At 63.1% G+C, this 114,048-nt stretch carries 107 protein-coding genes and 1 pseudogene (2 of these 108 running past the window's edge); 50 read left to right on the top strand and 58 right to left on the bottom strand.

Annotation, left to right across the window (positions count from 1 at the left end):
• The 6 genes in view from GSQ90_RS26760 to GSQ90_RS26735 are tightly spaced (at most 5 nt apart) and all read right to left on the bottom strand, a layout consistent with a single transcriptional unit that may run on beyond the window.
• A protein-coding gene (locus tag GSQ90_RS26760; RefSeq protein WP_158817995.1) for an aspartate/glutamate racemase family protein crosses the window boundary here: on the bottom strand, positions 1-730 show its 5' portion. It extends 29 nt beyond the left edge of the window; only the first 730 of its 759 coding nucleotides appear in the window; its start codon is at positions 728-730; its stop codon lies off the left edge, out of view.
• Positions 727-1,644, bottom strand: coding sequence for a polysaccharide deacetylase family protein (locus GSQ90_RS26755; RefSeq protein WP_158817994.1), 918 nt, complete (start codon positions 1,642-1,644; stop codon positions 727-729). Before GSQ90_RS26755 ends, GSQ90_RS26760 begins: the two co-directional genes overlap by 4 nt.
• A gap of 5 nt (positions 1,645-1,649) precedes the next feature.
• On the bottom strand, positions 1,650-2,450 hold the full coding sequence (locus GSQ90_RS26750) for an ABC transporter permease (RefSeq protein WP_158817993.1): 801 nt from the start codon (positions 2,448-2,450) through the stop codon (positions 1,650-1,652).
• A complete protein-coding gene (locus GSQ90_RS26745) occupies positions 2,447-3,313 on the bottom strand; it encodes an ABC transporter permease (RefSeq protein ID WP_158817992.1) in 867 nt (288 codons plus the stop codon). The genes GSQ90_RS26750 and GSQ90_RS26745 overlap by 4 nt, the downstream gene beginning before the upstream one ends.
• Entirely contained in the window at positions 3,310-4,392 is a 1,083-nt protein-coding gene (locus tag GSQ90_RS26740) for an ABC transporter ATP-binding protein (protein WP_158817991.1), read from the bottom strand. The genes GSQ90_RS26745 and GSQ90_RS26740 overlap by 4 nt, the downstream gene beginning before the upstream one ends.
• 3 nt (positions 4,393-4,395) lie before the next feature.
• Positions 4,396-5,430, bottom strand: coding sequence for an ABC transporter substrate-binding protein (locus GSQ90_RS26735; RefSeq protein WP_158818203.1), 1,035 nt, complete (start codon positions 5,428-5,430; stop codon positions 4,396-4,398).
• Between the two features lie 202 nt (positions 5,431-5,632).
• Between GSQ90_RS26735 and GSQ90_RS26730 the strand changes: the two genes are divergently transcribed.
• A complete protein-coding gene (locus tag GSQ90_RS26730) occupies positions 5,633-6,403 on the top strand; it encodes a GntR family transcriptional regulator (RefSeq protein ID WP_371418450.1) in 771 nt (256 codons plus the stop codon).
• Between the two features lie 107 nt (positions 6,404-6,510).
• On the top strand, positions 6,511-8,565 hold the full coding sequence (locus GSQ90_RS26725) for a bifunctional aldolase/short-chain dehydrogenase (RefSeq protein WP_158817990.1): 2,055 nt from the start codon (positions 6,511-6,513) through the stop codon (positions 8,563-8,565).
• A gap of 38 nt (positions 8,566-8,603) precedes the next feature.
• Here the strand turns inward: GSQ90_RS26725 and GSQ90_RS26720 are convergent, their stop codons facing one another.
• Positions 8,604-8,798, bottom strand: coding sequence for a DUF2735 domain-containing protein (locus tag GSQ90_RS26720; RefSeq protein WP_158817989.1), 195 nt, complete (start codon positions 8,796-8,798; stop codon positions 8,604-8,606).
• A 291-nt stretch (positions 8,799-9,089) separates the two neighbouring features.
• Here GSQ90_RS26720 and GSQ90_RS26715 point away from each other — a divergent pair, with 291 nt between their 5' ends.
• From GSQ90_RS26715 to GSQ90_RS26705, 3 genes are all read left to right on the top strand, one after another.
• Positions 9,090-10,124 (top strand): glutamine synthetase beta-grasp domain-containing protein, encoded by a 1,035-nt coding sequence (locus tag GSQ90_RS26715; protein WP_158817988.1) that lies wholly within the window; start codon positions 9,090-9,092, stop codon positions 10,122-10,124.
• Positions 10,125-10,452: 328 nt separating this feature from the next.
• Complete coding sequence (locus tag GSQ90_RS32175) at positions 10,453-10,863, top strand: hypothetical protein (RefSeq protein WP_210254986.1); 411 nt, start codon at positions 10,453-10,455, stop codon at positions 10,861-10,863.
• Between the two features lie 177 nt (positions 10,864-11,040).
• Positions 11,041-11,262 carry a hypothetical protein gene (locus GSQ90_RS26705; protein ID WP_158817987.1) on the top strand — a complete coding sequence of 74 codons (222 nt, stop codon included), beginning with the start codon at positions 11,041-11,043 and terminating at the stop codon, positions 11,260-11,262.
• A gap of 272 nt (positions 11,263-11,534) precedes the next feature.
• Here GSQ90_RS26705 and GSQ90_RS32980 read toward each other — a convergent pair whose 3' ends face one another.
• The gene (locus GSQ90_RS32980) at positions 11,535-11,795 is read right to left on the bottom strand and encodes a CsbD family protein (RefSeq protein ID WP_158817986.1); all 261 of its coding nucleotides are present in this window, start codon (positions 11,793-11,795) and stop codon (positions 11,535-11,537) included.
• A gap of 152 nt (positions 11,796-11,947) precedes the next feature.
• Here GSQ90_RS32980 and GSQ90_RS26695 point away from each other — a divergent pair, with 152 nt between their 5' ends.
• Positions 11,948-12,208, top strand: a complete 261-nt coding sequence (locus GSQ90_RS26695) for a hypothetical protein (RefSeq protein WP_158817985.1) — start codon at positions 11,948-11,950, stop codon at positions 12,206-12,208.
• 69 nt (positions 12,209-12,277) lie between these two features.
• Here GSQ90_RS26695 and GSQ90_RS26690 read toward each other — a convergent pair whose 3' ends face one another.
• The gene (locus tag GSQ90_RS26690) at positions 12,278-14,236 is read right to left on the bottom strand and encodes a tetratricopeptide repeat protein (RefSeq protein WP_158817984.1); all 1,959 of its coding nucleotides are present in this window, start codon (positions 14,234-14,236) and stop codon (positions 12,278-12,280) included.
• A 149-nt stretch (positions 14,237-14,385) separates the two neighbouring features.
• On the opposite strand from GSQ90_RS26690, the gene GSQ90_RS26685 reads away from it, so the two are divergent.
• Positions 14,386-14,760, top strand: a complete 375-nt coding sequence (locus GSQ90_RS26685; RefSeq protein WP_158817983.1) for a hypothetical protein — start codon at positions 14,386-14,388, stop codon at positions 14,758-14,760.
• A gap of 79 nt (positions 14,761-14,839) precedes the next feature.
• Here GSQ90_RS26685 and GSQ90_RS26680 read toward each other — a convergent pair whose 3' ends face one another.
• From GSQ90_RS26680 to GSQ90_RS26660, 5 genes are all read right to left on the bottom strand, one after another.
• The gene (locus GSQ90_RS26680) at positions 14,840-15,379 is read right to left on the bottom strand and encodes an adenine phosphoribosyltransferase (protein WP_158817982.1); all 540 of its coding nucleotides are present in this window, start codon (positions 15,377-15,379) and stop codon (positions 14,840-14,842) included.
• Positions 15,380-15,562: 183 nt separating this feature from the next.
• A complete protein-coding gene (locus GSQ90_RS26675) occupies positions 15,563-16,231 on the bottom strand; it encodes an FkbM family methyltransferase (protein WP_158817981.1) in 669 nt (222 codons plus the stop codon).
• A gap of 128 nt (positions 16,232-16,359) precedes the next feature.
• Positions 16,360-17,784: a hypothetical protein gene (locus GSQ90_RS26670; protein WP_158817980.1), complete on the bottom strand. Its 1,425-nt coding sequence runs from the start codon at positions 17,782-17,784 to the stop codon at positions 16,360-16,362.
• Between the two features lie 39 nt (positions 17,785-17,823).
• Entirely contained in the window at positions 17,824-18,966 is a 1,143-nt protein-coding gene (locus GSQ90_RS26665) for a radical SAM protein (RefSeq protein ID WP_158817979.1), read from the bottom strand.
• The gene (locus tag GSQ90_RS26660) at positions 18,967-19,404 is read right to left on the bottom strand and encodes a hypothetical protein (protein ID WP_158817978.1); all 438 of its coding nucleotides are present in this window, start codon (positions 19,402-19,404) and stop codon (positions 18,967-18,969) included.
• A gap of 763 nt (positions 19,405-20,167) precedes the next feature.
• Here GSQ90_RS26660 and radA point away from each other — a divergent pair.
• The 6 genes from radA (at position 20,168) to GSQ90_RS26630 (ending at position 27,498) form a co-directional block, all read left to right on the top strand.
• Complete coding sequence (gene radA / locus GSQ90_RS26655; protein ID WP_158817977.1) at positions 20,168-21,574, top strand: DNA repair protein RadA; 1,407 nt, start codon at positions 20,168-20,170, stop codon at positions 21,572-21,574.
• 78 nt (positions 21,575-21,652) lie between these two features.
• The gene (locus tag GSQ90_RS26650; protein WP_158817976.1) at positions 21,653-22,411 is read left to right on the top strand and encodes a CvpA family protein; all 759 of its coding nucleotides are present in this window, start codon (positions 21,653-21,655) and stop codon (positions 22,409-22,411) included.
• 57 nt (positions 22,412-22,468) lie between these two features.
• Positions 22,469-23,944: an amidophosphoribosyltransferase gene (gene purF, locus GSQ90_RS26645; RefSeq protein WP_158818201.1), complete on the top strand. Its 1,476-nt coding sequence runs from the start codon at positions 22,469-22,471 to the stop codon at positions 23,942-23,944.
• 350 nt (positions 23,945-24,294) lie between these two features.
• Complete coding sequence (locus tag GSQ90_RS26640; protein WP_158817975.1) at positions 24,295-24,453, top strand: DUF1127 domain-containing protein; 159 nt, start codon at positions 24,295-24,297, stop codon at positions 24,451-24,453.
• Positions 24,454-24,612: 159 nt separating this feature from the next.
• Positions 24,613-26,001, top strand: coding sequence for a methylenetetrahydrofolate--tRNA-(uracil(54)-C(5))-methyltransferase (FADH(2)-oxidizing) TrmFO (trmFO, locus tag GSQ90_RS26635; RefSeq protein ID WP_158817974.1), 1,389 nt, complete (start codon positions 24,613-24,615; stop codon positions 25,999-26,001).
• A 336-nt stretch (positions 26,002-26,337) separates the two neighbouring features.
• Entirely contained in the window at positions 26,338-27,498 is a 1,161-nt protein-coding gene (locus GSQ90_RS26630) for an adenosylhomocysteinase (RefSeq protein WP_158817973.1), read from the top strand.
• A gap of 71 nt (positions 27,499-27,569) precedes the next feature.
• Here the strand turns inward: GSQ90_RS26630 and GSQ90_RS32975 are convergent, their stop codons facing one another.
• The 5 genes and pseudogenes from GSQ90_RS32975 to GSQ90_RS26605 all read right to left on the bottom strand — a co-directional run bounded on the left by GSQ90_RS32975 (position 27,570) and on the right by GSQ90_RS26605 (position 31,490).
• Positions 27,570-27,773, bottom strand: a complete 204-nt coding sequence (locus GSQ90_RS32975; RefSeq protein WP_371418457.1) for an SUMF1/EgtB/PvdO family nonheme iron enzyme — start codon at positions 27,771-27,773, stop codon at positions 27,570-27,572.
• A gap of 257 nt (positions 27,774-28,030) precedes the next feature.
• Positions 28,031-28,867, bottom strand: a pseudogene (locus GSQ90_RS26620) (RNA-directed DNA polymerase); the annotation flags it as partial.
• Complete coding sequence (gene avd, locus GSQ90_RS26615; protein WP_158817972.1) at positions 28,857-29,228, bottom strand: diversity-generating retroelement protein Avd; 372 nt, start codon at positions 29,226-29,228, stop codon at positions 28,857-28,859. The pseudogene GSQ90_RS26620 and the gene avd, both read right to left, overlap by 11 nt.
• Positions 29,229-29,391: 163 nt before the next feature.
• Positions 29,392-30,564 (bottom strand): SUMF1/EgtB/PvdO family nonheme iron enzyme, encoded by a 1,173-nt coding sequence (locus tag GSQ90_RS26610; RefSeq protein ID WP_158817971.1) that lies wholly within the window; start codon positions 30,562-30,564, stop codon positions 29,392-29,394.
• Positions 30,561-31,490, bottom strand: coding sequence for a hypothetical protein (locus tag GSQ90_RS26605; protein WP_158817970.1), 930 nt, complete (start codon positions 31,488-31,490; stop codon positions 30,561-30,563). The genes GSQ90_RS26610 and GSQ90_RS26605 overlap by 4 nt, the downstream gene beginning before the upstream one ends.
• 236 nt (positions 31,491-31,726) lie before the next feature.
• Between GSQ90_RS26605 and GSQ90_RS26600 the strand changes: the two genes are divergently transcribed.
• Positions 31,727-31,939, top strand: coding sequence for a hypothetical protein (locus GSQ90_RS26600; RefSeq protein ID WP_158817969.1), 213 nt, complete (start codon positions 31,727-31,729; stop codon positions 31,937-31,939).
• Positions 31,940-32,827: 888 nt separating this feature from the next.
• Here GSQ90_RS26600 and GSQ90_RS26595 read toward each other — a convergent pair.
• Positions 32,828-33,688, bottom strand: a complete 861-nt coding sequence (locus GSQ90_RS26595; protein WP_158817968.1) for a phytoene/squalene synthase family protein — start codon at positions 33,686-33,688, stop codon at positions 32,828-32,830.
• Between the two features lie 85 nt (positions 33,689-33,773).
• On the opposite strand from GSQ90_RS26595, the gene GSQ90_RS26590 reads away from it, so the two are divergent.
• Entirely contained in the window at positions 33,774-34,166 is a 393-nt protein-coding gene (locus GSQ90_RS26590) for a cupin domain-containing protein (RefSeq protein ID WP_158817967.1), read from the top strand.
• Between the two features lie 35 nt (positions 34,167-34,201).
• Here GSQ90_RS26590 and GSQ90_RS26585 read toward each other — a convergent pair whose 3' ends face one another.
• The 4 genes from GSQ90_RS26585 to yajC are packed head-to-tail and all read right to left on the bottom strand — an operon-like array spanning position 34,202 to position 37,526.
• Positions 34,202-34,603 carry an Mth938-like domain-containing protein gene (locus GSQ90_RS26585; RefSeq protein ID WP_158817966.1) on the bottom strand — a complete coding sequence of 134 codons (402 nt, stop codon included), beginning with the start codon at positions 34,601-34,603 and terminating at the stop codon, positions 34,202-34,204.
• Positions 34,600-35,556: a protein translocase subunit SecF gene (gene secF, locus GSQ90_RS26580; RefSeq protein ID WP_158817965.1), complete on the bottom strand. Its 957-nt coding sequence runs from the start codon at positions 35,554-35,556 to the stop codon at positions 34,600-34,602. Before secF ends, GSQ90_RS26585 begins: the two co-directional genes overlap by 4 nt.
• 42 nt (positions 35,557-35,598) lie before the next feature.
• On the bottom strand, positions 35,599-37,185 hold the full coding sequence (gene secD, locus GSQ90_RS26575; RefSeq protein ID WP_158817964.1) for a protein translocase subunit SecD: 1,587 nt from the start codon (positions 37,183-37,185) through the stop codon (positions 35,599-35,601).
• 53 nt (positions 37,186-37,238) lie between these two features.
• Positions 37,239-37,526 (bottom strand): preprotein translocase subunit YajC, encoded by a 288-nt coding sequence (gene yajC, locus GSQ90_RS26570; protein ID WP_158818199.1) that lies wholly within the window; start codon positions 37,524-37,526, stop codon positions 37,239-37,241.
• A gap of 344 nt (positions 37,527-37,870) precedes the next feature.
• On the opposite strand from yajC, the gene GSQ90_RS26565 reads away from it, so the two are divergent.
• From GSQ90_RS26565 to GSQ90_RS26555, 3 genes are all read left to right on the top strand, one after another.
• The gene (locus GSQ90_RS26565) at positions 37,871-38,584 is read left to right on the top strand and encodes an aquaporin (RefSeq protein ID WP_158817963.1); all 714 of its coding nucleotides are present in this window, start codon (positions 37,871-37,873) and stop codon (positions 38,582-38,584) included.
• Positions 38,585-38,754: 170 nt separating this feature from the next.
• Complete coding sequence (locus GSQ90_RS26560) at positions 38,755-40,635, top strand: ABC-F family ATP-binding cassette domain-containing protein (protein WP_158817962.1); 1,881 nt, start codon at positions 38,755-38,757, stop codon at positions 40,633-40,635.
• Positions 40,636-41,110: 475 nt separating this feature from the next.
• A complete protein-coding gene (locus GSQ90_RS26555; protein ID WP_158817961.1) occupies positions 41,111-42,574 on the top strand; it encodes a DHA2 family efflux MFS transporter permease subunit in 1,464 nt (487 codons plus the stop codon).
• Positions 42,575-42,658: 84 nt separating this feature from the next.
• On the opposite strand, the gene GSQ90_RS26550 is transcribed toward GSQ90_RS26555, so the two are convergent.
• The gene (locus tag GSQ90_RS26550) at positions 42,659-43,105 is read right to left on the bottom strand and encodes an RbsD/FucU family protein (RefSeq protein WP_246731794.1); all 447 of its coding nucleotides are present in this window, start codon (positions 43,103-43,105) and stop codon (positions 42,659-42,661) included.
• A 152-nt stretch (positions 43,106-43,257) separates the two neighbouring features.
• Between GSQ90_RS26550 and GSQ90_RS26545 the strand changes: the two genes are divergently transcribed.
• From GSQ90_RS26545 to GSQ90_RS26530, 4 genes are all read left to right on the top strand, one after another.
• Positions 43,258-44,313, top strand: a complete 1,056-nt coding sequence (locus GSQ90_RS26545) for a LacI family DNA-binding transcriptional regulator (protein ID WP_246731793.1) — start codon at positions 43,258-43,260, stop codon at positions 44,311-44,313.
• Positions 44,310-45,860 carry a sugar ABC transporter ATP-binding protein gene (locus GSQ90_RS26540; RefSeq protein ID WP_158817960.1) on the top strand — a complete coding sequence of 517 codons (1,551 nt, stop codon included), beginning with the start codon at positions 44,310-44,312 and terminating at the stop codon, positions 45,858-45,860. The genes GSQ90_RS26545 and GSQ90_RS26540 overlap by 4 nt, the downstream gene beginning before the upstream one ends.
• Positions 45,853-46,908: an ABC transporter permease gene (locus GSQ90_RS26535; protein WP_158817959.1), complete on the top strand. Its 1,056-nt coding sequence runs from the start codon at positions 45,853-45,855 to the stop codon at positions 46,906-46,908. Before GSQ90_RS26540 ends, GSQ90_RS26535 begins: the two co-directional genes overlap by 8 nt.
• Before the next feature lie 114 nt (positions 46,909-47,022).
• Positions 47,023-48,018 carry a substrate-binding domain-containing protein gene (locus GSQ90_RS26530; protein ID WP_158817958.1) on the top strand — a complete coding sequence of 332 codons (996 nt, stop codon included), beginning with the start codon at positions 47,023-47,025 and terminating at the stop codon, positions 48,016-48,018.
• Between the two features lie 82 nt (positions 48,019-48,100).
• On the opposite strand, the gene GSQ90_RS26525 is transcribed toward GSQ90_RS26530, so the two are convergent.
• The 4 genes from GSQ90_RS26525 to GSQ90_RS26510 form a co-directional block, all read right to left on the bottom strand.
• On the bottom strand, positions 48,101-48,697 hold the full coding sequence (locus tag GSQ90_RS26525) for an exopolysaccharide biosynthesis protein (RefSeq protein WP_158817957.1): 597 nt from the start codon (positions 48,695-48,697) through the stop codon (positions 48,101-48,103).
• A gap of 144 nt (positions 48,698-48,841) precedes the next feature.
• Positions 48,842-49,429 (bottom strand): DUF4865 family protein, encoded by a 588-nt coding sequence (locus GSQ90_RS26520; RefSeq protein WP_158817956.1) that lies wholly within the window; start codon positions 49,427-49,429, stop codon positions 48,842-48,844.
• Between the two features lie 171 nt (positions 49,430-49,600).
• Positions 49,601-50,380 (bottom strand): 4-hydroxy-tetrahydrodipicolinate reductase, encoded by a 780-nt coding sequence (dapB, locus tag GSQ90_RS26515; protein WP_158817955.1) that lies wholly within the window; start codon positions 50,378-50,380, stop codon positions 49,601-49,603.
• Between the two features lie 393 nt (positions 50,381-50,773).
• Positions 50,774-51,184, bottom strand: a complete 411-nt coding sequence (locus GSQ90_RS26510) for a hypothetical protein (RefSeq protein ID WP_158817954.1) — start codon at positions 51,182-51,184, stop codon at positions 50,774-50,776.
• Positions 51,185-51,456: 272 nt separating this feature from the next.
• Between GSQ90_RS26510 and GSQ90_RS26505 the strand changes: the two genes are divergently transcribed.
• From GSQ90_RS26505 to GSQ90_RS26495, 3 genes are all read left to right on the top strand, one after another.
• A complete protein-coding gene (locus tag GSQ90_RS26505) occupies positions 51,457-52,032 on the top strand; it encodes a TetR/AcrR family transcriptional regulator (protein WP_158817953.1) in 576 nt (191 codons plus the stop codon).
• A 121-nt stretch (positions 52,033-52,153) separates the two neighbouring features.
• Positions 52,154-52,861: an SDR family oxidoreductase gene (locus tag GSQ90_RS26500; RefSeq protein ID WP_158817952.1), complete on the top strand. Its 708-nt coding sequence runs from the start codon at positions 52,154-52,156 to the stop codon at positions 52,859-52,861.
• Between the two features lie 26 nt (positions 52,862-52,887).
• Positions 52,888-54,303 carry an MFS transporter gene (locus tag GSQ90_RS26495; protein WP_158817951.1) on the top strand — a complete coding sequence of 472 codons (1,416 nt, stop codon included), beginning with the start codon at positions 52,888-52,890 and terminating at the stop codon, positions 54,301-54,303.
• 33 nt (positions 54,304-54,336) lie between these two features.
• On the opposite strand, the gene GSQ90_RS26490 is transcribed toward GSQ90_RS26495, so the two are convergent.
• From GSQ90_RS26490 to GSQ90_RS26480, 3 genes are read right to left on the bottom strand one after another with little or no spacing between them, the layout of a single operon-like run.
• Positions 54,337-54,801 carry a DNA polymerase III subunit chi gene (locus GSQ90_RS26490; RefSeq protein ID WP_158817950.1) on the bottom strand — a complete coding sequence of 155 codons (465 nt, stop codon included), beginning with the start codon at positions 54,799-54,801 and terminating at the stop codon, positions 54,337-54,339.
• A 28-nt stretch (positions 54,802-54,829) separates the two neighbouring features.
• A complete protein-coding gene (locus tag GSQ90_RS26485) occupies positions 54,830-55,369 on the bottom strand; it encodes a hypothetical protein (protein WP_158817949.1) in 540 nt (179 codons plus the stop codon).
• A 17-nt stretch (positions 55,370-55,386) separates the two neighbouring features.
• Positions 55,387-56,883: a leucyl aminopeptidase gene (locus GSQ90_RS26480; protein ID WP_158817948.1), complete on the bottom strand. Its 1,497-nt coding sequence runs from the start codon at positions 56,881-56,883 to the stop codon at positions 55,387-55,389.
• A gap of 260 nt (positions 56,884-57,143) precedes the next feature.
• On the opposite strand from GSQ90_RS26480, the gene lptF reads away from it, so the two are divergent.
• The 7 genes from lptF to GSQ90_RS26445 all read left to right on the top strand — a co-directional run bounded on the left by lptF (position 57,144) and on the right by GSQ90_RS26445 (position 66,190).
• On the top strand, positions 57,144-58,265 hold the full coding sequence (lptF, locus tag GSQ90_RS26475; protein ID WP_158817947.1) for an LPS export ABC transporter permease LptF: 1,122 nt from the start codon (positions 57,144-57,146) through the stop codon (positions 58,263-58,265).
• A gap of 6 nt (positions 58,266-58,271) precedes the next feature.
• A complete protein-coding gene (gene lptG / locus GSQ90_RS26470) occupies positions 58,272-59,357 on the top strand; it encodes an LPS export ABC transporter permease LptG (protein WP_158817946.1) in 1,086 nt (361 codons plus the stop codon).
• A gap of 68 nt (positions 59,358-59,425) precedes the next feature.
• Positions 59,426-61,924: an LPS-assembly protein LptD gene (locus tag GSQ90_RS26465; RefSeq protein ID WP_246731791.1), complete on the top strand. Its 2,499-nt coding sequence runs from the start codon at positions 59,426-59,428 to the stop codon at positions 61,922-61,924.
• Between the two features lie 20 nt (positions 61,925-61,944).
• Entirely contained in the window at positions 61,945-62,964 is a 1,020-nt protein-coding gene (pdxA, locus tag GSQ90_RS26460; RefSeq protein ID WP_158817944.1) for a 4-hydroxythreonine-4-phosphate dehydrogenase PdxA, read from the top strand.
• On the top strand, positions 62,961-63,842 hold the full coding sequence (gene rsmA / locus GSQ90_RS26455; RefSeq protein ID WP_158817943.1) for a 16S rRNA (adenine(1518)-N(6)/adenine(1519)-N(6))-dimethyltransferase RsmA: 882 nt from the start codon (positions 62,961-62,963) through the stop codon (positions 63,840-63,842). The genes pdxA and rsmA overlap by 4 nt, the downstream gene beginning before the upstream one ends.
• A gap of 51 nt (positions 63,843-63,893) precedes the next feature.
• Positions 63,894-64,661: an ABC transporter ATP-binding protein gene (locus GSQ90_RS26450; protein WP_158817942.1), complete on the top strand. Its 768-nt coding sequence runs from the start codon at positions 63,894-63,896 to the stop codon at positions 64,659-64,661.
• The gene (locus GSQ90_RS26445) at positions 64,658-66,190 is read left to right on the top strand and encodes a hypothetical protein (protein ID WP_158817941.1); all 1,533 of its coding nucleotides are present in this window, start codon (positions 64,658-64,660) and stop codon (positions 66,188-66,190) included. Before GSQ90_RS26450 ends, GSQ90_RS26445 begins: the two co-directional genes overlap by 4 nt.
• Here GSQ90_RS26445 and gmk read toward each other — a convergent pair.
• Positions 66,168-66,800, bottom strand: a complete 633-nt coding sequence (gene gmk, locus GSQ90_RS26440; RefSeq protein WP_158818196.1) for a guanylate kinase — start codon at positions 66,798-66,800, stop codon at positions 66,168-66,170. The genes GSQ90_RS26445 and gmk overlap by 23 nt on opposite strands.
• Positions 66,801-66,808: 8 nt before the next feature.
• Positions 66,809-67,696, bottom strand: a complete 888-nt coding sequence (locus GSQ90_RS26435; protein WP_158817940.1) for a YicC/YloC family endoribonuclease — start codon at positions 67,694-67,696, stop codon at positions 66,809-66,811.
• Between the two features lie 441 nt (positions 67,697-68,137).
• On the opposite strand from GSQ90_RS26435, the gene GSQ90_RS26430 reads away from it, so the two are divergent.
• Together GSQ90_RS26430 and GSQ90_RS26425 are read left to right on the top strand one after the other, a co-directional pair.
• A complete protein-coding gene (locus tag GSQ90_RS26430; protein WP_246731790.1) occupies positions 68,138-70,669 on the top strand; it encodes an EAL domain-containing protein in 2,532 nt (843 codons plus the stop codon).
• A gap of 514 nt (positions 70,670-71,183) precedes the next feature.
• A complete protein-coding gene (locus GSQ90_RS26425; RefSeq protein ID WP_158817939.1) occupies positions 71,184-71,477 on the top strand; it encodes a nucleotidyltransferase family protein in 294 nt (97 codons plus the stop codon).
• Between the two features lie 105 nt (positions 71,478-71,582).
• Here GSQ90_RS26425 and GSQ90_RS26420 read toward each other — a convergent pair whose 3' ends face one another.
• The 12 genes from GSQ90_RS26420 to GSQ90_RS26365 all read right to left on the bottom strand — a co-directional run bounded on the left by GSQ90_RS26420 (position 71,583) and on the right by GSQ90_RS26365 (position 86,595).
• Complete coding sequence (locus GSQ90_RS26420; RefSeq protein ID WP_158817938.1) at positions 71,583-71,816, bottom strand: hypothetical protein; 234 nt, start codon at positions 71,814-71,816, stop codon at positions 71,583-71,585.
• Positions 71,817-71,966: 150 nt separating this feature from the next.
• Complete coding sequence (locus GSQ90_RS26415) at positions 71,967-75,095, bottom strand: type ISP restriction/modification enzyme (protein WP_158817937.1); 3,129 nt, start codon at positions 75,093-75,095, stop codon at positions 71,967-71,969.
• Positions 75,096-75,243: 148 nt separating this feature from the next.
• Positions 75,244-76,341, bottom strand: a complete 1,098-nt coding sequence (locus tag GSQ90_RS26410) for a glycosyltransferase (protein WP_158817936.1) — start codon at positions 76,339-76,341, stop codon at positions 75,244-75,246.
• The gene (locus GSQ90_RS26405) at positions 76,338-77,477 is read right to left on the bottom strand and encodes an FtsW/RodA/SpoVE family cell cycle protein (RefSeq protein WP_158817935.1); all 1,140 of its coding nucleotides are present in this window, start codon (positions 77,475-77,477) and stop codon (positions 76,338-76,340) included. The genes GSQ90_RS26410 and GSQ90_RS26405 overlap by 4 nt, the downstream gene beginning before the upstream one ends.
• Positions 77,474-78,904 (bottom strand): UDP-N-acetylmuramoyl-L-alanine--D-glutamate ligase, encoded by a 1,431-nt coding sequence (gene murD, locus GSQ90_RS26400; RefSeq protein WP_158817934.1) that lies wholly within the window; start codon positions 78,902-78,904, stop codon positions 77,474-77,476. The genes GSQ90_RS26405 and murD overlap by 4 nt, the downstream gene beginning before the upstream one ends.
• A 2-nt stretch (positions 78,905-78,906) precedes the next feature.
• Positions 78,907-79,989, bottom strand: a complete 1,083-nt coding sequence (gene mraY / locus GSQ90_RS26395; protein WP_158817933.1) for a phospho-N-acetylmuramoyl-pentapeptide-transferase — start codon at positions 79,987-79,989, stop codon at positions 78,907-78,909.
• Positions 79,990-79,999: 10 nt separating this feature from the next.
• Positions 80,000-81,418, bottom strand: coding sequence for a UDP-N-acetylmuramoylalanyl-D-glutamyl-2,6-diaminopimelate--D-alanyl-D-alanine ligase (locus GSQ90_RS26390; RefSeq protein WP_158817932.1), 1,419 nt, complete (start codon positions 81,416-81,418; stop codon positions 80,000-80,002).
• Positions 81,415-82,863 (bottom strand): UDP-N-acetylmuramoyl-L-alanyl-D-glutamate--2,6-diaminopimelate ligase, encoded by a 1,449-nt coding sequence (locus GSQ90_RS26385; protein WP_371418449.1) that lies wholly within the window; start codon positions 82,861-82,863, stop codon positions 81,415-81,417. Before GSQ90_RS26385 ends, GSQ90_RS26390 begins: the two co-directional genes overlap by 4 nt.
• Positions 82,860-84,698: a penicillin-binding protein 2 gene (locus GSQ90_RS26380; RefSeq protein ID WP_246731789.1), complete on the bottom strand. Its 1,839-nt coding sequence runs from the start codon at positions 84,696-84,698 to the stop codon at positions 82,860-82,862. Before GSQ90_RS26380 ends, GSQ90_RS26385 begins: the two co-directional genes overlap by 4 nt.
• A gap of 3 nt (positions 84,699-84,701) precedes the next feature.
• A complete protein-coding gene (locus GSQ90_RS26375) occupies positions 84,702-85,082 on the bottom strand; it encodes a hypothetical protein (RefSeq protein ID WP_158817931.1) in 381 nt (126 codons plus the stop codon).
• Positions 85,082-86,119: a 16S rRNA (cytosine(1402)-N(4))-methyltransferase RsmH gene (rsmH, locus tag GSQ90_RS26370; RefSeq protein ID WP_158817930.1), complete on the bottom strand. Its 1,038-nt coding sequence runs from the start codon at positions 86,117-86,119 to the stop codon at positions 85,082-85,084. Before rsmH ends, GSQ90_RS26375 begins: the two co-directional genes overlap by 1 nt.
• The gene (locus GSQ90_RS26365; RefSeq protein ID WP_158817929.1) at positions 86,116-86,595 is read right to left on the bottom strand and encodes a division/cell wall cluster transcriptional repressor MraZ; all 480 of its coding nucleotides are present in this window, start codon (positions 86,593-86,595) and stop codon (positions 86,116-86,118) included. Before GSQ90_RS26365 ends, rsmH begins: the two co-directional genes overlap by 4 nt.
• 338 nt (positions 86,596-86,933) lie before the next feature.
• Between GSQ90_RS26365 and GSQ90_RS26360 the strand changes: the two genes are divergently transcribed.
• From GSQ90_RS26360 to GSQ90_RS26350, 3 genes are read left to right on the top strand one after another with little or no spacing between them, the layout of a single operon-like run.
• Positions 86,934-87,191: a type II toxin-antitoxin system HicA family toxin gene (locus GSQ90_RS26360; protein WP_371418448.1), complete on the top strand. Its 258-nt coding sequence runs from the start codon at positions 86,934-86,936 to the stop codon at positions 87,189-87,191.
• The gene (locus tag GSQ90_RS26355; RefSeq protein WP_246731788.1) at positions 87,188-87,610 is read left to right on the top strand and encodes a type II toxin-antitoxin system HicB family antitoxin; all 423 of its coding nucleotides are present in this window, start codon (positions 87,188-87,190) and stop codon (positions 87,608-87,610) included. Before GSQ90_RS26360 ends, GSQ90_RS26355 begins: the two co-directional genes overlap by 4 nt.
• Positions 87,611-87,631: 21 nt before the next feature.
• Positions 87,632-87,931 carry a hypothetical protein gene (locus tag GSQ90_RS26350; RefSeq protein ID WP_158817928.1) on the top strand — a complete coding sequence of 100 codons (300 nt, stop codon included), beginning with the start codon at positions 87,632-87,634 and terminating at the stop codon, positions 87,929-87,931.
• A gap of 169 nt (positions 87,932-88,100) precedes the next feature.
• On the opposite strand, the gene GSQ90_RS26345 is transcribed toward GSQ90_RS26350, so the two are convergent.
• A complete protein-coding gene (locus tag GSQ90_RS26345; protein WP_158817927.1) occupies positions 88,101-89,135 on the bottom strand; it encodes an aldo/keto reductase in 1,035 nt (344 codons plus the stop codon).
• Positions 89,136-89,322: 187 nt separating this feature from the next.
• Between GSQ90_RS26345 and GSQ90_RS26340 the strand changes: the two genes are divergently transcribed.
• Entirely contained in the window at positions 89,323-90,234 is a 912-nt protein-coding gene (locus GSQ90_RS26340) for a LysR family transcriptional regulator (protein ID WP_158817926.1), read from the top strand.
• Positions 90,235-90,281: 47 nt separating this feature from the next.
• Here the strand turns inward: GSQ90_RS26340 and pgk are convergent, their stop codons facing one another.
• The 3 genes from pgk to tkt form a co-directional block, all read right to left on the bottom strand.
• Positions 90,282-91,478 carry a phosphoglycerate kinase gene (pgk, locus tag GSQ90_RS26335; RefSeq protein WP_158817925.1) on the bottom strand — a complete coding sequence of 399 codons (1,197 nt, stop codon included), beginning with the start codon at positions 91,476-91,478 and terminating at the stop codon, positions 90,282-90,284.
• Between the two features lie 235 nt (positions 91,479-91,713).
• Complete coding sequence (gene gap, locus GSQ90_RS26330) at positions 91,714-92,724, bottom strand: type I glyceraldehyde-3-phosphate dehydrogenase (protein WP_158817924.1); 1,011 nt, start codon at positions 92,722-92,724, stop codon at positions 91,714-91,716.
• Between the two features lie 306 nt (positions 92,725-93,030).
• Positions 93,031-95,019 (bottom strand): transketolase, encoded by a 1,989-nt coding sequence (gene tkt / locus GSQ90_RS26325; RefSeq protein ID WP_158817923.1) that lies wholly within the window; start codon positions 95,017-95,019, stop codon positions 93,031-93,033.
• Positions 95,020-95,258: 239 nt separating this feature from the next.
• Between tkt and GSQ90_RS26320 the strand changes: the two genes are divergently transcribed.
• The 3 genes from GSQ90_RS26320 to GSQ90_RS26310 all read left to right on the top strand — a co-directional run bounded on the left by GSQ90_RS26320 (position 95,259) and on the right by GSQ90_RS26310 (position 97,846).
• The gene (locus GSQ90_RS26320) at positions 95,259-95,549 is read left to right on the top strand and encodes a DUF4164 domain-containing protein (RefSeq protein ID WP_158817922.1); all 291 of its coding nucleotides are present in this window, start codon (positions 95,259-95,261) and stop codon (positions 95,547-95,549) included.
• A 22-nt stretch (positions 95,550-95,571) separates the two neighbouring features.
• On the top strand, positions 95,572-95,940 hold the full coding sequence (locus GSQ90_RS26315; protein ID WP_158817921.1) for a cell division protein ZapA: 369 nt from the start codon (positions 95,572-95,574) through the stop codon (positions 95,938-95,940).
• Positions 95,941-96,148: 208 nt separating this feature from the next.
• Positions 96,149-97,846: a S9 family peptidase gene (locus GSQ90_RS26310; RefSeq protein ID WP_158817920.1), complete on the top strand. Its 1,698-nt coding sequence runs from the start codon at positions 96,149-96,151 to the stop codon at positions 97,844-97,846.
• A 726-nt stretch (positions 97,847-98,572) separates the two neighbouring features.
• Here GSQ90_RS26310 and queC read toward each other — a convergent pair.
• Together queC and GSQ90_RS26300 are read right to left on the bottom strand one after the other, a co-directional pair.
• Positions 98,573-99,301 (bottom strand): 7-cyano-7-deazaguanine synthase QueC, encoded by a 729-nt coding sequence (queC, locus tag GSQ90_RS26305; protein ID WP_158817919.1) that lies wholly within the window; start codon positions 99,299-99,301, stop codon positions 98,573-98,575.
• A gap of 8 nt (positions 99,302-99,309) precedes the next feature.
• Positions 99,310-99,678, bottom strand: coding sequence for a hypothetical protein (locus GSQ90_RS26300; RefSeq protein WP_158817918.1), 369 nt, complete (start codon positions 99,676-99,678; stop codon positions 99,310-99,312).
• Between the two features lie 335 nt (positions 99,679-100,013).
• Here GSQ90_RS26300 and GSQ90_RS26295 point away from each other — a divergent pair, with 335 nt between their 5' ends.
• Complete coding sequence (locus tag GSQ90_RS26295; protein WP_158817917.1) at positions 100,014-100,439, top strand: endonuclease domain-containing protein; 426 nt, start codon at positions 100,014-100,016, stop codon at positions 100,437-100,439.
• Between the two features lie 215 nt (positions 100,440-100,654).
• Here GSQ90_RS26295 and GSQ90_RS32570 read toward each other — a convergent pair whose 3' ends face one another.
• Positions 100,655-101,065 (bottom strand): type II toxin-antitoxin system VapC family toxin, encoded by a 411-nt coding sequence (locus tag GSQ90_RS32570; RefSeq protein ID WP_246731787.1) that lies wholly within the window; start codon positions 101,063-101,065, stop codon positions 100,655-100,657.
• On the opposite strand from GSQ90_RS32570, the gene GSQ90_RS26285 reads away from it, so the two are divergent.
• Positions 101,018-101,578 carry a hypothetical protein gene (locus GSQ90_RS26285; RefSeq protein WP_158817916.1) on the top strand — a complete coding sequence of 187 codons (561 nt, stop codon included), beginning with the start codon at positions 101,018-101,020 and terminating at the stop codon, positions 101,576-101,578. The two genes, GSQ90_RS32570 and GSQ90_RS26285, sit on opposite strands and share 48 nt — an antisense overlap.
• Before the next feature lie 193 nt (positions 101,579-101,771).
• On the opposite strand, the gene GSQ90_RS26280 is transcribed toward GSQ90_RS26285, so the two are convergent.
• The gene (locus GSQ90_RS26280) at positions 101,772-102,104 is read right to left on the bottom strand and encodes a hypothetical protein (protein WP_246731786.1); all 333 of its coding nucleotides are present in this window, start codon (positions 102,102-102,104) and stop codon (positions 101,772-101,774) included.
• A 199-nt stretch (positions 102,105-102,303) separates the two neighbouring features.
• Between GSQ90_RS26280 and GSQ90_RS26275 the strand changes: the two genes are divergently transcribed.
• The 6 genes from GSQ90_RS26275 to GSQ90_RS26250 all read left to right on the top strand — a co-directional run bounded on the left by GSQ90_RS26275 (position 102,304) and on the right by GSQ90_RS26250 (position 109,348).
• Complete coding sequence (locus tag GSQ90_RS26275; protein WP_158817915.1) at positions 102,304-102,771, top strand: MarR family winged helix-turn-helix transcriptional regulator; 468 nt, start codon at positions 102,304-102,306, stop codon at positions 102,769-102,771.
• A complete protein-coding gene (locus GSQ90_RS26270; RefSeq protein ID WP_158817914.1) occupies positions 102,764-104,014 on the top strand; it encodes an HlyD family secretion protein in 1,251 nt (416 codons plus the stop codon). The genes GSQ90_RS26275 and GSQ90_RS26270 overlap by 8 nt, the downstream gene beginning before the upstream one ends.
• The gene (locus tag GSQ90_RS26265) at positions 104,007-105,554 is read left to right on the top strand and encodes a DHA2 family efflux MFS transporter permease subunit (RefSeq protein WP_158817913.1); all 1,548 of its coding nucleotides are present in this window, start codon (positions 104,007-104,009) and stop codon (positions 105,552-105,554) included. The genes GSQ90_RS26270 and GSQ90_RS26265 overlap by 8 nt, the downstream gene beginning before the upstream one ends.
• A 46-nt stretch (positions 105,555-105,600) precedes the next feature.
• The gene (locus GSQ90_RS26260; RefSeq protein WP_246731785.1) at positions 105,601-106,824 is read left to right on the top strand and encodes a multidrug effflux MFS transporter; all 1,224 of its coding nucleotides are present in this window, start codon (positions 105,601-105,603) and stop codon (positions 106,822-106,824) included.
• A 218-nt stretch (positions 106,825-107,042) separates the two neighbouring features.
• Positions 107,043-108,719 (top strand): 2-isopropylmalate synthase, encoded by a 1,677-nt coding sequence (gene leuA, locus GSQ90_RS26255; protein ID WP_210254995.1) that lies wholly within the window; start codon positions 107,043-107,045, stop codon positions 108,717-108,719.
• Between the two features lie 158 nt (positions 108,720-108,877).
• Positions 108,878-109,348, top strand: coding sequence for a DUF6314 family protein (locus GSQ90_RS26250; RefSeq protein ID WP_246731784.1), 471 nt, complete (start codon positions 108,878-108,880; stop codon positions 109,346-109,348).
• A 179-nt stretch (positions 109,349-109,527) separates the two neighbouring features.
• Here the strand turns inward: GSQ90_RS26250 and GSQ90_RS26245 are convergent, their stop codons facing one another.
• Positions 109,528-109,944, bottom strand: a complete 417-nt coding sequence (locus GSQ90_RS26245; protein WP_158817912.1) for a hypothetical protein — start codon at positions 109,942-109,944, stop codon at positions 109,528-109,530.
• Between the two features lie 221 nt (positions 109,945-110,165).
• Between GSQ90_RS26245 and GSQ90_RS26240 the strand changes: the two genes are divergently transcribed.
• Complete coding sequence (locus GSQ90_RS26240; protein ID WP_158817911.1) at positions 110,166-111,131, top strand: serine aminopeptidase domain-containing protein; 966 nt, start codon at positions 110,166-110,168, stop codon at positions 111,129-111,131.
• A gap of 271 nt (positions 111,132-111,402) precedes the next feature.
• Here the strand turns inward: GSQ90_RS26240 and GSQ90_RS32735 are convergent, their stop codons facing one another.
• From GSQ90_RS32735 to GSQ90_RS26230, 3 genes are all read right to left on the bottom strand, one after another.
• Positions 111,403-111,534: a hypothetical protein gene (locus GSQ90_RS32735; RefSeq protein ID WP_256366630.1), complete on the bottom strand. Its 132-nt coding sequence runs from the start codon at positions 111,532-111,534 to the stop codon at positions 111,403-111,405.
• Positions 111,535-111,611: 77 nt separating this feature from the next.
• Positions 111,612-113,282 carry an OPT/YSL family transporter gene (locus tag GSQ90_RS26235; protein WP_158817910.1) on the bottom strand — a complete coding sequence of 557 codons (1,671 nt, stop codon included), beginning with the start codon at positions 113,280-113,282 and terminating at the stop codon, positions 111,612-111,614.
• Between the two features lie 54 nt (positions 113,283-113,336).
• Positions 113,337-114,048, bottom strand: the end of a protein-coding gene (locus GSQ90_RS26230; protein ID WP_158817909.1) for a hydantoinase B/oxoprolinase family protein. Its footprint extends 3,137 nt past the window's final position; the window shows 712 of its 3,849 coding nt (coding positions 3,138-3,849); the start codon falls outside the window, past its right edge; its stop codon occupies positions 113,337-113,339.

Below are 114,048 nucleotides of genomic sequence, written 5' to 3'. Positions count from 1 at the left end.
TGCGTTCCGCAAGCTGCTGCGAGACCCGCACATTCGCTTTGCGCGGCGTCGCGCTCGCCATTACGCCGGCAGGCGCGGAAAGCGGCGGCGCTTCCATCGCGTCACGCATCGCGCTGGCGAGGCCGTCGAAAACGGGGGCGGCGATGCGGTCGGCAAGATCGTGGGCGATTCCCGCGAAGGGGGCGCCACCGAACAGGATGCTCTGGGCGCCGCCCTCCGTCACGCAAGCATGGGCGGCTGAGACCAGCGCGTCGGAAAATAACGCGCGGTCCGCCGCGACATCGAGAACGGCTGCGCTGAGGAACCGGATCGCCGTCAATTGGTTCGACAATCCTTCGGCGACGACCATGCGTTCGATATCGGGGCGCATGCGCTCGCCAATCGTCACGATGGCGAACCGGCGCCCGCCCGCGGCGGCCGCGCGCAGCCCCGACCGACCCAGCCCGAACACTGGCGCTCGGGCAATATCCTGCGCGGCCTCAAGACCCGGATCGCCGAAAGCGCCGATCACCGCCGCGTCATAGTTCGTATGCGCGGCGATGGCCTCCAACACCGCATGGGCGGCGACGACAAGTTCGGCGCGGCATTCCAGCGAGGCCGCGCCGAACGGCGCCGTCACGGCGTCGATCTCGGCCGCTTCGCCGACGATGCGGCGCGCCTCGCTCGCGAGTATCTGCGTGACCAGCGCAGAAGTGTTGGGATTGACGAGCAGGATGCGCCGGCGAGTCACCGCGGGGCCTCGGGAAATGTCGCAAGCCAGTGGCGAGCGATCGCGGCGCGCGGCGCGATCCATGCGGCATCGCCTTGCGTGACATGGCGCAAAATCGCGTCAAGCGCGCCGATGCGCCCCGGGCGCCCGATCATGCGCAGGTGAAGCCCGACCGACATCATCTTTGGCGCGCTTGCGCCCTCGCGCGCCAGCCAGTCGAATGCGCCGATGATGTAATCGGCAAAGTCTGCGCCGCGAAAACGCTGGGTGTGCTGGAAATGCATGTCGTTGGTGTCGAACGCATAGGGCAGCACAAGATGCCGCTTGCCGGAAACGGAGGCGAAATAGGGCAGATCATCGTTGTAGGCGTCGCAATCGTAGAGAAACCCGCCCTCCTCGACTAACAGGCGACGCGTATTTTGCGAGGCCGCCGAGCGCGTATGCCAACCGACCGGCCGTGCGCCCGTGACATCGGCGATGGTCTCGACGGTCCGCGCGATGGCCCTGCGCTCGGCGCCCTCCTCCATACCGGCATGGCTTTCCCAGCGCCAACCATGCGCCGCGACTTCATGGCCGCGCCTGACGGCGTCGCGCGCCAGCGCGGGCGAGCGCTCGACCGCGCGCCCGCAGGCGCTGACCGTCGCTTTGACGCCATAAGCGTCGAACAGGTCCATGATCCGCCACCATCCCGCGCGCGAACCATATTCAAAATGACTCTCGACGCAGGGATCTGGACCCTCCAGCCGATGGTCGACCTCGTAGATCCCCTCGTTGAGCGCATCGCCCTCCGACACCGCGAATTCCGCGCCTTCCTCAAAATTGAGAACGAAAGACAACGCGACTTTCGCCCCGCCCGGCCATCGCGGGTCGGGCGGCGAACCGGCATAGCCGACAAAATCGCGATGGCCGGAATGGATGCGCGTTTGGCTCGTCATCGGCGTCAATCTCCCGTTCCCGCCATGCGGTGAAGACCAACGAGGCGGTCGCTCGCCAACAGCAGGACAATCGTCGCGATGAGGATCAGCGTCGACAGCGCGGCGAGCGTCGGGTCGGGCGCCTCATCGATATATTGCAGCATTTTGATCGGCAGCGTCTTGGTTCGCACGTCGGTCAGGAAAATCGAGACGGGGTAATTGTCGAACGAAGCGAGAAAGCTGAACAGGCCCGCAATGAGGAAGGACGGCGCCAAAGCAGGGATCATCACGCGCCGGATCGCCTGGGCGTAGGTGCAGCCAAGGGTCCTGGCCGCCTCCATCAGCGTGAAATCGAAACGGACCATGCCGGCGATCATCGTGCGCGCGACATAGGGCAATGTGACGACGACATGGGCGACGAGCAGCGCGCTCCATGTCGCGTTGAAGCCGATCGCGCGGAAATATTGCAGCAGCGCAATGCCGAGCACGAGGCCCGGCATCATCAGCGGCGAAACCAGCGCGGTGGCGATCGCCTGCGCGCCGGGAAGCTTTCCGCGCGCCAGCGCAATCGCAGCGAGCGTGCCCAGCACAAGCGACAGCGCCGTCGAAAGCAGCGCCAGTTGCAAAGACAACGACAACGCCGGCCAGAATCCGTCAAGCGCGCCGATCCGCGCATACCAGCGCAGCGAAGCGCCGCCGACCGGCAGATCGAACACCGGGGTCGGCGAAAAGCTCGCGGCGGCGATCACCAGCAATGGCGACAACAGAAAGACGACGGCGCCGATCGCGCAGAGCCAGGCAAGCGTGATCGCGATTCTTGCGCTCACCGGCTGTTCTCCCGGCCCGCGAGCCGCGCGCTCAAGGTCACGACGATCAAGGCGATGACCAGCAAGGCGACGCCGGCGGCCGCGCCGAACTGGGGATCGCGCGCCAGCAGATAGGCTTTGGCGATTGTCGAGGCGAGCGTCGGATAGCGCTCGCCGATCAGCAGGGTCGGCACGACATAGGCCGAAACCGACAACGAGAAGACCAGCGCGACGCCAGCGATGATTCCCGGCAACGTGAGCGGCAAAGTGACTTTCAGGAAGGCCGCGATCGGCGGCGCCCCCAGAGTCGCGGCGGCCTCGGACAGGCGGCGATCGAGCTGCGTGACGACGGCGTAGATCGGCAGGATCATGAAGGGCAGGAAAATATTGACCGAGCCGACGATCAGCGCCGTTTCGGTGAAAATCATCCGGATCGGCGCCTCGATCAGGCCGAGGCCGACCAGGATGCGGTTCACAATGCCGTCGCTGCGCAACAGAATGGTCCAGGCGAACGCCTTGACGATCACGCTCGCCGCCAGCGGCAGGAACAGGCAAGTAAGCAGCGCCGTGCGCACCATTCCACGCGCGCGCGCCAAGGCAAAGGCGGCGGGATAGGCGATCGCCAGCGCGAAGATCGTCGTCAGCAACGCAAGCCGAAGAGAGTTCCATATGACGGTGAGGTAATAACCTGTGCCAAGCAACTTGCCGTAGGCGTCAAGCGACAAGCCGCTGGGTCCAGCCAGGCTGACCCCGAGCAGCAAGATAAGCGGCGTGACGAAGGCGACGAGCAGAAACAGCAGCGACGGCGCGAGAAAGGCGAGCGCCGCCGACCGGTCGCGATCGACGATTTTGCCAGCGGGCGCCTGAGCGGCGGCATGGGTCATGCGCCCGCCTCGGGCATGGGAAAGGCGAAGGTCTCGGCGACAGGCCAGCACAGCCTGATCTCGTCGCCGACTCTGGGCGGCGCGCTGACGTCATTGGGTATCTGCGCAAGCAGCGTCGTGGCGGCGCCGGCGTCGACTTCGACAAGAGAATTCGATCCATGAAACACAATCGAGCGCACACGGCCGGCGACGCAATTGCCCGCCGTCTCCGGGGCCGCGCGCACATGTTCGGGCCGCACTGCAACGACCACGGGCGAGCCGATAAGGAAATTGCCGATGGCCGAGAGGCGCCCGACCGCGGTGTCGACCTCGACGCGGCCATTGTTCGATCCAGCGACGATTCCGCTGACGCGCGTCGACAGACCCACGAAGCCGAGCGTAAAGAGGGTCGCCGGCCGCGCATAGACAATGCGCGGCTCGTCGACCTGCTCGATGCGCCCGGCGAACATCACCGCGACGCGATCGGACATGGTCAGCGCCTCATCCTGGTCATGCGTCACGAAGATCGCTGTCGCGCCGACCTCGCGCAGCAGACGGCGCAATTCGACCTGCATTTCCTCACGCAATTTTCGATCGAGCGCCGACAAAGCTTCGTCGAACAGCAGCACATCGGGTTCGACCGCGATGGCCCGGGCGAGCGCGACGCGCTGTTGCTGGCCGCCCGACAATGCGGCAATCCTGCGGGCGCCGAGATGTTCGAGATGGACGAGCGACAGGGCGCGGCCGACCGCCGCGTCGATTTCGCCGCGCGAGCGTCCGCGCGACTTCAGCCCGAACGCGACATTGCCGTAGACGGTCAAATGCGGGAACAAAGCATAGGACTGGAACACGACGCCGACATTGCGCCGATGCGGCGGAACGCGCGTGATGTCGCGCCCCGCCAGTTCGACAGAGCCCGCATCGGGCGATTCGAGCCCGGCGATCAGGCGCAGCAAGGTCGTCTTGCCGCAACCCGACGGGCCCAGCAAGGTGACGAGCTCGCCGCGCGCGATCGTCAGATCGACGCGGTCGAGCACATGGGCTGCGCCAAAGCGTTTGGAGACCTGGCGAACGACGAGATGCGGCGCGCCGGGAGCCATCGCTCAGGACATTTCCTTCGTCCAGCGCTCGACCCAGCCGGCGCGCTCCTTGGCGACGAAGGCCCAATCCGGCGCAAACAGCGTCGCGCTGTCGGGAAAGCCGGCAGGCTTGGGGGCGGCCGGATTGGTCGGCGCGACGAAGGCCTTGGCCGCGAGGATCGATTGCGCGTCGACGCCCAGCATCGCATCGATGAAAGCGTCGGCAAGATCGCCGCCCGGGCCGCCCGTCACTTTGGCGATTCCCGACGGCATGGCGAAAGCGCCGTCGCTTGGCGTCGCCAGATCGACGGGCGAGCCCGCCGCCTTGCGGATCAGCGTATAGGCCGAGAACTGGCCGCCGATCATCCACGCCTCGCCCTGTTCCAGCAGATTGATCGCCTGCGGCGCGTTGGTATAGACGTTCAGCAGATTGGCTTTCAGGCTCTTCAGCTTCCGGAAGCCCGCGTCGACGTCATATTGGGCTTCCGCATAGGGCTTGCCGCTATCGAGATGAGCGGCGACCAGCAGGTTCCAGAATCCTTCCGTGTTGGAAAGCGAGGGCACAATGATCTTCTGCGCATATTTGGGATCGTACATTTCCGTCCAGCTCGTCGGCGCGGCTGCCAGTTTGGCCGTCGAAAACGCGATGCCCGCCCAAGGCTTCTGGTAGTTCGCCCAGAGGCCGTCGCGATGGATGGCTCCAGCGACAAGCTTGTCGAGATTGGGAATGGCTTTGGTCGACATCGGCGTAATCAGGCCTTCGGCGGCGGCCGGAATCATGACAGGATCGTCCATGATGACGACGGACATTTTCGGCGCCGCTTTGTCCGCCTGCATCTTTTGCAGGTTGGTGAGCGAATTGCTGCCCTCATAAAGGATCTTGATGCCCAGTTTGCTTTCAAGGACGGGGAAAAGATCGCCGTTGAAATATTTGGCGGCGCCGGCCGGGCCGCCGACGACGATTTCCTTCGGGTCGGCCCTGACAATGGCCGGCATGGCGAATGTTCCAACCAGAGCGCCTCCCGCTTTCAGGATGCTTCGGCGCGATAGATCGTTCAGGCTCATCACACTCTCTCCGCTGTTGCGAGGCTGAGGCCCCGATCCTGCCTTGCAAGCGCCGGGCCAATTGTGCACAATCTAATTTAGATGTTATTATCCAAATAGTTGCACGATGATAGAATAGCGGCTGGCGATCCGTAGAAATACGAATGTGCACATTATTTGCCAATTTTGTGCACATTTTTGGAGCACCGTAAAGTTCATGGACCGAATGAAGGCAGGCGACGATTCTCTCAAGGAAGCCCTGAAGCCGCCAGGGCGCGGCGGGAGGCGCGCGCCGCGGGCGCAGCCCCATACTGACGCGTCAATCCACGCCGCGATCGCCCGGGCGATTCTGCACGGCGAATTGAAGGCGGGCGCCAAACTGCCCGAGCACCGTCTCGCCGAGATTTTCGGCGCCTCGCGCGAGCGCATCCGCAAGGTCCTGCATCGCCTCGCCGCCGAGCGACGGCTTGAGATCATCCCCAACCGCGGCGTGCGCGTGCCGCAGCCCACGATCGAAGAGGTCAAACGCGTCTACGAGGCGCACCGCGTTCTCGAAGCGGGCGTCATCGTGCAGCTCGTCAGTATGCTCGACGCGCGGATTCTTGGAATCCTCGACGCACATCTGGCGCAGGAGCGCCTCGCCGCCGAGCGCGGCGACCGCGCCGAATCGGTCCGCCTGTCGGGCGCCTTTCACCTTCACCTCGTCGACGCGCTGGGCAATCCGGAACTGTCGCGTTTCCTGCGCGATCTCCTCAGCCGCTCCTCCGTGATGGTGTCGGTCTATGAACCGGCCAGCCAGTCGATCTGCGCGGTCGACGAACATGGCGCGATCGTCGAAGCGCTGCGCGCTAGGGACGCCACACGAGCCATTCAACTCTCGCACCACCACTTCCTGCATGTCGAACAAAGGCTGCACATGGAGCCGAAGAACGAGACGGCCGCCGACCTCAAGGAGATTTTCAGAGGGGCGGCGCGAGGCGCCAAGTGAGGATCGCCTTAAGCCTCGCCGGCAGATTGCGCCGCCCTGTCATCGAGCGCATCCGCTGACATCTACGTCCTGTCCCGCTATGAATAAGGTTTGGAGCGGGGCGCGCGATGAAAAACCTCTGGGACGATCAAAACGCTGAGGCCATGGTTTCGGCCTATGGCGCCCAAGGCGTCAGCCGCGACCTCGCGCTCAGGGTCTACACCACGCGCCTGCTCGGCGGCGAACCGCGCCTCGTCCTGCATGGCGGCGGCAATACGTCCGTCAAGACGGATGTCAGCGACCTCGTCGGCGAGACCTGGCGGGTTTTGTGCGTCAAGGGCAGCGGCTGGGACATGGGGATCATCGAGCCTGCCGGCCTGCCGGCGGTTAAGCTCGCGCCGCTGCTGAAATCGCGCAAGCTGGGCAAACTTTCCGACAAAGACATGGTGACGTTGCAGCGGGCGAACCTCCTCGATCCCGACGCGCCCAATCCCTCCGTCGAGACGCTGCTGCACGCCTTCCTGCCGCATAAATTTGTCGACCACACCCATTCCACCGCCATTCTGGCGATCGCCGATCAGCGCGAAAGCCGCGCGATGAGCCAGGCGCTCTTCGGCAGCAAGATGGGCTTCGTACCCTATGTCATGCCGGGCTTCGCGCTCGCCAAAGCCGCCGCCGAGATTTTCGACCGGGACCCCTCGGTCGAAGGACTCATTCTCGACAAGCATGGCATTTTCACCTTCGGCGACAATGCACGCCAGGCCTACGACCGGATGATCCATTACGTCACGATCGCCGAAGACTACGTCCGCAAGAACGCGCGTCCTCCCTTCACGCCGGCAAGGTTGCCGGAAAAGCTCGCGACGCCGAACGACATCGCGCCCATGCTGCGCGGCGCCGTCGCCGTCAAAAGGGGTGAGGGCCGCTACGATCGCATGGTCAGCGAGTTCCGCACGTCGCCGGCGATCCTCGCCTTCGTCAATGCGGCAGAAGCCGCCGAGCTCGCAGGGCGCGGCGTCTCCACGCCCGACCTGTCGATCCGCATCAAGACCGGCCCGATGGTGCTGCCCGCGCCGGACGCAGCGCAGCCTGGCGCGTACAGGGCGATCATCGAAGAGCGCGTCGCCGCCTTCGCCGCCGATTACGCCGAATATTTCCGGGCCAATGCCGCGCGCAGCGAAGCCAAACTGATCATGCTCGATCCGATGCCGCGCCTGACCCTCGTGCAGGGGCTCGGCCTGTTCGGCCATGGCCGCACCTTGCGCGAGGCGAGGATCGCCGCCGACGTCGGCGAATTATGCCTGGAGACCGCGGGCGAGGCCGAGTCGATCGGCCGCTTCGAGCCGGTCAGCCGGCCCGATCTGTTCGATCTCGAATATTGGTCGCTCGAACAGGCCAAGCTCGCCGGCGCCAAGTCGAAACCGTTCACCGGCCAGGTAGCGCTGGTGACCGGCGGCGCCGGGGCGATCGGCGCGGCGACGGCCAAGGCGTTTGCGCGCGAGGGCGCCCATGTCGCGGTTCTCGACATCGACGCGGCGAAGGCGGCGGCGGTCGCCAGGGACATCGGCAATCTTTCGATCGGAATCGGCTGCGACGTCACGGACCCCGCCTCCGTGCGCGCCGCCTTCGACAAGGCGGTCGCGACTTATGGCGGCGTCGACATTGTCGTCTCAAACGCCGGCGCGGCCTGGGAGGGCGCGATCGCAACGCTCGACGACGCGCTGCTGCGCAAGAGCTTCGAGCTGAACTTCTTTGCGCATCAGAGCGTCGCGCAGAACGCGGTGCGCATCATGAAGCAACAGGGGACCGGCGGCGCGCTGCTGTTCAACGCGAGCAAGCAGGCGGTCAATCCCGGCGCCAATTTCGGCGCTTATGGCCTGCCGAAAGCGGCGACGCTGTTCCTGTCGCGCCAATATGCGCTCGAACATGGCGCCGACGGCATTCGCGTCAACGCGGTCAACGCCGACCGCATCCGATCGGGGCTCCTGACCGAAGAGATGATCGCGCGCCGCTCGACCGCGCGCGGCGTTTCCGTCAGGGATTATATGGGCGGCAATCTGCTCGGGCTCGAAGTGACCGCCGACGATGTCGCGCAAGCCTTCGTCCATCAGGCGCTGGCGGAACGCTCGACCGCCGGCGTCACGACCGTCGATGGCGGCAATATCGCTGCGACGCTGCGGTAGGAATTATGCGCCAGCGACGATTAAACCCGCCTTGATCGTCAAATCTTGCGGGTTCGTTCGGCCTGCATGGCCGCCTCGTGATACCAGCCGCTGCCGAACTCGACAGTCGGAACCACGCGCTGGCGATGGTCGAGCGCGGACTTGATCTCGCGGCCAGCCCCGGCGAGACTCGCCGAAGTCTTCCGAGGAAATTGATAAATCTTCGCCGATTGCGGCTGTGAATTCGCAGTCATCCAGGAGCTCCTATTCTATGGTCGTCCGTTCCATAGATAGAAATGTAGGCGTCTAATATGGTCGCACAATAGCAGACATGCTTACGATTTGCACGAAGTGCTTTAAAAAAAATCGCGAAATGCCACAAATATAGGCAAACTCCATTATGCTTCTTTTGTCGGCGCCGCCGATCATGTGCGCCGCGCGGGCTTGGCGCGCTGGCATAAAAAATGCTCCCTCGGTAAGCCCCTGGCGGCAATATGCAATTGCGGGTGATCTGAGGACCAAATCGAAATCGTAAGAGGGTCGCAATGACAAAGTATAAGCTCGAGTATATTTGGCTTGACGGATATACTCCTGTGCCAAGCCTTCGTGGAAAGACACAGCTTAAGGACTACGACAGCTTTCCGACGCTCGAACAACTTCCTCTTTGGGGCTTCGACGGAAGCTCGACCATGCAGGCGGAAGGGCGAAGCTCGGATTGCGTGCTTAAGCCGGTGAGCGTGTTTCCGGACGGCGACCGCAAGAACGGCGCGCTCGTCATGTGCGAAGTCATGATGCCCGACGGCAAGACGCCGCATCCGACCAACAAACGCGCGACCATTCTCGATGATTCGGGCGCATGGTTCGGATTCGAGCAGGAATATTTCTTCTACAAGGACGGCCGGCCGCTCGGCTTCCCCGAGGCGGGCTATCCCGCGCCGCAGGGCCCCTATTATACCGGCGTCGGCTACAAGAACGTCGGCTCGGTCGCGCGCAAGATGGTCGAAGAACATCTCGAACTCTGCCTGTTCGCCGGCATCAACCATGAGGGCATCAACGCCGAAGTGGCGAAGGGCCAGTGGGAATTCCAGATTTTCGGCAAGGGCTCCAAGAAGGCGGCCGACGAAATGTGGATGGCGCGCTATCTCTTGCTGCGCCTGACGGAAAAATACGGCGTCGACATCGAATTCCACTGCAAGCCGCTCGGCGACACCGACTGGAACGGCTCCGGGATGCACGCCAATTTCTCGACCGCCTATATGCGCGAAGTCGGCGGCAAGGAATATTTCGAGAAGCTGATGGCGGCCTTCGAAGCGGCGCGCGCCGATCACATCGCCGTCTATGGGCCCGACAATCACATGCGGCTGACCGGCAAGCACGAGACCCAGTCGATCGATCAATTCAGCTACGGCATCGCCGACCGTGGCGCATCGATCCGCGTGCCCCATAGCTTCGCCAATAACGGTTACAAGGGTTATCTCGAGGATCGTCGCCCCAATTCGCAAGGCGACCCCTACCAGATCGCGTCGCAGATCCTGAAGACGATCTCATCGGTTGCGATCGAGAAGCAGGCCGCGGCCTGAACGAAAAGCTGCGGCGTCGCCTCAAAGGGCGACGCCGCGCCCTTTTGCGGCGCCGGTCCGCGACAGCACGGCTCACAGGCAGCCGACAGACGGCGAAAAACACCTCAGCGTCGCGCCGCCCCTCATCCGACCTTCGCTGACGCGAGGGCCCCCTTCTCCCGCTTCCCGAGAGAAGGAAGATGCGCGCCCCTTCTCTCGCGAAGCGGGGGAAGGTAGGCGCCGGATGGCGCCCGGATGAGGGGCGGCGCTAACCTGTGGCAGGTTCCGTCAGCGTCCACGCATGCCGGCGCACGAAACAAAACCTTCGCGACGCCAAGGATGAACCCTATTGGACGGCTCGAAAAAGAAATATCGCAACAATCTGCCGCTTCCCGAAGATACGACAATGCGCGGCGGGCCAGTTTTGCTCACGCCAGGCTTCTTGCGTTTCGTTGGGGAACTCCTGTTCGGCGAGCGCTGGCAAACGCCGCTGGCGCATCGGCTTGGCGAGGCGCGCGGCAAGATGCTTTCGCCCGCAACCGTCCATCGCTGGAGCATGGGGAGCCGCTCGATTCCCGATTGGGTTGGCGAGGCGCTCGCGCTTATCCTCGAAAGCGGCCAGCGGGATCTCGATCATCGCGCCAGAATGGTCGCCGGACTGGCGACGCGCATCCGAAACCCGCTCGCGCGCGACAGCTCGCCATCGAGCGATTGGGCCGGCAAGGAGCGTAGCCAAAGCCGACAAGGTTCGATCCATTAGAGCGAGACGCAGGACTAAAAGCGCGTGGTCGCCAAGCCGCCGCACGCCGTCGCACGGCGGGTCGTCGCCCCCGCGTCGATTCACAATGTCTTCCGGCGCCGGTCCTAACTTGGTCATACGAACGCCGAACTGATGCAAGATCATGGCGAGGCTGGCGGGCGTGGAAAGGAGGCCCGAATGACCCAGACCGAAAATCGGCTGGCCTATGTCGCCGAACGCGCTTACGCGCTCGCGCGGACGGGAAGCTTTGAGGATTTCGCGGCGATCGAGCAAGAGATAGCTGCGGAAGGTTTCGGCGAGGAAGTCCATTGGCTCGAGCGGCCGGCCCTTCGCAACACGCTCGATGAGATTTGCATCGTCAATCGGCGTCCTTGGCGCAAGCCGGCCAACACTCAGTGACGCCTCAGACAATCGTTCGCGCTTTCGACGATGAAACCCTCCGCGTTCAAAGTCGGTGAAAAGATGAACGTCGCCGCGATGGTGCGAAGGAAGTCTGCGCGCTGAAGCCGGCCGACCGTCGACAACGCCCGCGTTAAGCAAGATGAACTTTTGGAATCGCCGAATCCCATACGGCGCTGCGCTTTCGCCTCTTGCCGTCCGCATGAACAAAAAGGCCGCCCAGTAGGGCGGCCAAATTCACGCACGGACAAGCGGCGAAGGGTCAGCGCGCGCTATTCTTCGTCGAGGTCGCCGGCATTGGCCTCGGCGTAATCGGCCGCGCTCCTGGCCGCCTCGATTCTCGCCTTGTCGATTCTCGCCTTCAGGTCGAGGGAAGCCTTTTTGGCCTCGGCGAGCGCGTCATACGCCGCCCCTTTTGTCTGGTCGAGCTTGCCTTCGGCCTGGAGTTTCTTGTCGCCGCTCATCTTGCCGGCGGCGCTCTTGAGCGCGCCCTTGGCCTTCTCGGCCGCGCCTTTGATGTGCTCTTTGTCCATCGTCGTCGCCTCCTTTGGGGTCATCGACGCGCGTTCAATGATCCAAAATGCGATGGGTTCCATCCCTCCTCGGATATCACGCCCAACCCCGAAGTGTTGATTTGGCGCCACAGACAGATTTGCTATGGTTCGCGCAAAGGGAGGAGGCCGCCATGCCCAAAAACGATGAACGTTTGGCCTATGTCGGACGGCGCGCTTACGAATTGGCGCGCTCGGGCTATTATGAGGACTTTGCGTCGATCCAGAGGGCCCTGATGAAGGAGGGTTACGCCGACATCGTCGCTTGGCTTGAAATGCCCGGCGTGATGGCGGCGCTTGCCGAGATATGCGCCATCACTCAAGACGACGCCGCGAACGGCACAGCCGCCTTCGCAACCCGTCATCTCAACGAACGAAGCGCTTTATCGGCGTGATCCCAGGCCGGCGGGTTCGCCCTCGCTGGCGCGCGCTTGCTTGCGAAGGCGCAAACGCGACCGCTGCCTTTATTCCTGGATCCCCAGCTTCGCCAGCGCCGCTTTCGCCGCGGGAAATCCTTGCGCCGCCGCGAGTCTGAAAAACCGGATCGCTTCCGTTTGGTCTCGCAGCAGGCCGCCCATGCCATTCAGATAGGCCAGGCCCATCAAATGCTGCGCATTGGCGTTCTTCGCGTCGGCGGCCAGCTTGAAGAGACGCACGGCTTCGACATCGTCTTCCGGAACGCCGGCGGCCCCTAATCCGAGCAGGATGCCGAGATTGATCTGCGCGGAGGTCTCGCCCTGATCGGCGGCGAGACGGTAAAGGCGCGCCGCCTCCCGCTCGTCTTGGGGAAGGCCGCCAAAGCCGTTGGAATAGAAAAGCCCGAGGTGATATTGCCCGGCGGACGAACCCTGGTCGGCTGCGAGCTTGAACAGGCGCGCCGCCTCCGCTTCGTCTTTGGCCTCGCCGCCCTGGCCCTTGAATTTGTACAGACCGAGATTGACCTCGGCGCGGTCATAGCCCTGATCGGCCGAGAGTTTGAACAGCCGCGCCGCCTCCCGCTCGTCTTTCGGCACGCCGCCGCGGCCAGCCTCATAGAACAGCGCGAGATTGTTCTGGCCGACCTTGTCGCCCTGATCGCTCGAAAGCCTGAACAGCCGCGCCGCCTCGCGGTCGTCTGGGGCCAGGCCGTCCTCGCCGTCCTGGTGGAGGGTTCCGACGATCGCCTCGGCCGTGGCGTCTCCGCTCGCGGCGCCGAGCGCGAACAAGCGCGCGGCCTCCGTCTCTTCCTTGGCGAGGCCGCCGCGTCCGTTGGCGACGAATATGCCGAGCCGAACGGCGGCCATGCCGTCGCCCTTGTCGCTCGCCTGCCTGTAAAGGCGCGCCGCTTCGCTGTCGTCCTGCTTGAGGCCGCCAAGCCCCCATTCCGCGTAGCGGCCCAATTCGCCGATGGCGGCCGCATTGCCCTGGGCGGCGGCGAGTTTCAGCAACCGGGCCGCTTCGCGTTCGTCCTTCGCCAGCGCCCCAACGCCGCGGCCATAGAGCGAGGCCAGATTGACCTCCGCGCGGACATAGCCCTGATCGGCGGAGAGTTTGTAATAGCGCACCGCTTCGTGCACGTCGGCTGCGACCCCGCCGCCGCCATTCAGATAGATCGTCCCGAGGCCGTTCTCGGCGATAGAATTGCCTTGCGCGGCGGCGAGGCTGAGATAGCACACGGCTTCCTGATCGTCTTTCGGTAAGCCGCCGACGCCAGCCATGTAGAGCGAGCCCATCAGCGCCTCGGCGACGTCATTGCCCTGGTCGGCTGCGAACTTGATGAGGCGCGTCGATTCCTTTTCGTCTTTCGGCACGCCGGCGAGCCCGTCCTTCGCGTAAAGACCAAGCTGCAGCGACGCGAACGCATTGCCTTGATCGGCCGCGAGTTTGAACAGGCGCGCCGCCTCCTTCTCGTCCCTCGCCAGGCCTTCGAAGCCGTCGCGATAGAGCACGCCGAGTTGCATTTGCGCGGAGGCGGAGCCCTTGTCGGCGGCGATTTTGAACAAGCGAAACGCCTCGCCGACGTCTTTGGGCGCGCCGCGGCCTTCGAGGGTGAGAATTCCGAGGTTGAGCGCCGCGACCATGTGGCCTTGCCCGGCGGCGACCTTGTAGAGTTGCGCCGCCTCCGGGAATTGCCCGGCCCGGTCGCGGGCGCGGCCGAGATTGAACGTCAGGCGGGGATTGGCCGGATCGCTCGCCAAAGCCTTCGTGCAGGCCGCGATGGCGGCCGGCGCATCAATCTTGTCGAGGGGAACGCCGGGCGCGACACGACCGGGATCGGTCGAGGATCCCGCCAGACGATCGCATTCCCCAGCGGTTTCGGCGGACTGCGCGGCCGATGTCGTGGGCGCGGCCAGCGTCGCCACGGTCAAAATCGCGCAGGCGATCAGCCCGGTCCGGGTCGAGGCGAAAAAACTTGTCGCGGCGGGCGCCGTCAAATTTTCCATGTCGGCTTTCTCCTCGCGCGGCGCGCGCCGGGAGTTTAATGTGCGAAGCTTTACGGTCCAGGATTTTTCTGTCCGCCGCGGCGATCGCGCCTGGGGATGCCGCCTCGCGCATCGCGTCCCGTAATCGCTGGGTTCAGGGGAAATCCATCATGACGCATTCCAAGTGCATTCTCATCGCCGCGGCAATTGTCTTATTGGGCTCGGGCGCCGCGAAGGCGGATTGCACCCTGAGCCCTTTCGCATTCTTTCCCGACCGCAATGATCGCGTCGAAGTGACGGAAGTCACCGACGACAAAAGCTTCTGCGACAATTCGTTTCGCGAGGGACCCGGCTATCGCTTCACCGACGTCAGCGTCGTCGAGGCGCCGCCGCATGGATTGATCGCGACGCTGGGACCTCACCATTTCGCCTATCATTCCATGCCGAATTATCGGGGAAGCGACCAATATTCCATCCGCGCCTGCGCGACCGTCGGCGAACGCAAGGGTTGTTCGACGCTGATCTATAACGTCACGGTGCGCTGAGCGGCGCCAATGCGCCCGTTTCATCGCCGCCTTCGCGGTTAGCGCGGCAGGCCGGGTTTGTCGATCTCGTCGCGACAGATCAGTGTCCGGGGAAAGACACGAGCGTGCGTACCGGCACGCCGAGCTTGCGCAATTTATCGGCGCCGCCAAGGTCGGGAAGATCGATGACGAAGCAGGCGGCGAGCACGTCGCCGCCCATCTGCCGGAGCAGCTTGACGGCGGCCTCCGCCGTACCGCCGGTGGCGACGAGGTCGTCGACGAGGATCACCCGTTCGCCGCGCGCCAGCGCATCCTCGTGCATCTCCATTTCGTCGTCGCCATATTCGAGGGAATAGCCGACGCTGACGCGCTTGAAGGGCAGCTTGCCCTTCTTGCGGATCGGAATGAAACCAGCGGAGACTTGATGCGCCACGGCGCCGCCCAGGATGAAACCGCGCGCCTCGATGCCCGCGACCTTGTCGATTTTGCTCCCCGCCCATGGCTGCACCAATTGATCGACCGCTTGGCGGAACGCGCGCGCATCGCCGAGCAGCGTGGTGATGTCGCGGAACATGATCCCGGCCTTGGGATAGTCGGGGATCGAACGGATGGCGGCCTTGAGATCGTTTTCGGAGGTCATGGAAGGGCTCGGCCTTTCGATCCGCCCGGCGAGCGGGCGCGTGAAGCAGTCAGGCTGTTATGCCGGAGGGCGGCGGCGTAGCGCAAGCGGCTGCGGCCCGATTGCGCCCACGCTGCAATCTCGCGCCCGCCACCGTCATTGCTTCGGTTCCGTTTCATGGGCGGCGCGGATCGGCCGCCGGCTTCATCGCCGCCAGACTGCGCTTCGCGACCCCGCGATTTGGTTGGTCACGCCTTTCGCGTAGCAATCGTCGATCCCGAAAGCCGCGACATGTCGGTAACCATGCTCGAAGAGACAATCTCTGATCCGCTGCCGGACAGGTTTCCGGTTGTGTTCGACGGTTATCACTCGACACGAATATGTCTCGAAGGGAAAGCTCTCGAGAATCGCCAACTCGGAGCCCTCCGTATCCAGACTCCAATAGTCAATGACGCTCGGAGCGCCACACTCCCGGAGGACAGATTCCGGTAGCCGACACCTCTTACGAACCGTGACAAACGAACCGTCGTCGTTCTCTTGCAATGTACATATTTCGCACACGTATTGAAGATGTTGAGGATCATAGGATTCAAGGATTCCTCCCAGCATCCTGCCATTCTCGAGGAACTCGATGTCGCCTTCCCGGTCGAAGAGACATAAGTTGAGGCACTTACATCTGCGATTCTTCAGAAGCGAGGCGAACATTTCCGAATTCGGCTCGATGCAGATTCCTCGCCATCCGAACTCTTGCTCCATCATCAATGTGTTGCTCGATCGCAGGCCGTCCGCAGCGCCGGAATCCAAAAAGAATCCGCGGCGCTTCCAACCGAGCAGATCAAGCACGAACACATCCTGGCCGAATTGAGAACCCACGCGCCGCCTCCAGACCCACTATCGCGGCGCCAAATCGCATGGCGTCCGTTCGATGACGACGAGTTTCGAGATATGCGTCTTCGTTGCCTTGCAATGGCCCAGACAGCTTTGAGCCGTCGCGATTTGGTTTACCCAGTGCGAAACCGCGCAAAGCTTGCTGAGCGCCAGCCGACCCGCGAGGCCGATGACTGCGCCGCGGCGCTTGGCCGCGGCGAACCTAAATCGTCCGCTTCCTCCATCCGATCGCCGTAAAGGAAGGAAACATTGATACGGCGGTTCTCGTATCCCGCGCGAAAATCCAGCGGAGCGGTTCCGTGGAAAAGATTTGAGTTAAAGAAGATCGCGCGATTGACCTTGTAGGGGATGTAGCGCGAACGAGCGCCCCTATGTCTCAAGAAGCCGCGTATCAGCTCGGGGCGCCTGTTGTATTCGTCAAAGCTCCAAGTCAGGGGCGCTTTACAATCGTAGATATAGAGGCCGCCAGTCGCGGCGTCCCGATTGGCGCTTTCCGGAGTAATCCAGATATTCAGGTTCACGGCCGCGAAGTCGGCATGGACGGTCTCGCCTGGCAATTGCTCGCCGTATTTAAAACCCCAAAGCTGCCGGAGCGTTCGATCTCCGACTATCGCGGGGAAAGCTTTGGCCACTTCCCGCGCTATCTGAAGCAATAAAGGGCTGTTGAATCCCTCACGGAAGAACGCGCCAAAACGTCCGTGCGCATAGCGATTGGTAAACCAGATGGTCGACTCCAGGCAAAAGCTGCGAACGCTTTCGAGCGCCTCCGCCGTCAGGAAATCGTCCACCACCGCCACGCCGTTGCTATCGTTCAAATATTCCGACTCGACCGCTTCCCGGTTCCAGCTTCCCGAGAGAACATCCGGCAATTCAGGACTCTCGCGCACATGAATGAGGCGACTATATTTGTCTCCCAGCTTCCCTTCGTCTGCCGGACTTAATGGCATGCGAGCTTCGGGGCCAAGCGGCGTCAGACGTCTGATGAGATCCTCATAATGATTGATGACTTCGCAGAACTCGTCCCCTAGGATGTTGCGTTCCCGAAGGTATTCGAATTGCTCTATATCGTGCCGCAGCTTCTGTATTGTCAGAACCGGCGTCGTGATTCTGATGCGCCGGGGCGCTATCGCCCGGCCGGCCTGGGGTTCGAAGCGCTTCGCGCCATAGATAAGATCGGTCTGCAACCGAGCGGAGCGCGAGGCGAGATCCAGTTGTCCAACCCTAAGATAAGACGAAGTGCGCTGATCGAGTTCGAGGAGCACGGACCCATCCAAGGCATTCTCTCGCCGCAATATATCGCATTCGTCTCGCGCCTCCGTCCCCCGCAGCAGAAGCGTCGCCAATCGCGCGCGCGCCGCCTTGAGGCCTTTGCTCTCCTGGGCGATCCGTACGCGGAGTTCGGCAGCGGTCACGAGCGATTCGCGTTTTTCCGCTCCGTATTCGCTCTCAAGCATCGCAACATATTGCGCGGCGGCGTCAGCCAGCTCGGCGCTGCTGACGTAACCCTCATCGCTTATCGCTGGTTGAGAATCCGCCAATTCGTCGCATCCTATGCTTCGGTCTTCCGCTGCGCCGCCTTATGCTGATCCGACCGCCGAACCCACCACTTGCGCTTCGGCGCGCTTGGTCTTGCAAGACCGCGACAGCGCCTCGGGCACGAACACTTCGTCGAGCCAGGCGCACTGGACAACTTCGCCGACAACTTCCCGCCAATGGTCGCGCACGACAGCCCGGATCGCGTCGTCCTTGTAGAGCCGGTGACAGGCTTGGCAACGGTGGGCGTAGAAACCCTCCCATTCGATGGAAGGATTCTTCGACGCCGCCCACGCGACAATGCGTTCCGGTCCCTGATAATGTATCCAGAGCTTAAGGAAGTCTTCCTCCGATTCCGCGATGGCCGCTCGCAGAAAGTCCCGCTGTTTTACGGTCGCAACATTCAGCTCGGGAATGAGCCGCAAGCCTAGACCGCAGCATGCGCCCACGCGCCCATCCGCCTGAAGCGTATAGTCCCTCAAAACGCTCGCACACCCGCCGCGACTGGCGAGATTTCGTCGGGTCGTCGCGAGATCCTCGGGATAATTGTCCACGGTCTCGTGATTAAGCGGCATCCAAGGACTCGGCGAGACCGCGAGCCATTTGAGCTGTTCGGCGGTGAGCGCCTCAACGCGCGGATGGCGACGAACATCGTCCTCGCCCAAGCTGCTTTGGCCCCGCAATTCGATCATCACATGGACGCGAAACGAACGCTCGCACGCGGCGACAATCGCGTTCACGACGTGCTCCAAAGGCACGAATCTCACATGTTCGTCGCCGGTGCTGTAATTTATCTCGGACAGCCCGGCTTCGATCAGCAGGTCAAGTTTGGCGGCCGCGACAGTACGGTCCCGGGCCCAATGCGCGTTCGTGACGAGACGCACTGGAAACCGCAAGTCCCGCGCCAGCCGAATGGAGGCGAGCAGATCGTCCCAACGCATCGTCGCTTCGCCGCCGGTGAAGACAACATTATAAAAACCAAGTTTCCTCGCTTCATGTAGCGCGGCGGAGATCGTCTCGAGATCCAGTCTCGTTCTGTCTCGCGGGCTGGACAGGGTTCCGCAATCGTTGCAAGCCGCCGGACAGCCAAACGTTGGCATGATCGACAGCGTGCGGTGCCCACGATAGACGTGCGGCGGAAGTTGGCGTTCGGGGCTCGTCCGCGTTTCTGCAGGCGCGGCGATCATCTAGTCGTCCGACCCGACGTCAAGGGCGCCCGCGGCGCGCAACTGGTTGGCGTAATCGACGAGCGCTTCGACTGACGCTCTCTCCCAACCATACATTCCCACGAGAGGCGCCGAGACAAAGTCGTCCGTCCCGTCTTCAGTCCCAAGATCGGTTCCCGGGTCGGTTTCGTGTGGATCCGTGCCAAACCGTGTTCCGCCGCCGCCTGTGCCGGTAGGACCGCCGGTGCCAGTGCCGGTGCCTGTTGATCCGTGATCCGTACTAACAATCAAGCCTGTGGCAATGAACGTGCTGTGATAGATGAACAACGATGTTCCGCCGGCGAGCGAAACGATCGCAGCCTCGCCCAACGCACCCCGGATCAGGGCGAGAACGACGTGATCCCCCCCATGCTTTACGACTGCCTGAGCGAAATCCTGGATGAACCGCTGACGGGGCACGACAGCTCCGCCATTTGAGATTCCGTATTCTCGGAGCCAATCAAGCAGCGGGCGATTTGAGAGCACCGAATAAAGAAGCTGATTGCTGATGGACGCAGTCTGCGGGGGCAGCTTTCGGCCTTCGACATATTCGGAAATAATTTGGCTCGGGTCGGTGACGAATTGCTCACGGAGAAGCAAATCCGTCGACATCGCCCTGAAAAGCGCATCGGTTCTTCGAGCAAGAGCCGAAGCTCGCAGCACAAGCGGCTCTCGGAAGGGCTCGCCTCCGCGCGGCGATGCTGCTGATCCAGGATCGGTCGGCTCCATACGGGCCTCACAACTTGCTGAATATGGTACTTAAGTAATCATCCGCGTAGCGCCCAGTCAAGAACAATACTTGTGCAGACTGGAGATAGGAACCCCCAATGCGCCTGGATCGTTGAGGACCCGTTGAGCCGTTCAAATTCCATCCCTCATCGACGAGGGCGGCCGCTCTGGTCGCGATCCGACGATGCGGCTTTTTCGCGCGTCGCGCCGGGAAGCCTCGTGGGGCGCATGGCGCGTGAGGCCCTCTCTGGTCTCTGGCGAAGGGGAATTATCGGCGCCATTCAAGTCAATATAGCTGAGATATCGTAGCGCAACATATTGATATTGTATTAGTTTTTATTAGATGACGACGTGATCAATCCCCTCATCGACCCGAGGCGCGAAACCTCCTGCGCCCTGCCCTATCCCCATCGCCGTTCTCGACATCCTCTCGCGAATCCTGCACCGCTCCTTCATGGCTAAATCAAAGACCCTGTTCGTCTGCCAGAACTGCGGCGCGATCACACAGCGCTGGCAGGGCAAGTGCGAATCCTGCGGCGAGTGGAACACGATCGTCGAGGAGGCGGTCGCCGCCGGCATCGCCGCCTCGCGCAACCGCAGCGCCGGCCGCGCCTTTCCGCTCGAAGGGCTGACTGGGGTCGCGCGGCCCGAGGCGCGCATCATCACCGGCCTTGGCGAACTCGATCGCGTGACGGGAGGCGGCTTCGTCGCCGGATCGGTCGCGCTGATCGGCGGCGAGCCGGGCATCGGCAAATCGACGCTGCTGATCCAGGCCTGCGCCTCGCTCGCCCGCCAGGGCGGCCGCGTCGTCTATATCTCGGGCGAAGAATCGACATCGCAGGTGCGTCTGCGCGCCGCGCGGCTCGGCCTCAGCGACGCGCCCGTCGAACTCGCCGCGCAGACCGGCGTCGACGACATTGTCGCGACATTGGGCTCGGGCGACCGGCCAAGATTGGTGGTGATCGATTCGATCCAGACGATGTGGAGCGACGCGATCGAATCGACGCCGGGAACGGTGAGCCAGGTGCGCGGCTCGGCGCAGGCTTTGATCCGCTTCGCCAAGGCGAGCGGCGCCGCGATCATTCTGGTCGGCCATGTCACCAAGGACGGACAGATCGCTGGGCCGCGCGTCGTCGAACATATGGTCGACGCGGTGATGTCGTTCGAGGGCGAGGGCGCTCACGCTTTTAGAATCTTGCGCGCATCCAAGAACCGATTCGGCGCCACCGACGAGATCGGCGTGTTCGAAATGACAGGCGCGGGGCTCAGCGAAGTCGCCAACCCCTCCGCTTTGTTCCTCGCCGGCCGCGATGGGGCGAGCCCGGGGGCGGCGGTGTTTGCGGGGATTGAAGGCGCGCGCCCGCTCCTGGTCGAAATCCAGGCCCTCGTCGCGCCCACGACGCTGGGCACGCCGCGCCGGGCGGTGGTGGGCTGGGATTCCTCGAGATTGGCGATGATCCTCGCCGTGCTGGAGGCGCATGGCGGCTTGAAGCTTGGCCAATATGACATCTATCTCAATGTCGCGGGCGGTCTCAAGATCGCCGAGCCGGCCGCCGATCTGGCGGCGGCCGCCGCGCTTGTCTCCTCGCTGGTCGGCGTCAGCCTGCCTCACGATGCCGTCTATTTCGGCGAGATCGGCCTCTCTGGCGCCATCCGGCCTGTCGCGCATGCGGGATTGCGGCTGAAGGAAGCGGCCAAGCTCGGCTTCACCCGCGCTGTCGCGCCCGCTTCCGCGGACAGGCAAGGCGCCGGGACTGCGAAGCTTACAATGAGTCCGGTGTCGTCGGTGGCGAGCCTCGTCGCCGAAATCGCAGCGGCGGGAATAGCCGTGAACAAAGACCGTAACAGGGTGACGAAGTGAACGGGCTTCGCTATAAGCGGCGGGCGCGGGCATTCAGTCACTAGCGCGAAGCGCGAAAGCCATGCGAGGCCCATTGAAATGCCCTCTTATCTCGACCTCGGACTGATCATTATCATTCTTGTTTCGGCGCTTCTGTCGATGGTGCGCGGCTTTACGCGCGAAGTCCTGGCGATAGGCTCGTGGGCGGCGGCGGCGGCGGCGGCTTATTTCTTCTATCCCAATCTCGTGCCCTATGTGACGCCCTACATCCATAAGGAGCCGCTCCCGGCGGTGATTTCGGCGGCGGTGATCTTCTTCGTCGCGCTGATCGTGGTTTCGATCCTCACGGTGCGCATTTCCGACGCCATCCTCGACAGCAAGGTCGGCGCGCTCGATCGTTCGCTGGGCTTTGTCTTCGGCGCCGTGCGCGGCTTCCTGCTTGGCGTCGTCGCCTTCGCGATTTTCAATTGGCTGGTCGCGGAAAAGCAGCAGCCCGAATGGGTCAAGAACGCCAAGACGCGGCCGATATTGATGCAGACGGCCGATCGCGTCATCGCTTTGCTGCCCGACGACGCCGAACATACGATCGAGGGCTGGTGGAAGAAGACGAAGACGGCGGCCCCCGCCGACGATGCGCCGCTGCCGCCCGATGAATCCAACGACGTCAAAAGCCCCGATATGACCGCGCCCGCGGCTGCGCCGCCCAAGAAGACCGAAGCGCCCGCTCCGACGCCCCCCGCGGCCACCGCCAACACCGTCGCGCCAACCGACAAGCAGAAACTCGACGCGATCCTCAACAAACCCACCGCTCTGCCCAACAAGCCCGCCGTGCTCCCCACGCCGCCAGCCAAGCCTTGACGAGGCCGCGGGCGGACACCAAGTGGGTCGGCGGGCGATGAACCAAGCGAGGCCGCCATCTCCAGTCCCCTGACAGCCAGAGATTGCGATTTCGATCTCGATGGCGACCGCCTGCGCGAAGAATGCGGCGTGTTCGGCATTTTCGGCCACCCCGACGCCGCCGCGATCACCGCCCTCGGTCTGCACGCCCTGCAGCATCGCGGCCAGGAGGCGGCGGGCATTGTCTCGTTCGACGGCCAGCGGTTCCAGTCCGAGCGGCGACAAGGGCTGGTCGGCGACCATTTTTCCAATAGCGCGACGATCGAGCGATTGCCCGGCTCTTCCGCCGTCGGGCATGTCCGCTATTCCACGACGGGCGGCACGATCCTGCGCAATGTCCAGCCGCTGTTCGCCGAACTCGACGGCGGCGGCCTCGCGGTCGCCCATAACGGCAATCTGACCAATGGACTGACGCTTCGGCGCGAATTGATCCGCGACGGCGCCATCTGCCAATCGACCTCCGACACCGAAGTGATCCTGCATCTGGTCGCCCGCTCGCGACGGCCGCGCGTGATCGATCGCTTTATCGAATCCTTGCGCCAGATCGAAGGCGCCTATGCCCTGGTCGCCCTCACCAACAAGAAGCTGATCGGCGCCCGCGACCCGCTCGGCATCCGCCCGCTGGTGCTTGGCGAACTCAACGGCTGTCCGATCCTCGCCTCGGAGACCTGCGCGCTCGACATTATCGGCGCGAAATTCGTGCGCGACGTCGAAAATGGCGAGGTCGTGGTGATTTCCCGCGAGGGCGTGCAAAGCCTGCGGCCCTTCCCGGCCCAGCGCATGCGCCCATGCATCTTCGAATATATCTATTTCGCGCGGCCCGACTCGATCGTGCATGGACGCTCCGTCTATGACGCGCGCAAGGCGATGGGCGCCGAACTCGCGCGCGAAGCGCCCGCCGACGCCGATGTGGTCGTGCCGGTGCCCGATTCAGGCGTGCCGGCGGCGCTCGGCTATGCGCAGACCTGCGGCATTCCCTTCGAGCTCGGCATCATTCGCAATCATTATGTCGGCCGCACCTTCATTCAGCCGACTCAGGCGATCCGCGAACTCGGCGTTCGCCTCAAACACAACGCCAATCGCTCGGTGATCTCCGGCAAACGCATCGTTCTGATCGACGATTCGATCGTCCGCGGCACGACATCGGTGAAAATCGTACAGATGATGCGCGACGCGGGCGCCGCCGAAGTGCATTTCCGCATCTCCTCGCCGCCCATCACGCATCCCGATTATTATGGCATCGATACGCCCGAGCGCGACAAGCTCTTGGCCGCGCGTATGAATCTCGAGGAGATGCGCGATTTCATGGGCGCCGACAGTCTCGCTTTCCTGTCCGTCGATGGCACTTACCGCGCGATGGGCTATCCCAGGCGCGACGATGCGCAGCCCCAATTCACCGACCATTGTTTCACCGGCGATTACCCGACCCGGCTGACCGATGTGGTCGGCGAGTCGGCGAAACAGCAATTGTCGCTGCTGGCGGAAGCCGGTTAAGACGGGCCAAAAGGCTGTCTCTCCTAAGCATCAGGCGCCAAGATTGTTGCATCGCAGCATCACCCGCCATGAAATTTCCGCATTTTTAAGCTGACCTTCAAAATCCAATATCACTCAACTTCGCCAATTTTGTTGATATTCCACTGCATTTTTGATCGATCATGATCGATCCGATCTAAATTTTGAAGATTTTATTAAAATAGCTATGCGCTAATCGCATGACTGGTGGACGATCTTTCGTCTTCTAATCCTCATGTTCATCGATTATGTTGCAACGCACTGGCTGAGGCGATCGTCCATTCGGGATGCGCTGAGCCGACAGAACATTGGCAAGAAAAAAGGAGAGGCACATGACCTCGATCAAGACTATCACTGAGAAGCTGAACGCCTGGCGCCGCTACCGCGAAGCCGTGCGTGAATTGTCCCGCCTGAACGACCGTGAATTGAGCGACATCGGCATTCGCCGTGGCGACATCGAATTCATCGTGCGTCAGAGCATCGCCGCCTAATTGACGGACAACGCGGGAGAGGCTGACTTCCCTCCCGGTCGCAAAGCCCCCCGCGTATCGAGCGCCCGCCGGATCCTCCCCCGGCGGGCGTTTTTTTTGCGCGAGCCGCCAAGCCGAGGCGCGATTGACTAGGCCGCCTGGCTTTGTGACAAGCGGGCGATGAAACCCATTCATGTCATCGGCGGCGGCCTCGCCGGCTGCGAAGCGGCCTGGCAGATGGCGCGCGCCGGCGTTCCCGTCGTCCTCCACGAAATGCGCCCCGAGCGCGGCACGGAGGCGCACCGGACCGACGGGCTCGCCGAACTCGTCTGCTCGAACTCTTTCCGCTCGGACGATGCCGAAAACAATGCGGTTGGCGTCATTCATCGCGAAATGCGCGCGATGGGCTCGCTGATCATGCGCAGCGCCGACGCGCATCAGGTGCCCGCCGGCGGCGCTTTGGCGGTCGACCGCGATGGTTTTTCGGCGGCGGTGGAAGCGGCGATCCAGCAGGAGCCGCTGATCGAAATCGTCCGCGGCGAAGTCGCGGCCATTCCGCCTGACGACTGGGACAGCGTCATCATCGCCACCGGCCCCCTGACTTCGCCCAATCTGGGCGCCGCGATCGGCGCGCTGACGGGCGAAAAGGAGCTGGCCTTCTTCGACGCGATCGCGCCGATCGTCCATCGCGATTCCATCGATATGACCAAAGCCTGGCTGCAATCGCGTTATGACAAGACGGGGCCGGGCGGCACCGGCGCCGATTACATCAATTGTCCGCTTGACCGCGACCAATATGAAAATTTCATCGAGGCGCTGCTCGCCGCCGACAAGACCGAGTTCAAAGGATTTGAGGGCACGCCTTATTTCGACGGCTGCCTGCCGATTGAAGTGATGGCCGAGCGGGGGCGCGAAACCCTACGGTTTGGACCGATGAAGCCGATCGGCCTGACCAATGCGCATCAGCCAACGGTCAAGCCCTGGGCGGTCGTGCAATTGCGCCAGGATAATGCGCTCGGCACGCTCTATAATATGGTCGGCTTCCAGACCAAGCTCAAATACGGCGAACAGGCGCGGGTGCTGCGCGCCATTCCAGGGCTGGAGAGTGCGGAATTCGCGCGGCTCGGCGGCCTGCATCGCAACACTTTTCTGAATTCGCCGCGCCTGCTCGACCCGCTGCTGCGCCTCAAAGCGATGCCGCGCCTGCGCTTTGCGGGGCAGATCACCGGCTGCGAGGGCTATGTGGAAAGCGCAGCGGTCGGCTTGATCGCCGGGCGCCTCGCGGCGGCGGAAAGGCTGGGGCTTCCCGCGGTTGTTCCGCCCGGCACGACCGCGATTGGCGCGCTGCTCAACCACATCACCGGCGGCCATATCGAGGCGATCGACGCCGGCCCCCCGTCGTTTCAGCCGATGAACGTGAATTTTGGCCTGTTTCCGCCGATCGAGGGGCCGAAAGCCGACGCCGACGGCAAGCGGCTGCGTGGACCGGAGAGGGGAGCGGCGAGGAAGCGGGCGCTGTCGGAAAGGGCGCGGATCGATATGGACGCGTGGCTGCGCCCGGCTTCGTGACGCCCGAACGAAGGCGGTCTGCGCTGGGCTCAGCGCCACGCATCCATTGATTGCTTGAAGGCGATTATGCGCAAGAGGAATTCGAACTCAAGGACGGCCCCAAAGCCCGTCGCTTGTGACGGGCGTCTTTCGACGCCCTATGGGGCCGCCGCCTTCGGCGGTCGCCTAAAGGCGATCCTTGACTTCGAATTCCTCTCGCGCTCCGCTCCGCCAAGCAAACAATGGACACATCTGCCTCAACCTCCATCTCACTTCTCATGAGTTCGCCTCAGATTGGCAGGGCGTTCGCCCTGACTCGCTGCGCGCGCTCGTCCTCTCGACAAAGGCCCGTCCCCCATGCCGCCATCCGAAACCAAGACGCGAATCGACTGGATCGCTTCAAGTTGCCGCCTGCTGCAATCGACGGCGGCCGAATTCGCGCGGACCCGGCCCTTCACCGGCCTGACGATCGGCACGGCGATCCATCTTGAGCCGAAGACGGCGGCGCTGCTGACGACGCTGCAAGCGGGCGGCGCGCGCCTTGTCGCGACGGGCAATCTCAACAGCACGCAGCCTGAAACGATCGCGTACCTCAGCGCCCACGATATCGCGGTCATTGGCGAGCAGACGACCGACGCTGCCGCGCATGGCCGCTTCCTCGACGCCATTCTCGCCGAAAAGCCCGACCTGCTGCTCGACAATGGCGGCGACCTCTTCGCGCGCGTCGCGGAACGCGGCTATCCCGCGCTGCGCGGCGGCACGGAAGAGACGACATCCGGCCGCGCCCGCCTGGCGCCGCTGAGAGACGCGATCAAGGTTCCCGTTCTCGTCATCAACGACAGTCCGATCAAGCAATTCGCCGAGAACAGGCACGCCGTCGGCCAAAGCCTGTTCGAGAGCTATATGCGGTTCACCAACCGCAGCACCAACGGCAAACGCGTCACGGTCTTTGGCTATGGCGCCTGCGGCAAGGGCGTCGCCGCCTGCTTTCGCAACGCCTATAGCGTGGTCAGCGTCGTCGACGTCAATCCCGTGACGACTCTTGAGGCGCATCTCGACGGATTCGCCACGCCGTTGCGCGAACAGGCGATCCGCGGCGCCGATGTGCTCGTCACCGTCACCGGCGCGCCTGATATCATCACGGCCATCGATCTGCCTTTGCTGAAAGACGGCGCGATCCTGATCAACGGCGGCCATCTGCCGCACGAGATCGCCGTCGCGGCGATCGCCGCCGACAAAAGCGTCGTCGAGACGATGCGCTATCCCTCCGAGGGCATCGAGACGTTTCGCTTCAGCGACGGCAGAACGATCCATGTGCTGGGCGAAGGGCATATGGCCAATCTCGCGGGACCGCGCCCGCTCGGCAATTCCGTGGAATCGATGGATCTGGGGTTCACGCTGCAGGCGCGCTGCCTGGAGCGGGTGGCGCATGGAATCGGCCCCGGCCATTGCGTCGTCCCCGTGCCGGCCGACATCGATGCGGCGGTGGCGGAGGCTTATCTAGCGATCAACCGGTGAGAGGCTGGATGGATGCGTTCTCGGCGCCGTTATCGCGCAAGCGCCCCGCCTGACGGCCGCGAGGACCAACGTCAGGCGGGGTTACTTCCTGTCATGACGGCCCCTGGACGCTTCCTCGCGCGCCCGCGCCGTCCTTGGACGGCGCGGCTCCGGCATGATGGGAGCGTACTGGAGAGGCGAAAGCCGATGTTGTCGTTGCGATTGTCCGGCTCGTTCCTGTTGCGATTTGCCGAGCGGAGGTTCCTCGGATTGTTGTTCCAGGAACCGCCGCGCAGAGCCCGCAGGGCCTTTGGGGACCGTCAGGCTTCAGCGACGATTCGAAAGGACCGCCGCGGAAGAGGGTCTGACGCAAGCGCCAGGTGTCGGCATGTTCGGCATGTGCGATCCAAGCCCGAACGCGCGGCGCGATCTCTTCGAACGTGACCGCGCCGGCGTTGAACCGGTCGCGCATGGCGCGGTAGCGGCCACGGAATCGCGCTACATTGTCTTCCGGCAATCGGCGACGCCCGTCATTTGCCAAGACGATGCCGAGGAAGGCCGACGGCTCCCGCGTGGACACTGCCGCAGTCTTACGAGGATGCAACAACAGTCGGCGGCCGGCGAGAAATTTTTCAATACGGATTCGCCAACCGCAAAGCGTTTCCAGATCGTCGTGAAAGAGCGCGAAATCGTCGACGTAGCGCAGGTAGCCGCGAACGCGCAGCACTTCCTTCACGAAATGATCGAGCGGGTCGAGATAGACGTTGGCGAAAAACTGGCTCGTCAAATTGCCGATCGGCAACCCGCGCCGCCGCTCGTAGGGCGCCCACAGCGTGTCGCCTGGGAAGTAGACATCGACCGGCTCTTGACGATTCGAGCCGTCGACGATCGCGTCCAGGACGGTCAGGATTTGGTTGTCATCAATCCTGCGCCGAAGGTCGGACTTCAGAATTTCGTGGTCGATGGCGGGGAAATATCGAAAGATGTCGCAGCGCAGCACATGTACGTTGCGGCGCGCGAACTGCTCGTAGCGATCGATGGCGGCATGAGTGCCTTTGTCCCTGCGGTTGGCGTAGGAATCGAAGATGAAGCCGCGCTCGAACACGGGCTCGACGACGGCGCAAAGCGCATGATGCACGACCCGGTCGCGAAACGCGGCGGCGGAAACGATGCGCGGCTTGGGGTCGCGAATTTCGAACGCGACATATTTGCCGGGACGCCACGTCCCCGCCAGCAATTCTCGCTCCAGACGCAGGCACTCGGTCTCCAGATCGGCCAGAAAAGCTGTGACGCCCGGGCTTCTCCGTTTGCCGCGCGCGGCGCGCAGAGCCGCCGGGCGCAACGCGCGGAAACTGACGGCGCGACGGAAATCGAGCGTGTCAGGCGGCATGTTCGGCACGGTCCCTTCTCGCCCACCCCCCAATCATGCGGCCGATTTCATCGAGCGCCCTCGCCGCAAACTCGAAACGATCCTGGTCGAGAAAGCGCAGATCGACGGCGATTCGGAAGAGGTGGCGCAATTTCTCGACGCCAAGGTTGGCGCTTTGCAGATGCGCCTGTCGCGCCTTTGTGTAAGTCGCCTCGATGAGGCGATCGAGAACATCCAACGCCGTCGCCTGGATACGGTCCCCAAGGAGAAACTTCTGGCTTCGGGGAAAGCGCTCAACGGTCGGCACGAGCCAGCGAATGAAGCCATTCAACGCTTCCAGCGCCGGGCTGACTTTCCTGTCCGCAGATCCCGCGTGTCCCAAACGATCACTCTCGCCGATTCGTCCGTATGCGGTTCAATTTTAGCCAGTCCGAACAGGCGCGAAACAAAATAATCAACATTTGCACACGTTCCGGAACGCCAAGAATAGTGGCCGGGGCTGCGCCCCGGACCCCGCTTGAAGAAAAGACATAAAGAATCAGGAATTAAAGCGTCCTGGAGAGGCGAAAGCCGATGTAGTCGAAGCGATCGCCCGGCTCGCACCTGCCGCGATTCGCCGAGCGGAGGCCCCTCGGATCGCCGTACCAGGAACCGCCGCGCAGAGCCCGCAGGGCCCTATTCTTGTTCTTTTTGACATCAGGTATCTGTTTTGGGTGAGTCTCGCGGACGAGCTTGCCGAAAGCCGCGCCATCCTCCGGCAGTTTCGCGATATTGTCGGCCCATTCGTCCGCGCACCATTCCCAGACATTGCCGATCATATCGTGCAATTGCCAGTCGTTGGGCGCAAAATGACCGACCGGCGACGTCCGCCCGCCCTCGAAGCTTCGAGCGCCGTTGGCGCGCGCGGCGTCCCAGGCATCGCCCCACCAGCGCCGCGTGTCCGTCCCCGCCCGGCAGGCATATTCCCATTCCGCCTCCGAGGGCAGCCGATAGGCCTTGCCGCCGAGCTTGCCGTTCAGCCAGGCGACATAGGCCTGCGCGTCGCTCCAGCTTAGGTTGATCGCGGGGCGCCGCGCGCGTCCCCAATTGCTGTGCGGGACGCGCTTGCGCCCCGTTGCATCGGTGAAAACGTCATATTCCTCGAAAGTGACGGGATAGCGGGCCATCGCGAAGCGTCGCGGAATCCGCGTCCGCCGCTTGCCGAGGCCTGGCGCAATTTCATCGTCCCGGGCCTTGTCGTCTTCCGGAAGTTCCGCGTCGCCGAGAGCGGACCCCATGGCGAATTCGCCGGCCGGCAGGACGACCATTTCCGGGGCGAAGGGGGCTTCGCGGAAGATGGCGAGGTCGCGGAGACGACGCGCGTTGAGCGGAAAGCGACTTTTCCATCGGCGCGTCATCTCCGTTTTCAAATAGTTATCGAAATCCGCCGCCTCAGCGAGAGTCGCGAGTTGCATCGTCGCGCAATCGAACTCCGCCCGCTCGATTCGCGCGCCCTTGAAGCTTGCGTTCGTCAAGTCGCAACCTGTGAAGCCGAAACCCCGCAAGTCCTGCCCGTCGAAACGGCAGCCTGAGAAGTCGCCGAAACGCAGTTCATACGTTGGGTTCAGACCCGCCAAGCGAATGAGCTCAACGAAGTCTTCGACGGCCGAATTATCAATGGCGTCAATGCGTTCCTCAAGGTCGCCCACAGACATTCGGCCACAGTCGCTCGCGATCATTCCGGCTCCGCTCTCTTAATGCTCAACATCTGGACGACCAGCGTGACATAGCCGTCATCGGCGAGAACGCCCAGATTCGCGCGTTTCGCCAAATGATAGATTACCTGCTTCCGATTCATGCTTTGGCTGTGCGAAACGGACTGGCCTTCCGATGGGGCTCGCACACAGACGAAATCATGGTCGAACGAAGCGACCATCCTGATCGTCAGCATTTCCCCCGCGCGGGCTTGGTCATAAAACCCCAGAGGAATGGCGGGCGCGAGGCCGTTCAGCAGCAATGGCCCCGTTGGCGACCCTTCGTTCTCGAAAACCACATGCAGACCATCTGGCGTCCCTCTTCTCGTGATTTTGACTCCGGGAACCTGGCTATCCATTGCCGGCGGACGGCAAACGCCACGCCGGCCCGGATCCGGATCGACGAACAGCGAGAACTGCCCAACGCCGATCTGCACGCCGCGGCATGTCGGGATCGTTTGCACGTTGACGTGACAGTCGATGGAAATCGGATCGCCTTCCGGTTGCGGCTGCAAATTGTCTCGACGGAACGCGCAGGTCGCGAGTTCTCGAATTTTTACGTCGGCGATATCGGCGTGCAGTTCGATAAGAGGGCGATTGCGCCGCTTCGAGGCAACTCCGTCCGCACTATCGTCTGAAACCGCCGGCTCGACCTCGGATGAATGGCCCAGGCCATTCAAATATTCGTCCAGTTTCGGTTCCAGCGCCTTTGGGATCCAACCCTTATGGTTGCTGCGGTCGTCGAACCAGTATCGAAAAGTACTACGCCTGACACCCAAGTGTGTCGCGCAGTCGACTTCGCTACCACCAACGCTCTTGATACGCCGGCTCGTGTCCGACCGATCGACCCAAGTCTGCGGGCTCCACCGCCCCCAAGGTCTCCTCGGTTTCTTCGCCTGTTCGGAGTCCATCGCCCACAATTCAGCAAATAACGACTGGGGAAATGCTAGCCGAGTTCGTCGGCCACCGCACCGACATTTATCGGCCTGTTTCCGTCACGTACCGCCAGGCCGGCTATCGGAGGCCGCCACAAGCCTCAAATCGCGCCGAAGTCGCCAGAACAAGACGGAACGCGGCGGGGCAATGTTCTTTCAAGGCGGCGCGCCGTGTGAAAACTGGGTTGCCATCACGTTCACGGAGAACCCCGATGGTCGCCTTCCTCACCCTCCTCGCCGCCGCCCTCCTTCGCAGTCTCATCGCCAAGGGCGCCGGCCTCGAACTCGAAGCCTGGCTCGAAGCGCGGTTTCCCGCGCTGCCGCATCTCGCCTGCGCGGCGGCGGGCGTCCTGATCGCGGTGCTCGTCATCGAGATTGCGGCGCTCGGCGTCGAAGCCCTCTTCGGGCGCGGCGGCGGCGAATAGTTCGCCCGTCATCGCGAGCGGCTGTCGGACGAACGCTTCGCGCTCGCCTTGAGAACCGATCCAGACGAGGGCTGCGGGAGCCAAAGTCTGGATTGCTTCGCTCCCTCGCAATGACGCGGCCCAATCCGCCTTCGCCATGCGCCCCAACTTCCCCCTGGGCCGCCGATTGAAATCCACGCGCCTTGGCCAAAGCTAGAGCGACATTTTGGCTGTTATCGCGTTAGCTGCTGGTCTCGTTTTTCTCAGTTCATCCAGCCAACCCGGTTTTCCAAGCCAAACGTCGCCCTGGGGGAAAACGACAGCTAACGCGATAAGAGCCGGGAATACCTTTCTGAAAAACTGAATCAATGCTATGATGAATTCTTGTTTTCATCAAGCAGGAAGCGAAGCCATGAGTGAAGCCCGCCGTCCAGCCGCGCGCCGCGCAAGCGAGGCCGAGGGGGGATCGTCGCCTCGCCGACGCGCAGGGCGGCGCGGCGCGGTCGAAAACTTTTTTTCGATTTTCCCCCTTGCAACCCTTTGAAATTCCACGAAGTGGTCAGAAAAAAATTTGCGGGGCGCCGCGGATGGTCAGAAATTGGCGAAGCTTTTCAACGGCTCTTATCGCATGAGCCGTTGGTCTCGTTTCCAAAAGACGGATAGACCACGCCTTGCACGCTTCATCCCGTCAGCCTGGGAACCCGATCGCCCGAAGGGCGCGCAGGCCCCGTTTGGCCGAAAAAATGCGATTTGGAAACTCAAAGAGGGTCAAACCCTTGATATCGCTCGTTTCGCGGATGCTCGCGACCTTCCGGGACAGCGAGAATCAAGGACTTAGCAGCGATTTTGGCGCGCCATGTCGGGTCATTCGGGGGCTCGGGCTATTCCCAGGCTATTCCATTGCCGGTTTTATCGCCCGCGCGCGGCGCGCCACAAGGCCCATTGGCGGCGCCATTGCGGCGCCTCGACGACGGCGCCGAAGGGCGAATAGTTGGCGCGCTCCATCCGCGCGAGATAGAGCGGCGGAACAGCCAAGGGCAGGAAGGCGGGGGCGATTTCGGCGGGCGCCTGCGGGGTGAGGCCACGCGCCGCGTCGAGATGCCGACGCGCATGACCGCGCAATTCCGCGAGCGCCGCGCGCAGGCCCGGGCCGTCGCGCCGCGCCGCCATATCCTCGCGGGAGACGCCGTGACGGGCCAGAATATCGGCCGGCAGATAGACTTGTCCGCGCGCGCTGGTCAGCGGCAGCGCCCTGAGCAGCCCGACCATCGCGTAAGCGACGCCGGCATGGCCGGCCGCATCGGCGCCGCCGAGATCGCGCCCCTGCCCGAGAATAAGCGCGCCAAGCCGGAACAGCACCGAACAGGTCTCCCCGCAATAGCCCTCGAAATCATTCAGGCTCGGCATCGGATCATCGTAGAGATCAAACATGCGGGCCGTGAGCAGGTTGTCGAAGGCCTGCAGCGGCAGGCTGAAGCGCTCGATCGTATCGATCAAAGCGGCGGCGACGGGATGGCCCGCGACCTCGCCGCGCCCTGCCCCTGTCAAAGCCTCGCGCCACCATTCGAGCCGCATCTCGCCCGCCAGAGGCTCGCGCACAAAATCGCGCAGGCGGCCGACTTCATAGGAGAAGGCGGTCAACGCATAGAGATGCAGGCGCGCATCGGCCGGCGCAAAAAGCGCGGCAAGCCAACGGTCGCGATCGTGATCGCGCGTCAGCGTCTCGCAATGGGCGTAGGCTTGCGCCAGGGCGGGGGAAGATGGGATCATGGTCCTAGCGGTCGAGGCGCCTTTGAGCCGAGGCCGGCGGAGTGCGGGTCCGTTCGATCGGGGCTTGGCGGCGGAGGGCGTTCGAATGTCTGAAATAGAATCCTTCGTCACGCGCGTCGAAGATGTCAAACCGGCGGCGTGGAACGACCAGCGCGGACGCCTTTCGTTTCACACATTGATCAGCGGCGAGTCGACGCCGAGCGATGGCCTCGTCGCGGGCGTCGCCATTGTCGAGCCCGGCGGCGCGTTGGCGCTCCATTCCCACGCGCAGCCGGAAATCTATTTCGTCCTCGAGGGCGCCGCCATCGTGACGATCGAGGGCGTCGAACGGACGGTCTCGCCGGGCGCCGCGGTTTTCATCCCCGGCGCTGCGCGTCATTCCGTTCGCAATGCTTTCGACAAGACGTTCCGGTTTTTCTACGTCTTTCCCGCCGATCGCTTCGACCAGATCCAGTACAATTTCGTCGACGAGGCGTAGCGCACGCGGCTTTCCCCGCGCCGCTATCGCGATCGTCATGGCGCTGCGATCAGCGCCGCCGCAACGCGGCGGTTCTCGCCGAGCAGGATGTTGTAGACCCGCGCGGCGGGACCGGTCGCCATCGCTTCGACGCGCAGGCCCGCTTCCTTCAACCGCGCCTTCACAGGCGCCGATAGCAACGCCATTTTCTCGCCCGTGCCCACCACGAATATCTCAATCGAGCGCGGATGCTCGGCGAGTTCGACGAAGAGGAGGCTGAGCGAGGCGATGGTGATCGCCGCCGGCGTCAAGGGTTCGAAAGCGCGCACGCCCGTCGGGGTCGCAAGGATCGAGCCGACATGCGACATGCCGGCGAAGCGGAAGCCGCCCGCGCCATAGGCGTCGATCAAATGTCGGCCGGGGACGAAACCATCGGTCCCGGCCGGCGCCGCGCTCATCCCTTGGCCTTGGAAGCGGGAAGGTTTTGGGCTTCGGGCGCGCTTTCCCTGTCGAACACGTCGGCTCTGACGCCAAGATAAATCAGGATCGGCGAGCAGATGAAGATCGAGGAATAGGTGGCGACGAATATGCCCCAGATCATCGCCGCCGAGAACGAACGGATGACATGGCCGCCAAGGAAGAACAGCGCGAGCAAGGCAAGGAAAACCGTCGTCGCCGTCATGATCGTGCGCGGCAGCACGGCGTTGATCGACATGTTGACGATTTCGGCTGTCGAGAGGCGCTTGTATTTGCGCATGACTTCGCGAATGCGATCGAGGACGACGACGGTCTCGTTCAAGGAATAGCCGACGATCGTCAGGATCGCCGCGATCGAGGTCGTGTTGAACTCAAGTTGCGTGACGCAGAAAAACCCAACCGTCAGCAGCAAGTCATGCATGGTGCCGATAATGGCGCCGATCGCGAACTGCCACTCGAACCGGAACCACAAATAGGTCAGCACGGCGAGGATCGAAACAACGATGCCGAGCGTGCCCTTCTGCACGAGTTCGCCCGACACGCGCGGCCCCACCGCGTCGACCTTACGAAATTCGTAATTGTCGCCGAAGGCCTGGCGCAATTTGCCGACCGCGGTTTGCTGCGCCGCTTCGCCGCCCGGCTGAATGCCGACGCGCATCACCGCATCGGTGTCGGCGCCCGAGCGCTGGACTTCGACGGCGCCCAGACCCAGCGATTCCCCGGTGCTGCGCAGCGCGGCAATATCGGCATTGCCGCTCTTGGCGCGCAATTCGACCTGCGTGCCGCCGGAAAAGTCGATGCCGAAATTCATGCCGACGAAAAAGAACAGCAACACCGCGACAATCGACAGGATCGCCGACAGCGGATAGCTCAGGCGCCGCAGGCGCATGAAGTCGAATTTTGTGTTCTCTGGAGCGAGGCGCAACAGCTTCATCAGGCTATTTCCTTCGCGCGGCGGGAGGTTGGAGCCGGGCGATCATATCGGCAACTTGGTCGGGCGTTTGTAGCGATACCAGAGCGCGATCATCATGCGCGTCATGGTCACTGCCGTGACGACCGAGGTGAGAATGCCAAGGCCCAGCGAAACGGCGAAGCCGCGCACTGGCCCCGAGCCGAAGAGATAGAGGATCACGGCCGCGACGAACATCGTCACGTTCGAATCGATGATGGTCGCAAAAGCGCGTTTGAAGCCGGCGTCGAGCGCGGAAATAATCGAGCGCCCCATATGCGCCTCTTCGCGAATGCGCTCGTAGATCAGCACGTTGGAATCCACCGCCATGCCGATGGTGAAGACGACGCCGGCGATGCCCGGCAAGGTCAGCGTCGCGCCGATCAGCGCCATCGAGGCGAAGATGAACAGGATGTGCACGGCGAGCGCCACGTCGGCGAACACGCCGAAAATCCCATAAGTCGCCAGCATATAGCAAACGACCAGAACGCCGCCGACGATCGCCGCCCGCTTGCCCGCGTCGATCGAATCCTGCCCGAGGCCGGGGCCGACCGTCCGCTCTTCGACGACGGTCAATTTGGCGGGCAAGGCGCCGGCGCGCAGCAGAACGGAAAGATTGTCCGCTTCCTGGACCGTAAAATTGCCGGTGATCTGGCCGCGGCCGCCCGTGATCGGCGTCTGGATTACGGGCGCGGAAATGACTTTCCCATCCAGCACGATGGCGAACCGGCGCTGGACATTTTCCGACGTCACCTGCCCGAAACGCTGGCCGCCGCGCAGGTTGAAGGTGAAATTGACGTCGGGCTGGCTGTTCTGGTCGAACCCGGTCTGCGCATTCGTCAGATCCTCGCCTGCGACCATCACACGCTTTTGCACGGGTATCTGACCGCCCTGCTGTTGCGGCAGGTTGTCGACTTCGTTGGGCGGATCGCCGGGATCGGCGACGAGGCGAAATTCAAGATTGGCGGTCGCGCCGACCAGTTTCTTCACCTCGGTGGTGTCCTGCAGGCCCGGCACTTCGACCAGGATGCGGTCGACGCCCTGCTGCTGGATGTTGACCTCTTTCGTGCCCGATTCATTAAGGCGGCGATTCAGAACTTCAATGGATTGCGTGACGGCGCGACGGATTTTGTCGTTGATCGCCGCGTCCGTCAGCAGCAGTTGCACCGAGCCATCGCCAACATCCGTAATGTCGAGCATGTGGCCGGCCGTGCCGATGATGGCGTTGCTGATGGGTTGGTCGAGCGCCCGAAGCAAAGGCAGCGCCTTGGCGCGTTCGGCGGCGTCGGCGATGCGCACCTGCACCCCGCGCGGCAGAACGGCGATGCCGCCGCTCAGCGAAATGCGCCCCTCGCGCAGCTTGCCGCGAACGTCGTCCCGCAAGGTTTCGACCTGCGCATGCGTCAGCGCGGCGCTATCGACCTCCCAAAGCAGAGAGGCGCCTCCCTGCAGATCAAGCCCGAGAACGATGGGGCGGACCGGCAAGAACGAGGGCAGCAATTTCTCCAAGCGATCGACCGTCGCCGTCCCCAGAAAGCTCGGGACGAGAAGAAGCACGGCCAAAAAAGTGACAGCCAGAATGGAGGCGACCTTCCAGGGGGCCAGACGCAGCATCGTGTTTTACTGTCTCCGCGAGGTCGAGAGGGGCGCGCGCAGGCCCCGACCGTTTATTTGGAAGGAGCGTCCTTGACGGGCTCGCCCTTGGCGCGCACATCGCCGATGCCGGATCGCGCGACGCGAACGCGCACGTTGGGGGCGATTTCAAGCTCGACTTCCGTGTCGTCGGTCGCCTTGGTGATTTTGCCGATCAGACCGCCGGTGGTCACGATCGTATCGCCGCGTCGCGCGCCCTGGACCATGGCCCGCTGCTCCTTGGCGCGGCGCTGCTGGGGCCGCAGAATCAGGAAATACATGATCGCGAATATGACGACGAAGGGCGCGAATTGGACAAGCATGTCGGACGACCCGAAAGCGGTCGCTCCGCTCGCCTGGGCGAAAGCTGGCGTGATAAACAAGGGTTACAACTCCGACGACGGATATTCCGCGCTTTGCGAGGGTTTTCTCGAGCGCGCGGCATATATACCGGGCGGCGCTGCGAAAGCAACGGCGCCCTCCCGACGGCTTCCGGCCGCTTCTTGCCACGCCAGGAAGCCTGAATCATCTTCCGCGCCCCATCTGGCCCGCACCGGTAACCTCGACTTGAATTGGCAATTGTCATGCGTTGTCCGGCTCAGCTAACAATTGACGACCGCGCGATGATCGATTCGCGTTTGAGGAACGAACAACAGGGGGAACCGGCATGAACAAGCCTATTGCCGAATTTATCGGGACTTTTGCGCTCGTTTTCATCGGTTGCGGAGCCGCCGTCATCGGCGGAATGGGCGCGGGGCCAACCGCCATCAATGTGCTTGGCATCGCCTTCGCGTTTGGTCTGGCGATCGTCGCCATGGCTTATGGCATCGGCCCGGTGTCGGGCTGCCACGTCAACCCGGCGGTCAGTTTTGGCGTGTTCGTCGCCGGCCGGATGAGCATGAGCGACCTCATCAGCTATGTTATCGCGCAAGTGCTGGGCGCGATCGCCGGCGCCGCCGTGCTCTATGTGATCCTGTCAGGCAAGGCCTCGGGTTGGACCGGCGGCCTTGGCCAGGATGGTTGGGGTCCTGGCTATCTCGGCGAATATTCGACGCTTTCGGCTTTTGTGTTCGAGGCGGTCGCGACGTTCCTGTTCCTCGTCTGCATTCTCGGCGTCACGCAGGATAGCGCACCGCCTCACATATCCGGTCTGGCGGGCTTGGCCATCGGTCTGACGCTTGTCGGCATCCATATCGTCGGCATCAATGTCACGGGCGTCTCGGTCAATCCGGCCCGCTCGATCGGCCCGGCGTTGATCGGCATCGGCACGAATCCGACGGCTTTCGCGCAGCTTTGGCTGTTCATCATCGCGCCGCTGATTGGCGCCGGAATCGCCGGGCTGCTGTTCGCCAACGGCATCCTGTCGGCCAAGAAGGCCTGACGCCAGCGATTTGAAGGAGGGCGCCGACCCGGAGCCGACGCCCCTGTTTGCAGCCGGAACGTGGCCCGCGTCCCTGATGCGGGCCGATTTTCATTGCACCGCAACATAAATTGCTTTGCACAGGGTCTTTCCCCCTTGCCAGCGGCCGTCGCGCAAGCCAAAAACGCGCCATGTTGCACATCAACGACCTCACCTATCGCCTCGGCGAACGCATGCTGATCGATCGCGCGACCGTCGCGCTGCCGACCGGCGCACGCGTCGGGCTGGTCGGGCGCAACGGCGCCGGCAAGACCACGCTCTTCCGTTTGATCGCCAATGAGATTTCGCCCGAAAGCGGTTCCATCTCCGTGCCTCGGCAGGCCCGGATGGGACGGGTCGAGCAGGAAGCCCCGGGCGGCGCCCAGACGCTGGTCGACTTCGTGCTGGAGGCCGACAAGGAGCGCGCCGCGCTGCTTGAAGAAGCTGAAACCGCCAAAGACCCGATGCGCATCGCCGAAATTCAGACGCGTCTCGTCGACATCGACGCCCATGCCGCCCCCGCCCGCGCCGCCAGCATTCTGAACGGCCTCGGCTTCGACGAGGCCGCGCAGAACCGCGCTTTGTCGGAATTTTCCGGCGGCTGGCGCATGCGGGTGGCGCTCGCCGCCGTGTTGTTCTCCGCACCCGATCTTCTGCTTCTCGACGAGCCGACCAATTATCTCGATCTCGAAGGCGCGCTTTGGCTCGTCGACTATCTCAAGACCTATCCCGCCACCACCATCGTCATTTCGCATGATCGCGACCTGCTCGACGATGTCGCCGACCACATTCTGCATCTGGAGCGCGCCAAGCTCACTTTATGGACCGGCGGCTATACGAGCTTCGAGCGGCAGCGGCGCGAGCAGCAGGTCCTGCAGGGCAAGGCGGCCAAGAAGCAGGAGGAGAAGCGCGCCCATCTGCAATCGTTCGTCGATCGCTTCCGGGCCAGCGCCGCCAAGGCGACGCAGGCGCAATCGCGCCTCAAAATGCTCGCCAGAATGGAGCCGGTCTCGGCCATCGTCGACGAGAACGTGATGCCGTTCCGCTGGCCGGCGATCCGCAAGGCGTTGAGCCCGCCGATCATCGCGATGGAGCGCGTCAGCGTGGGCTATGGCGAGCGCACCGTGCTGTCGAAACTCGACCTGACTTTGTCGAACGACGACCGGATCGGGCTGCTCGGCTCGAACGGCAACGGCAAATCGACTTTCGCCAAATTGCTCGGCGGCCGGCTCGCCCCGATGTCGGGCCGGATCACCCGCGCGACCAAACTGGAGGTCGGATTTTTCGCTCAGCATCAGGTTGACGATCTCGAGCTCAACGGCACGCCCTATAGCCATGTCGCGGAAAAGATGCGCGGCAGTCCGGAATCGAAAATCCGCGGCCGGGCGGCGCTGATCGGCTTTTCCGGCGCCCGGGCGGAGACGAAAATATCGGCGTTGTCGGGCGGCGAGAAGGCGCGCCTGTTGATGGGCCTCGCCACTTTCGACGGCCCGCAGCTCATCATCCTCGACGAGCCGACCAATCATCTGGATATCGACAGCCGCGCCGAATTGATCGAGGCGATCAACGAATATGAGGGCGCGTGCATTCTCGTTTCGCATGACAGGCGCCTGCTTGAAGCCTGCGTCGATCGGCTTTGGCTGGTCGCCGACGGCACGGTGCGCACGTTCGACGGCGATGTCGCCGACTACAGCCGCTTCGTGCTCGGCAAGACCGCGCCCAAAGAGAGCCGCAAGAAAGAAGACGATTCGCCAAAGCCGGCCCTTGCCGCCGAGCGGCAGACAAACGCCCGATCGCGCCGGGACCTCGGGCCGCTGCGTAAGGAGATCGTCGCCACCGAACAGAAGATGCACCGCTTCCAGGACCTGCTGCGCCGCATCGACGAAGCGCTCGCCAAATCGGGCGACACGGCCAATAATTCAGCCAAGGTCGTGGACCTCGCGCAAAAACGCGGCGAGGTCGAACGGGCCCTGCTGGCGACAGAAGAGGCGTGGCTGGCGCTATCCTCGCAAGTGGAAGCGGCGGCGGGCTAGAGCCCTCGGGGTCGTCAGCCCTCGCCTTCTCGGCGCAAAGCCGCTAACCCTATCGCTTGAAGAGGACGAAGCGATGATCAGATTCAAGGATTCCGAACCGACGAAATCGAAAGAAGCCACGCCCAAGGCCGGCGCGAAGCCTGCGGAGACAAAGGCGTCCGAGACGATGCCGCCCGAAGATGCAACAGATGGGCCGCGAAAGACGACGGCGCCGAAGCGCAAAAAGTTCGGCGCCGGCTGAAACCGGGCCCGCGGGCAGGCTATCGGCCTCGGGATCGGCCCGTTTCGATGGGGAGCGATGCCAATCCTGGGCATCAGCCATTCCATTTCACCATGCCGCCAATTGCCCAACGCGTTTATAGTGCCGGGCGTTTCCCGCCCCGACCGGTTCTGAATCGGCCAAAACCCGCCTCGCGGAGTTGCTTGCGCCTGGTATAGCCGCGGCGCTTCGCGTCTATTGGAATTGCTGCCGATCATGTCGGAATTGACTGTTGGCCAGGCTGGAGAAATCAGCCGGCCGAACTACCGCACGACGGCGCTGATCATCGCCAGCGCCCTTTTCATGGAACAGCTCGACTCGACCGTGCTCGCGACCGCCCTGCCGACCATGGCGCGGCATTTCGACGTCTCGCCCTCCCATATGAGCATCGCGTTGACGTCCTATATTCTGAGCCTCGCGGTTCTCATCCCAGCAAGCGGCCACCTGGCCGACAGGTTTGGCGCGCGGACTGTGTTTTCCAGCGCCATCGCGATCTTCACGATCGGTTCGATCCTGTGCGCGCAGGCGCCTAATTTGCCGATGCTCGTCGGCGCGCGGCTTTTGCAGGGCGCCGGCGGCGCGATGATGATTCCGGTGGGCCGTCTCGTGCTGCTGCGCAGCGTCGACAAACGGGATCTGGTTTCGGCGATGACCTGGTATCTTGTGCCGGCCTTGATCGGCCCGATCCTGGGGCCGCCTGTCGGCGGTCTCATCGTGACCTACCTCGATTGGCGCTGGATCTTTTACATCAACGTGCCGATCGGCGCTCTTGGCCTCCTCCTGACCTGGTTCTTCATTGAGAACACGCGTTCAACGATGCGTCAGCCTTTCGACCTCATCGGTTTCGTGTTCTCCGGCGTCTCGCTGGCGTGTCTGCTGTTTGGCTTCGAGACAGCAAGCCGTGGGACCGCCGAAACATCGGTCGCGCTCGCGCTGATCGGCGCGGGCCTCGCGAGCGGCGCCGCCTATGTCGTCTATGCCCTGCGCCAGCGCCGGATAACGCCGATCCTCGATCTCAGCCTGATGCGCATTCCGACATTTCGCGTCGCAATGGTGGCCGGCTCGCTGTCGCGCATCACCCAGGGCGCCCAGCCTTTCCTGTTGCCGCTGATGATGCAGATCAGCTTTGGCATGTCGGCGGCCGAAAGCGGTCTCCTGACGTTTGCGACTGCCTGCGGCTCCATGGTGATGAAGGCGGCCGCGGCGCCGATCCTACGGCGCTTTGGCTTTCGCAACACGCTGATCTGGAATGGCGTCTTGTCCAGCTTGCTTTACGCCGCCTGTGCTGCATTCCGGCAGGAATGGCCGCACTGGATCATGTTCACCGTGCTCGCCTTCTGCGGCTTCTCGATGTCGCTGCAATTCACCGCCTATAACACGGTCGCCTATGACGACATTGCGTCGGAACGCACCGCCGCCGCCAACAGCTTCTACACCACGTTTCAGCAATTGATGCTGTCCTTCGGCATCTGCACCGGCGCCCTCGCCTTGACGATGGCGAAGATGATCGATGACCATCGCCACGCAACCGTCGACGATTTTTCGGCGGCATTCCTGGTCGTCACCGCCATCTCGCTACTTGCCGCCCCGGTCTGCCTGGGCTTTCCGCGCAATGCCGGCGCGGTGATGAGCGGCCATCGCCGCAAGACTGATGACATCGAGGTCGAAGCCGCGACCTGAACGCTCACCGTGGAAGTTATGGTCGATGGCAGGCAAGCCGGAGACGGTCGCCTGTCGCGACACGCCGGAATGTATTGATCGACGCTAAGAAATGGCGCCCTTCTTCAGAATGAAATTGGCGTAAGGACGGGTCTCCGCCGTCTGAATGATCGCGAACGACGCCTTGGCGATGGGATAGAACGCCGCGCGCTCGACCGCGTTGCTCCGAATCGGGCGCCCCTCCGCCCGGCTGCAGGCCGCGATCACCTCTCTATGCACGTCAAGCAGTCGCGTGTGGTCTTCGACGGGGCCCATATGCGACAGCGGCATATCGACAAAATCATCAAGCGGAAAAAGTTCGAGCATGCCGGCGATGGCGGTCGGCGCATCAATGCCCTGCAAGACGATCAGCTTTTTTGTCGTGGTGCTTTCGGCCACGCGCCGCGCTGAAAAATTGCGGTCGACCACCGCGATTTCATCGGCATGTCCCATCGACGCCAAAGTCCAGAGCAATTCGGGATCGATAAACGCCGGTATGCGTTTGAGCATCATACTGACCGCCTCCCCAGATTTTTATGAGAATATCGACAATATTGACATCGAAACGATTGCGCAAACGTTTCGACTGAATTAGCCTACCTCAAATCAGCGCTCACCGGCCGCTTTGGTCGAAGGTGAGGCGGGTTTGGGGAGGCGCACGGAGGATGACCAAGCCGGCTGGGCAGCCACGCCATGCGCTGAGCCCATCAAGCGCAATGACTTCGACCATCGTCGATGTCGCCCGCAGGGCGGGCGTATCGGTCTCCACCGTTTCGCATGTCGTCAATCATACGCGGCGCGTCTTGCCTGAGACGAGGAAGCTCGTCGAAGCCGCAATCGCCAGCGTCGGCTATCAGACGAACACGCTTGCCCGATCGCTCAAGATGGCTTCGACAAAGAGCGTGGGCATTGCGATTTCGGCGATCTCCAATCCTTATTTCAGCGACATCATCTGCGCGATCGAGACCGAATGCGCGCGCCTCGGCCTCATGGTGTTTTTATCCGACACGCAAGACGATCCCGAAAGGGAGCTGAACGTCGTCAGGGCTCTTCATCAAAGAAGGGTCGACGGCATCATCCTGGCGCCTTCGCCCGATCCGCAGCAACGTTCGCTCAGCTATCTCGAGGCGGCAGGCATTCCCTGCGTGCTCGTCGATCGCATGCCGAACGAGCGTTTCGATCAGGTAGGCGTGAAGAATCGCGAGGCGATGGCGCTTCTGGTCGCCCATCTCGCTTCATTCGGTCATCGCCGCATCGGGTTCATTGCGGGCCACCCTGGCTTTGCGACGACCCTGGAGCGCATCGACGGCTACAAGCTGGCGCTGGCGGCGCATGGATTGGACTTCGACCCGGCCCTGCTTGTCACAGGCAATGCGAATACCGCCTCGGCGACCGCGTCAACGCACGCCCTGATGTCCCTCCCCCATCCTCCGACCGCGCTCGTCGCCGGCAACAATATGGCGACGATCGGCGCGATGCGCGCCTTACGAGCGCGCGATCTCAAAGTGCCCGCGGATATTTCCATCGTCGGCCTGGACGATTTCGAATGGGCCGATTGCTTTGAACCGAGGCTAACGGTTGTGGCCCAGCCTTGCGAAGAAATCGGTCGGCGCGCGGCCGCCCTGTTGATCGAACGCATCGCTTCGGCAGATGGCGCCCGCCGAACCATCCGGCTTGACGGCACGCTGATCGAGCGCAATTCTTGCGGACGCCCGTCATGAGCGAAGCAGCGGCAGGCCCCGATCGCCGGGTTCCCGTTCTCGCAGCGCGCGGGATCGCCAAGAGCTTTGGCGGCGCGCGCGCCTTGCGCGGCGTCGATTTCACGCTTTATAGCGGCGAGGTTCATGCGCTGCTTGGCGAGAACGGCGCCGGCAAGTCAACGTTGATGAATGTGCTTTCGGGAGCGCATGCCCCCGACGAGGGCGAGATCGCCATCGATGGCCAACCCGTTCGCTTCGACGACCCCCGCGAGGCGCAGGCGGCGGGCGTCGCGACGATCTATCAGGAACTCGATCTCGTGCCGACCCTCGACGTCGCCGCCAATCTGTTCCTGGGGCGCGAACGCGTCCGCAATGGATTCCTCGATAAGGCTGCGATGCGCGACGAGGCGCGTAAGAGGCTTTCGGCGATTGATGTCGACATCGATATCGACCGACGGGTTGCGGATTTGTCGATCGGCCATCGTCAGGTCGTCGCTATCGTCAAGGCCCTGTCGAGCGCGTCGAAAGTCCTCATCATGGACGAGCCGACGGCCGCGCTGACCTCGACGGAAGTCGAACGGCTGTTCAAGATCATGCGCGATCTCAGCGCCAGAGGGGTCGGGATTATCTATATATCCCATCGCCTGGAAGAGGTGCCGCGCGTCGCCGATCGGGTCACCGTCATGCGCGACGGCTTGGTCGCAGGAGAAACGTCGCCCAAGGCGCCGCAGGCTGAAATTGTTCAATTGCTCGTCGGAAGACCTCTCGGCGAGCTCTATCCGAAGCGCGCCGTTAATTCAGGACGCCGACTGCTGAACCTTGAGCGCGCGCGCTTCCGCTTGCGCCGCGATCGGGCCGGCTGGCAGGCGCCCGAAGAGGTGACTTTGAACGTCCATGCCGGCGAGATTGTCGGCCTGGCCGGCATCATGGGCGCCGGCAGGACCGAGCTTTTGTCCGCGCTCTATGGGTCGGGGCTCGAAGGCGCGTGGGAAGGCGTCGTCGAAGTCAACGGACGATCGACGAAGCTCGCTTCGATCCGCGCGGCGCGGCGCGCAGGCATCGCCTTCGTCACCGACGATCGCCGCGGCGACGGGCTCATGCTGCGCATGTCGGTCGGCCGCAATCTTGTGATGTCGATCATCCGCCAAGTGACGCCATTCGGATTCGTGTCGGCGGCCAGGGAAACAGATTCCGCGGAACGCTCATTCAAACAGTTCGACATTCGGCCGCACGACGTCCGCATCGCCGCTGGCGCGCTGTCCGGGGGCAACCAGCAAAAGGTCGTCCTCGCAAAAGAAGTACTCGGCGAACCACTGCTTCTGCTGCTTGACGAACCCACGCGCGGCGTCGACGTCGGCGCCAAGGGCGAGATTTATGCGCGTCTGCGCGAGTTGGCCGCAGAGGGGCTCGGCGTTCTCGTCGCCTCCAGCGAAATGCCGGAACTTCTGGGAATTTGCGACCGCATCGTCGTTCTGCGCGGCGGACGGACGGTTGCGGAATTTGACGGCGGAATTGACGAGCTGACCGTACTAACGGCGGCTTCCGGGGAGAAAATGATCCATGCCTGACGTTGGCGCGCGACCGACGACAATTCCTCACGGCGCATCAAAGAGCGCCCCGAGAATCGATCTGCTGGCGTTCGCCGTGCGGTTTCAGAGTCTCATCGGCCTCGTGCTGGTGGCCATTGGCGGCGTGATCTTTTCGCCTGTAAGGCATGGCCACATCCTTTTCCTGGCGCCCGACAATATCGCCAATATCATCCGCGCGATTTCGGAAACCGGGATCATCGCCGTTGGGATGACATTCGTCATCATTACCGCCGGCATCGATCTTTCCGTCGGCGCCTTGCTCAGCCTGTCGAGCGTCCTCACCGCCACCATGATGGTCAGCGTCGGCTGGGGCCTTGCGCCAACGCTGCTCGCCGTTCTTGTCGTCGGAGCCGCCTTCGGCGCCGTGCAGGGTTGGATTTCGACGCGCTTTCGCCTCGAGCCTTTCATCGTCACGCTCGCCGGGCTTCAGGTGGCGCGCGGGCTCGCGCTGGTGGTGTCGAACAATCAGTACATCAACATTTCCTATGGCGACGGGCCCGGCCTTGCGCCGCCGATCTTCGCCATTCTCGGCGACAGGCTTTTCGACAATACGGTGCCCGTGGCGACGTTGGTTTTCATCGCTTTCGCCGTCGTTGCGACGATCGTCCTGAACACCACACGTTTCGGGCGTTACATTTTCGCGGTGGGCGGCAATGAAAGGGCCGCGCGGCTCTCGGGCGTTCCCGTGACGGCGATGAAAATCTCGGTCTACGCGATCACCGGACTCGCATCCGCGGCGGCCGGCATCGTCCATGCCGGGCAATTCAATTTCGGCAGCGCCAACGATGGCACGGGTTATGAGCTCACGGCGATCGCGGCCGTGGTCATAGGCGGCACGAGCCTGTTCGGCGGCTCCGGATCGATGGTCGGTACGGTCGCCGGCAGCGTCATGCTCGGTGCGCTGGCCAACATCCTGCAGCTCAACAACATCAATGCCGCTTTGCAGCTTCTGGCGACGGGCGCAATCATCGTGCTCGCCGCGGTTCTTCAGTCCCTCGTTCGTCGCCGCGAGGGGGTGACGCGTTGAGTGTTCGGCGACACATAGAGCAACCACCGGAGCCGGATTGCAGCCGGCCCCGGTGAACTGAAACACCACCAGCCCCATTGGGGAAACAGGCAGTTTCGACAGGGAGGAATAGTAATGAACAGCAGTAAAGGGATAGACCGGCAGCGGCGCGCGTTGCAAGCGTCGGCTTTGGCGGGCGCAGCGTTTGCGCTCATGGCGACTTCGGCGGCGGGCGCGCCGTTGGTGAAAGAATGTGCGAAGGATGGCAAATTCGTCATCGGCTTCGCGCAAGCCAACAACGCCGAGCCTTACCGCCAGCATGTGAACGATGAATTGACGGCGGCGGCCAAGGCCGTCCCGCAGTTCACGTTGCAGATCGCCGACGGCGCCGGCAACGTCAACACGCAGACGTCGCAGGTCGACAATTTCATCACCCAGAAGGTCGACTTGCTCCTGATTTCGCCGTTCGAAGCGTCGCCGCTGACTCCCGTGGTCGCGCGCGCCGTGAAGGCCGGTATTCCGGTCATCGAACTCGACCGCAGGACCGTTGGCGATCCAGGAAAGGACTACACCGCGTTCATCGGCGGCGACAATTACAAGATCGCCCTCGAGGCCGGCAAGTTCACCTCCGACACACTGCTGCCGGGCGGCGGCGACGTCGCGGTGCTCGAAGGCCTCCCGAGTTCAACCCCGGCCGTCGAGCGCCTCAACGGCTTCAAAGATGGCGTCAAAGCCAACGCGAAGATCAACATCGTCGCGGAACAGGCAGCCGATTGGCTTCCAGACAAAGCCCAGACGGCGTTCTCGGCCATGCTGCAGGCCCATCCGGACATCAAGGTCGTTTACGCCAGCAACGATATGATGGCGGCGGGCGCACGCCTTGCCGCCAAAGGCGCAGGCAAGGATGTGAAGATTATCGGCACCGACGGCCTGCCGGGGCCCGCGGGCGGCATTCGCGCCGTCGCCGAGGGCGAATGGGCGGCGACCTTCACCTATCCGACGGGCGGCAAGGAAGCGATCGATATGGCGAAGTCAATCCTTCTGGACTGCGCGGCGTCCGTGCCTACGACGGTGACGGTCCCGACGCTGGCGATCACCGCCCAGAATGCAAAGAGCCTGATGGGCAACTGAGGGCGATTCTCGGTTCTTTCTTGCAAAACGGGACCGGCGGGCCAGCGATGGTTCGCCGGTTTCGTTTGGAGCCATCCGCCCGCTAAAACAGCCCACCGATCGCCTGGACGCCGAGGATCGCCTGCCAGATGACGATTCCGGCGATAAAGAGCAGCGCCAAGCCGACAGCGAGCGCAAAGGACAGAAACAGCCCATCCTCTTCGAGATAGGCCATGGCGATCAGCGCGATCACGAAGGCCGGCGCGACATTGCTGAGCGGGATCGGAGAGAAGACGACGGCGATGCTGAGAAGTACAACGACGCAGCCGACCGCGCGTTTGGTCGTCTGCGGCGGCATGGGCCAGCGCGGGCGGATGATCTTTTCGATCTGCGTCAGGACCGGGACGACGCGCTGGATCGAGCCCGAGAGATAGGCGGTCGGCAAAGTATAGGCGCCGACGCGGCGCGGGAACGCCGGCGTCGAACGCCCCGCGATCATCTGGACGCCCAGGATGATGATCAGCAAGCCAGCCACGATCGAGACGCCCGGCGCCATCGCGACCAGCGCAAGCATCAGGATCACCACGGAGAACGAGCGGGCGCGCAGGCTGTCCAGCAGCCAGTCGAGGGAAAACCGGTCAGGGGGCGCATTGTCGCGCAATTCCTGCAAGATCGAGGAAACAGGCCCGAGCGTGCTCAATTTGGTGCGCTCGACAAGCCGAATCCTCCCAAGGCGTCAAACAAATTCGTCGCTCCAGGACATTTCGGCGCCTTCCCTGCCTGAGAAGGGCGGATTGCGCAACGGCGCAAAGCTCCGGAAACGCAAAATCGCGGCGCCGTCCCGCTACGCCTCCAACACATCCGCGTGCGGCGCGGAGACGTGAAGCACTTCATAGCTATGCGCGCCCAGGGGGAGCGAGTCCTGGCGCGCGGTCCAATAATCGAACCGAACCAGCGTCCATTTCTCCGGGTTCACCCCTACCGCGCGGACAAGATGGTCAGGCGTGTTCTCGACCGCTCTGCGCGCCTCTGCGATTTCGCGCTCGCGCAAGGCGGCAAGATCGGTTCCAGCGACAATCTTCTGCTCGTCGCGGGTGACGCTTCGCAGCTCCGTCAGCGCCCGCGACCGATCGGCGCGCGCGAATGCAAGGCCAAGCCAACTGCGAATTGGCGGCCGGCCAAAGGATTCGATGATGCGAGCGAAGCCTTCGCCGGCGACGAAGCCCCAAATCGGCGCGACGGCGGGCCAGAGATACGCCGGAGCATATTGATTGCTCTCGGCGCCGAAACGGCCGCGCTCCCTTATCATGAAGGTCTTGAGGCCAAGGCCCGGGAGCGTGTCGAACGCCGCCCCTTTCGTCGCCACGCGCTCACGGATGATCCGCATGTCGTAGTCGGCGGGAAGGGTAATGACATATTGCTTCAGGATCACGCCTCGCCTCCAGCGCGGATCGGTTCAGAAGCCTCGTTATACCGGTCGTCCGTCAACATGCTCGAACCAATGCCTCCTCGCCATCCGGCGTCGCCTCCTGCGCCGCCAGATGGATGAATATGCGGTCCGGCGCGGCCCCGCGCCAGCGCTACTCGCCGGCCTCGATCCGGATCAGGCCTCGCCCGAGAAGCCCAGAACGTCCTGCATGTCGTATTCGCCGGGTGCGCGGCCGGCGACCCAGAGCGCGGCGGCCAAGGCGCCGCGCGCGAACATGCCGCGATCGCGGGCGGAATGCGACAGGGTCAGTATCTCCTCATTGGCGGCGAACACCACGCTATGCTCGCCGACGATGCCGCCGCCGCGCAGCACGGAGAAGCCGATCTCGCCTATTTCGCGCTCCGCCGCGACGCCGTCGCGCGCGCGCTTCTCCACCGAGGCAAGCGACACGCGTCGGCCGCTTGCAGCCGCCTCGCCCAGCATCAGCGCCGTACCGGACGGCGCATCGATTTTTCTGCGATGATGAGCCTCAAAGATTTCGATATCCCAGGTCTCGGGCGGCAGGCTTCGGGCCGCCCAGGCGACCAGCCCCAGGAGCATGTTGACGCCCAGCGAGAAATTGCCGGCGCGCACGATTGCAATCCTGCGCGCCGCTGCGGCGATCCGGGCGAGATCGGCGGGCTCGAAGCCTGTGGAGCCGATCACCAGCGCCGGCCCGCCGCGTGCGGCGCAGATCTCCGCCAGCGTAGCCGACGCCTGGCCGGTCGTAAAATCAACGACCACGTCCGCTGCCCCAAGCGCGGTCTCCACATCGACGAGCCCCTCGCCTTCGACGCCCAGGCGGCCGAAGCGGGCAGCAAGCGTCGCCGCCGAATCGGCGGCCGCGGCCTCCGCGAGCGCCCGGCCCATATGGCCCAACGCGCCGGCGACAGCGATTCTGATAGGCGGCGTCAAGGTTTGGTCCTCCGGAAAATCCAAGCCGCCAATGTCGCACACCAGCCCCTCGGGGCGATGACCGTATTACGGATCGTATCGCAGTGATGGTGAGCTTGTGTTTGGCGAGCCAATAGGAACCACGCGCAGCACTTCCAACTCATGCGCGCGATTTTACGGCGGGATTTTCGCACAAATTTCGATGACGGGGACTTCGTCGCAAATATTAGGTTTCGCGACAAGGGAAGGCTGCAGAAGCAGCGGCGAGCGGCCCCCGCCGCTCCACAATCGGTGGCGCGAGAATGGCGACGGGTGTGCGCACGAATATGTGTCTCCGGCGGTCGGCATTTGCCTATCATTCTGCGCATGCGCGGAGCAGCGCTCTGGTTGCCAAAGCGCAAGCAGCCGGTTGCGCTAAAAGAATGCGCCGAGGAACGCCGCCGCTTCATCCGACACGCCGACGATCTTGTTCGTTGCCTGACGATAGAATTTGAAATTGAGTTCAGTCCCGGGCTGACCGTCATTCCAGTCGGCGAGATGTTTGAGCTCACTCCGTCCCAGCGGCCGCTTTGCGAGCGCGGTGCTTCTGATCGAGAGGCTCACACGCGGCGTTTGCCGGGCGACGCCGCGCTTCTTCGCGATCGCTTCGGCGGAAGTGACAACGCCGCGCGCGATGAGGCCTTGCCCGCCTTCGTTCTCGCTCGCGAAGATGAAAACCGTGTCGCCTTCGGCGATGTGCTTCCCGCCATACATCGTCTTTTGCGCGATGAATGCGAACGTCCTCGCCCGCGGATCGCAAACCTCGGCTTTGATTGCGAACACCATGCCCCTCTTCTCCCGCCCCCCATGAGCGCCACTGCCCGCGCGCGCGAAACCTTCGCTTCGAGGTCTACAAAGGGTCGACTCCAGCCCTCCGGCTATCGCAAAAATCCCAATCTAAGCGAGACTTCTGCAATCGACGTCACCAGACAAGCTTCGGCAACAACGGCGCCGTCCGGCCGAAAGGTCATGAAGAGCGCTATGCAACGTTCCGGCCGATCTGTCACTCGCTTTTGGCTCGCCTTGACAATTTCAAGACGACTGGTCATATTGACGCGATGCCCAAGCCCAATGTCCGCGAACAAATCCTTTCGGCCGGCCTCGAAACCCTCCATAATCGTGGGTTCAATGCGACGTCCGTGCAAGACATCACGGAAGCGGCGGGCGTCCCCAAGGGGTCGTTCTATAATCACTTCGCCAGCAAGGACGATCTTGGCGCCGCGGTGGTGGAGAAATATGCGGCCAAGGGCGAGGCGCGCCGGAGGGTTTTCCAGGATCAGACGCTCGCTCCGCTTGCGCGGCTGCGCCGTTATTTCGAGACGTTGATCGAGGGCGGGCGTTATCCGGATGCGCCGGGATGCCTGTTGGGCAATTTCGGCGCCGAACTCTCCAATCAGAGCCCTGCCATTCGCGAGCGCGTTTCCGCCGCTTTCATCAACTGGACAGATGCGATCGCCGAGGTGATCGATGAAGCGCAACGCGCAGGCGCCCTGCCCCGCGATAGCGAGCCGAAGGCCTTGGCGGCCTTTGTCATCGACGCCTGGGAGGGCGCCGTGCTGCGAGCGAAGGTCGAGAAAAACCGTGCGCCGCTGGACGCCTTCCTCACTGTCGTTTTTTCCAAGATCTTGGTCTGACGCCGCCGCGGCGCCGGCGACAGGCTTTCTATTCCTGCCAACAAGATGACCAGTCATATTGAATATAAAAGCTGATCGAAGCCGCTTCCTTCAACCCCTTTTTTCACCCTAGGAGCCCACCATGAAAATCAACAATGCCGTCGCCTTCATCACCGGCGCCAATCGCGGCCTGGGCCTTGCCTTCGCCAAGGCGCTTCTGGCCGGCGGCGCGCGCAGGGTCTACGCCGCCGCGCGCGATCCCGCCTCGGTTGCTTTGCCGGGCGTCACGCCGATTCGTCTCGACGTGACGAACGCCGACGAAATCGCCGCCGCCGCGCGCGACTGCGGCGACGTCGACCTGCTCGTCAACAATGCCGGCATTGCGCGAGGGAAGGGCTTTCTCGCTGCCGATAGCGTGGAGGCGGCGCGCGCCGAGCTTGAGACCAATTATTTTGGCCCGCTCCATATCGCCCGCGCCTTCGCGCCGGCTCTGGCGCGCAATGGCGGCGGCGCGATCGTGAATGTGCTGTCAGTGCTAAGCTGGGTCAGCCTTCCCACATCGTCCACCTATGGCGCCTCCAAAGCCGCCGCCTGGTCTCTCACCAATGGCCTGCGCAATGAATTGCGCGCGCAGGGCACGCAGGTGCTTGCGCTGCATGTCGGCTATATGGACACCGACATGGCCGCCGGCATCGACGCGCCGAAGTCGCGGCCCGAGGACGTGGTCAGGTTGACGCTGGAGACGCTCGAAGCGGGCGGCGAGGAAGCGTTGGCCGACGAAATTTCGCGCAACGTCAAGCGCGGGCTTTCTGCGGAACGGGGCGTCTATCTCGGCGCTCCTGGTCGCTGAAGCGCATCGCCCGGAGATTCGAAAAGATGAAAACCCCGCGACCGCTTTCGCCATGGCGGACCTTCACGATCGCCAGCATCGCCGTTTTCCTCGTCTCGATCGACGCAACGGTACTATACGCCGCCTTCCCAGCGTTGCGGAGCGGCTTTGCCGATGTGTCGACGGCCGATCTTTCCTGGGTGCTGAACGCTTACACCGTGGTCTATGCGGCGCTGCTGGCGCCAGCCGGGCGGCTTGCCGACGAATATGGCCGCAAGCGCATGTTCGTCGTCGGCGTCAGCGTTTTTCTGTTGGCGTCGCTCGGCTGCGGCTTTTCCAGCAATGTCGCGCTTCTGATCGGCGCGCGCATTCTGCAAGCGATCGGCGCGGCGCTCTTGCTGCCCGCCTCGCTGTCCATCGTGCTCGCCGCATTCCCGAGGGAAAAGCGGGCGGTGGCGGTCAGTCTGTGGGGCGCGGTCGGCGGCCTCGCCGCGGCGCTCGGCCCGAGCGTGGGCTCCTGGCTCATCGATCTCTGGGGTTGGCAATGGGCCTTCTTCATCAATCTGCCGCTTGGCGCGATTTCGCTATGGCGCGGCGCGCGCTGGTTCGAGGAATCGCGCAATCCCGACAATGGCGCGCCGCTCGACATCATCGGCGTGACTCTGCTGGCGGCCGGCGTCGGCGCTGTCGCTCTGGGCCTCGTGCGATCCGAGGCGCTGGGCTGGTCCTCGCCGATCGTCCTGTCATTCCTAGGGATCGGCATGGTCGCGCTTGGCGCTTTCATTCCCTGGGCGCGGCGCGCGCCCTCGCCAGCGATCGATTTGTCGCTGTTCGACAACAGCACCTATCGCTTCGTCAACCTCGCAACGCTGAGTTTCGGCACAGCGTTCGCGATGATGTTCTTCACGTTCTTTCTGTTCATGACCGAGATCTGGCATTACCCGATCTCGCGCGCCGGGCTGGCGGCGACGCCAGGCCCCCTTTTCGTCGTGCCGGTATCGATATTATCGGGTCGATTCGCAGCGCGTTTCGGTCACAAGCAGCCGCTGGTGGCCGGCAGCGTGCTTTGCGCGGCGGGCGGCCTGTGGTTTTTCCTGATCCCGGGAATCGAACCCGACTTCCTGCATGATTGGCTGCCCGGCATGGCGCTGACCGGAATCGGCACGGGCATGGTATTGCCATCGCTGGCCGCCGCCGCCGTGGCGCGGCTGGAGCCGAACCGTTTTGGAATCGGCAGCGCGGTCAATCAGGCGGTCCGGCAGGTCGGCTCGGTGATGGGCGTTGCGCTCGCGATCGTGCTCGTCGGCCATGCGGCGCCGGGACTGGCGGACTTCAAATCCTTGTTCCTTGTTCAGATCGGCTTGATGCTGCTCACAGCGCTGCTTTGCGCGCCGATCGATACGCGGCCACAGCGAAAGCCGCTTCCCGCGTGGGCGCCGGCGCCGGCGCTCGAAACTCCCTAAGAATCCGCCAACGAGGGCCGATAGGAGTTTTGCTTATCGCCCCTGTTCCCAACCGCCGGTCTCGCCCTCGCGCCAATAGCTCGGCGCATAACCCGCCGCTTTCAATTCGGCCCATTGCGCGCGCGCCTCCGCCCGCGCGTCATCGTCGGCGCCGTCGAACAGGATCACGATGCGTTGATAGGCCGTCGGTTGGCCCTCAAGGATCGGCGCGGCCCTGGCGCCGGCCAAGAGGATGCGCAACCGCGCCCCGTTGGGATTGTCGTCGCCGGTGGTCAGAAAAATCGGCTGCGTCTCCGGCTCGCCATCGCGCGCCGCGCCATGCGGCAGAAAACTTTCGTCCGAATAGGTCCACAGACGCTCGTCCAACGCCTCGATCCATTCACGCACTGGCGCTTCAACCACAGTTTTCAAACCCTGCTCAAGCGCTTCCTCAAGAAGGGCGGGCAGCGCCTCTTCGGGCTTGCGGCGTTGGAGGTGATAGAAGCGGATTTCGGTCATGGCCGCTTTCGGAATTCAGAGACCGCGTTCAGCCGTTGGGACTGACGATGATGAAAGCGCGATCCGTGTCGGTATGAATCAGGCCGAGGCTGACGCCGCCCGGCGCATGCTCTTCCGTCTTGCCGGAGATGTAGGCGTCGCCGCGCTGCTTGGAGGCGGCTAGATATTCGCGAACGTCGGCCGTCATGTCGCGCAACGTGCTCTGGCTGCGGCTTGCGTCCCAGCCCATCGCGGCGCGCAGGGCCGCTTCCGAGAAGCGACCGAAACTCGTCGAGGCGCGCGCCGACGCCGGCTCGGTGATGCGCGCCTCAAAGCGGATGAATTCGTCGCCGTGACAGGTCAGCGTCGCGTCGACATCGGCATTGGTGGTGATGTCGAACACATTGGCGTCAGCTTTGGCGCGCGAGACGACAAGCGAATGGGTGAAGTCGACCTGCATGTCGCTGGCGCTCAGCCGCAACTTCTCAATGAAGGCGTCACAACCGGTCAACGCCGGCTTGGCCGCCGCCGGCGCCGACGCAAATCCCATCGCCAGCAAGATGACGGCGACCCCGTGGCGCCAATGCATCGCTTTCTCCCAAAGGTTCATTTTTCGTAGTAATCGGCCACCAGCCGGTCGAGCAGGCGCACGCCCCAGCCCGAGCCCCAGGATTGGTTGATTTCGCTTGCCGGCGATCCCATGCCAACGCCCGCAATATCGAGATGCGCCCAGGGCGCGCCATTGACGAAGCGTTGGAGAAACTGCGCCGCCGTGATCGATCCGCCGTGGCGGCCCGCGGCGTTTTTGACGTCGGCGAATTTGGAATCGATCATCTTGTCATAGACTGCCCCGAGCGGCATCCGCCAAACTTTCTCGCCGGTGGCGAGGCCCGCTTGCGTGAGGTGCGTCGCCAACTCGTCGTTATTGGAGAACAGGCCGGCATATTCCTGGCCCAGCGCGACAAGAATGGCGCCCGTCAGCGTCGCCAGATCGACCATGAAAGCTGGCTTGTACTTATCTTGGATGTACCAGAGCGCGTCGGCCAGAACCAACCGGCCCTCGGCGTCCGTATTGATGATCTCGATCGTCTGACCTGACATCGACGTCAGGATATCGCCGGGGCGGATGGCGGCGCCGTCCGGCATGTTTTCGACCAGGCCGATCGCGCCGACCGCATTCACTTTCGCCTTGCGGCTCGCCAGCGCATGCATGAGGCCGACGACGCAAGCCGCGCCCGCCATATCGCCCTTCATATCTTCCATGCCGGCGGCCGGCTTGATCGAAATGCCGCCCGTATCGAAACAGACGCCCTTGCCGACGAAGGCGACCGGCGCGGACTTTTTGGCCTTCCCTTTCGCCCCGTTCCAGCGCATCACGACGAGCCGGCTGTCCCTTGCCGAGCCTTGGCCAACGCCAAGCAGCGAGCCCATGCCGAGCTTGGCCATCGCCTTTTCGTCGAGCACGTCGATTTCGACCCCAAGTTTGGCGAGGCTGGCGGCGCGATTGGCGAACTCGATTGGGAAAAGAATGTTCGGCGGCTCATTGACGAGATCGCGCGCGATTTCAACACCCGCCACGAGCGCTTCGCGCGATTTCGCCGCTAGGCGGACGCCCTCAACGTCGTTGACGCCGATCGACACCAGCGCGACGCTGCGCTTGTCGTCGTCTTTCTTCTTCTTGTATTTGTCGAAACGATAGGCGCGAAGCTGCACGCCCATCATGAAATCGGCCGCGGCGGCGGCGTCCCACGTCCCCTCGGGCGGCTCAAAACCGATGCTGACCTCTTTGGCGGCGCCAATTTTGCTGAACGCGAATCCGCCAAGGGCCGTAAAATCCGTCTCCGCCAATTCTTTGGCGCCGCCCAGACCGATGACCACAAGACGTTCGGCAGCAAATTCACGCGGCGCGAGAATATCGAGGACGCTCAGCGACTTTCCTTCGAACTGCGCGGTCTTCGCGGCGCTCGCGATCAACTCGACCGCGCCGCCCAGAAAAGCGCTGACGGCGGGTCCGCATTTGAGCCCGACGCCGACAAAGACAATGCATGTTCCGCTCTTGGGCGCGGCCAGCGGTCCGAAAACGGTTTTTACGAATTCGCTCATTATCATCCTCAAAGGCGGTTCGAACCGCGCGATGCTTTCACGCTCATCTGCGCCATTGCGGATCGACAAATCAAGAGCTTTAAGTCACTGGTCAAAAAGACGCCGCGAAATAGCCTGACAGCCCCATCAGGCTCGAATCGACGCGGCGCCGTTGGAACCCGCGCTCAACGCTTCCGCCGGCGATGGGACGGGCGGTTTGTTGCGGGCGTGTGGGAAGGCTGGCGTTTGGCTTTGCCTGGGGAATCGGGAATAACGGCCGCATGACGCGTATCGAACGCTATATTTTTCGGACGGCCATGATGGCCTTTCTTTCAGGCCTTTTCGCGCTGACGGCGGTGATCTGGGTCACCCAAGCCTTGCGCCAGTTCGATCTGCTGACCAGCAAGGGGCAGACCATCATCGTCTTCTTTACGATGACCGGGCTCACCATCCCCTCGCTCGTCGCCATCATCGCGCCCGTCGCATTGTTCGTCGGGGTTCTCTATTGCCTCAACAAACTCAATGGCGATAGCGAACTCGTGGTGATGAGCGCATCGGGCGTTAGTCCGGGAACATTGCTGCGACCTTTTGTCATTCTGTTTTGCGCCGTTTTCGCCCTTGTCGGCGCCATGACGATTAAGGTCATGCCATGGAGTTTTGACATCATCCAGGAGCTCACCGCAAGAATCCATGCCGATTTCATCACGAATTTCGCGCGCGCGGGGGCTTTTACGGAATTGGAGGCCGGATTCGTTTTCCACTATCGTGAGCGCGGGCCCGATGGATCGTTGCACGGCGTCTTCATGCAGGATCGCCGCGATCCCGCCCATATCACGAGCTATATCGCCGAACTTGGCCAGACCGTGGAGAAGGACGGCTTGAACTATCTCGTGCTCGCCAAGGGCAGCTATCAGCGACCGCAGGAAAGCGGCGATTCGGCGATGGTCACCTTCGAGAACTACACGATCGACCTGTCGCAATTCACGCCCAAAGAGCAGACGGCCAAACGGCCGCGCGAACGCACGACCGCCGAATTGCTCAATCCGGACCTGGGCGACGAAACGACAAAGCGCTTGGGCGGCCGGCTCAGGGCCGAGTTGCTGGACCGATTGGCCAGCCCGTTTTACGCTTTCGCGGCCGGTCTGATCGGCTTTGCCGCGCTCGGGGAAGCGCGCACGACGCGCCAGGGCCGCGGCGTGGCGATCGGCATCGCCGTTTTGACCTTCGGCCTGGTGCGCCTCTTAGGAATCGCCGCCTCCACCTTCGTCGTCAGCAGGCCGCGCGCCGAACTCTTTGTCTGGACGATTCCGCTCGCCACCTGCATCATTTGCCTCGACACAATTTTCCACGGCGTGCTGTTTCGCGCCTGGGCCCGCGCTCGCCTGATTTTGTCTCGGAGTTGAGCCGCGATGATTGGCGGCACGCTTGCGCGCTATCTTTCGATCCGCTTCGCCAGAACGATTCTGGCGACGTTCGCCGGCGTTTTCACGCTCATTTTCACGGTTGACCTGGTCGAAACGCTGCGCCGGTCGGGCGACACGCCCGCGGCGACGGGCCCGCTGTTGGCGTGGCTTTCGTTTCTCCATACGCCGACCGTCGCCGAGCAGGCGTTGCCCTTCGCCGTTCTGTTCGGGGCGATGATCTCGTTTCTTGGCCTGTCCCGCAAACTGGAACTGGTCGTCGCGCGCGCCGCCGGCGTTTCGGTCTGGCAGTTTCTGGCCCCGCCGCTGGCGGTCGTCGTCGTGATTGGAATTGTCTCCGTCGCTCTTTACAATCCCGTTTCCGCCGCCATGAAGCAAAGAGCGGACGCCATCGAGGCGAAATTATTCGGCTCCGGGGGGCAGTCAAGCGGCGCAGCAGGGCTTTGGCTTCGACAAAAGAGCGTGGACGGGCAGGCGATCATCCACGCCGATGGCGTCGCCGACAGCGGCGCCACGCTTTCCAAAGTGACGGTTTTCGCCTTCGACAAGGACGGAACCTTTACCGAACGCATCGACGCCGCTAGCGCGGCGCTGCACGATGGCTTTTGGCGGCTGGAACAGGCTGAAGTCGTGACGCCCGGCCTGGAGACTCAATCGGCCGCCACTTATTTGTTGGCGACCACATTGACGCTCGGCGAGGTTTCACAGTCCTACATGGCGCCCGAAACCGTGCCATTTTGGAGCTTGTCCCCGTTGGCCGAGCAGATCGAGCGCGCGGGCCTGGATGCGACGGGATATCGATTGCGTTATCAAGTGCTTATCGCCAGGCCATTGATGCTTATGGCGATGGTTTTGGTCGCCGCTTCGTTTTCGTTAAGATTCTTCCGAATGGGCGGCGTCGGATTCATGGTTTCTGGTGGCGTAACAGCGGGCTTCGTGCTTTATGTTGCGACCAAACTGGTGAGTGATCTTGGCGGCGCCGGTTTTGTCAGCACGCCCGTCGCTGGCTGGTCGCCAGCGGTGGTTGGTTGTTTATTCGGAGTGTTAGTGCTTTTGCATCAGGAGGATGGTTAATGGGCTGGTTCGCCTGCCCTCCTGACTCGCGGACAGAATGTCGGCGCATCCCTGCGTCGGCGCGCGTTGTGCTGTTTGCGGCGTTGTTGATGCTGGGCGGCGCCTCGCCAATCCTGGCCCAGGCGCCCGCCGCCCCGCCCGCGGCCGACGAAGCCAAAAAAGCCGACAAGATCAAAAAACCTGACAAGATGATTGTCGAGGCGAACGAACTCGTCTTCGACAAGGACAAGAACACCGTATCGGCGGTTGGCAACGCACAGCTCTATTATCAAGGGCGTATCCTTGAAGCCGACCGCGTCACCTACGACCGCAATACGAAACGCGTCTTCGCGGAAGGTCACGCCAAGCTGACCGACGAAAGAGGCGACGTCACCTATGGCTCGAAATTCGACCTGACCGACAATTTTAGAGACGGCTTCATCGAGAGCGTCCAGACGATCAACGTCGACAAGACGCGTTTCACCTCGCCGCGCGCCGAGCGATCCGACGGCGACACCACGGTATTCGAAAAAGGAATCTATACCGCTTGCGAACCGTGCAAAGATCACCCGGAAAGACCGCCGCTTTGGCAGGTCCGCGCCGCTCGCGTCATCCACAACCAACAAACCCATGTCGTCTATTACGAGGATGCATGGCTTGAAGTCGCAGGCGTGCCCCTCGCCTATCTTCCGTATTTTTCGGCGCCGGATCCCACGGTGAACCGCCTGAGCGGATTGCTGACGCCACAATATTCCAACGATTCAAATCTTGGCACCGGAATTGGCATTCCCTACTTTTTCAATCTGGCGCCTAATTACGACCTGACGGTCGATCCCATTTATTATTTCAAGCAGGGCCTTTTTGGCGACGCGGAATGGCGTCATCGCCTGGACAATGGCGCCTACAGCATTCGATTGACCGGCATCGACCAGCAGGATCCGGGCGCGTTTAATGCGGCGCCTTACGGGGCCGGCAGTCGCGAACTGCGCGGCTCGCTGGAAAGTCAGGGCCTCTTTTATATCAACGACAAGTGGAAGTATGGATGGGACATAACGCTCTTGTCCGACAAATTTTACTATAATGACTACAAGATAAAAGTGACCGACCTGAGTAATTATTACTTTCAGGACGTCGTTTCTTCGGTCTATTTGCGTGGACAGGGTGATCGCGGATTTTTCGACCTGAGCGGCTATCGTTTCGAGGGATTGACTGCATACGACTTCCAGCAGCAGCAGCCGATCGCCGCGCCTGTCCTCGATTACAACAAGATGATGGATTTGCCGCCCGAGCGCAGTTACGGCATCGGCGGACAGGTCACCATCGACGTCAATATGACCAATATCTCGCGAACAGCCGCGCTCTATCAGGCGGTTGGCGCGCAGACCCTCGACAAGGCCTATAGCCTCTACAATGTATGCGAAACGGCCGCGGGTCTGCCGACCTACACGCCGGGCAAATGCCTCTTGCGCGGAATCGCGGGCGACTATGCGCGCGCGACGGCGCAAGTTTCATGGCAGCGTAAATACGTCGACCCGATCGGCGAAGAATGGACGCCGCTCGTTTTCGCCCGGGTGGATGGCGAGACGACCCAACTTAACGACGGCCAGACCTTCACCTTCGTCAATGGCACGGTGACGGATTCGATCAGCAATTCAAGTCAGCCAGCCTTTTTCGCCGGGCAGGAAAGCGAAACGACGATGCGGGGGATGGCCGGCGTCGGGCTCGAATATCGCTATCCCTTCGTCTCCACGTCCGCCCTCGGCCGGCAGGTAGTGGAGCCGATTGCCCAGGTCATCATTCGGCCCAATGAATATTTGCCCAAGCTGCAACCGAACGAGGACGCGCAGAGCCTAGTCTTCGATGATACGAACTTGTTCGAATGGAACAAATATTCGGGATATGACCGGATCGAGGGTGGCGCCCGGGCAAACTATGGGCTTCAGTATACGGCGGATTTCTCGAATGGCGGCCACGTCAATGTGGTGGGCGGCGAATCCATTCAACTGTTCGGCAACAATTCATATGAGATGGCCGACGCCGCCAATACCGGGCTCGAATCGGGCCTCGATAAGAAATATTCGAACTTCGTGGCGGGCGAGACGATCACGCCCTTTGACAAGAGCCCGCTCTCTTTTACGTCGAAGCAACAATTCGACAGCACGACTTTTGCGCTCACGCGTCTTGACGCGATAACATCCCTTACGTTCAAGGGCCTCACCGCAAGCATGGACTATGCGCGCTACGACGCCCAGCCGGAATTGGGCTGGCTGTACAATCGTGAAGGCGTCGTCACCAGCGCGACCTATAAATTCATGGATCACTGGAACGTCAACGCCTCGCTCGTTCTCGACATGTCGCGTCATTACTATGACGTGCCTGGACAAAAAACGCCGTTGTTGGATCCGACGAATTTCGGGTTCGGGATTGGCTACGAGGACGAATGCACGACCCTCAAGATCAATTATATGAACACCGTCAGCGATCCGATCGCCAATACGCCAACATATCGCGATCAGACGCTCTTGATTCAATTGACGCTTCGCACCTTGGGCGAAGTCAAGACGACCACCGGCGTCTCCGGCTTTTGATTCTGGCTGAACCCTTGTCGATGACATCGGACGCAACGACGCAAAAGCCGCGCCTGCCTTTGGCGATGTCGATGGGCGAGCCCGCCGGAATCGGCCCCGAACTCGCGCTCCGCGCCTGGTTGAGGCGCGCGGAAATTGGCGCGCCGTTTTTTGTCGTCGCCGACCCGGCCGCCTTGAACGAACTCGCCCGCCGGCTCGCGCTCGAAGTCCCCATCGCCATCGTCGAGCCCGGGCATGCGGCCCAAACGTTCGACAAGGCGTTGCCGGTCGTTCCGCTCGCCGCTTCGGCCGCCGCCACGCCGGGAGAACCCGATTCGGCCTTCGCGCGCGCGACCATCGAATCGATCGAGCGCACCGTCGGCTATGTCCGATCGGGCGAGGCCGGCGCCGTGGTGACCAACCCGATCGCCAAGCATGTTCTCTACGAAGCGGGATTTGCATTTCCCGGCCATACCGAATTTCTCGGCGCGCTCGCCCAACAATGGGGGGCACGCGCGCAGCCCGTCATGATGCTGTGGTCGCGCGAACTCAGCGTCGCGCCGGTGACGATCCACATTCCGCTCGCCGACGTTCCGCGCACCCTGACGCGCGCACTGATCGTCTCCACCGCCCGCATCGTCGCGGCCGATCTGCGCGACCGATTTGGCGTCGCCCGCCCGCGCCTTGCCGTCGCCGGCCTCAATCCCCATGCCGGCGAGGGCGGCGCGATCGGGCGCGAGGAGATTGAGATCATCATCCCCGCCATCGCTCAATTGCGCGCCGAGGGGCTCGAAATCACCGGCCCCCACCCCGCCGACACGATGTTCCATGCGGCGGCGCGCGCCCGCTATGACGTCGCGCTTGTCATGTACCACGACCAAGGCCTCATCCCGATCAAGACGCTCGCTTTCGACACCGGCGTCAACGTCACGCTCGGCCTGCCGTTCATTCGGACCTCGCCCGATCATGGCACGGCCTTCGACATCGCCGGCAAGGGGCTGGCCAATCCCACAAGCCTGATCGAGGCGGCGCGCCTCGCGGCGCGCCTGGCCGCCGCATGAGTCTGGCGCATGACGGCCTGCCGCCGCTGCGCGAAATCGTGGCGACTTACGGCCTCGACCCCAAAAAATCGCTCGGCCAGAATTTCCTGTTCGATCTCAATCTCACAGGCCGCATTGCGCGCGCCGCCGGGCCGTTGACCGGCGTCGCAATCATCGAGATCGGTCCTGGCCCCGGTGGTCTGACGCGCGCGCTGCTCAGCGAAGGCGCGGCGAAAGTCATCGCCGTCGAGCGCGACGAACGATGCCTCGCGGCTTTGGCTGACATCGCCTCTCGTTGGCCAGGCCGGCTCGACATCATCCCGGGCGACGCGCTTGCGCTTGATTTTGCCGATTTGGCGACCAGGGCCGAAGGCGCGCCGCTGCGCATCTGCGCGAATCTGCCCTATAATATTGCGACGCCGCTGCTAGCGCGCTGGCTCGAGGCGGAGCCCTGGCCGCCGTTCTTCGATCGCCTTATTCTGATGTTTCAGCGCGAGGTCGCCTTGCGCATTGTCGCGACCCCCAGCGAGCGCGCCGATTACGGCCGTCTCGGCGTGCTCGCCGGATGGCGATGCCGTTCGCGCATTCTGTTCGACGTGCCGGCCGCCGCCTTCACGCCGCCGCCCAAGGTGACGTCGAGCGTCGTGGAATTGATCCCCCGCCGAGCGCCTGACCCGTGCGACCGGATATTGCTGACCGCGGCGACCCAGGCCGCCTTCGGCCAGCGTCGCAAAATGCTGCGCCAGTCGCTCAAACCTCTCGCCGCGACGCTTGGCGTCAAAGCCGGGGCTCTGCTCGCCGCCGCCGGCATCGAGCCGACCCGCCGCGCGGAGGAAATCGACGTCGCCGGTTTTGTCGCGCTGGCGCGCGCGGCGCAGAATTTGCGTGGACCTCATTAACCCCGCGGCAAGCGCCCGCTCCTAATATCGGGCGTGAGACGCGAGGCTTTGATGGGTGAAATCGACAGAAGCGCCATCCCGCCCGCGCTCGTTTTGCGCGATCTGCGCAAGACTTTCGTCAAGACCGCGGTCGACGGACTCAATCTTAACGTGTGCGCGGGTGAGCTCTATGCCTTGCTCGGCCCCAATGGGGCGGGCAAGACGACAACCTTGCGCATGGTGGCGGGATTGTTGCCGGCCGACAGCGGCGCGATCGAAATATTTGGCGTCGATGCGCGCCGGCGCCCGATCGAGGCCAAGCGCATCATTGCCTGGCTGCCCGACGAGCCGATGCTTTACGACAAGCTCGACCCGCTCGAATATCTCGAATTCGTCGCCGGCCTATGGGGCGCTGAACCCCGGCGCGCACAGACGCTCGCCAACGAACTCCTCGAGACTCTGGGCCTTTGGGAGCATCGGCGCGAGCGCTGCGAGGGCTTTTCACGCGGCATGAAGCAAAAGGTCGCACTCGCCGGCGCCTTGGTTCACGAACCTAGATTGCTGATGCTCGACGAACCGCTGACCGGCCTCGACGCCGCTGTTGCTCGGCAGGTCAAGGATCTGCTCGTCGCGCGCGTCAAACAAGGCGCGACGATCATTCTGACGACGCACATACTGGAAGTCGCCGAACGCCTCGCCGATCGCATCGGCATTATCCAGCGCGGCCGCCTGATCGCGGAGGGAACGCTCGGCCAGTTGCGCGGCATGGGAGGCGATGACAATGCGAGCCTGGAGACGATATTCCTCAACCTCATCGCGCAAAGCGAGCGCGCCGCATGAGCCCGCGACCGGGCTCTTTCGCATGGCTCGCCGCGCATGATCTGCGCCAAAGCTGGCGTGGGTTCGACGCTGCGGTCGGCGGCCTGACGCGGATCAAAGCCGTTCTGCTCGCCGGGATGCTCATGGCTGTGCACATCGGATTCTGGTGGGGGCTGCGGTTTAACGGACCGGAAGACCCGCTCGCCCATGATTCCTCGCTTTCGCGCTATATCGCTTTGGGCGTGCTGTTTGTTTTGCCGGGCATAATAGCGCAAGCGATGACCGCGACGACGCGCGCGCTTTATGCGCATGGCGATCTCGAACTTCTGTTCTCTTCGCCCGTCTCGGCGCGCGCGGTGCTTGGCGCACGGGCGGTCGCGACCGCCGCCAATGCGATCGCTTGGTTCGCGATTGTTCTGTTGCCGCTCGCCAATGTGAACGCGCTCGCCGGTCATCTTCATTGGCTTGCCATCTATCCCGCCCTGGTCGCCTGTGGATTGTTTGGCACGGGCGTCGGCATCATGCTGGCGCTCGCGTTTTTCGCGGCGGTTGGGCCCAGGCGCGCCCGCCTTGTCACGCAGATCGGCGCGACGGCCGTCGGCGCTTCCTTCATGCTCGGCCTGCAAGGTTATGCGGCGGCGCCGGGCGCGGCGCGCGCCTCGCTGATGAAAGTCATGGAATCGCCGGCGCAGGCGGGATGGCTTGATTGGCGCGCGTTTCTATCGCTGCCCGCGCGCGCGGCGGCTGGCGAAATGCGGGCCCTCGGTCTCTGGATGATGGTCGCGCTTGCTATGTTCTTTTTTGCGACATTTGTGCTGGGCAAGCGCTTCGCCAGCGCCGCGATAATCTCGACAGGCGCCCCGCCGCCACCCATGCGTTGGCGCGAGACGCGTGCGTTCCGCGCTAACCTCGGCGCCACGATGCGCGCGAAGGAGCGCCGCCTCATCCTGCGCGATCCCTGGCTGATTTCGCAGATCGCGCTGCAGGTGGTCTATATGCTGCCGATCAGCTTCATTCTGTGGCGCAATGGCGGGGTCACCGGCTCGCCCGGCATCGTCTTCACGCCGCTTATCGTCGTGGTCGGCGCACAGCTCGCCGGCTCGCTCGCGTGGCTGGCGCTGTCGGGCGAAGATGCGCCCGATCTCTTGCGCGCCGCGCCCGTCGCCGCCAGCCGGATCGAGCGCCACAAAATCGAGGCGGTCCTGACGCCGATCTCGCTTCTGATGACCGCGCCAGTCGTCGCGCTGGCGTTTGCAGCGCCATGGGGCGCCGTTTGCGCGGCGCTGTTCACGCTGGGCGCCGGCATCTCGACGGCGCTGCTCAACCTCTGGCGTCCATCGCCTTCGCCGCGCGGCCTGGTGCTGCGGCGCCATTCACAATCGAAGGTCGTCGGGATGATCGAGCATCTCCTGTCGATCGTCTGGGCGATCGGCGCTGTCATGGCCGTCATGGGATATTGGGCGGCGCTGGTCCCCGTCGCGCTCGCCTGCCTCATCCTGTGGCTCAGCCGATCACGCTCCCTCCGCGTCAGCTTTCCAGCAGCTGCTTGACGAACGCCTCGACGCCGGCGGCGACGCGCGGCTCGCGTAGGCGTTCGGCTGCTATGATCGAGACGACCTGACTGTAGGCGCGCTGCAGATCGTCATTGACCAGGACATAGTCGTATTGACGCCAGCGCTCGATTTCCTTGCGCGCATTGTCGAGCCGGGCGGCGATGGTGGCCGCCGAATCCTCGGCCCGCCGGTCGAGGCGCGCACGCAATTCCTCCATTGAGGGCGGCAGGATGAAGATGGAGACGACATCGGCGCCCAGGCTCTCGCGCACCTGCTGCGCGCCCTGCCAATCGATATCGAACAGCATGTCGCGCCCCTGCGCGAGCACGGCCTCCACCGGCGCGCGCGGCGTGCCGTAGCGGTGGGAATGGACCTCCGCCGATTCCAGGAGATCGCCCGCCAGGCGCAGCGCCTCGAATTCGCGCTGCGTGATGAAATGATAATGGATGCCGTCCGCCTCGCTCGAACGACGCGCGCGCGTCGTCACCGAAACCGACAGCGTCAGGTCAAGCGATTTGTCCTGCAGCAACATACGCGTGAGCGTGGTCTTGCCGGCGCCCGAGGGCGAGGACAGGATCAACATCAGGCCGCGCCGGCGCATCGCCATGAGCTTGCTCACTCGATATTCTGAATCTGTTCGCGCAATTGCTCGATTTGCACGCGCAGATCAAGTCCGATCGCGGTCAGCGACGCATCATTAGCCTTGGCGCAAAGCGTATTGGCCTCGCGCGCCAGTTCCTGCGCTAGAAAATCAAGCCGGCGCCCGACAGGGCCGCCGCTGCGGATCAGCTCGCGCGCGGCCTCGACATGGGTTTTGAGGCGATCCAGCTCCTCCCTTATATCGGCCTTGGCGGCGAGCAGCACCGCCTCCTGATAGAGGCGATTCTCATCGAAGCCGCGACCGGCCTCAAGCAAAGCGGCGACCGACTGGGCGAGCCGCAGCGCAATGGCCTCAGGCCGGCGGGCGGGACTTTCATCGGCAGCTTTTGTCAAAGCGGCGATGGCGGCGAGCCTTTCGCTCAAGATCGCGGCGAGCGCGGCGCCTTCAGCCTGCCGCATCGCGACCAGCGCCGCGATCGCCTCGTCCAGACTGGCGAGCGCGCCCGCGCAGGCGGCGGCGAGCGCGGGCTCGTCATCGCCCGATTCCACGACATCGACGATGCCTCTGATCGCAAGAATGCCGTCGAGCGTAGGCGGCGCGAGCCCCGTGCCTTCCGCCGCCTCCCGGACCGCGTTGACGATCGCCGCCAGAGCCTCTTTGTTGACGCGCGCCTGCAGCGTCGCGCCCTCGCGCTGCGCGCTCAGCGTCGCAAAGCACGTTCCACGCGCCAGCGCCCGCCCGAGTCTGGCGCGCGCTTCGCCCTCGATGCGGTCGAAACCCGGCGGCGTCCGCAACCGCAGATCGAGCCCCTTGGCGTTGACGCTTTTGACCTCAAAAACCCAGCGATAGGCGCCGCTCGCCCCGGAGGCTCGCGCAAAGCCGGTCATGCTGGAAAGAGTCATTGGGGCTTTCGGTCCGCGTGGGCAAACGATTCTGGATGGACGCGAGCTTAGGCGCAGCGACGGGCCCGCTCAAGGGCGAGCGGCGCGAAGCCATCGTCGTTGTCGCCCGCGACGAAGAGCACGCCCCGCCTGCCCGAACGGAAGGCAGGTCAGCGCAATAGCCCTTTCATTAAGGATATAAATACTTTTCGTCGATACATAAACACCCTATTGAATCAGCACAATTATGCTGGGTTAATTGATGGCGGCCCTGCAAAAAAGAGGACATTGGCCAAGCCGGGGGTGATGGCGCGGCGCCCCAGTTTCGTCTCTCAACCCAAGTCGCCATCCCATCCGCGCTCTCAAAGGCATGGGCCCTTAGCGCCTATCAAATCTCCGTTCGAACGTCCGTGCGCCGACCAAGCCTGTGAAGAAACGAAGGCGAGAACAATCGAGGATCACGTGAGCGTCGAAGCGTTGAAAGAGACCGCCGCCGCTCGCGAACGCGAACAAGCATCGCGCGCTCAAGATCGCGCGACGCCCGGCGCGGCGACGCCGACATCGAACGCTTTGCCTCTTACGCTCGGAAAGCTGCGCCTGTTGCGGCTCGTCGCGCCTTTCGTCGCGGTTATTGTCGCGCAGGCGCTGCTCGCCGGCGTCAGCATGGAAACCTTGTCGGCGGTGCGCGCCTATGTCGGCGGCGAGGGGTTATGGTCGAAGGGTCAGAAGGACGCGATTCATTTCCTCACGCTTTATTCCGAGAGAGGCGATGAATTTTATTTTCGCCAGTTCCAATCCGCCATCGCCATTCCGCTGGCCGATCGCGCCGCGCGATACGCACTGGAAGCGGATCCGCCCGATCTGACCGCGGCCCGCGACGGCTTCTTAGGCGGCGGAAACCATCCTGACGACATTCCCGCGATGATATGGCTGTTCCGATATTTCGGGAATGTCAGCTACATGGCGACGGCGATCCGTTGCTGGAAGGCGACGGATCCCGACCTTGCTCAATTGGAATCTCTCGGCAAGGCGCTGCATGAGGAATATCTGAATGCATCGAGCGCGGCCGGCGCGATCGACGCTCGCAAACAGCAGATTGAGCAGATTGACCGCCGCCTCGCGCCGCTGGCGCTGGCGTTCTCGCAGAGTCTGGGGGCCGGCTCGCGATCCATCAAGTTTCTGCTGGCGGTTGCAAATTTGCTGACCGCTGCCGGGCTGATCGTTTTGATCGTATGGCATATGCGCAAATTGTTGAGGCAACGCTTAGCCTTCGAGAACGCCCTGAGAGCCGAGAAGGAACGGGCTCAGGTGACGTTGGCCTCGCTCGGCGAAGCGGTCATCAGCACGGACTTGGATGGCCGTCTTGACTATATGAATCCGGAGGCGGAGCGATTGATCGGCGCCACGAGCGCGCTCGCCAGAGGTTCGCCCTTGAGCGTGCTTTTCAGCATCGTGGATGAGGCGGCGAAGGAGCCTGGCGATCGACCGCTCGACCCAACGCTTTCTGGCGAAACGACGCGGCGCTGCCAATTGCTGGTCCGACGCGATTCCAGCACGGTGCCCGTGTCGATCGTTGGGGCTCCTCTGCATTCGAACGGCAAGCCTGTCGGCTCCGTGCTTGTCCTCCACGACAGGACCAGCGAGCGGGAGCTTATCGCGCGCCTCTCCTGGCAGGCGTCGCATGACGCCCTCACCGGTCTCGCCAATCGCCGCGAATTCGAAGCGCGTCTCGATGGCGCGCTCGGCGAGCGCACGGAGGCGACAGACGAACAGGCGTTGATGTTTCTCGATCTCGACCAATTCAAGGTCGTCAATGACACCTGCGGTCACGCCGCCGGCGACGAATTGTTGCGGCAAACGTCCGACCTGTTGCAGGACAATCTTCGTCCCGGCGATCTCCTGGCGCGTTTGGGCGGCGATGAATTCGGCGTTCTACTAAAACCTTGCGACGATGTTTCGTCCCTAGAGATCGCCGAGCGTCTCCGGCTCGCGGTGCAGCGCTTGCGCTTCGTTTGGAATGGCCGCGCCTTCAATATCAGCATGAGCATCGGGCTCGTCGACATCACGCAGGCCAATACCGCCGAGGAAATCATGCAGGCGGCCGACGTCGCCTGCTACATGGCCAAGGAAAGAGGCCGCAACCGGGTCCAGGCGCATCTTCCCAGCGATTCCGAGCTTGCGCGGCGCGTCGGAGAGATGGCCTGGGTGCAGAGGATCAGGAACGCGCTCGAAGAACAACGGTTTTGTCTATGCGTTCAGGAAATACGCGCGCTCAGAGACGGCGCGCAAGATGGCGTCCATGTCGAATTGCTGCTCAGACTACGAGACGAGACGGGCGAGATCGTCCAGCCGGGCAGCTTCATACCGGCGGCCGAGCGCTATGATCTGATGCCGTTGATCGATCGATGGGTTGTCCGCGAGGCCTTCGGACTGATGGCCGGCGCGCTCGCCTCTCCAGGATCCGTTCGGATATCGAGCTGCGCCATCAATCTTTCCGGCGCGACTTTCGGAGACGACGATTTTGTCGGCTACGTGCGTCAGCAGTTGAAGCTTCATCGAATCCCGCCGGAATTCGTTTGCTTCGAGGTCACCGAAACCAGGGCGATCGCCAATATTTCAAGCGCCAGGCGCTTCATTCAGGCCCTGAAAAAATTAGGCTGCCGTTTCTCTCTGGACGACTTCGGCGCAGGCATGTCGTCGTTCTCCTATCTGAAGAACCTGCCGGTCGATTATATCAAGATCGACGGCGGCTTCGTGAAGGAAATGTTGAACAGCCGAATCGACCGCGCCATGGTCGAAATGATCGCGCATATGGCGAAAGTCATGGGCAAGAGCGTCATTGCGGAGTTTGTCGAGAACGAAGCCATCGTTGCGGCGCTGCGTGAAATCGGCGTCGACTACGCCCAAGGCTATGCGATCGGCCGGCCAATGCCTTTTGACGAGTTTTGCCGCGGCGCCGTCGATCTGCCGCCGCCCCGGCGGCGCGCCGGCTGAGGCGATAGCAACGCCGCCGACGCCGCGCTTATCGAGGTGTTCTCCGTGACGCGGGCTGTTCGACGATGGGCGAGCTTGGGCGCGGCGCACACTCAGGGGCGCGCCCGCGATTTCCTCGGAAGGGATTTTGGCTTCCCAGGGAAGGAAAATGGGGAAATGCGGCGCTCCGAATGCCGGTTAAGTCCTTGATATCTAAGCGAGCGGCTTCCGGGAAGCTTCCGCGATTCGTGAGATACCAAAGGCTTAAACCCGGTTTTCCTTCCGCAAAGGGGTTTTTCGTTTTTTCTCGCGGCGCCTGACGGAAGCGGCGCCGCGGGGCCAATCGATCGTCCGAACAGGATACGCCGAAAACGGAGAATCTCCAGAATTTGTTTCTCGGCAGTCGAACTCACGGAGCGGCGGTTTCTTCTCCTCGACAAGAAGTTCGCGCGTCCGACCGCTCTACTCGTGCGAGGCGAGGCGGGGCGACGCCAGGCCATGGCGATCAACGTCCTGACTATGCTATATTGCAACCATGAAACGCGACGAAGCCATACGCCGGTTGCGGCAGCACGAAGCCGATTTGAAGCGGCTTGGCGTCGAACATCTCTATATGTTCGGCTCGACGGCGCGCGGCGAGGTGAAAGAAGATTCCGATGTCGACCTGTTTTTCGATCATGAAAAGGGCAAGCTCGGCCTCTTTGAACTGATGGATGTGAAGGAGCGCGCCGCGAGCATTCTCGGCCTCAAGACCGACATCATGACGCGCAACAGCCTGCACCCTCGTCTGAAGAAGCGGATCGAGGAATCGGCTGTGCTCGTGTTCTGATGGCCGAACGGATCCTCTCGCCGCGTCTCGCGGATATTGTTGAGGCGATCGAACGCATCCGCGGCGTGTTGGATAGGCCCGCCTCTGCATCTGGCGTCCCGCCAATCAGGCAGCGTCCGCCTCGCCGAGCCGGGCGCTTTCGGCGGCCAGGCGTTCGCGCCAGCTCTCCGCTTCCTGCTTGTCCGTCAAAAGATTGCAAAGATAGGCGAAGGTCTTGTCGCAATGCAGCCGAACGATCGATGGATTCCATGGCCACGCGTCAGCCGCCTGCATTTGCGCGAGCAAGTCTTCGAGTCGGTTGCGGACATGAACGGGATCGGGGACGTATTGCCTCGGCATGACGGGTACGTCGCCGAATAAATCAGCCTGCTCTGCCGGGCCGAATAGGTTCGGCCCGGTCGAAGGGGCTGATGCTCTCTTGTGCGATTCGCGTTTGGACATAGCGAAACCTAGCATCGCTCGATTCGCGGGTCACGCGGCACCCTGGCTTTATCCCCTGTCCGGAAAGGCGGAGCGCCATGGGTCGTCGATTTTCGCCACCTGCTGGATCGTGAAGGCGAGGCTGTCGGCGACTGCGCTGATATGCGTAATCTCATCCAGCGACAGAATACGACCCCTGCGCGATTTGAGGTATTTTTCGATGACCTGATAGCCGCCGATGTGAAAATTCCACACCGCTTGCGGGACTGGTTTGAAGAACTGGGCCTTGTTAATCCAGACGGCCTCCTCGGCGGGTGCATAGCGCACAGCCTCGACAGTATGGTTCCCTTTGCCATGATAAGCGGCCAATCCCTGTCTTGGGAAGTCGCCCAATATATGGGCCTGAACGAGCGTCCATCCTAGCTTTGAAAGAGTCTCGAATGCTTCCTTCGTCTCCGAAAAAGGGATGCGTGGAAAGTCAGTGCGCAGGAATTCAGCGTAGCGTGTGCGATAGGTCGGTGCGTAAAGCGCGGCATAGATGTAGCCGAAGATTTCCTCAGGGGTGAAATGATGATCATAGCGGGAATCGATGAAGGCACGGAAGTCGAGAGCTATGTTTTCAATCCGACTATCGCTTGAAGCGTTGCCAAAACTCGCTTGATTGAGAAATAGCGGGAAAACGTGGGTCATCTCTTTCGAAGAGACAGAATGGCCGTCCGGCAAATGTGAATATGCAAAAGCATGCTGAAAGTCTCCTTCCTCTACGCGCCGGGTCGTGCCGAGGGCAACACCTGAAACGTCGATGGCTTCAGCGAGGAGTCTACCTGGTTGCCCGATGAGGCCCTTTGACTGACCAGTATAGAACACGAAGCGGTGGTCAAAGGGGCGATACGAAACCAGTCGCAGAAACTTTGGGTCGAGCGTTGTTTCGTGCAAGTCTTCCTGAGCAAGCGCAACCTTCCAATCGCGCGTGTCGGCACCGAGTCGAAATTCCTTCCGCGCAACCTCGAAGTCCATATTTGCAAACCTGCCAAGGCGTTCAAGCAACTCGTCACTATCAAATGCAACGTTCAACCGGTCCCGGGCCGTCAACATCCCCGAGCTTTGGACGGTGAAGATGTCCTCAAGTGATTTGCAATCAGGCCACCCCGCGATGTCAGCGGGAGCGTGCGGTGAAAAGAAATAGAAGGGGCTTGTCGGCTCGACGCGCTCTGAGGCGAGCGCCTCGTAATTTGACGCGGCACAGATTTCATATTTTCCTAACCGGCTGCCCCAAACATCACCAAACAAGACTCCCGGTTTGAGGCCTGGTCTTTTGACGAATAACGTGATCGCAACTCCCTTCATGATATCGAAGACGTTCTCATTCTGCGATCCGTCTGGCGCCCTCTCCTTTGGCTTCGAACTACCATGTAGATCGATGACGTGAATTTGCTGGAAGCTATTCAATAATGATTGACGCATCCCCCTAAATGTAGGGTTATAAATCCAAGCGTGATTAGTAATAATAGCAACGATACCTTGCGGAACTTCGTCCATTTTGCTCTGCGCGAAGCGGATAAATTTCACATAGTCGTCTTGTAGCCAATGTTTCCGCTCACCGAAATGATGACCATCTACGTACTTGTAGTCTTCAATCTTTTCGGTAATCCACACGCCCTTGTTCTTTGAGAGCCCTGAGTAAGGCGGGTTGCCAGTGATGACCAGAATTTGCCGATCCTTGACCTTTTGCGCCGCTTCAACTTCGGCGCTGATCGCGGGTAGCAGAAAATTCGCCTGAGGCTCGATCTGCTCAAGCGTGTTCGTCAGAAAAACTTGCAATCGCTCATCACCACTTATCGGGTGCCCCTGATCGCGTAGGTACTGCGACAACTTCAGGTGTGCAATCGTGTATGGCGCGATCAGATACTCGAAGCCGAAGAGATTCTTCAGCATGTGTTTGCGGACGATCAGATTAGCACGTCCGACCTCTGGGCCACCGATGTTATCGAAGATCCGCTGGAACACTTCCAAAAGGAACGTGCCAGTACCGCACGCGAAGTCGAGCACCGTGACCCGCTGGTGGTCCGCGAGACCGTCGCGAATGCCGAAGCTCTCCTTCAGGATGTCATCTACCGCGCGCACGATGAAGTTTACGATCGGGGGCGGGGTATAATAGACGCCACGGCCCTTGCGCATGGCTGGGTCATAGGCCCTCAGATAATCTTCGTAGAAGTAGATGAAAGGGTCGCGCTCAAAGAGGCGATGTTCTTCCGCATCCGCCGCTCGCACTTTTCGGCTGATCGCCTTGCGGTGGCGAAATGACAGGTCTTCGTGAATACTTGGAAGGTCGAGTCCATTGACGATCGACAGCACCTCTTCGATCACCCACCGCACATTACGATATTCATCTTTCTCGAGTTCGGCGAGGAAATCGACGAGTTCCCGGATGAGCCGGAAGGAACCTGGAACGTATTGCCGCGCGTTGTGCAAAGTCACCGGCTCAGAGTCTGAATTTAGCCGCGCCAGGAATAGGCCGTAAGCCAGCATCTGCGCGAAGGCATCGGAGAATTCCTTTAACGTCAGCTCATGGAAGACCTGATCGCGGAATATTTGAAAAAGCCCGTAAAGCCGTCCCTCTCTATGCTCCCGCTCTTGCCGCACCAGTTCCTCGCCCAGATAGTCTCGCAGGAGTCGACTGCGAGCCGCCAAGGCAAGCGCGAGCTGCTGCGCGCGGCCGATGCCTTGCGGCGCCTCTGAGAAAAAGGCGGCGATGAGTTTGGCGACGGCCTCTGCGCGCTCAGGCGTGATCCTAAGCGTGCGGCCCTCAAGATCGGTGGGATAGGCAAGAATCTCGCGGCCCTTGACGCGTTCGCGATCGATCCAGACCCACTGCAAATAATCCGTTAGGAGAATGTTGTCCGAGAGTTCGCGATAACGCCGGATCTGGCCCGACTTGAGCACCTTGTCGAGATTGGCGCCGATCTCCTTAACCTCGACGTAGCCGAGGATCATCCCCCGTCGCTTGATCTTGAAATCGGGCGCCCCTTTGTCCGCTTCGCGCTTCGGCTCGTGCTGGACATTTATCTCACGCCCCGCCGCTTCGCCGGCGAACTGACCGAGCAACACTTCGAGTGCAGAGCGGCCCGTGTGTTCGGTGTGCTCGGCGAGAGGCGTCTCGCGTATCTTCCGGAGATAGGCGTCGAAGGTGACTGTCATGTGCCCATGTCGCGCGATGCCTATTCACCCGTCAAGAGCACGTATTTTGCTTACCTTGTGCGAGGGCGATGTTGCGCATTGAAGCGATCGGATGGGCAAATGAGAATTTGCGGAGGAAGGAATTTACGAGACTTGGCGCTGCGTGGGGCTACCCTCGCGCCGCCTCCACCACCAGCTCCGCCAGCCGCTCCGCCGCATCCGCCACGCCCGCCGCTTTCGCCGCCTGCGCCGCCGCCGTCAGCGAGGCGGGGTCGGCGAGCGCCTTGCGCAGCAGGCTCACCAGGCGTTCGGGCGTGAACTCGGTCTGCGGCACGATCTGCGCGGCGCCGCTGGCCGCGAGAACAGCCGCGTTGGCGGCCTGGTCCTGGTCGAGCGCGTGCGGAAACGGCACCAGGATCGAGGGGCGGCCGATCACGGCGAGTTCGGAGACGGTGGAGGCGCCGGCGCGGCCGATGACGAGGTGGGCGGCGGCGATGCGGGCGGGCAGATCGGGGAAGAATTCGGCGATCTCGATCGCAAAATTCATGCGCGCGCAGGCCTCGGCGACGCGCTGCCGGTCCTCGCCGCGCGCCTGCTGCGTCAGGGAGAGGCGCGCGCGATCCGCCTCGGACAGAAGCGCGATCGCCGCCGGCGCAATGTCCGACATCACCCGCGCGCCCTGCGAGCCGCCGGTGATCAGCACACGCAGGCGTCCGTCAGCAAAATCGGGATAGGGAATGGCGGCGGCTTCGATCACTGCGGGGCGCACCGGATTGCCGGTGTAGCGCATCTTGGCGCGCATCGTGTCCGGCGCGCCCTTCAGCGTCGGAAAGCCAGTAGCGAGAATGCCAACGCGGGCGGCGAGAAAACGATTGGCGCGGCCCATCACCGCATTCTGCTCATGCAGCAGCGTCGGCAATCTCAGCAGCGAAGCGGCGAGCAAAGGCGGCACGGTGGGATAACCGCCAAAGCCGATCACGGCGAGCGGCGCGATTTTGCGGATGCGCAGCCAGGCCAGCGCGGCGCCGCGCGCGAGCGTGAGCGCGGCGCCCGCTTTCGATGCGAGCCCCGCCCCGGTCGGCGTCGCCGAAGGAATGGGGTGGATCGCGCGAGCGGGAAAATCGCCGCCGTAGCGGAGCGCGCGCTCGTCGGTCGCCAGCTCCACCGGCAGACCGCGCTTGGCCAGCGCGATCGCCAAAGCCTCAGCGGGAAAGAGATGGCCGCCGGTGCCGCCGGCGGCGATGAGAATGCAGCGCGGCTCGCTCAAGGCGCTTGCCGGGCCTGCTGCTCCAGCATCACATGCGGACGCTTGCGGGTCAACGCGATGAGAAAGCCCATGCCCAGCCCCAGCGCCAGCAAGGACGAGCCGCCATAGGAGATGAAAGGCAAGGTCATGCCTTTGGCGGGAATGGCGCGGATGTTGACCGCCATATTGATCCAGCTCTGGACGCCGAACATGATGATGAGGCCAGCCGCCGCGAAGCGGCAGAACGGGTCTTCATTGCGCGAGGCGAGCCACAGGCCGCGCATCACGATGAGGCCGAAGAAGGCGATCAAAGCGAGGCAGGCGAGCATGCCGAATTCCTCGCCGGTAACCGCGAAAACAAAATCGGTATGCGCGTCGGGCAGGATGCGCTTGTAGACGCCCTCGCCCGGCCCGCGCCCCAGCCAGCCGCCCGACAATATGCTCTGCAAAGCGGTGTCGACCTGGAACGTGTCGACCATGCCGCCGATCGAATCGGGATCGATAAAACGCAACACGCGCTCGTGGACGTGGGGCGAAAACCTGAAGGCGAGAAATCCGCCAACGGCGCCAACGCCGCCCAGGCCCAGCACCCAGAACCAATGCAGGCCCGCCATGAAAAACAGCGCCGCCCAGACGACCGAAATCAGCATGGTCTGGCCGAAATCGGGCTGCATGATCAGCGGCACGATCGTCAGCGGCAAAAGCAGAAAGGCGAGGATGCGGCTGGGGACGGCGCCATGCGTGCGCCCGCCCTCCGAAAAGGCCCAGGCGGCGAGAATGACGAAGGCCGGCTTGATGAATTCAGAGGGCTGAACGCCCATGATCCAGCGTCGCGATCCCTTCACTTCGGCGCCGAACAGAAGCGCCAGAACGATCAGCGCCATGCTCACTGCGAACACGATCAGCGCCGCGCGGCGCGTGTGGCGGGGCGACAGAAAGGACGTGACGATCATCAGCAGCGCAGTGGGCGCCAGCAGCAAGGCTTGCCGGTCGACGAAATGAAACGTCGGCAGGTTCAGCCGTTCGGCGACGGCGGGGCTGGCGGCCAGCGCCATCACCAGGCCGATCACCATCAGCGCGGCGAACGAGCCGAGCAGCCAGCGGTCGATCGAACGAAACCAGTCGGCGACGGGGCCGCGTTCAGCGCGCGAAATCATGGGCGGCTCCTTGATATCTCAGCATTGGTTGCGGAAGGCGCTTGCGCCGCGATCCAATCAGCGACCAAAGCGCGGAACCTGTCGCCGCGCTGTTCGAAATTGGCGAACTGATCGTAGGAGGCGCAGGCCGGCGACAGCAGCACCACAGGCTCGGCGGCGACGCTCGCCTGCGCGTCGCGGGTGGCGGCGGCCGCGGCGACATCAAGCGTCTCGCAACGCTCGAAGGCCACGCTACCCTGCAGTGTACGCGCGAATGCGTCGCTCGCCGCGCCGATCAGATAGGCCTTGGCGATTCTGGGAAAGAGCGCGCGCAGGGGCTCGATGCCGCCCTCCTTCGCCTTGCCGCCGGCGATCCAGAAAATATCCTCGAACGACAGCAGCGCCTTTTCAGCGGCGTCGGCGTTGGTGGCCTTCGAATCATTGACGAACAGGACGCGGCCGAGGCGACCGACCTGCTCCATGCGATGGGCGAGGCCGGGAAAGGAGGCGAGGCCGCGCGCGATCTCATCGAGGCTAAGGCCGAGCATGCGCGCGGCGGCGAAGGCGAAAGCGGCGTTCTGCCCGTTATGAATTCCGCGCAGGGCCGGCGCGTCGCGTAAATCAAGAGAAGCGGTCATCGCCTCCGGCCCACGCGCGAGAATGCGATGGTCCTCGACAGCAATGTCGCTGACGGAAGAGGCAAGCGCGGAAATCGTGACGACGCGCGGGCGACCGCCGCTCGCCTGCAACCGGGCTGCGATAGCACGGCATGGCGCGTCATCGACGCCGATCAGCGCAACATCAGCGCGCGCGACAAGTCGCTCCTTGATTGCGGCGTAGTTTTCGAGCGTCCCATGCCGGTCGAGGTGATCGGGCGTGATGTTGAGAAGCGCGCCGATGCTCGGGGCGAGCGAAGGCGCGAGGTCGATCTGGAAGGAAGAACATTCGATGACGTGGATGCTGTTTTCGGACGGCGGCGCCAGTTCGAGGATCGGCACACCGATATTGCCGCCCATCTGCACATCGCGCCCCGCCTCGCGCAAGATATGGGCGAGCAAAGCGGTCGTCGTCGATTTGCCGTTGGCGCCGGTGATGGCGACGAAGCGCGCGCGCGGCGCAAGGGCGGCGCGTTCCCGGCAGAACAATTCGATGTCGCCGATGATCTCGATTCCCGCCGCCTTGGCGCGCTCCACCGTCCAATGCGGCTTAGGATGGGTCAGCGGCACGCCGGGCGCGAGGATGAGAGCCGCGTAAGCGCTCCAATCGGCGGCGGCGAGATCGACGATCGCGATTCCCGCGGCGCTCGCTCGCGCGCGCGCGCCGGCATTGTCGTCCCAGGCCGCGACCTCGGCGCCGCCGGCGACAAGCGCGCGCGCGGTCGAGAGGCCTGAGCCTCCGAGCCCGAACAGCGCGACCTTGCGGCCTTCGAAGCAGCGAACCGCGATCATGCTCACCTCAACTTCAGCGTCGAGAGGCCGATCATCGCGAGCACGAAAGCGACGATCCAGAAGCGCATGACGATCTGCGCCTCCGACCAGCCGAGCTGTTCGAAATGATGGTGGATCGGCGCCATGCGGAAGACGCGTTTGCCGGTGAGCTTGAATGAGGCGACCTGCACGACCACCGACAGCGCCTCCATCACGAACAGGCCGCCGATGACGGCGAGCACGATCTCATGTTTGATGGTGACCGCGACCGCGCCAAGCAGGCCGCCGAGCGCCAGCGAGCCGGTGTCGCCCATGAAAATCTGCGCCGGCGGCGCATTGAACCAGAGGAAGCCGACGCCCGCGCCGATCAGCGCGCCGCAGACGACGACAAGATCGCCCGCCTGCGGCACGTGATTGATGCCAAGATAGCGCGCGAAGAAAAGATTGCCGACGAGATAGGCGATCAGCCCGAGAGTGGCGGCCGCAATCATCACCGGCACGATCGCCAGCCCATCCAAGCCATCCGTCAAATTCACCGCATTGCCAAAGGCGACGACGACGAAGGGCCCGAACAGCAGAAAGCCCCAGCCAAGATCGACGACATAACCATTGACGAAAGGCACGGCGAGCGACGTTGCGCCCGGAGCGCCGACCTGAACGATCGCAAAGCATCCGGCAAAAGCGATGGCGAATTCCAGGACGAGACGCATGCGCCCGGAAAAGCCGTCATGCGATTGCTTGGTGACCTTCAGATAATCGTCGTAAAAACCGATCGCGCCGAAGCCGACGGTGACGAACAGGACGATCCATACATAGGGGCTGTCGAGATTGCACCAGAGCAGCGCCGACACCAGCAGCCCACACAGGATCATCAGGCCGCCCATCGTCGGCGTGCCTTTTTTGGTCAAGAGATGCGATTGGGGTCCGTCGGTGCGGATCGGCTGGCCCTTGCCCTGTTTCAGGCGCAACGCGGAAATGATTGTCGGGCCGAAGAAAAACACCAGGAACAGCCCTGTGCCCGCCGCGCCGATGGTGCGGAACGTGAGATAGCGGAACAGGTTCAGCGGGCTGAGCAGATGCGAGAAATTGGCGAGCCAGGTCAGCATTGAAGTTCCTCTACTCGCCTGCGGGGGCTAACGAAAAATGCGATCGAAGCGCCGCGACGACCGGCCCCATCGCGCTGCCGAGCGATCCTTTGACCATGACGACATCGCCGCCGCGCGCCGCGTCGAAAACGGATGGCGCGATGTCGGCCGAACGCTCGGCCCAGAAGCCGCGCATCGCCGGCGGCGCGGCGTCGAAAAGGCGGCGCATGAGCGGACCGACGCAGAAGAGAAGATCGACGTTATGGCGCGCAAGATCGCCGGCGAGATCGGCATGCGCCTGGGCGCCGCCGGCGCCGAGCTCGAGCATGTCGCCGAGCACGGCGATGCGCCGCCCGCCGGCGCCAGGGTTGGTCGCGCTCAGCAGGGCGAGCGCGGCGCGCATCGAGACGGGATTGGCGTTATAGCTTTCGTCGATCAGCGTGAAGGCGCCGCCGGGGCCATGCAAAGTGAAGCGCGCGCCGCGTCCCTTCTGGGCCGAGAATTCGGCCAGCGCGGCGGCGGCCTGCGCCACGTCGGCGCCGAGCGCCTCAACGGCGAGCAGCACGCCGACTGCATTCTGCGCCATATGCAACCCAGGCGCGCCAAGACGAAAAGCAATCTCACGGCCGTGAAGGACAGCGCGCACCGCGGCGCCTTCGCCTTCAGGCTCGAAATGCAGGAGCCGGCCGTCCGCCCGCGCATCGGCGCCGAAGCTCACGACTTTGCGCGTCAGGGACGCGCGCCGCTCCAGCAGCGCGAATTGCGGCGCGTCGCGATTGAGAACGATGGTTCCACCCAGCTCGACGCCGGTGAAGATTTCGGCTTTCGCTTCGGCGATCGCCTCGATCGAACCGAGATATTCGATATGCACCGGCGCGATCGTCGTCACCAGCGCGACATGGGGCCGCACCATCGCGACCAGAGGCGTGATCTCGCCAGCATGGTTCATGCCGATCTCGAACACGCCGAAGGCGGAAGAGGCCGGCATCCGCGCCAGCGTCAGCGGCACGCCCCAATGATTGTTATAAGAGGCCGCCGAGGCATGGGTCGGGCCGGCCTTGGCCAGCGCGACGCGCAGCATTTCCTTGGCGCTGGTTTTGCCGACCGAGCCGGTGACAGCGACGATTCGCGCGTGTGTCCGCGCGCGCGCGGCGGCCCCGAGCCGCTCCATCGCGCGCAGCGTATCGTCGACAGCGAAGACCGGCCCATGCGCGGCGAGTTCGCGCGCGCGCGTCTGCGCGACGACGCAGGCGCTCGCCCCCGCCGCAAAAGCGCGCGCGACATAATCATGGCCGTCGCTCGTCTCGCCTTGAATCGCAAAGAAGAGATCGCCCGGCGCGAGGGTGCGCGTATCGATCGACACGCCCGCGACAGCCGCGCTCAAAGGCGCGCTGGGCGGCGCGCCCAAAGCCTGGGCGAGTTCCGTCTCGCTCCACAATGGGTCGGTCATGCCGCGTCCTTCAGCGCCGCGCGGGCGGCTTCATGGTCGGAAAACGCCAGCGTGGAATTGCCGACAATCTGGCCCGTTTCATGACCCTTTCCGGCAATCAGCAGCGCATCGCCCTCCGACAGCATGGCGATGGCGGCGCGAATCGCTTGTCCCCGGTCGCCGATCTCGATGGCGCCAGGCGCGGCGGCCAATATGGCGGCGCGAATGGCGGCGGGATTCTCCGAGCGCGGATTGTCGTCGGTGACGATGACGATATCGGCGCCGCGCGCGGCGATCTCGCCCATAAGGGGGCGTTTTCCCGCGTCGCGGTCGCCCCCGCAGCCAAACACGACCACCAGACGGCCCTGCACGAAGGGGCGCAGCGTCGCCAGCGCCTTGTCGAGCGCGTCAGGCTTATGCGCGTAATCGACGAAAACCGGCGCGCCATGGCGTTCGCCGACCCGCTCCAACCGCCCGGGGGCGCCCTCCAGCCCCTCCAAAGCCGCAAAAATGGCGCCGGGTTCGCTCCCCGTCGCAAGGCAAAGGCCCGCCGCGACAAGCGCGTTGGAGACCTGAAAATCGCCGGGCAACGGCAAGAGCACGCGCCATCGCCGGCCCGCATGTTCGAGACTCAGCCGCGTCGCAAAGCCTTCGCGCGAGGCCGACAGGAGACGGATCGCCTCGCCCTTCGCGCCGATGGTGAAAACCTTCAACCCGCGCCGCGTCGCCGCGGCGGCCACATCCGCGGCGGCATCGCTATCGCCATCGATGACCGCCGGTGCGCCGGGCTCGAGAAGCTCGGCGAACAAGCGCAGCTTGGCGGCGAGATAAGCGGCGGACGTCGCGTGATAATCGAGATGATCGCGCGACAGATTGGTGAAGGCGCCGGCGGCGAGGCGCACGCCGTCAAGCCGCTTCTGGTCGAGGCCATGCGAGGACGCTTCCAGCGCCAGATGCGTCACGCCCGCGCGGGCAAGTTCGTCAAGCGACTTATGCAAGGCGACAGGGTCGGGCGTCGTCAACGAGCCATAGACATTTACGTTGCGCGAGACGATGCCGATCGTGCCGAGCGAGGCCGCCTCAAAGCCGAGCTTCGCCCAGATCTGCCGCGCGAAGGCGGCGACCGAAGTCTTGCCGCTGGTGCCTGTCACCGCGACAATGATCTCAGGCTGGCGCGGATAAAACCGCGCGGCGGCGTGAGCGAGCGCCGCCCGCGCGTCGGCGACGCCGACATAGCCGACATGGGGCGGCAGCGACGGCGGCGCGCGTTCGGCGACGATCACGCCGGCGCCGTTCTCGACCGCTTGCGCGACAAAGGCGAGCCCGTCCTCTTTGGCGCCGGCAAGCGCAAAAAAAACATCGCCGCTTTTCACTTTGCGACTATCGGCGCACAGACCCTCGACCATGCGCGTCGCCAACGCGCCTGCGGGTTCGGGAACGTCGATGAGATCGCGGAGCCGCTTCACTCCTTCGCCACCTTGTCTGCGTCAAATCCATAGCCGAGCTTTGCGAGGAGCGGGAAGGGCTGCGTCGGGAACTCCTGCTCGGGCGGCACGCCAAGCAGCGGCTCAACGCGCTCAATCAGCCGTCCTGTGACGCGGCCCGCATTATACGCGGCATAATGATAACCGCCGTCCTCAGGCAGACCCTGCGGGTCGTCATAAAGCGCCATATAGAGATATTTGGGCTTATCCGCGGGCACGATAGCCATGAAGGTCGTGAAGACCTTGTCGTTGGAATAATGGCCGTGAAAGTTTTTCTGCGCGGTGCCGGTTTTGCCGCCCGCATAATAGCCTGGAATATTGGCGTGGTCAGCCGAACCATGGGTCGCATTGGCGCGCAAGAGATAACGCATCGACTCGGAAGTCTGCTCGCTGACGATGCGACGACTTTGAGCCAAGGCGTCGGCGGGGCTGCGGATTAAAAACGTCGGCGTCATGAGATTGCCGCCATTGAGCAACCCCGCCACGGCCATCATCGCCTGAAGAGGCGCCACATTGAGGCCTTGGCCGAAGGCGATCGTCATCGTGTTCAACTCGCCCCAGGGTTTGGGAATCAGCGGCGCGGCGCTCTCAGGCAATTCGGTGCGCATCCTATCGAGCTGGCCTGCCTTTCTGAGAAAGTCTTGATGCCCTTGCACGCCGACCATCATCGCAAGACGCGCCGAGCCGATGTTCGAGGAATGCGTGAAGACCTCAGGCACCGACAGCATGCGATGCGTCGCATGAAGGTCATGGATCGTGAAACGCCCATAGCGAAGATTTTCGCGCGCATCGACGTGACTGCCAAGCGTGACTTTGCCTGAGTCAAGAACCATCGCGAGCGTGAGCGCCTTGAAGGTCGAACCCATTTCATAGACGCCGACGGTCAGGCGGTTGATCAGCGTCGGGTCTTTCATGTCGTTGGAATTATTCGGATCGAAGTCCGGCAAAGACTCGGCCGCAATGACCTCGCCTGTCGTGACGTCCATGATGGCGCCGGCCGCCGCCTTGGCGTGAAAGCGCGTGAGGCCGGCGGCGAGTTCGTCGCGCAGGGCGTGCGTCGCTCTCAGATCGAGCGAAAGGCGCACCGGCTTCAGACTGGCCGGATCGATGCTGAAGCCGGCGACATGGGGATCGGTGAGGCTCTGGTTGTCGAGATATTTCTCCATGCCGGCGATGCCGATATTGTCCTTGTCGACAAAGCCGATGACATGCGCGCCCACCGGCCCATTGGGATAGACGCGCTTGTTCTCCGGGAAAAAGCCGACGCCCGGCAGACCCAGATGGAATATTTCCTTCTGCTCCTTGGCCGTGACCTGACGTTTGACCCAGACGAAGCCCTTCTTCGAACCCAGGCGTTCGCGAAGCTCCTTGGCGTCGATGTCGGGCAAAACGGCGGTGATGAGTTCGACCGCCTCGTCCTTGTCGATGATGCGGCGCGGTTCGGCGAACACCGACATGGTCTTGATGTCGGTGGCCAGAATCTCGCCATTGCGGTCGAGCAAGTCGGGACGGGCGCCGGAAGCGGCCTGATCGGCCGCGACTTTTAGGGTCAGCGGGGGATCGTGGGACAGGCCAAGCAGAACGAGTCTGGCGCCGATGCCGACATAGGCGACGAACAGGCCTAGCATCAGAAGGCGAATGCGGCCGCCGCTCTTGTCGAGCCGGGTGCGCACCAGATCGCGCGCGAGCCTCGCCACTCTGCTCCATGACAAATCCACGGCCTTCAAACGCAAAACGATCTTCGCTGCGGACGACATCATTTTCGTCAGAAGGGAATTCATCTTCATCTGGAGAAAAGTCATGGGCGTTCGGGTCATGACTTACCTCGTGGAAGGCGTGGCGCCGGTGACGCCGGCGTTTGGCGTGGCGGTCGGGCCCGAAAAGCCGAGCGATTCCAGCTTGCGGCCGATGGAATCGATCTTGGCGGCGGGTTCGGGCAAATCGCCAGCCTTGACGATCTGATGGAGCGAGAGCGGCTGCATATCAAGCTGTTTGTCGGCGAGCGCCTGAAGACGGTCGGGACGCGTCAGAAAAGCATATTCGGCGCGCAAAATATTGATCGCGTCACGCTCCCTCGCGATCAGATGACGCGTTTTGAGGATCTGCTCCGACGCATAGATCGTCTGATATTTCAAGGAATAGACATAGACCGCCGAGGCGACGAGCGCGCCGATCGCGATGACATGCAGAAGACGCCACATCAGCCTCTCCTTCGCCGCGAAGGCGGCAGGCGGGTCAATTTGAGAAGTTCAACGTCAGGCCCCCGCGCGGGCGCGCCAGTACGCTCGCCAAAGCGTAGCTTGGCCGAGCGCGAGCGCGGATTTTCGAACCGTTCCGGTTCGCCCGCGACGATCGGCTGGCCGGCGGTGACGACGAAAGTCGGCGCTTCGGGCGCCGGCTCGCCGGGCAGCAGGCGCGAGGCCGCGCGGCCCCGCCCCGAGCGCCGCGCGAAGAACTGCTTGACGATGCGGTCTTCAAGCGAATGAAACGTCACCACGACAAGGCGGCCCTGCGCCGCCAGCATCGCCTCGGCGGCGAAGAGACCTCGGGCGAGTTCGCCCAGTTCGTCATTGACCGCGATGCGCAAGGCCTGAAAACTGCGTGTGGCGGGATGCGTGAGTTCCCCGGGCTTTGCCGGCGCGACGCGCGCGATCATCTCGGCCAGTTGCAGGGTCGAGACATACGGCGCTGTGGGCCTGTCGGCGACGATGGCGCGCGCGATGCGGCGCGAGGCGCGCTCTTCGCCGTAATGGAACAGAATATTGGCGATCGTCTCTTCGTCATCCTCAAGCAATATGTCGGCGGCGGTGCGGCCCTTTTTTTCCATCCGCATGTCGAGCGGCGCGTCATGGCGCAGCGAAAAGCCGCGGGCGGCTTCGTCGATCTGCATGGAGGAGACGCCGATGTCGAGGACGATTCCGTCAAGCCCCTGGACGCCTAGGGAAAGCGCGGCCGCATCGAGTTCGCCAAAGCGCCCTTCGACAAGACGCAGCCGCCCGCCCGAAGCGGCGGCGAGACTTTGGCCGCCGGCGATGGCTTCCGGGTCGCGATCGAGCGCGATCACCTCGGCGCCGCGCGCGAGAATGGCGCTGGTGTAGCCGCCGGCGCCGAATGTGCCGTCAAGATAGACTCCGCCCTCTTTTACGCAGAGGGCGGAGACGATCTCTTCAAGAAGGACGGGAATGTGGTGGGCCGGTCCGCCAGCAGCGGGTTGCCCCTCGCCGCGGCCCACCATCATTCGCGCACTCCTTGTGGCGCAGCGCGCGCCGCTCTGGCGCCAAGTTCCGCCCGCAATTGCCGCACTCGAGTTTTGGCCTCCTCGAGGCGCCCAGCGAAACGGCCCGGCTCCCAGATCTGAAACTTGTGGCCCTGCCCGACGAAAACCGCTTCGCCGGTCAGACCCATGAACGCCCGGCTCGCCTCGCTGAGGATTACGCGCCCTTCCGAATCGGGCCGCAAAATCTCGCTCGTGCCCAACAGGGCGGTTGCAAAGACATCGCGCGGCTCCGAATAGGCCGGCATGGTCTCCAGCAGGGCGTCGATCTCCCGCAAAAGCGCATTGCCGCCGCAATCGAGCGCCGGCGCGTCCAGCGAGGGATGGACGTAAAGCCCCTCGAACCCATCTTTCGCCAACACGCTGCGAAAAGACGCGGGGATCGAAATGCGACCCTTCGCATCGAAACGGTTGGTGTAATGCGAAACAAAGCGGTCCAACGGGCTCCCCGACCCCGTTTTGGCCGAGAACAGCAACGGTCAGCGCCGCGCTTGCACGCAGTTTCGACCGCCCGAACGCGGATACTCCTAACGGGATGAAATGGGATAACATGGGACTATATGGGCGTCAACGCTTGTCCGGCCGTCAGGGACATTCCTGAGACCGCTGCCGCTATTAGGGGTTGTTAAGGTTAAGGGAGGGTTAGGAGGGCGGCGGGGAGAGGACAAGAGGGACAATAGAAGTCGCAATTTTCAGCTACCCTGCACGCTCATCATGCGTGGGCTGTTCCCAACTGCGATGAAGCTGACTACGGGGCCAAAGCCTCTCAGCGTTCAGATTGGACAAGCCGGTCAAGCGCCGCCACAGATGTGTTGACATCAACACATCTGTGGAGTATCATCTGAAGATGAATGCTCCGGAACTTAAAAAGTGGCTTGCCTCCCAAGGGTGCACTTTCGAGACAAAGAGGAGCGGTTCCGGACATATCATTGTTCGTCGCGGCGCTCTTAAGACCGAAATGCCGATGCACGGCGGACGCAAGGAATTGGGAACAGGTTTGGTCAACGCGATCAAGAAGCAATTGGGACTGAAATGATGCTGAGCTATCATGTCGATGTCGCGCCGGACGATAACGATACGTTTCTGGTGACCTGCCCGGCCATTCCGATGGTCGCGACTTTTGGCGAGACGAGAGAGGCCGCGCTTCACAATGCTGTCGATGCGATTGAAACCGCGTTGGACAGCATGATTTCCGACAACGAAGACATTCCGCCGCCGGACCAATCCGGCCAGCTCGTGAAAATGTCGCTCCTCACGACGCTGAAGGTCAGCCTCTATCAGGCCTTGCGATCTGCGGGCGTCAACCGCGCAGAACTGGCGCGGCGCTTGTCATGGAATCGAGAGTCGGTCGATCGCCTTTTTCGGTTGGATCACGCTTCGCGGCTCAATCAGATCGAAGCCGCTTTCAAAGCGCTGGGCAAAGAGGTTACCATCGACGTGAAAATCGCCGCATAGGCTGGAGCTTCGCACTCGCCCATGAACCTCGCCGCCTTCCGCCAATCCCTCGCCGCCCCCGCCCCACCTGCGGGACTCACCCCGGCGCTCGCCGCGCTTTGGCATGACGCGCATGGCGATTTCGATCGCGCGCATGATCTGGCGCAGAGCGACGAGGGCGGCGCCGGCGATTGGGTTCATGCCTATCTCCATCGCAAAGAGGGCGACGCCGGCAATGCCGCCTATTGGTATCGCCGCGCCGGAAAACCCATCTGCCGCGAAACGCTCGACGCGGAATGGGAGGCGATCGCGCGGGCGTTGCTGGAGCGGGGTGCTTCTTGATCGAATCGCTCCCTCTCCGTCATCGCGAGGGAGCGCAGCGACGAAGCGACCCAGACGAAGCGGCCGCGATGACCCCCAAGTCTGGATTGCTTCGTCGCTTTGCTCCCTCGCAATGACGAGGAGGGATTCGGTCGAGGTTCATTATGCCCGGGCTGAGGCGCCCCACCCGTCAGACCGCCGGCGGATTGAGTTCGGCGAAACCCGCCTGCCGATGGTAGGGCGAATAGGGATAGGCCGGCGTCGCGGCGCTTGCCGCGTCCAGCCGGGCGACCTGATCTGATGTCAGCTCCCAGCCGACGGCTCCGAGATTCTGGCGGAGCTGCTCCTCGTTGCGCGCGCCGATGATGACGCTCGATACCGTCGGGCGACGCAGCAGCCAGTTCAAGGCGATCTGCGGAACGCTCCTGCCCGTCTCTTCGGCAATGGCGTCGAGCGCATCGACGACGCGAAACAGCAATTCGTCATCGACCGGCGGGCCGAAGCCGGCGGTTTCGTGCAGGCGGCTTGTTTTCGGCAGCGGCTGTCCGCGCCGGATCTTGCCGGTGAGCCGGCCCCAGCCGAGCGGGCTCCAGACAAGCGCGCCAACGCCCTGGTCGAGGCCCAGCGGCATCAGCTCCCATTCATAGTCGCGGCCGATCAGCGAATAATAGGTCTGGTTGGCGACGTAGCGGGGATAGCCGTAGCGATCGGCGACGGCGAGCGACTTCATCAATTGCCAACCGGAGAAGTTCGAAACGCCGACGTAACGGATCTTGCCGGCGCGAACGAGCATGTCGAGCGTCGACAACGTTTCCTCCACCGGCGTGAAAGCGTCGAAGGCGTGGAGCTGGAAGAGATCGATGTAATCCGTGCCGAGCCGTTTCAACGCCGCCTCGACCGCTTGCACGAGATGGAAACGCGAGGCGCCGACATCGTTCGCGCCCTCGCCGACGCGCAGGGTCGCCTTGGTCGAGAGAAGCACTTTGTCGCGCCGGCCTTTGACCGCCTCCCCCAGCACTTCCTCCGAGGCGCCGTTGGAATAGACGTCGGCGGTGTCGAACATCGTGACACCCGCCTCGAGACAGATGTCGACAAGACGGCGCGCGTCGACGGCGTCCGTGTCGCCCCATGCGCCGAACAGCGGGCCGGAGCCGCCGAATGTGCCGGCGCCAAAGCTGAGGACGGGGACCTTGAAGCCAGTCGCGCCCAAACGTCGATATTCCATGATTGAACTCCTGTTGTTGCGAGGGGACGGGCCACGCGCTGCAAACCTCGGCCATTCGCGGCGACGGCCCCCCGGCGATCCTGCCCGAGGCTCCACAGGGCGACGGCGAGACAAAGCCCTAGATGGACGCGACGCCGCTCGTGAACTAGATTGCCGTCTGGAATATCATTTATGAACTGAAATCATCATGGCGCGCATCGAGGTCAATCGCTCCCGCGAGATGGAAGTGTTCGTGCGGATCGTCGAGCAATCGGGCTTTTCGGCCGCCGCCCGGTCGCTGCGGATGACGCCCTCGGCGGTGAGCAAGCTCGTCGCCAGGCTCGAGGCGCGGCTTGGCGCGCGATTGGTCAATCGCTCGACGCGCAAGCTGCAACTCACCGCCGAAGGCGGCGCCTTCTATGACCGCGCGCGGCGCCTGCTGGAGGATATCGACGAGGCCGAACGCGAAGTCGCCGCCGGCGCCGCGCCGCGCGGCCGTGTGCGCGTGAACTCGAACGTGCCTTTCGGCTTGCGCTATCTGTTGCCGCTAGCGCCTGAATTCCTGACGCGGCATCCGGAAATCACGCTCGACATCGTGCTGACGGATCAGGTGATCGATCTGTTGGAGGCGCGGGCCGATGTCGCGATCCGCGTCGGTCCGTTGCGGGCGTCAAGGCTGATCGCGCGCAAACTGGGCGCGAGCCGGATGGCGCTGGTCGCCGCGCCCGAATATCTCGAAAGATTCGGAACGCCCGGCAGCCCCGCCGATCTCGCGGCGCATAATTGCATCGGCTTTAATTTCGCGCGAAGTTTCGAAGGCTGGCCGTTCGTCGTGGATGGCGCCGCGACCATTCTGACGCCCCACGGCAACGCCCAGGCCGGCGATGGCGAAACGGCCCGCCGCCTCGCGCTCGCCGGAATCGGCATCGCCCGGCTCGCGCATTTCCATATCGGCCCCGACATCGCGGCCGGGCGGCTGAAGACCGTGCTTGAGACGTTCAACCCCGGCGACGCTGAAGAAATACACGCGGTCTACCTCGGCCAGGGCGGCCATCTTCCCGCGCGCGTGCGGGCCTTCATCGACCACCTCGGGAGCGCGGTGAACTTAGCGGAAAGTTGAGCAGCCGCGGCGACTCTTCATCACAGCAAGGGCGGACCCGCCCGCCGCTAGCGGCGAAGCGCCTCGACGCCCGGCAGCGCCTTGCCTTCCATCCATTCGAGGAAGGCGCCGCCCGCCGTCGACACATAGGTGAAATCATGCGCGACGCCGGCGCCATTGAGCGCGGCGACCGTGTCGCCGCCGCCGGCGACCGAAACGAGCTTGCCCGCTTTGGTGCGTTCCGCGACATGGCGCGCAAGCTGGTAGGTGCCATGCTCGAAGCCGGCGAGTTCGAAGGCGCCCAAAGGTCCGTTCCAGACGACGGTCGCCGCCTCGTTGATCGAGGCCTTGATGCGGTCGACGGAAAGCTGGCCGATGTCGAGCATCATCCCCCCGTCGGGTATCGCATCGACGCCATAATCATGCGAAGGCGCATTGGCCGCGAAATGAAAAGCGACCATCGCATCGACAGGCAGGAGAATCGCGCAACGCGTCTCCTGCGCCTTGGCCATGATCGCGCGCGCGGTCTCGGCGAGATCTTTCTCGCAGAGCGATTTGCCGACCGGCAGGCCTTGCGCATTGAGAAACGTATTGGCCATGCCGCCGCCGATGACGAGGGCGTCGACCTTGGCGACGAGATTGCCGAGCAGATCGAGCTTGCTGGAAATCTTGGCGCCGCCGACGATGGCGACGAGCGGACGTTTGGGCGATTCAAGCGCCTTGCCGAGCGCCTCGAGTTCGGCCTGCATCGCGCGGCCCGCGAAGGCCGGCAGTTTATGCGCGATTCCTTCGGTCGAGGCATGCGCGCGATGGGCGGCCGAAAAAGCGTCGTTGACATAGAGATCGCCGAGCCTGGCGAGTTCGTCGACAAAGGCCGGATCGTTCTTTTCCTCGCCCTTGTGGAAGCGGGTGTTCTCGAGCAGCAGGACGTCGCCGTCCTTCATCGCGGCGATCGCCTTGGCCGCGACTTCGCCGATGCAATCGGCCGCGAAGGCGACAGGCTGCTGGAGATGTTCGGCGACCGCCGCGGCGACCGGGCGCAGCGAATTAGCTTCATCGGGGCCGCCTTTGGGCCGCCCGAAATGGGCGAGCAGGATAACCTTGCCGCCCTTTTTGCTGATCTCGCGGATGGTGTGCAGGACGCGCTCGATGCGCGTCGCATCGGTCACCTTGCCATGCTCCATCGGCACGTTGAGATCGACGCGCAGAAGGACGCGTTTGCCGGAGACGGAGGCGTCGTCGAGGGTGCGGAAGGATTTTGTCATGGATGTCTCTAACTTCAGTGAGAGGCAATCAGCGACGAAGATGATCGATCGTATCGGTTGAACCCCCTTCCCCCCTCGCGGGGGAAGGTGGCCTTCGCGTAAGCGAAGGTCGGATGAGGGGGCGTCGCAGAATTAGACACCGCGGATAAGCTGTCGCGCTCCCCGTCGAACCGCCCCCTCATCCGTCATGCTTCGCATGCCACCTTCCCCCGCAAGGGGGGAAGGGATTCATGCCTTAGATCAGCTTGCCCATCGCCACGGCGGTGTCGCCCATGCGGTTCGAAAAGCCCCATTCATTGTCGTACCATGAGAGCACGCGCACGAATGTTCCTTCCATCACCTTGGTCTGGTCGAGATGGAAGATCGAGGAGCGGCTGTCGTGATTGAAGTCGGAGGAGACGTTGGGCTTGTCGGTGAAGCCCAGAATGCCTTTCAATGGGCCGCTCTCGGCGGCCGCCTTGATCGCATTGTTGATCTCTTCGATGCTGGTCGCGCGAGTGGCGACGAATTTGAAGTCCACCACCGAGACATTGGGAGTCGGCACGCGGATCGACGAACCATCGAGCTTGCCCTTCAACTCGGGCAGCACCAGGCCGACGGCCTTGGCGGCGCCGGTGGTGGTCGGGATCATCGACAGCGCCGCGGCGCGGGCGCGGTAAAGATCCTTATGCATCGTGTCCAGCGTCGGCTGGTCGCCGGTATAGGAATGGATCGTCGTCATGAAGCCGTGACCGATGCCGATCGCGTCATGGAGCACTTTGACGACCGGAACGAGGCAATTGGTCGTGCAGGAGGCGTTGGAGACGACAAGATGTTCCTTCGTCAGCTTGTGATGGTTGACGCCATAAACCACGGTGAGATCGGCGCCGTCGGACGGCGCCGAAACGATGACGCGCTTGGCGCCGGCGGTCAGCAGCGCGGCCGCCTTGTCGCGCGCGGTGAAGATGCCCGTGCATTCCAGCGCAATGTCGACGCCAAGATCCTTATACGGCAAAGCCGCGGGATCCTTGATCGCGGTGACCCTGATCTTGCCGCGGCCGACATTGATGTAGTCGCCCTCGACCGAGACCTCATGGGGAAAGCGGCCGTGCACGCTGTCGAAGCGCAGCAGATGGGCGTTAGTCTCGACGGGGCCAAGATCGTTGACCGTCACGACTTCGATGTCGGTTCGCCCGGATTCGACAATCGCGCGCAAGATATTGCGCCCGATGCGCCCAAAGCCGTTAATCGCCACCTTCACCGTCATCGCTCAATCTCCCTGCAAGACTTAAGTTTTCTTACTCATGCCGCCCGACCGGCGCAATTCATTTCGCCTGGAACCGCCCCACTCGTCATGGCCGGGCTTGTCTCGCGGCTGTCCGGTTGAGGTTTTTCCGAGACATGGACGCCGCGAACTCCCTCCCCCCTTGTGGGGGAGGGCCGGGGTGGGGGGTCGCGCTAACCTAACAAATATTGGCCTTTGCGAGGATTCGGAGAGGTCAGCGCGACCCCCCTCCCTAACCCTCCCCCACAAGGGGGGAGGGGATTTTGCCGCGCTCCAAACCTTGCGGCATCACCCCAACCGCGCCAGCGCCGCATCGGCCACCGCTTGCGGGGTGATGCCGAAATGCTGGTAGAGCGCCTTATAGGGCCCGCTCGCGCCATAGCCGGTCATGCCGATGAAGGGGCCGTCGCCGATCAGGGCGTCCCAGCCCTGGCGAACCGCCGCTTCGACGCCGACGCGCACTTTCGCCGAGCCGATGACGGATTTGCGGTAGGATTCCTTCTGGTCAAGGAACAAATCCATGCACGGCACTGAGACCACGCGCGCGGCGACGCCCTTGTCGGCCAGAATCTTCTGCGCCGCCACGGCGAGCGACACTTCCGAACCCGAGGCGAACAGCGAGACCGCCGCCGGGCCGTTCGAAGGCGAAATCTCATAGGCGCCGAGCGCGCTGAGATTTTCCGCGACATGAGTGCGCCGCAACGCGGGCAGGTTCTGGCGCGTCAGCGCAAGGATCGACGGCGAGGTCCGGGCTTCAAGCGCCGCCTGCCAGCATTCGACCGTCTCGACGGAATCGCACGGGCGGAACAACAGGAGATTGGGCATCGCGCGCAGCGAAGCCAGATGTTCGACGGGCTGGTGGGTCGGACCGTCTTCACCAAGCCCGATCGAATCATGGGTGAACGCATGCGTGACGCGCACGCCCATCAGCGCGGCGAGCCTCAGCGAGGGGCGGCAATAGTCGGTGAAAACCAGGAAGCTCGCGCCCGACGCAATGAAGCCGCCATGCAGCGACAGGCCATTGCACGCCGCCGCCATGCCATGTTCGCGAATGCCCCAATGGATATAGCGGCCCGACATATCGTCCGGCGTGATGTCGCGCGTCGCCTCGACCTTGGTGTTGTTGGACGGGGTCAGGTCGGCCGAACCGGTGATCAGTTCAGGAACGGCGGGCGCGATGATTTTCAGCGCCGCCTCGCCCGCCTTGCGGGTCGCGATCTCGGGCGCCTCGGCGGCGAGCTTTTGCTTATAGGCGTCGATCGTCTGCGCAAAACTCGCGGGCAGATCGCCGCGAATGCGCCGCTCGAATTCGGCGCGCTGCTCGGGCGAGCGCGTCTTGAACAGACGGCGCCAGCGATTATGCGGATTGCGGCCCTTGGCCCCGGCCGCGCGCCATGCGGTGAGGATTTCCTCCGGCACGACGAAGGGTTCGTAGGGCCAATGCAGCGCGAGGCGCGCGCCGGCGATCTCGGCCGCGCCAAGCGCCTCGCCATGCGCCTTGCTGGTGCCGGCGCGCGTCGGCGCGCCAAAGCCGATCGTCGTCTTGCAGGAGATCAGCGTCGGCCTGTCGGCCTTTTTGGCGGCGCGCAGGGCGCGCAGAACCGCGGCCTGATCGTGCCCGTCGATCAGCACGGCTTTCCAGCCGGCGGATTTGAAGCGGGCGACCTGATCGACCGAATCGGAAATCGAAGTCTTGCCGTCGATGGAGATGCCATTGTTGTCGTAGAGCACGATCAGCTTGGCCAATTTCAAATGGCCGGCGATGGCGATCGCCTCCTGGCTGATGCCTTCCATCAGGTCGCCGTCGGAAGCCAGGACATAGGTGTGGTGGTCGACGATGTCGCCAAATTCGGCCGCCAGCATCCGCTCCGCCAAAGCCATGCCGACCGCCGTCGCCAGGCCCTGCCCCAGCGGGCCGGTCGTCGTCTCGACGCCGACCGTATGGCGATATTCGGGATGGCCTGGCGTCTTCGAGCCAAGCTGGCGGAACTGCTTGAGGTCGTCGATTTGCAAGCCGTCGGCGCCGCCCGTTCCGGTCAGATAAAGCAGGGAATAGAGCAGCATCGAGCCATGGCCGGCCGACAGCACAAAGCGATCGCGATCGGGCCAATGCGGGTCGGCGGCGTCGAATTTCAGGACGTCGCGAAACAGCACCGTCGCCATATCGGCCGCGCCCATCGGCAGGCCGGGATGGCCGCTATTGGCCTTCTCGACGGCGTCCATCGACAATGCGCGAATAGCGTTGGCCATTGCATCATGGGTCACAACCGACGCCATATCGCTCTCCCGTGCGCGCCGGCGGACCGCCGCATGTCCATCCCGAGGCCGGCTTGATAGGCGCCGGGGTCAAACGTGTCAATTGTGGAGGCGCGCAGGCAGCTCCAATCGCAAAGCGATTCCCGCTGGGGCAGAAAGCGCGCCGCCAAACCCAATTCCCCTGTGTTCAACCCCGCGCCCCGCGTTGACGCGCGCTTCATCCAAAGCGTAAACATTGATACGCAACCCACGGATGCCGCATGGTCGCCGACCCCCTGGAGCCGTCCCTCAAGCGACTGCGCGCCGCCATCGACCTGCTCGAGGCGGCGATCGAGCGACGCTTGCGGCAGGACAGCGCGCTTGGCGATACGCAGGAGGAGCTCGCGCTGATGCAGGACGATCGCGCGCGGCTCGCCGTCGAGCTTGACGGCGCGCTGGACAGGAATCGCGCGCTGCTCACCGCCAACAACGAGGCCGCCAAGCGGCTCGGGCGCGCCGGCGCGGCCATTCGCACCGTTCTTGAACGCACGACCGGCGATGAGCCGGATTGACAGACAAGGAGACGCTCGACCCATGGCGCAGGTGACGGTGACGATCGGCGGGCGCGTATATCGTCTGGCCTGCAACGAGGGCGAAGAACCGCATCTCGAAACGCTCGCCCGCTCGATCGACGGCAAGATCGACGAAATCCGCGGCTCGTTTGGCGAGATCGGCGATCAGCGGCTCGTCGTCATGGCCGCGCTCACCATCGCCGACGAATTGTCGGAAGCGCGGCGAACCATCGCGGCGCTTGAGAGCAAGGCGCTGGAGAACGCCGACATCGACAGCGCCGCCCGGCGCGACGCCGATCATCAACTCGCGCAGGCGGCCGAAGCGCTCGGCGAGGCGAGCCATCGCATCGAAAGTCTGGCGGCCGCGCTCGCGCAATCGGCGAAGGGGTGAGGGGCCGTGGTTAAACGAATGAGATATTTGCGGGCCTGTAGACGCGGTCGCTGACCGCGTCCCGTTCCGCGGACGCCGTATGTCGGCGAGGAGCGCGGTCATCGACCGCGCCTACAGGGGGGTGAGGCAAGCCGCGCGCCGAATCCTGCTATGATACGCCATCTCGCCCCTCGAAGAAGGGGCGGACTTAAAAACCAGGGGGAAATTCATGCTCAAGGGCTGGAAGCTGTTCATCATCGGATGCGTCGTCATTCTCGCCGGCGCCATCCTCGCCCATTGCGTCCAGACTGCGGACGGGGTGAAGGTTCGCGACGTGCGCTTCGCCGCGTCGAATGGCGTCATCATGAGCGCCCTGCTCTATCAGCCCGCCACCGCCACCGCCAAGACGCCGGCGCCGGGCATTCTCGCCGTTCACGGCTATATCAATTCGCGCGAAACCCAGGATGGCTTCGCCATCGAATTCGCGCGGCGCGGCTATGTCGTGCTGGCGCTCGACCAGCGCGGCCATGGCTATAGCGACGGGCCCGCTTTCGCCGACGGCTTTGGCGGCCCGGCCGGCCTCGCCTATCTGCGCGGGCTCGACATTGTCGACAAGGACAATATCGGCCTCGAAGGCCATAGCATGGGCGGCTGGACGGTGTTGGCCGCCGCGATCACGGCGCCCAATGATTACAAAGCGATGGTGCTGGCGGGATCGAGCACCGGCAAGCCATTCGCCGCCGAGGGAACGCCGACATGGCCGCGCAATCTCGCGCTGATCGAGGGCCAGTATGACGAATTCTCCAAGCTGATGTGGGATGTCGACAGCGCCGCCGACGTACCGCAATCGCCCAAGCTCGAAGCCTTGTTTGGGACCGACAAGCCGGTCGAGGTCGGCAAGCTCTATGGCGCGATCGACGCGGGCAATGCGCGCGTGCTTTATCAGCCCGCGATCACCCATACCGGCGAGCATATTTCGACCCAATCGATCGGCGACGCCGTCGACTGGTTCGCGCAGAATCTGAAGGGCGGCGTCGCGCGGCCGGTCTCCGATCAGATCTGGTATTTCAAGGAGCTCGGCACGCTGATCAGCCTGATCGGCTTTGTCGCCTTGCTGCTCGGCGCGTTCGAAGCCGCGCTGACGCTGCCCGTCTTCGCGAGCCTTGCGCATGCGCCCTCGCCGGTTCGCGACTCGCGCGGCGGCGGCTGGTGGCTCGCCTTCATCCTTGCGACCCTCCTGCCCGCCATCCTCTATTTCCCGGCGGTGGCGGTGGGCTATGCGCAGCTTACGCCGGCGCCCTTCATGCCGCAGCACATCACCAATTGCATCGTGCTCTGGGCGGTCGCCACGGCTGTGGTCTCGCTGATCCTGTCGCTGTTCACGGGCGGGCGCGGCGCAAAGTTCGACAACGACTGGCTGCGCGCGCTTTGCGCCGCCATCGTCGCCGTGCTCGTCGGCTATGGCGCGCTGGCGATCGCGCAAAGCGCGTTCCTCGTCGATTTTCGCTTCTATCTCGTCGGCGTGAAATTGATGAGCGTCGAGCAGATGAAAATCTTCGCGATCTATATCCTGCCGCTGACCTTCTTCTGCCTCATCGCGATGCGCTCGCTGCATGCCTCGCTCGGCGTCGCGGGCGCCGGCGGCTTCGCGCAATATGCGACGAATATTCTCGGGCTGGTCGGCGGCTTCGCGCTGATGATCGCGCTCGTCTACGCCGCATTGTTCCTGTCGGGCCATCTGCCCTCCGGCGACATCGCGCTGTTTGCGATCGTCGGCATCCAGTTCGTCCCCATCCTGACGATCCTCGCCATCATCGCGACCTTCGCCTATCGCCGCACCAATTCCTATGTCCCCGGCGCGTTCATCTGCGCTTTGTTCGTGACATGGTACATCGTGGCGGGACAGGCGACGCAGGCGGTGATGTAGGGCGAGACGGCGGTCGTGAGCAATGACGCTGTAACCCGCGTCATTGCGAGGGAGCGAAGCGACGAAGCAATCCAGACTGAGGCTCTGATGGCCCTCGTCTGGATCGCTTCGCTGCCGCTCGCGATGACGACATCCGCTTCTTTAGGCGGGTTGAATGCACCGTAACTATATTTTGCGAAAATCCGCCTTGTCCTGATGGTTTTCTGGCCCTGCGGGGGTGAACAAGCCGATGCCCATTCGTAGTGGCTCCAGCAAGCGAAGGCGGCGTGACCGAATTGACATGTTGTCAGTGCGTATAATACCTTCCATTGACGCGTAGAAGGTATCGCCTTTTAATTTGACGCGTGGCCGGGGGGCTTACATGAATATTATAACAAATTTGGTAGCCGCTAGATTAGGTGCGCTAGCGCTCGTTTTCCTGGTCGGCTCGGGCGAGTTCACTTCTGCGTCCGCGCTTCAAATTGATCCGCAGTGTGCGCAGATGCGAAACAAAATCGGATGCACCTGCGCGTTGCAGAACGGCGGCTGGGTAAAGCCCGTCCACGGTGAAATGAGATGGAACTTCAATCACCGCGCCATAGATTTGATCGAAAGTTGTTCAAAGGCTGCTGGCGGAAATGCACAGCCATAGATGTTTGAAGCCAGCGTTAGATTGCGGCTAAGGTTTGTTTGCCTAACCAAGCACGGCCATGACGGCTGGGAATTACAAATTAGCGCGGCCAACGATCACTCTTTTGGCGTCCTGGTACGCGCTCCCGCCTCGTACCTTCCCCACCCCGCCGCGCGCAACGCGCAAGCCGGGCACGCGCCGCAGCCGTAGCCCCAGGCGTGGAGCGTCGAGCGGTCGCCATTGTAGCAGGTATGCGTGTCCTCAATGATCCGGTCGATCAGAAGCTGCCCGCCCAGCCTCTCCGCCATCGCCCATGTCGCGGCCTTGTCGATGGCCATCAGCGGGGTATGCACGACGAAGCGCGTCTCCATGCCGAGGTTGAGCGCGATCTGCATCGCCTTGATCGTGTCGTCGCGGCAGTCGGGATAGCCGGAATAATCGGTCTCGCAGACGCCCGTCACCAGATGTTTGACGCCGCGCCGATAGGCGATGGCGGCGGCGAAGGTGAGGAACAGCAGATTGCGTCCGGGCACGAAGGAATTGGGCAGGCCATTGGCCTGCATCGCGATCGCGACGTCGCGCGTCAGCGACGTCTCGCTGACCTGCGCCAAGGCGGCGATATCGACGACATGATCGTCTCCAAGCTTTGGCGCCCAATGGGGGAAATCGCGGCGCAGCGCGGCGAGCACGACGAGCCGCGCCTCCAGTTCGACGCGATGGCGCTGTCCATAATCGAAGCCGACGGTCTCGACGCGCTCGAAGCGTTCGAGCGCCCAGGCGAGGCAGGTCGTCGAATCCTGCCCGCCCGAGAACAGGACCAAAGCATGCGTTTCGTTCAGCGTCATCGCGCCGTTCACTCCAGGAGATAGGCGATGAACAGAAGCGACAGAATGCCGTCCGTGATCACCAGGCCGGTCAGCGCCAGCGTGCGCTTCATCGGCCCGAACAGAAACAACACGATCATGCCGAGCTTGTCGATGATGGCGGCCGTCATGATCGCGGGGCGCGCAGCCGGGACATAGCCGCAATAGACGGTGAGGGCGTAGAGCACGACGACCATCACGCCCCAATGGCGCACCAGCGAGATCACCACGCCGTCGGCGCTGGTCGTCCCGAAACCCAATTCCAACGTCAGCCGGGGGAACAGAAACACGCCAACGCCGGCGAGCGACGCCACCGTCCCCGACACGATCAACAGCCATGACATAGACGATGCGAGCATTGGCGATCCCCCCGGATTTCGATTCGCCTGGCGCTGCGCCGCGGCGCGGAGAAGATGCGCCTTTGGTTGGGGGAATTCACGGGGGCAAAACGTCACGGCGGGGGTTCGCGCCAGCGGCGCCGACTGAAGGGCTGGTCATGCGCGGCTTGTGGTCGTGGGCGGACGTGACAGGGCTACGGTGGTCTCGCTGAGGAAATTGGCGTACGGCTGGGAGAGCCGGGATAGCGACCGACTGAGGCAAATGGCTCTTCAGCGGGCATAGATTTGGGCGATAAGGTTGGAGCGCGGGAATCCCCTCCCCCCTTGTGGGGGAGGGTTAGGGAGGGGGGTCGCGCATGCCCAACCGATTGAAGCCGATTGCGCGCAGGCTCAGGACAAACGCGACCAGCGCCGAGCGGCGCCTTTGGAACGGCGTCAGACGCCAACAGATCGGCGGCTTCAGGTTTCGGCGCCAGGTCATCCTCAAGGGCTTCGTGGTGGACTTCGCGTGCCACGAGGCGCGACTGGTCGTCGAAGTCGACGGCGCTACACACTCGACCGATGCGGAGCGGGCGCGCGACGCGTTGCGCTCTGCCGCATTAAGCTCGCAGGGCTACGACGTTCTGCGATTTACGAATGACGAGATTTTCCAGAATATCGACGGCGCGCTGGAGACTATTCGATTGAAGCTGATTGAACTGCGTCCGCGCCTGCGGGACGATGCCTTCGAGGGCGGCGCGACCCCCCTCCCTAACCCTCCCCCACAAGGGGGGAGGGAATAGCGGCGACATCGCAGAAATCTCAACCGGACAGCCGTGGATGCGTCTCGTCCATCCGCGCGAGCCTCATATGCCGCAAGCGAGGACAAATCCTTCGAGGGTGAAACGCGCTCCGCCATGCGAAACGATGGATCGCCCCCGATCGTTTCGATCAAAAGTCATCGGCATCGAAAATCGCGCTGACGATGCGATGCGGCCGGCATAGCGCGCCGCCAGAATCAGCGCTCCGCGTCGTTGATATCGGTTTGCAGGAAGTCTTCGCCCTTGAATAACAGCGGCGCGTTCTGGGCGCGCGCGCAGGCATAGGCGAAGCAGTCTCCCATGTTCAATTGCGCCGCTTCGCTCACCAAAACACCATGGCGGGCCAAACGCCATCGGCGCGCGCAGGGGTCAAGGCGCGCGTAGCGCCCGCGAAGCGGCTTGGCCTTGACGCCGAGCACGGCGATGGCATTCGAATGTCTATGATTTTTGAAACAACAGCTAACGCCATAAGAGCGAACAAAATCTTTCTGAAAATCAGTATTCCTGCTATCCTTACCTTCCACCGCCTTCCCAAAAGGCGCAAATGAAGGAGTCCGCTCTTGAACGCAGCCACGCTCACTGCCCAAAAACCCAAGCTCACGGCGCATGACCACGCTATCCGCCGCGATCGCATTTTTGCGCGCATGCTGGAGGGGCAATCTTATCAGGAGATCGCCGCCGCCGAGGCGATCACGCCGCGGCGGGTGCGCCAGATCATTCAGGCCGCGCTGCAAAAGGACAATGTCGATCCCCAAACCGACTTCATTCTGGTGCAGATCGCCAGGCTCGAAGCCGCCTTGCGGGTGATCGAGCAGAAGGTGGCGGAGGGGAAGCTCAGCGCGGTCGACCGGCTGGTCAAGGTGCTGGAGAAACTCGATCGCTACCACGCCCAGTGCGAGCCTCCTTTGTCGCTCGCCCGACGCGATCGCTGGGAAAGCGCCGGCATGCTCGCCGGCGTCGACCGCATCGCCGCCACCCGCGAAGCGGTCGCTGGAAGGCTGGCGGCGGGGCGTTTGGGAGCGGAAAATTCGATCGGGAAGGTCGATGGGGGTCAAACGCCTGAAATCGCTCGATTCGCGGAAACGAGCGCCCTTCCGGGCGCGCTGGAATCAAAGGCTTAGCGCGGGTTTTTGGCGGCCGGGAAGGGTCTTTCGGGCGCGGGGGCTATTCCGGGGAAGGACAGATTGACGGCGCTCTGGCGGAGCGGCCCACCGGCCTCCCCGCTTCTTCCGCCGCAGCTCATCGCAATAGACGATCGCGATGATCGGGAGGCCTGCCATGATTTTCTACCGAAAGACGCGCCGAGCGAGACCGTCAAGGCGGGGTCCGCTTGCCCTGGCAGAGCACGATCGGTCCGGACATGGCGTGCGAGAACCCGCCGCCTTCATAAACCTGGACGTTCGAGGAGCCCGGCGGCAGCAGAAAAGACCCTGAAACCACCTGCGTTTGGTTCGCAAGCGTCGCCAGCGCCCAACTGAAAGTGCACAATTGAGCCGGCGCCTTCGGGTCGGTATGGCTGCAAAGCAATTGGGCGCCGCTCAACAGAGCCGCGCCGCCGCAGCTCACCACGGTTTTCGCAATGGCCGGGCCGCCGGTCGTCAGCGCCGCGCTTATGCACAACATTTGAGCCAGAAGACGCCTAGCCATTTTCGTTCTCTCTTCTACCGCTGCCGCGCGATCCCAGGCGTTCTAAGCCGAACCGCACCGCTCCGGATCATGTTCACTGAAAATTTATTGCAGTGCGGCATCGCGCCTCTTGCGGCGCCCCGGCATGCTTGTTATATGGGCCGTGATAATAAGCTGACTTATGATTGTCAACTTCTTAACGCGGCTCTCAAAACGATCCATGAACGACCTGCATCCAACCCTCGGCTTTTTGCTGCACGACGTCGCGCGTCTGTTGCGCAAGCGCTTCGAACAGCGCGCCAGAAATCTCGGCTTCACCCGCTCGCAGTGGCAAGCGATCGTCTACCTATCAAGGAATGAAGGCATCCATCAGGCGGGCCTCGCCGAATTGCTTGAGATTGAACCGATCACGCTGGTGCGCATTCTCGATAAGCTCGCCGAGCGCGACCTGATCGAGCGCCGCCAGCATCCGACCGACCGGCGCACCTGGCTGCTGTTCCTGAAGGAGGCGGCGCGGCCTTTGCTCGCCGCCATGCAGCCGATCGGCGAAGCGACGCGCGCGGAGGCGCTTGACGGCGTTTCCGAGGCGGATCGCAGCCAGCTTCTTCAGACGCTGACCCAAATGAAAACAAACTTGATGGCGGCCACGCGAGCGCCGGTCGCCGAGAAGGAAGCATATTATGGCTGAGATTCACCGCGTCCCCGCGGAAGTGGCCGGCCCTGCCGGCGATCCGACAGCGCCGACGCGGCTTGACGCCGTGCGCGAACTGAGGAAGCCCACCCCCGAAGCGGAGGCGCCCGCCGCGCCCAAGGCGCCGCCCGCTGAAAAGGCCGCCGGTCCCGCAGCGCCGACCGCTCCTGCGCGCCAGCCCAAGCGCGGGCTGACGCGCCCCTTATTGTTCGCTCTTCTGCCGATCGCTTTGGTCGCGGGCGGCTATTTTTACGTGACGGGCGGTCAGATCATGTCGACCGACAACGCCTATATCCAGGCCGATACGGTCGGCGTCTCGACCGATGTGCCCGGAACCGTCGTGGCGATCGAAGTCCATGACAATGAACCGGTGAAAAAAGGCCAGGTGCTCTATCGGCTGAGACAGGACACATTCCAGATCGCCCTGGACGGCGCCAAAGCCCAGCTTGGCACCGTCCACGATCAGGTCCTGACGCTGCAGGCGAGCTACAAGCTGGCCCTTGCGCAAATCGAGCAGGCCCAGGCCGACCTCCCCTATTATCAGACCGTCTTCAAGCGGCAGCAGGATCTGATGACGACCGGCGCCGGGACAAAGGCGGCTTTCGATCAGGCCCAGCATGATCTTGAAGCCACCAAACAGAGGGTCGCCGTGGCGAAAGGCCAGGCGGACACCGCGCTGGCCCAGCTCAGCGGCGACGCCGATCAGCCGATCGAGAAAAATTCTTTCTATCTGCAAGCCAAGTCGGGCGTTGACAATGCGCAGCGCGATTTCAACGATACCGTCGTCAGGGCGCCGTTCGACGGCATTGTCACGAATGTCGACGCGATTCAGATCGGCTCCTATCTGCAGGCCTCCCAGCAGGCTTTCAGCCTCGTTTCGACATCCCAGATGTGGGTTGGAGCGAGCCCCAAGGAAACCGAATTGACCTACGTCCGGCCCGGTCAATCGGCGACGATCAGCGTCGACACCTATCCGGGCCTCGAATGGAAAGGCGTCGTCGACAGCATCAGTCCGGCGTCCGGCTCGAGCTTCTCCCTGCTGCCGGCCCAGAACACCACCGGCAATTGGGTCAAGGTCGTCCAGCGCATCCCCATGCGCGTGCGCATCGAAGACATGGCCGGCAAGCCGCCGCTTCGCGTCGGCATGAGCGTCACGGTCGACGTCGACACCGGCCATGCGCGCGGTCTGCCCGATTTCGTCAACAAATGGCTCGGCCGCGACGAGAAGCCCCATGGCTGATCCCGCCGCCTCGGCTCCCGCGCCGAAGGTCGCCAACCGGGGCGCGATCACCGCCTGTGTGATTCTCGCCGTGATCATGCAGGCGCTCGACACCACCATCGCCAATGTGGCGCTGCCCTATATCCAGGGCAGCGTTTCGGCGAGTTCCGACCAGATCAATTGGGTGCTGACCTCCTACATCGTCGCCGCCGCCATCATGACGCCGCCGTCGGGCTTCCTTGCCGGTCGGTTCGGGCGCAAGCGCGTCCTGCTGACGGCGATCGCCGGCTTCGTCGTCGCCTCCGTTTTGTGCGGGCTGTCGCAATCGCTGGACCAGATCGTCGTGTTCCGGTTGATGCAAGGCCTGTTCGGCGCGGCGCTTGTGCCGCTGTCGCAGGGTTTTCTGCTCGATATGTACAGCGTCGAAGAGCGCGGATCGGCGATGGCTTTGTTTGGCGTGTCGGTGATGGTCGGGCCGGTGCTTGGCCCGGTGATCGGCGGCTGGCTGACCGACAACATTAGCTGGCGCTGGGTGTTTTACATCAACGTGCCGATCGGCGCGCTGGCCTTTGCCGGCATCAGCATATTCGTCCTCGAAACCAAGAAGGACCTGGGCGCCAAGCTCGACTGGCTCGGCTTCGCCGCGCTCAGCGTCGGCATCGGCGCGCTGCAGATCTTTCTCGACCGCGGCGAACAGCTCGACTGGTTCTCGTCAGGGGAAATCATCATCGAGGCGATCATCTGCGCGGCGGCCTTCTATATTTTTCTGGTCCACACTTTCACCTCGAAACATTCCTTTGTGAATCCAAAATTGTTCCTGGATCGCAATTTCGCGCTCGCCTTCATCTTCATTTTCATCGTCGGCGTCACCTATCTCGCTTCGCTGGCGTTGATGACGCCCTATCTGCAGACCCTGATGGGCTATCCCGTCATGACGGCGGGCCTCGTCATGGGGCCGCGCGGGCTTGGCACGATGACGTGCATGTTCATCGTGGGGCGTTTGATCGGGCGCGTCGATACGCGATACCTGCTGACGCTCGGCCTCGGACTGACGGCCTGGGCGATGTGGGTGATGACGGGCTGGACGCCCGAGGTTTCGCAATGGACGATCGTTTCGGTCGGCTTCGTCCAGGGCGCCGGCCTCGGTTTTCTGTTTGTGCCGCTGACGACCGTCGCCTTCTCGACGCTGCCCGCCGCAATGCGGGGCGAGGGGACGGGCCTTTACAATCTCTCCCGCAACATCGGCTCCAGCGTCGGCATTTCGGTGGTGAGCGCGCTGCTCACGGAAAATGTCCAGGTCAACCACGCCAATATCGCCGCCTATGTGACGCCGTTCAATCACGCGTTCCATGCGCCTGCCGTGATGCACGCCCTCAATCCGCTGACGGCGGCCGGCCGCGCCGCGCTCGACAGCATGATCAGCCTGCAGGCGCTCATCATCGCTTACATCGACGATTTCAAGCTGCTGATGATCCTATCGCTTGTGGTGATGCCCCTGGTGCTGCTCTTGCGGAAGCCCGCAGTTCCCGCGGCCATCGACCATAGCGCCGTCATGGAGTAATGCGGCGGTCGTCTCCGCTCTTCGCTCGACTCGGGAAATTTGACTTGTGACCACCCATTTCATGGCTCCCGCTGTCGAGAACGTCGTCGAAGCGCCGCGCCTGCGCGTGCCTCTATGGCTGCTCGCGCTGTTCACGTTCAGCGGCACGCTGGGCATGCATATTTTCATACCCGCTTTGCCCGCCGCCGCCACGGACCTTGGCGCCGGGATCGGCGCGATGCAGATGACGGTGAGCCTTTACATATTCGGGCTCGCCGTCGGACAGCTCGTCTACGGCCCGCTTTCCGACCGTTTCGGGCGCCGGCCAGTATTGATGGCCGGACTGGCGCTTTACACGGGCGCGGGCCTCGCGGCCGCTCTGGCGCCTGGGGTCAACGCGCTGATTGCGGCGCGCCTTTTTCAAGCTCTTGGCGGCTGCGCCGGGTTGGTGCTCGGACGCGCCATAGTCCGGGACACCTCTGTTCCGCGCGAAGCAGCGCGGCGGCTCGCGCTAATGAACCTGATGGTGACGGTGGGGCCTGGCCTCGCGCCGCTCGTTGGCGGCGCTCTGGCCGCCACAACAGGATGGCGGTCCATCTTTGTTCTTCTGGGGGCGCTGGGCGTCGCGAACTTCCTCTTTGCCTGGCGCCTTCTTCCTGAGACTGGCCCATCCGCTTCGCGCGTCAAAGCCTCCGCGCTCGCCCGCGATTATTGGGGGCTCCTTCGTTCGCCCGCTTTCCTTGGCTATTCCATCGGCGGCGGCTGCGCGACAACCTCTCTCTATGCGTTCATCGCGGCCGCGCCCTTCATCTTCGTGACCCAGTTGCATCGCCCGGCCACGGAGGTCGGCGTTTATCTCGCGGTTCTGGTTTCCGGCGTGTGGCTGGGCAGCATCCTCACGAGCCGCCTTATCGCAACAATGGCGCTCGGACGGCTTTTGATCGCCGCCAACGCGCTTGGCGTTGCGGCGGCGTTCGCCCTGCTCGGCGCCGCTTTGTCGGGTCATCTCAGCGTCGTCTGGATCATCGGCGCTATGTTCGTTTTTACCGTTGGCGTCGGCATGGCCGCGCCTGCGGCTCTGACCCAGGCGATCAGCGTCAATCCGCGCGTGATCGGCTCGGCCTCGGGTCTCTACGGTTTTACGCAAATGGCGGTCGGCGCGCTGTGCACGGCTCTCGCCGGGCTCGGCCCGGACGCCGCCCTATCGACGGGGATCGTCCTGGCGGCGGCGAGCGTCATCGGGCAGATCTCGTTCTGGATCGCTTTGCGCTGGCCGGCGCGGAACTCTTAGACGCGCGATCCGCAGGTTGCTTTTCGCCGCCGTTTCTGATTATTTGCCGCCATGCGAAAGCGGCTTGAGACCCTGAACCTAGCCCTGCGACTTAGCCGCCCGGCGCTGTGAGCGCGCCGGGTCGTTTGGCTTGTCACTCGCATTGAACGGCGGCGCTTTCGGCCCTTTTTAAGGGCGATGCGGCCGCCCCGATCGTTCAGGGGTCTCTTATGACAATGATGCCTATTTCCAAATATAGCGCTTACGCGCCCGTCCATTTGCCCGACCGCCGCTGGCCGTCGCAGGTCATTTCCAAGGCGCCGATCTGGTGCTCCGTCGATCTTCGCGACGGCAATCAGGCGCTGATCGAGCCGATGGGCGTCGATCGCAAGAACCGCATGTTCGATCTCCTGGTGAACATGGGCTTCAAGGAAATTGAAGTCGCTTTTCCCTCGGCCTCGCAGACCGATTTCGATTTCGTGCGCTCCGTCATCGAAGGGGACAAGGTTCCCGACGATGTCGCGATCCAGGTGCTCACCCAATGCCGCAGCGAACTGATCGCGCGCACTTTCGAATCCGTCAAAGGCGCCAAGAAAGTCATCCTGCATTTCTATAATTCGACCTCGACCCTGCAACGCGACGTGGTGTTCCGCACCGACCGCGACGGCATCAAGGAAATCGCGACCAGCGCCGCGAGCCAAGTGATGGAGCTCGCCGCCAAGGCGCCCGAGACCGAGTTCGTCTTTCAATATTCGCCGGAAAGCTTCACCGGCACCGAACTCGAATTCGCGCTCGAAATCTGCGAGGCGGTCAAAGAGATCGTCAAGCCTACGCCGCAGCATCGGCTGATCCTCAATCTGCCCGCCACGGTGGAAATGGCGACGCCCAACGTCTATGCCGATCAGTTCGAATGGTTCGGGCGCCATATTTCCGATCGCGACAGCGTCATCCTGTCGGTGCATCCCCATAACGATCGCGGCACCGCGGTCGCAGCGGCCGAGCTCGCCTTGATGGCGGGCGCCGATCGCGTCGAGGGCACGTTGTTTGGCAATGGCGAGCGCACCGGCAATGTCGATATCGTGACGATGGCGCTCAACCTGTTCACCCAGGGCGTCGATCCCGCGCTCGATCTGCATGATGTCGACGCGATCAAACAGGTCGCCGAATTCTGCACGCAATTGCCCGTGCACCAGCGCCATCCTTACGTCGGCGAGCTCGTCTACACCGCCTTTTCCGGCTCGCATCAGGACGCGATCAAGAAGGGCTTCGAGGCGCAGGAGAAGCGCAACGAGCCTTTGTTCCAGGTGCCGTATTTGCCGATCGACCCGAAGGATGTCGGCCGCGATTACGAGGCGGTGATCCGTATCAACAGCCAGTCGGGCAAGGGCGGCCTCGCCTATATCCTGCGCGCCGATCACGGTCTCGACCTGCCGCGCTCCCTGCAGGTGGAGTTCTCGAAAATCGCGCAGGCGCAAATGGACCGTGACGGCAAGGAGCTGACCAGCGCCGACATCTGGGATCTGTTCAACCGGACCTATCTTCTTTCCGGCGCGCCGATGACGTTGCAATCGCAGCAGATGGTCCCGACCAGCCGCGAGGGCCGCGAACTCGTCGCCGTCCTCAAACGCGCGGATGGTTCGACGACGCGCATCGAGGGTAACGGCAATGGCCCGATCGACGCTTTCGTCGATGCGCTGAAAACAGCTTTCAAGATCGACTTCTCGTTCCTCGACTACCACGAGCATGCAGTCGGCCGCGGCGCCCATGCGACCGCCGCGACCTACGTCGAGCTACAGGACAGCGCCGGCGATATCATCCATGGCGTCGGCATGGACCCCAACATCGTCATGGCCTCGCTCAAAGCCGTGCTCAGCGCCGTGCTGCGCCTGCTTGCGCGGGAAGGGCGGAGCGTCTGAGACTGTCGGTTGAGGTTTTCTGAGACGTCGGCGCCTGCCTCCCCCTTCCCGCCTTATGTGCTGACAAACGCTTCGCGTTTGCGGTCGGAAGGTCGGGATGGGGGGCGCGGGGACGCCCATATCGCGCCAATCTGCGGATCATTGGGAGAAGACTGATCGTGAGCGCGCTGCGCGACGAAAATTTCCGGTCGTCCGATGTCCTGCCTCATGGCCTGGCCGGACGCTGGGCGATCGCGCGCATCTTCGAAGGCGCGGGCGCGACGCTGGAGGGCGTCGCGTCATTCTTGCCCGATGGACCCGGCGCGCTGCTCTATCGGGAGAGCGGCCAGCTCACATTGGCGGACGGCCGCGCGCTGCAAGCGGCGCGATCCTACCGCTATCGCTTCCTCGCCGGCGCCGTCGCAATCGACTTCGCCGATGGTTCCGACAAGGGCCGCCTGTTCGTGCGGCTCGCCTTCGGACCCTCAGCGACAGCGCAGGCGGAGGCGTCCGCCATCCATCATTGCGGCGCCGACGTCTACCGCGTCCTCTATCGGCTGAGCCTTCCGTCGGCGTTCGAAACCGATATCGCCGTCTCAGGCCCGAACAAGGCCTATCGCGCCATCAGCCGCTACAGAAGGCTTGGCTAAAGCAGGCTGCTTACTGACTGAATCGTCCCTCCGTCCTTGCGAGGGAGCGAAGCGACGAAGCAATCCAGACTGAGGCTTCGACAGTCTTCGTCTGAAGGGTATCCCTAGGCGAATGCAAAACATTCGTTGGGTCGCCGCTCGCAATAACGATGGGCGGCTTCACCGTAGATCTTCCCGCGCTAGATGCGGCTGTCTCCCATCACCACGAAGCGATCGAGCAAATTGACCGGAAGAATCTCGAAGCGGTCGAGCGCCAGCGTAACGCCGAGCACCGTGTCTATTTTCACGATCGTTCCATAAAGGTCCACGCGCCGCCCGCGCCGCAGGGGATGGGTTTCTGGATGGCGGTCGATGTCGATGAGCGCATAGATCGGCTGGTCGAATCTGGCGAATCGATGCCAGCCGCGCTGGGTGAAGCTGAATTGTCTGATGGGGTCTCTGTTAATATCCAGCGCGTCAAAGAAGCGCGTCTTCCAACACACTCGCATGCCGATGTAGGTCGCGGCGATGATGTCGTCCCGCTGGAGCGCCGGCGCGCGCTTAAGCGCCCGTAAAATCCGCGCCGGAGTGGGAGTTCTTAAATATGCGCCGCTCATTGTTTTCTATTTATGCAGCCACGGCCGCGCGATTGCCAGCATTGATCGAAGGGCGCCGACCCATCATGGCCGGGACAAGCCCGGCCATTCACGCGGCGCGGTTGCAAATAACTTTCGAGATTCTCGCTCGCGACCCGGCGCTCACGAAGGCGCCCTAGGCGCCTAATGACGGACAAATTTCTGCTTTATCCGGCTCGCCGATATCTCGACCGGGGCAAGCCATGCAGCGCATGATATTCGTTCTCGCCGCGATCTTCAGTTTGGCGGCGACGCTCGTTCAGGCCGCCGGCCTGGAGTCCATCGAAATTCCAGCCGACGCCGGCGGCCCGGCGATCAAGGCGCTGGTGTGGTCGCCTTGCGCGAGCGCGCCGGCGGATATCAAGCGCGGACCCTATCTCATTCCGGCCGTCCAGAATTGTCCGGTGGCTGGCGAAAAGCTGCCGCTGATCGTGATTTCGCATGGGCATGGCGGCGCCTATCTCGGACATCACGACACGGCCGAGACGCTCGCCGACGCGGGGTTCATCGTCGCAGCGCTCAACCATCCCGGCGACACGGCCTCCGATATGAGCCGCGCCGACGATATCTCGGCGTTCGTCGAACGCCCGGCCGACATCAAGCGTCTCATCGATTTCATGCTCGGCGCCTCGCCCGACGCCGCCAAGATCGACCCGCAGCGCATCGGATTTTTCGGCTTTTCGCGGGGCGGATACACCGGCCTCGTCATCGGCGGCGCCAATCCGGATTTTCTGCACGCCAACGTGCCATGCCCCGACCAGCAGGCGCGAATCTGCGCGCAGATTCTTCGCAACGATGTCCCGACGCAGACCCTGACCCATGATGCGCGCGTCAAGGCTTTCGTCATCGCCGATCCCTTGAATGTCTTCCCGACGGCCGATAGCCTGAAAGACGTCAAAGCGCCAGTGCAGCTCTGGAGCTCGCAACACGGCGGCGACGGCGTGTCGCCGGGCAGCGTCGCGGCTCTCGTGGACGTTCTACCTGCGAAACCTGATTTTCACATCGTGGCGAACGCCGCGCATTTTGCTTTCCTGACGCCCTGCCCGCCCGAATTGCTGAAGAACCAACCGGCGCTCTGCGCCGATGCCGCAGGCTTCGACCGCGCCGCCTTCCATCGGGAGTTCGATGCGCAGGTGCTCAGCTTTTTTCGCACGCGCCTCGTGGAGTAGGCCCCGCGTGCTCGATCGCCGCTGACGAGGATGCTTAGCATGATGGCTTTTGATCGAAGCGGTCGAGGGTGATCCATCATTTCGCATGGCGGAGCGTGTTTCACTGTTGAGACCTTGTCAATGATGGCCCTTCGCGCCACCGCCGAAGGCGGCGCGCTTCGCGCGTCATTGACAAGGTCTCAACAGTGAAAAAAATGCCTCCATGCGAACAATGGCTCAATAACGAAGCTGTCGCAGATATCCGTTCGTTTCAATCAATTCTCATCTCGCTCTAACCGCCCAGATACCGATCCGCCAGGACGAGGAGCAGCAAGCCGGCAAGCGTCAACGCGGCCAATGCGAGGTAGCCCGTCATCGCCTGTTGGCGCGCTTCTTCCGCGCTTTTCGTGGTGAGTTTGCTCATGCTCGCGACAATACAAGAAACGTGCCGCGCTCGTCATGCGCCGCGCGTTCGCCGCTTCTGGCGCGGGCGTTCGGCGCTCAATGCCGGAAGTTCTTGATGACGGAATCGAAGAAGCTGAAGATAGCGTCGCCGGCGATGATTCCCGCGGCGAAGACTTCCATGTCGCCCTCCCCGCCTTCGCCGTGCAGTCTCTCCCAGATCAGCCGGCAGACGATGCCTGACAGGACCGCCCAGCCCGCCATCGGGAAATTGATGAGCAGGCCGGAGGCGAACAGCACGCCGATCTGGCGCTTCGGGCCGCCGACGAATTGCAGGATCGCGCCCGGGATCGCCCAGAGGAAAAGCTGCCAGGCGACGCCGGGCGCGACGCCGGCCTTGATGGTGGCGGCATAGACCTTGTCGACCGGGGCGACCAGGTTTTGCGCGAAAAAGCTCGGGTAGGAGACAAGCACCACGAGGCCGGCGATGACGAAGGCGAACATCGCGGCATAGAGCTGCTGCTTGCGGCCCTCGCGCTCGAACGCCGGATCGGCGCCGGCGCCGCGCAGGATGTAACCGGCCTTCAGATCATAGCCCATATCGGCGAAGGCGGGTCCCGTCGCGGCGGAAAAGCCGACCAGCAGCGCCAGCGCCGGCATGGGAAAGCCGAGCAGCATGCCGATGATCAGCGTGATCAGCGCCACGGCGAAGGCCGGGAACCAGCCCGAATGCATCGCGGCGAGACCGACGATCAACTCATGAACGAAGGCCGCGAAGGCGGCGTAGACCACGAACAGGATCAACATGCCGACCGACAGGTCAGTCATCAGGCCGCCGATCAGCGCGATGAGAATGGCGATCGTGAGATAGGCGACGGCGCCAAGGCCGAGCGCGCGCCGCAATCCCGTATCGGTGATGCCCGACGCGGCATCCGCCTGGCTCTTCGTCTCGCTGCCCCTGAACAGCAACACGGCGACCTGCAGCAGCGCCACGATTCCGGCGCCGATCATGAAGCCGTGCGGAATATAGGCGGCCATCAGGTCGCCCTTCGGAATCATTTCGGCGAACAGCGGACCGCCGAAGAGCTGCGCCGCATAGCCGCGCAGCAGTAGGCCGATTCCGAACATCGTCAGCGCCCAGATATTGCCGATGAAGGCGACGCCGAAGGCCGACATCGGAATTCCCGTCACAGCCGTCGAGCCGGCAAAGCCGATCCAGGCCAGCGGCATTTTGACGAAGGAGACGATCACGCCGATGCCAAAACCAATCCCCATCAGCGCCGCTTTGCGTCCGCCCTCGTCGCCGGCCCTGATCGCCTCGGCGGCGGCGACGCCCGGCGGCCAGGCGCCTGTCGCGGGGAACACGCGCGAATCGAACAGGCGGTAGAGCAGATAAGCGTCGAGCAGCATGGCGACGAACGCGCCCGCCAGCATCGGCAGGACGAGATCGGACCGCCCAAGCAGGAAGGGAATGCCGATCGGCAGGAGCAGACTGTTGGCGGCGCCGAAAGTCGCCGCCGAGATCGCGCTCTGGGCGAGGTTCTGCACATGGATCGAGCGGTAGCGCCTGAATAGCGTCACCGGCACGCGCGCCAGCGCGATCGCGGCCAGCGCGCCAATCAGCGACGTATTGGCCGTGATGCCCAGCGACACCAGAAGCTGCATGCCGATGATCGCGCCAAAGACGCAAAGAATGGCGATCAGGACCAGCGTCGTCGGTTCGAACAGGCTCGGGTGGCGCCGAGGCGCCCCATCCGCTTGGTCCGTCATGCCTCAGTCCCCCAGCTTGGCCCTTATGGGCGGTGTGTTTGTCGGCGTTCTCCGTCAAGCAACAAGGGCGCCGGCCTTCGCTTCGCCGACATCCTGCGTCGCATGGCTGGACTGCGCGCCATAATCGCGCTTGGCCGCCGCGGGCGAGACGAAGCCGAGGGCGATGTCGCGGGCGATGGCTTGGCGGTCGCGCTCGGCCGCCGGGCCGTAACCGGCGCCGCCGGCCAGAACGAGTTCCACGATCTCGTTGGGATGCTTGATCTGGACGAGTTCGCCCGTGCCGACATCCTTCAAGATGTGGCCCTGCTCGTCGAGGACGCGTCCAGACGCGCCGCCGCCGGCATGGCCGCCGAACAGGCCGGGAATCGGGTTATTGACCCCTTCCGGATAGAGCGAAACCAACGTCGACAGACCGTCATCGGCAAGCTTCCGGAGCCGCACGCGCTGGCCGAGGCCGCCGCGATGGCGGCCGGCGCCGCCGGAATCAGCGACATAGGCTTTCTCCACGACAAGCACCGGAACGCGCGCCTCAAAAGTTTCGATCGAGGTGTTGGCGGCCGATGTCGGATAAAGCAGGCCGGACTTGCCGTCGCCATGGGCCGAGCCGCCCTGACCGCCGCCGACGAACAGCATGTCGGAATAGGCGCCGCCCGCCTGATCGCGGCCATAGACGTTCGCCGCCACAGGCAGACCGGTGAAAGCCTGGACCTGTTTTGGCGCGGCCTGCGACAAAGCGCGGAAAATATTGGGCGCGATGTACCAGCCG

Source organism: Methylocapsa sp. S129 (genome assembly GCF_009765995.1).
In the GTDB taxonomy this organism is placed as follows: Bacteria; Pseudomonadota; Alphaproteobacteria; order Rhizobiales; family Beijerinckiaceae; genus Roseiarcus.
This window is presented reverse-complemented; position numbering and strand designations above follow the sequence as displayed.

Coding starts and splice junctions, on each gene's coding strand:
- GSQ90_RS26380 (WP_246731789.1), bottom strand. CDS start 84,698: ATGACCCGAACGCCCATGACTTTTCTCCAGATGAAGATGAATTCCCTT.
- pdxA (WP_158817944.1), top strand. CDS start 61,945: ATGACATCGGACGCAACGACGCAAAAGCCGCGCCTGCCTTTGGCGATG.
- GSQ90_RS26690 (WP_158817984.1), bottom strand. CDS start 14,236: ATGGAAAATTTGACGGCGCCCGCCGCGACAAGTTTTTTCGCCTCGACC.
- GSQ90_RS26340 (WP_158817926.1), top strand. CDS start 89,323: ATGGCGCGCATCGAGGTCAATCGCTCCCGCGAGATGGAAGTGTTCGTG.
- GSQ90_RS26540 (WP_158817960.1), top strand. CDS start 44,310: ATGAGCGAAGCAGCGGCAGGCCCCGATCGCCGGGTTCCCGTTCTCGCA.
- GSQ90_RS26485 (WP_158817949.1), bottom strand. CDS start 55,369: ATGCATTGGCGCCACGGGGTCGCCGTCATCTTGCTGGCGATGGGATTT.
- GSQ90_RS26275 (WP_158817915.1), top strand. CDS start 102,304: ATGAACGACCTGCATCCAACCCTCGGCTTTTTGCTGCACGACGTCGCG.
- GSQ90_RS26405 (WP_158817935.1), bottom strand. CDS start 77,477: ATGATTTCGCGCGCTGAACGCGGCCCCGTCGCCGACTGGTTTCGTTCG.
- GSQ90_RS26375 (WP_158817931.1), bottom strand. CDS start 85,082: ATGTGGCGTCTTCTGCATGTCATCGCGATCGGCGCGCTCGTCGCCTCG.
- GSQ90_RS26640 (WP_158817975.1), top strand. CDS start 24,295: ATGACCTCGATCAAGACTATCACTGAGAAGCTGAACGCCTGGCGCCGC.
- gmk (WP_158818196.1), bottom strand. CDS start 66,800: ATGGCGATGCGCCGGCGCGGCCTGATGTTGATCCTGTCCTCGCCCTCG.
- GSQ90_RS26480 (WP_158817948.1), bottom strand. CDS start 56,883: ATGAGCGAATTCGTAAAAACCGTTTTCGGACCGCTGGCCGCGCCCAAG.
- queC (WP_158817919.1), bottom strand. CDS start 99,301: ATGACGCTGAACGAAACGCATGCTTTGGTCCTGTTCTCGGGCGGGCAG.
- GSQ90_RS26350 (WP_158817928.1), top strand. CDS start 87,632: ATGAACCTCGCCGCCTTCCGCCAATCCCTCGCCGCCCCCGCCCCACCT.
- GSQ90_RS26725 (WP_158817990.1), top strand. CDS start 6,511: ATGAAAAACCTCTGGGACGATCAAAACGCTGAGGCCATGGTTTCGGCC.
- GSQ90_RS26595 (WP_158817968.1), bottom strand. CDS start 33,688: ATGATCCCATCTTCCCCCGCCCTGGCGCAAGCCTACGCCCATTGCGAG.
- tkt (WP_158817923.1), bottom strand. CDS start 95,019: ATGGCGTCGGTTGTGACCCATGATGCAATGGCCAACGCTATTCGCGCA.
- GSQ90_RS32570 (WP_246731787.1), bottom strand. CDS start 101,065: ATGCGCCGTGAGCTTGGGTTTTTGGGCAGTGAGCGTGGCTGCGTTCAA.
- yajC (WP_158818199.1), bottom strand. CDS start 37,526: ATGCTTGTCCAATTCGCGCCCTTCGTCGTCATATTCGCGATCATGTAT.
- GSQ90_RS26685 (WP_158817983.1), top strand. CDS start 14,386: ATGACGCATTCCAAGTGCATTCTCATCGCCGCGGCAATTGTCTTATTG.
- GSQ90_RS26510 (WP_158817954.1), bottom strand. CDS start 51,184: ATGGTGTTCGCAATCAAAGCCGAGGTTTGCGATCCGCGGGCGAGGACG.
- secF (WP_158817965.1), bottom strand. CDS start 35,556: ATGAAGCTGTTGCGCCTCGCTCCAGAGAACACAAAATTCGACTTCATG.
- GSQ90_RS26300 (WP_158817918.1), bottom strand. CDS start 99,678: ATGCTCGCATCGTCTATGTCATGGCTGTTGATCGTGTCGGGGACGGTG.
- GSQ90_RS26745 (WP_158817992.1), bottom strand. CDS start 3,313: ATGACCCATGCCGCCGCTCAGGCGCCCGCTGGCAAAATCGTCGATCGC.
- GSQ90_RS26705 (WP_158817987.1), top strand. CDS start 11,041: ATGACCCAGACCGAAAATCGGCTGGCCTATGTCGCCGAACGCGCTTAC.
- GSQ90_RS26390 (WP_158817932.1), bottom strand. CDS start 81,418: ATGACCGACCCATTGTGGAGCGAGACGGAACTCGCCCAGGCTTTGGGC.
- GSQ90_RS26755 (WP_158817994.1), bottom strand. CDS start 1,644: ATGACGAGCCAAACGCGCATCCATTCCGGCCATCGCGATTTTGTCGGC.
- GSQ90_RS32735 (WP_256366630.1), bottom strand. CDS start 111,534: ATGAGCAAACTCACCACGAAAAGCGCGGAAGAAGCGCGCCAACAGGCG.
- GSQ90_RS26605 (WP_158817970.1), bottom strand. CDS start 31,490: ATGGACTCCGAACAGGCGAAGAAACCGAGGAGACCTTGGGGGCGGTGG.
- GSQ90_RS26585 (WP_158817966.1), bottom strand. CDS start 34,603: ATGAGCGCGGCGCCGGCCGGGACCGATGGTTTCGTCCCCGGCCGACAT.
- GSQ90_RS26355 (WP_246731788.1), top strand. CDS start 87,188: ATGATGCTGAGCTATCATGTCGATGTCGCGCCGGACGATAACGATACG.
- GSQ90_RS26650 (WP_158817976.1), top strand. CDS start 21,653: ATGCCCTCTTATCTCGACCTCGGACTGATCATTATCATTCTTGTTTCG.
- GSQ90_RS26445 (WP_158817941.1), top strand. CDS start 64,658: ATGAGCCCGCGACCGGGCTCTTTCGCATGGCTCGCCGCGCATGATCTG.
- GSQ90_RS26600 (WP_158817969.1), top strand. CDS start 31,727: ATGGTCGCCTTCCTCACCCTCCTCGCCGCCGCCCTCCTTCGCAGTCTC.
- rsmA (WP_158817943.1), top strand. CDS start 62,961: ATGAGTCTGGCGCATGACGGCCTGCCGCCGCTGCGCGAAATCGTGGCG.
- GSQ90_RS26415 (WP_158817937.1), bottom strand. CDS start 75,095: ATGACAGTCACCTTCGACGCCTATCTCCGGAAGATACGCGAGACGCCT.
- GSQ90_RS26420 (WP_158817938.1), bottom strand. CDS start 71,816: ATGCCGAGGCAATACGTCCCCGATCCCGTTCATGTCCGCAACCGACTC.
- leuA (WP_210254995.1), top strand. CDS start 107,043: ATGCCTATTTCCAAATATAGCGCTTACGCGCCCGTCCATTTGCCCGAC.
- GSQ90_RS26555 (WP_158817961.1), top strand. CDS start 41,111: ATGTCGGAATTGACTGTTGGCCAGGCTGGAGAAATCAGCCGGCCGAAC.
- GSQ90_RS26665 (WP_158817979.1), bottom strand. CDS start 18,966: ATGATCGCCGCGCCTGCAGAAACGCGGACGAGCCCCGAACGCCAACTT.
- GSQ90_RS26280 (WP_246731786.1), bottom strand. CDS start 102,104: ATGGCTAGGCGTCTTCTGGCTCAAATGTTGTGCATAAGCGCGGCGCTG.
- GSQ90_RS26610 (WP_158817971.1), bottom strand. CDS start 30,564: ATGATCGCGAGCGACTGTGGCCGAATGTCTGTGGGCGACCTTGAGGAA.
- GSQ90_RS26295 (WP_158817917.1), top strand. CDS start 100,014: ATGCCCAACCGATTGAAGCCGATTGCGCGCAGGCTCAGGACAAACGCG.
- pgk (WP_158817925.1), bottom strand. CDS start 91,478: ATGACAAAATCCTTCCGCACCCTCGACGACGCCTCCGTCTCCGGCAAA.
- GSQ90_RS26590 (WP_158817967.1), top strand. CDS start 33,774: ATGTCTGAAATAGAATCCTTCGTCACGCGCGTCGAAGATGTCAAACCG.
- murD (WP_158817934.1), bottom strand. CDS start 78,904: ATGATCGCGGTTCGCTGCTTCGAAGGCCGCAAGGTCGCGCTGTTCGGG.
- GSQ90_RS26500 (WP_158817952.1), top strand. CDS start 52,154: ATGAAAATCAACAATGCCGTCGCCTTCATCACCGGCGCCAATCGCGGC.
- GSQ90_RS26490 (WP_158817950.1), bottom strand. CDS start 54,801: ATGACCGAAATCCGCTTCTATCACCTCCAACGCCGCAAGCCCGAAGAG.
- GSQ90_RS26235 (WP_158817910.1), bottom strand. CDS start 113,282: ATGACGGACCAAGCGGATGGGGCGCCTCGGCGCCACCCGAGCCTGTTC.
- GSQ90_RS32980 (WP_158817986.1), bottom strand. CDS start 11,795: ATGGACAAAGAGCACATCAAAGGCGCGGCCGAGAAGGCCAAGGGCGCG.
- GSQ90_RS26535 (WP_158817959.1), top strand. CDS start 45,853: ATGCCTGACGTTGGCGCGCGACCGACGACAATTCCTCACGGCGCATCA.
- GSQ90_RS26530 (WP_158817958.1), top strand. CDS start 47,023: ATGAACAGCAGTAAAGGGATAGACCGGCAGCGGCGCGCGTTGCAAGCG.
- GSQ90_RS26435 (WP_158817940.1), bottom strand. CDS start 67,696: ATGACTCTTTCCAGCATGACCGGCTTTGCGCGAGCCTCCGGGGCGAGC.
- GSQ90_RS26545 (WP_246731793.1), top strand. CDS start 43,258: ATGACCAAGCCGGCTGGGCAGCCACGCCATGCGCTGAGCCCATCAAGC.
- GSQ90_RS26550 (WP_246731794.1), bottom strand. CDS start 43,105: ATGATGCTCAAACGCATACCGGCGTTTATCGATCCCGAATTGCTCTGG.
- GSQ90_RS26345 (WP_158817927.1), bottom strand. CDS start 89,135: ATGGAATATCGACGTTTGGGCGCGACTGGCTTCAAGGTCCCCGTCCTC.
- lptG (WP_158817946.1), top strand. CDS start 58,272: ATGATTGGCGGCACGCTTGCGCGCTATCTTTCGATCCGCTTCGCCAGA.
- rsmH (WP_158817930.1), bottom strand. CDS start 86,119: ATGATGGTGGGCCGCGGCGAGGGGCAACCCGCTGCTGGCGGACCGGCC.
- GSQ90_RS26720 (WP_158817989.1), bottom strand. CDS start 8,798: ATGACTGCGAATTCACAGCCGCAATCGGCGAAGATTTATCAATTTCCT.
- GSQ90_RS26270 (WP_158817914.1), top strand. CDS start 102,764: ATGGCTGAGATTCACCGCGTCCCCGCGGAAGTGGCCGGCCCTGCCGGC.
- GSQ90_RS26265 (WP_158817913.1), top strand. CDS start 104,007: ATGGCTGATCCCGCCGCCTCGGCTCCCGCGCCGAAGGTCGCCAACCGG.
- GSQ90_RS26560 (WP_158817962.1), top strand. CDS start 38,755: ATGTTGCACATCAACGACCTCACCTATCGCCTCGGCGAACGCATGCTG.
- GSQ90_RS26505 (WP_158817953.1), top strand. CDS start 51,457: ATGCCCAAGCCCAATGTCCGCGAACAAATCCTTTCGGCCGGCCTCGAA.
- GSQ90_RS26680 (WP_158817982.1), bottom strand. CDS start 15,379: ATGACCTCCGAAAACGATCTCAAGGCCGCCATCCGTTCGATCCCCGAC.
- secD (WP_158817964.1), bottom strand. CDS start 37,185: ATGCTGCGTCTGGCCCCCTGGAAGGTCGCCTCCATTCTGGCTGTCACT.
- gap (WP_158817924.1), bottom strand. CDS start 92,724: ATGACGGTGAAGGTGGCGATTAACGGCTTTGGGCGCATCGGGCGCAAT.
- radA (WP_158817977.1), top strand. CDS start 20,168: ATGGCTAAATCAAAGACCCTGTTCGTCTGCCAGAACTGCGGCGCGATC.
- GSQ90_RS26630 (WP_158817973.1), top strand. CDS start 26,338: ATGCCGCCATCCGAAACCAAGACGCGAATCGACTGGATCGCTTCAAGT.
- GSQ90_RS26565 (WP_158817963.1), top strand. CDS start 37,871: ATGAACAAGCCTATTGCCGAATTTATCGGGACTTTTGCGCTCGTTTTC.
- GSQ90_RS26730 (WP_371418450.1), top strand. CDS start 5,633: ATGGACCGAATGAAGGCAGGCGACGATTCTCTCAAGGAAGCCCTGAAG.
- GSQ90_RS26310 (WP_158817920.1), top strand. CDS start 96,149: ATGCTCAAGGGCTGGAAGCTGTTCATCATCGGATGCGTCGTCATTCTC.
- GSQ90_RS26315 (WP_158817921.1), top strand. CDS start 95,572: ATGGCGCAGGTGACGGTGACGATCGGCGGGCGCGTATATCGTCTGGCC.
- GSQ90_RS26245 (WP_158817912.1), bottom strand. CDS start 109,944: ATGAGCGGCGCATATTTAAGAACTCCCACTCCGGCGCGGATTTTACGG.
- lptF (WP_158817947.1), top strand. CDS start 57,144: ATGACGCGTATCGAACGCTATATTTTTCGGACGGCCATGATGGCCTTT.
- GSQ90_RS26320 (WP_158817922.1), top strand. CDS start 95,259: ATGGTCGCCGACCCCCTGGAGCCGTCCCTCAAGCGACTGCGCGCCGCC.
- GSQ90_RS26450 (WP_158817942.1), top strand. CDS start 63,894: ATGGGTGAAATCGACAGAAGCGCCATCCCGCCCGCGCTCGTTTTGCGC.
- trmFO (WP_158817974.1), top strand. CDS start 24,613: ATGAAACCCATTCATGTCATCGGCGGCGGCCTCGCCGGCTGCGAAGCG.
- GSQ90_RS26240 (WP_158817911.1), top strand. CDS start 110,166: ATGCAGCGCATGATATTCGTTCTCGCCGCGATCTTCAGTTTGGCGGCG.
- GSQ90_RS26695 (WP_158817985.1), top strand. CDS start 11,948: ATGCCCAAAAACGATGAACGTTTGGCCTATGTCGGACGGCGCGCTTAC.
- GSQ90_RS26495 (WP_158817951.1), top strand. CDS start 52,888: ATGAAAACCCCGCGACCGCTTTCGCCATGGCGGACCTTCACGATCGCC.
- GSQ90_RS26425 (WP_158817939.1), top strand. CDS start 71,184: ATGAAACGCGACGAAGCCATACGCCGGTTGCGGCAGCACGAAGCCGAT.
- mraY (WP_158817933.1), bottom strand. CDS start 79,989: ATGCTGACCTGGCTCGCCAATTTCTCGCATCTGCTCAGCCCGCTGAAC.
- GSQ90_RS26740 (WP_158817991.1), bottom strand. CDS start 4,392: ATGGCTCCCGGCGCGCCGCATCTCGTCGTTCGCCAGGTCTCCAAACGC.
- GSQ90_RS26715 (WP_158817988.1), top strand. CDS start 9,090: ATGACAAAGTATAAGCTCGAGTATATTTGGCTTGACGGATATACTCCT.